The following is a 103,379-nucleotide window of genomic DNA, read 5'->3' as shown; positions in this document are numbered from 1 at the left end:
TCGGTACGGCCCCCCGCGAATCGGGAGGCCGTACCGCCACCGCGCGCATCTCGCGCGGCCCAGGGGGCGCCTTATGCGGCGCCTAGGCGTTGATCGGGACTAGAACAGGCCCGGAATCTTCATGCCGCCGGTGAACTTGCTCATGTCCTTGTTGGCGAGCTCGTCGGCTTTGGTGATCGCATCGTTGACCGCGGTCAGAACGAGATCCTGCAGCATCTCGACATCGTCCGGATCGACCGCTTCCGGCTTGATCGCGATGCTGACGAGCTTCTTGTGTCCATTGACGACCGCAGTCACGACGCCGCCTCCGGCCGTGCCTTCGACCTGCTTCGTCTCGAGCTCCTCCTGCGCCTTCATCATCTGCTCCTGCATCTTCTTCACTTGCTTCATCATTTGGTTCATGTTGTTCATATCGGTCACCTCTATTCCGGAATTGGACTTGCACGTACGGTCTGGCTTCTCCCTCTGGAGTTCGAGGCTTCGGCGTCTTACTCCTTCTTGAGCTCAACCAGGTCCTCGCCGAACATCTTGAACGCTTCCTCCACCCATTCCGGCCGTGCCGGAGGGGCGATCGGATCATCATGGGAGAGCTCGAACGGCTCGGCTCCGCTCTCCGCAGCCGGCTCCGAAGCCGCCTGCTGCCAATCCTTCTGCATGACGGTCGCCAGCTGCAGCGGCTTGCCGAACGCCTCCTGCAGCACGCGCTCGATCAGCTCGCGGTTGGCCTGCTTCTCCGTCGTCTCGCGGTGGATCGTATTTTTGAACGCGATGAGCGCCGTGTCGCCCGCCCAGGAGACCGGCTCGCCGTCGACGAGCCAAGCGTGGACGGTGACGCGCGCATCCTTGACGCGCGCGAGCACTTCCGCCCACTTGGCGCGCAGCTGGGCGGTGTCGGGGCTGCCCGCGGCGGAGACGAAGGGATCGAGCTTGACGGTCCGGAGGCTGCCTCCGGACCGCGGGCCGAACCCGCCGCCGCCGCGGGCGGGAGCGCCGCGCGGCGGCGCGGCGGCGGCCGGAGCCGCCGCGACTGCGGCGCCTCCGCTGCGCTGAAGCTGCTCGAGCTTGCGCTCGAGCTGGTCGATCCGCTGCTGCAGCGCGGCGACTTCATGGCCGGAGGGGCCGGGGGCCGCTGCCCCCCGCCGCTCCGCCGCAGGCTGCGCGCCCGCGGCGGGAGCTCCGCTCTCCGGCAGGGTGCAGATCTTGAGCAGCGCGACCTCGAACAGCGTCTGCGGGTGGGCGGCGTGGCGCATTTCGTTTTGATACCGGTTGAGCTCGTCGATCATGCGGAAGATGCGCTCCGCGCTGAACCCCTCCGCCATGTCGCGGAAGACGGCGGGATCGGCGAGCCGCCCCATGCCCTGGGCGCTGTCCGGTGCGAGCTTGAGCACGAGCAGGTCGCGGAAGTAGTAGATCAGGTTCTCGAGGCACTTGTCCGGGCTCTTGCCGGCCTGCATGAGGCCCTCGACGAGCGGCAGCACCGCCGCCGCGTCGGAGTCGCGCACCGCGACGGCGATGCCGGCGAACTGGCGGGCGGCGAGGCCGCCGGTGACGTCGACCGCGCCCTCGAGCGTGATCTTCTCCGCGCCGAAGGCGGCCGCCTGCTCCAGCAGGCTGATCGCGTCGCGCATGCCGCCGTCCGACAGGCGGGCGATGTAGTCGAGCGCCTCCGGCTCGGCCTCGATGCCCTCCTCCTGCGTGATCTCGCGCAGCCGCTCGATCTGCTCCTCCAGCGACACCTGGCGGAAGTCGAAGCGCTGGCAGCGCGAGACGATAGTCGCCGGCAGCTTGTGCGGCTCGGTCGTCGCGAGGATGAAGATGACATGGCTCGGCGGCTCCTCGAGCGTCTTCAGAAGCGCGTTGAACGCTTCCGTCGTGAGCATGTGGACCTCGTCGATGATATAGACCTTGTAGCGCACCTCGGACGGCGCGTAGCGCACGCTGTCGCGGATCTCCCGAATCTCGTCGATGCCCCGGTTGGAGGCGGCGTCGATCTCCACAACGTCCATCACCGTGCCGGAGGTAATGCCTCGGCAGGCCGCGCATTCGTTGCAGGGCTCGGGCGCAGGTCCGCGCTCGCAGTTGACGGCTTTGGCGAAAACTTTGGCCGCCGTCGTCTTGCCCGTGCCCCTCGGCCCGTTGAACAAGTAAGCATGCGCGATGCGCTGCTCGCGGATCGCGTTCTGCAGCGTCTGCCGAATATGCTGTTGTCCCACCATGTCCTGGAACGTCTGCGGACGCCAGGCACGGTACAAGGCGATATGAGTCAAAGGTCGGCTTCCTTTCGCGCCGCCGGATGGCGGCCGTTATCGTTCTTCCATTATACATGACCGGGCGGCCGGGCAAAAGGGAAACGCTCTCTGCCGAAGGAATCCGCAAAAGGCGGGCAAGGACGGAAAGCGGGCCGGCAGATGAGCGCGCGAGCAATGGAGAACAGGCTGCGGGGCTCGGCGCCCGGCTTGCGGTCTTACGACTCCATCGACAGTGCGATCTGTCCCTGGACGGCATGAAAAAACGCCGGGCGACGTCTGGAATCAGACAATCGCCCGGCGTGCGGGATTGATCGAGTAGAACCGTGCACCTGCCCTCGATCCATGCGTCCCAGCCGGCACTCCTGCTCCCAGCTCGGGCCAGGCGTCCCTCCGGCACATGAACGGACTTGCTTACGGCTGCTTCCTTCCGGACCTGACCGGGTTCACAAGCGTCCATTGCGGAGGACCCGTCCGTCAACACTGTTCCTAGGCGCCAAACGCTGCAACGCATAACCTACGGCAGGAATTCAACCTCGCTATAGCGGATTGCGAGTTACAGGGCACCGCTACCTCCCCGTCTAGCACGGCAGGGTTTCAGTATAGCCGATTTGCGGGGCTTGCGCAACCGGACGAGACGAGCCTGAAGCGCGCGGCGCCGAGCCGAAGGAGCGAGCGGCCAGCCGCTGCGGAGCTTGCGCTGCGGCGAAGGGTCTTCTGCGGCGGCGGAGCCGCCGTTACGGCGCCAGCTCCGTCACGACATCGTAGCGAGGCATGTTGAAGGCGAGCTGGGACTGGACGCGGGCGCGCATCTCCTCTCGCTGAGCGGAGTTCATGCCGGGGCGCGGCTTCACATAGGCGCGCATCGTCGCGCCGTCGATGACGAGCCGGACGGAGCCGACGCCCTTGACCTCCTTCGCCTTCTGCTCGGCGAAGTTCGCGTCCTGCTGGATGTTCTGCGCATGCGGCGTATTGATGAGATGCGGATTCGTATTGGTCAGGCCGAGCTGGCCGTCGCGGCCGTAGCTCTTGCCTTTCATGGAGTTCGGGCTGCCTCCGCAGCCGGACAGCAAGGCGGCGCCAAGCAGAAGGGCGCCGGCGGACAGCGCGATGCGGCGGGCAAGCGGACGGATCGTAACCATGTGGTGCATGCAAAAAACCTCCCTTTGGCCATAGGATGGCGAAGGGAGGTTTTTCTATACTGCCAATGGCTGGCAGCTGAAGTCGATTAGATGCCGTATTTCTTTTTGAAACGGTCTACGCGGCCGCCGGCGTCCAGGAACTTCTGCTTGCCCGTGAAGAACGGGTGGCAAGCGGAGCAGATCTCCACGCGCAGGTTCGGTTTTACGGAACCGGTCTCGAACGTGTTGCCGCAAGCGCAAGTAGCCGTTGTCACGTGGTATTTCGGATGAATAGCCTCTTTCATCGTCTTTCACCTCTTTTGCCCTGAGCTTCATGCGAGCCCAGAGTTATCGCAATACTTGAATACTATATCATGCATGCCCGTACCGCGCAATGCCCTTCGGCCGCTCTCAGCGGCGGCGGGCCAGCTCGGCCGGAGGCACATGCGTGTACGAGCCGATGACGACATCCGGCAGCTCCTCGCGGAAGATTTCCAGCATCTGCTTCATGCCGTAAATCTCTCCGCGCGCCTTGGGGATGAGGTTCAGGTAGCTCTCCGGGTCGATGTTGAGGTTGCGCATCTGGATGAGCCGCAGGCCGGTCCGGCGCACGAACTCGATCATCGCCTCCATCTCCTCCTCGCGGTCGGTGACGCCCGGGAAGATGAGGTAGTTGATGGACGTGTAGACGCCTTGGTCGGCGGCGTAGCGGAGCGATCTCTCGACATTTTTCAGCGTGTAGGCCCGAGGCTTGTAGTAGGCGTTGTAATGGTCGTCGAGCGCGCTGATCGTGCTGACGCGCATCAGATCGAGGCCCGAGTCGACGATTGCCCGCATGAAGTCGGTCAGGCCGGCGTTGGTGTTGATGTTGATGTAGCCCATCGAGGTCTGCTCGCGCACGCGGCGGATCGCCTCGACGATGATCTTGACCTGCGTAGACGGCTCGCCCTCGCAGCCCTGCCCGAAGCTGATGATCGACTCCGGCGTGCGCAGCTGCTCCAGCATGATCTGCACGACCTCGTCGACGGTCGGCTTGAAGTTCATGCGCGTCTGCGGAGCCGGGAACGCGCTGTCCTCCGGCTGCTCGGAGATGCAGCCGAAGCAGCCGGCGTTGCAGGAATAGGAGACGGGAACCGCTCCTTCCCAGCGCTGCAGGAACGTATTGGAAGCGGTCAGGCATTCGTAGCCGAGCGCGCAATGGGACAGATGCTCGTACAGCCGGTTGTCCGGATACTTGGCCAGCAGCTCCTCCACCTTGACGTTCAGCTCGGTCCGGTCGCAGTTCAGCGGGTTCCATCGCTCGGGATCGTCGCACTGCTCGGCGGCGGCCCAGAAGCGGCCGTCCTTCCAGACGACGGCGGTATAGCCGAACAGCGGCAGCACGGCCGTCTTGTCCGACTTGGCGTAGCCCGGCAGCGCGAGGCGGGTGAAGCCCTGCGGCAGCAGCGCCCCGACCGCCTGATACGGCCCCGGCAGCAGCTCCATCTTGCCGCTCGGGCCGATGCCGATCGGACGCGTGCCCGGCAGCCCCACCAGCGTGGCGCCCTCCGGCAGAGGAATCAGCTCCTCCTCCATCAGCTCGATGACGATGTCCCCGCCGCGGCCGAGGCCGGTCCAGTCGGGATGGTCGAACAATTGGCCTTGTTCGTCGGCATATACAAGATTCATGATGTCCTCCTAAAGTCTGTGCGAAGCGCCGGCGGTCATTCGGCCGGCGGCGTATCGGTCGGCGCGGCTTTGGCGCGCGTCGTGCGGCGGGCCGGCGCGGCCGGCTTGTCGCCGGCCGCCGGTGCGGCTGCACGCGCGGCGGATGCGGCGCGCGTGCGCTTCGCCGGCGCGGCTTCGGCCGCCGGCGCATCGGGAGCGGCCGCGGATGCGGCGGCCGCCTTGCTGCCGCGCGGCGAGCGCGGCGCGGCGCTGGCGCCGGCATCCGCGGCGGCTGCGCGCGTGCGCTTCGCCGGCGCGGCCGGAGCCTCCGCGGCCGGCGCCTCCGCGGCTGCGCCGGCATCCGGCGCGGCGGCGACTCGCGCCGCCGCCGTACGCGCCGAGGCGGCGCGCACGCGCGGCTGCGGCGCTGCGGCAGCCGGCTCGGCCGCCGCCGGCGTGCCGGCGCTGGCCGCGACGCGCGGCGCCTCCGCCGCAGGCGCTGCCTGCGGCGCGGCTGCGCTCGCCCGCGGCTGCGCGGCAGCCGGCTCGGCCGCGGCGTTGCCGGCCTCGGCGGCACGCGCCGCCGGGCGCTCGCCGCCTGCCGGCTGCTCCGGCTGCGGAGCGGCGCCTGCGCCCGGACGCTGCGCCGGGCTGTACCCGCCCGCGCGCGCGCCGGCTGCCGACGCGGCCGGACGAGCGCCGGACGCGCCCGGACGCGATGCTGCGCCCGGACGAGCGCCCGTGCCGCTGCGGCCCGCGTAGGAGCCGCCGGCGGAAGCGCTCGGCCGCGATGCGCCGTAGCTGCCGGTCTCGCCCCGGCTGGCGTAGCCGCTCTCGGAGCGGGCCGAGCTGTTGGAGAAGCCGCCGGCGGAAGAGCTGGCCGCGCCATTGCCGCCGCCAGCAGCCGTTCCGCCGCTCCCGGAAGCGTAGCTGCGGTAGCCTTGTCCCGTCGCGCCATGGTTGCGGTAAGCGGACGTGTTGGAAACGATCGGGCTGCCGCCGGCCGGCGTGCCCGGAGCTTGTCCGCCGGAGCCGCTGCCGGAGCTGCTGCCGCCTGCGGAAGACTGGCTCGGCCGTTGGCCGTTCTTGGACTCCAGCGTCGTCAGGAATTCCGCGTTCGTCTTGGACTCGCCGAGCTTCTTGAGGAAGTTGTCGACGAACTCCATCGAGTCGTTCATGTTCTTGCGGATGACCCAGATCTTGTCCAGCTCCTCCTTGCTGAGCAGCAGATCCTCGCGGCGCGTGCCGGAGCGGCGGATGTCGAGAGCCGGGAAGATCCGGCGCTCGGCGAGCTTGCGGTCCAGGTGCAGCTCCATGTTGCCGGTCCCTTTGAACTCCTCGTAGATGATGTCGTCCATGCGCGAGCCGGTGTCGATCAGCGCCGTGGCGAGGATCGTCAGGCTGCCGCCCTCCTCGATGTTGCGCGCCGAGCCGAAGAAGCGCTTCGGCCGGTGGAACGCCGCCGGATCGATGCCGCCGCTGAGCGTCCGCCCGGACGGCGGGATGACGAGGTTGTAGGCGCGCGCCAGGCGGGTGATGCTGTCGAGCAGGATGACGACATCCTTTTTATGCTCGACCATGCGCAGCGCCCGCTCCAGCACAAGCTCCGCCACCTTGATATGGTTTTCCGGCAGCTCGTCGAACGTCGACGCCACGACCTCGCCCCGCACGGAGCGCTGCATGTCGGTCACTTCCTCCGGACGCTCGTCGATGAGCAGCACGAACAGCTCGATCTCCGGGTTGTTCTCGGAGATGCTGTTGGCGATCTCCTTGAGCAGCAGCGTCTTGCCCGCCTTCGGCGGCGCGACGATCAGCCCCCGCTGGCCGAGGCCGACGGGCGCGAGCAGATCCATGATGCGGGCCGACAAGCGATGCGGGGTCGTTTCCAGGACGAGCTTCTTTTGCGGAAAAAGGGGGGTCAGCGCCGGGAAATGCAGGCGGTCGGCTGCCGTTTCCGGACTCATGCCGTTGACGGCGTTCACTTGCAGCAAGCCGAAATAACGTTCGTTTTCTTTCGGAGGACGGCATTTGCCGGAGACGAGGTCGCCGCTGCGCAGGTCGAACCGGCGGATCTGGGACGACGAGATGTAGATGTCCTCGTTGCTCGGCAAATAGTTGATCGGACGGAGGAAGCCGAAGCCTTCCGGCAGGATGTCCAACACGCCCTGCATGAACAGCAGCCCTCCGCGCTCCGCCTGCGCCCGCAGGACGGCGAAGACCAGCTCTTTCTTCTTCATCTGGTTGAAGCTCGGCACCTCGAACTGCTTGGCGAGCTTGTACAGATCATTCAATGACATTGCTTCCAGATCAGCGATCTGAAATTCGCTCATGATCTCACCACTTTATTCAGTTTTCGCACCTTAATCTTTACCTCATGTCGGGACGATCCGAATCTATGACTTCGATTCTCTTATTGTGTCCGGGCGGGCTTCGCCCTAACCTTCGAATCAGGATGGCAGAGGAATCGCATTAGCTCTAGGAAGGTCTGGAAGAGGGCTTGAAGGCGGGTGCAGGGGAAAAGAAAGCGCCCTGGCCCGCGGGAGCGGGCCAGTCGACGTCTGGATAGAGATAGGCAAGCCGAAGGCAGGCGCGGCTCGCGGCCGCCGCCTCGGGCGGTTCAAGCAAAAGGCCTCATCCGCAGCCGGTGCCGGCGCGGAGAGAGGGCAGGCGGCTTACTCCTGCTCCCGCCATACGTCGGCGCCGAGCCGCCGCAGGTTCTCGACCAAATTGTCGTAGCCGCGGTCGATGTACTCGACGCCGGTAATTTCGGTGACGCCCTCGGGCACGGTCAGACCGGCGACGACAAGCGCCGCTCCGGCTCGCAGGTCGGCGGCGCGCACCTTGGCCGCGTTGAGCGGGCCGCCCTCGATGATCGCCGAGCGCCCCTCCACGCGGATGCCCGCGCCCATGCGCACGAGCTCCGGCACATGCTTGAACCGGTTGCTGTAGACGTAATCCGTCAGGATGCTGACGCCGGAAGCTTGCGTGAGCAGGCTCGTCATCGGCGACTGCAGGTCTGTCGCGAAGCCGGGATAGACGAGCGCCCGCACGTCGATCGGCTCATAGGCCGGCGCGCCGACGATGCGGATGGACTCGTCCATCTCGATCACCTGCACGCCCATCTCCACGAGCTTGGCGCTCATCGCTTCCATATGCTTGGGGATGACGCCGTCGATGACGACGTCGCCGCGGGTCGCGGCGGCCGCGATCATGTAGGTCCCGGCCTGGATGCGGTCCGGGATGATGGAGTGGCGGCAGCCGTGCATCGCCTCCACGCCCTCGATCCGGATCGTCTCCGTGCCGGCGCCCTTGATGCGGGCTCCCATAGCGTTGAGCAGCGTCGCTACATCTATGATTTCAGGCTCCTTGGCCGCGTTCTCGATCGTCGTGACGCCCTTGGCCCTGGAGGCGGCCAGCATGATGTTGATCGTCGCTCCGACGCTGACGACGTCCAGGTAGATCTTGGCACCGCGCAGCTCGCGGGCGAAGATGCGGATCGAGCCGTGCTCGTTGGACACTTCCGCGCCGAGCGCCTCGAAGCCCTTGATATGCTGGTCGATCGGACGAGGCTCGAAGTTGCATCCGCCGGGCAGGCCGATGACCGCTTCGCCGAAGCGGCCGAGCAGCGCTCCCATCAAATAATAGGAAGCCCGCAGCAGCTTCACCTTGCCGTCCGGCATCGGCGCCGACCGCAGGCGGGAAGGATCGATCCGCATCGTGTCGCCGCTCCAGGATACGCCGGCCCCGAGCTGCTCCAGGATCTCCCCATACACCGCCACGTCGCTCAGCTGCGGCAGGTTGTCCAGAACGACTTCAGATTCCGCCAGAATGGCGGCGGGCAGCAGCGCGACCGCGCTGTTCTTGGCACCGCTGATCTGCACCGTGCCTCGCAGCGGACGTCCGCCGCGAACCATTAGTTTCTCCATTAATGCTGTATCCTCCCCGGGAAGAAGCAGGCCGCGCCGCGCGCTGACGCGCGACGCCCTGCAGCTGAAAACAACGCAGCGCGCGCCGGCAATGCAGCTGCAAGGGCGCGCGCTCATCGTTTGTGGTTGGTTCAGTCCAATGAAGCGGGTCATTCTGGGCTATTATATCATACTTGTCCGGGCATAAAAACAGGCCCTGCTGCTCAGGACCCGATCGCGTATTTGCTGTTGTTCTCGTCGTCGCGGCGCAGCTGCATGTTGACCGCGAGCCTCATCTCGTCGATGTCGAACGGCTTGGTGAAGTGCATGACCGCGCCGAGATCGGTCGCTTCCTTGATCATGTCCAGCTCGCCGTAAGCCGTCATCATGATCACCTTGATGCTGCGGTCGATCGTCTTGACATGCTTGAGGATCTCCAGTCCGTCCATGCCGGGAATCTTCATGTCCAGCAGGACCAGATCCGGACTTTCGTTGCGGACGATCTCCAGGGCCAGCTTGCCGTTGGAAGCCTGAAAGGTCGTATATCCCTCGCTCGTAAATACCTCCATTAGCAGCACGCGGATTCCGTTCTGGTCATCCACGATGAGTACCTTCTTCTTGTCCAACTTCTCTACCTCCCGTTAGGTTCTCTCTTCGACAGATCTAGCTGCTCTATGTGTCGGATCGTTGGCGTCTGCGGCGATGAGACGGTAAGGCAACGGCTTTCGGATTTTGCCCACCCCCTATATTCGCCCTGCCCCTTCTATCTCCTTCTCTAAATTGGAAAAAAGCCGCCAGCATCGCGAAAGGCGATGCCAGACGGCCAAATAAGAGGGAGCCGGGCTCCTGCGCCGACTACTCGGACAGCTGGAGGGAGGCGTTGACGAAGCCGCGGAACAGCGCCTGCGGGCGGTTCGGGCGAGAGGTGAATTCCGGATGGAACTGGACGGCCAGGAACCACGGGTGCTCCGGCAGCTCGACCATTTCGACGAGGCGTCCGTCCGGCGAGGTGCCGGAGATGCGCAGGCCTGCCTGCTCCACTTGCTCGCGGTACTCGTTGTTGAACTCATACCGGTGACGATGGCGCTCGTAGACGAGCTCGTCGTCGTACTCGCGCGCGGCGAGCGAGCCTTCGGCCAGCTTGCACGGATAGAGGCCAAGGCGCATCGTGCCGCCGAGATCCTCGATATCCTTTTGCTCCGGCAGCAGGTCGATGACCGGATACGGCGTCGTCGGGTTGATCTCGGAGCTGTTGGCCCCGGTCAGGCCGAGCACGTTGCGCGCATACTCGATGACCGCTACCTGCATGCCGAGGCAAATGCCGAAGAACGGCGTGCGGCTCTCGCGGGCGTAGCGGATCGCCGCCACCTTGCCCTCGATGCCGCGGTCGCCGAAGCCGCCCGGCACGAGGATGCCGTTCACGCCGGCGAGCGTCTCGGCCGCGTTGGCGTCGGAGAGCTCCTCGGCGTCGACCCAGCGGATGCTCACTTCGGAGTCGGCCTCGATGCCCGCATGAGCGAGCGACTCGACGATGCTGAGGTAGGCGTCATGCAGCGCCACGTACTTGCCGACGATGGCGATCTCGGTCTTGCGCTTCAGGTTCTTGACGCGGTCGACCAGCTTCGTCCACTCGGCCATGTCGGCTTGCGGAGCCTGCAGCTTGAGATGGTCGACGACGTACTGGTCGAGGCCCTGCTCCTGGAGCATGAGCGGCACCTCGTACAGCGTGGACGCGTCGCGGCATTCGACGACGGCGTTCGGATCGATGTCGCAGAACAGCGCCAGCTTGTTTTTCAGGTCCTCGGAGATCGCTTTCTCGGTCCGGCAGACGATGACGTTCGGCTGGATGCCGATGCTGCGCAGCTCCTTGACGCTATGCTGGGTCGGCTTGGTCTTCACCTCGCCGGCGGCCTTGATGTACGGGATCAGCGTCACATGCACGTACATGACGTTGTCGCGGCCGATGTCGCTCTTGATCTGGCGGATCGCCTCGAGGAACGGCAGGCTCTCGATGTCGCCGACCGTGCCGCCGATCTCCGTGATGACGACGTCGGAGCCGGCTTCGCGGCCGGCGCGGAAGACGCGTTCCTTGATCTCGTTCGTAATATGCGGGATGACCTGGACCGTGCCGCCGAGGTATTCGCCGCGGCGCTCCTTGGTGATGACGGACGAATAGATCTTGCCGGTCGTCACGTTGCTGTTTTTGGACAGGTTGATGTCGATGAAGCGCTCATAGTGGCCGAGGTCGAGATCCGTCTCCGCCCCGTCGTCCGTGACAAAAACTTCTCCGTGCTGGTACGGGCTCATCGTCCCCGGATCCACGTTGATGTACGGATCGAACTTCTGGATCGTAACCTTCAGGCCGCGGTTCTTGAGCAGCCTGCCGAGCGAAGCCGCGGTGATGCCTTTGCCGAGAGACGACACCACACCGCCCGTTACAAAGATATATTTCGTCACTGTTGAATACCCTCCATGCTCCTATGGTTAGTTAAAGGTTGCCCAGGCCGGCCCTGAAACATGGCGCGGACCCCATATAAAAACAAAAAAAGTGTCACCCATATAAAGGGGGCACTTTCTACGATCACCCATGCAAATATGCAGGCAGAACGCTCCGCTGCTTCCTGTCGGAATCGGCGCGAAGCAGCCTTGAGCTGATGATGGTTTCACTAAAAGCTTCAAAAAGCCCATGCAATAGTTTATCTCACCGCAATCCGCCCTGTCAAGGACAAGCCGGACCTTTGCGAAAGGCGCCTCGAATGGAAAAAGGCCCCGAAAACGGGGCCTCGAAGCGGTCCGCCGCCAGCCGGCGGGAACCGAAGATACTTTACTTGCCGCCTTGCTCTTCGTCGGAGTCCTCGTCCTCGAAGTCTTCCTCGTCCTCGTCGTCGGATTCCTCGGCCTCGGCGTCGTCCTCGTCGATCGTCTCGTCGACCGCTTCGGCGTCGTCCTCTTCGCTCTCGTCGAACTCGCGGTCCTCGTCGAACAGGTCGAAGTCCTCCTCGCTCTCGGCGTAGGTGTCTTCCTCCTCCGCCTCGAACGGCTCCTCGTCCTCGAGATCGTCATCGTCGTTGATGATGCGCGGACGCTTGGCGTTCGTGATCGGATCCTCGTTCTTCTCGACCGGATACCAGCGCTTCAGGCCCCAGGTGTTGGAGCCGACGCAGGCGAAGCGGCCGTCGATGTTGATCTCCGTGTAGACCTGGGCGATGACGTTGTTGACTTCCTCTTCCGTCAGGCCGCGGTACTTGGCGATCTCTTTCATCAAGTCGCGATAATAGTAGGGCGTATTGGCCGCTTTCAGCACTTCGAAGGCCAGATCGACCATCGGCATCTCGCGCAGCCGCTCCGCATCGAATTTTTGGGACAGGTTCGTGCTCATCTAATCCAGACACATCCTCTCGGATAATCGTACGCAGCTCATTACGGTTCCATCTTGTCCACAGTCAACCTTTAGTAAAACCTATTTGCCTCAAAAAATCAAGGCGCTTCCTCGAGCGGCTTGTCCGCTTCCAAAAGGGACGCGCGGCCTCATAAAGGAAGAACGAAGGGCTCCCCCTTCGCTCCTGACTGTATCCTTCCGCCTGGAGCGCCTTTCCGAAAAGGAGCGGCGGATTCCCGGCTGCAAGAGTCCGACGACTCTTACTTGCATTGTATGAAGAGCGGAGGGCGATTGACACGAGCCGCGGCCCAAATTGCCGCAAAACGGGCCGATGGCTCTATCGGGCGGAGGGCGGCCCCTCATACACTATCCAAGCATTGTCCGTCAGGAGGGACTTCATCTTGGATCATCTGCTCCGCTGGCTGCGCGACCTCCCCGCCTCCGCCGGCTCTCCGGCAAAACGGCTCATGCTTACCTTCCGCCATCCCGACGACTACCGGGTCTTCCTGCATGCGTGCGGCGAAGCCCTTCTTCCGTCTGAACGGCTCGTTCCCTTGCCTCTCGTCCAGGCGGTCAGCGTGGCGCTGCCCGCCCGGCAGCCGCTGCCCCCTCCGACCGCCGGCGTCATGGCCGAGGAGGACCGCCGGATTACGATGAAAGCGTCCGGACTGCCCAAGACGATGCCCGAAAAGGGTCTGCCCTGGGGCGTGCAGCAGATCCGCGCCCCGCTCGCCTGGAACCGGACGACGGGCCACCGGATCAAGATCGGCGTCATCGACACCGGCGTCGACCACAGCCATCCCGATCTCAAAGCCTCGCTCGGCCGCGGCATCAACCTGATCGACCGCGGCCAGCTGCCCCATGACGACAACGGGCACGGCACCCATATCGCGGGCACGATCGCCGCGGCCAACCAGCCGGGCGGCATGATCGGCGTCGCCCCGCGCTCCATCGTCTATCCCGTCAAGGCGTTCGACCAGAACGGCAGCGCCTATGTGTCGGACATCATCCTCGGCATCGAGTGGTGCGTCCGCAGCGGCATGAACATCATCAACATGAGCTTCGGCATGAAGTCGCGCAGCAAGTCGCTGCACAACGCCGTCATCAGCGCCACGAACGCCGGCGTCGTCATCATCGCTTCCTCGGGCAACGACGGCCGCCGACGCTCGGTCGACTACCCGGCCCGCTATCCGCAGACGATCTCGGTCGGCGCGACGAACCGGCTGCGCCGCATCGCGGCGTTCAGCAACCGCGGCCCCTACATCGACATCTATGCCCCGGGCGACCGGATCCATTCGGCCTGGCTGAAGGGCAAATACCACGAGATGAGCGGCACGTCGATGGCGACCTCGCATGTGAGCGGCGCGGTGGCGCTGCTGCTGGCCCATCAGCCCGGGCTCGATCCGGGCGAGATCCGCGCGATCCTCAAGCGCTCGATGGTGCCGCTTCGCGGAGCGAAGGAAGGGCGCACCCCGGGCGAGCTCGACGTCCTGAAAATGATGAAAGCCGCCGAGGCCTGATGGCTTCGGCGGCTTTCCTTTTGGCGGGGAAGAAACGCTAGCGGCTACATGCGCTCCGGCGCGGATACGCCGATGAGGCGAAGCGCGCTGGCGATGACGGTGCGGACGGCGGCCAGCAGGGCGAGGCGCGCCTGCGTCTGCGCCGCATCCTCGGTGATGGCGCGCTCCGCGCGATAGTAGCTGTGCAGCTGCGAGGCCAGCTCGTACACATAGCGCACGAGGCGATGCGGCGCATGCTGCTCGGCCGCCTGGCGGATCTCCTGCGGATACTCGGCGAGCTTGAGCAGCAGGTCGTATTCATGCTCGCTCGTCAGGCGCGAGAGCTCGACCTGCTCCAGCGGCAGCCGGCTGACGCCCTGCTCCTCGGCCTGGCGCAGGATGCTGCAGATGCGCGCGTGGGCGTACTGCACGTAGTAGACCGGGTTCTCGTTGGAGGTGGAGACGGCCAGGTCCATGTCGAAGTCCAGATGCGAGTCCATGCTGCGCATCGTGAAAAAGTAGCGGATCGCGTCGACGCCGACCTCGTCCATCAGATCCTCCATCGTGACGGCTTTGCCGGTGCGCTTGGACATCTTGACCTTCTCGCCGTTCTGGAACAGGCTGACCATCTGGGCGATCAGCACGACAAGCTTGTCCGGATCGTTGCCGAGCGCCTCCATGGCGGCCTTCATGCGCGGGATGTAGCCGTGATGGTCCGCGCCCCAGATGTTGATCATCGTATCGTAGCCGCGGCCGTACTTGTCGCGGTGGTAGGCGATGTCCGGAGTCAGGTACGTATAGGAGCCGTCGTTCTTGATGAGGACGCGGTTCTTGTCGTCGCCGTAGGCGGTCGTGTTCAGCCACGTCGCGCCTTCTTCCTCGTACACCTGGCCCTTCTCGCGCAGCGCGTCGAGCGCCTGGACGACGAGTCCCTTTTCGTAAAGGGACGTCTCGCTGTACCACAGGTCGAACGGCACGCGGAAGCGCTCGAGGTCGCGCTTGATCTTGCCGAGCTCGCGCTCGAGGCCGTACGCCTTGAAGAACGCGAAGCGCTCTTCGTCCGTCAGCGAAAGCAGGCTGTCGCCCTTCTCCGCGGCCAGCTCCTTGGCGAAGCCGACGATGTCCTCGCCGTGGTAGCCGTCCTCCGGCAGCTCCGCCTGCTGGCCGAGCTGCTGGCGGTAGCGCGCCTCGATCGACCTCGCGAGGTTGTTCACCTGCGCGCCGGCGTCGTTGATGTAGTACTCGCGCGTCACTTCGTTGCCCGCGAAGTCGAGCACGTTGCACAGCGCGTCGCCGACGGCCGCGCCGCGGGCATGGCCCAGGTGCAGGCTGCCGGTCGGGTTGGCGCTGACGAACTCGACCTCCACGCGCTTGCCGGTGCTGGCGCCGCGTCCGTAATTCTCGCCGGCGGCCTCGACCTGGCCGACGACCGGATACAGATACGCGCGGTCCAGGCGGAAGTTGATGAAGCCCGGGCCGGCGATTTCCGCCGACAGGATGGACGCCTTGCCTTTGTCCAGATGCTCCAGGATCGCCTCGGCGATCTGGCGCGGGTTTTTGCGGGCGAGCTTGGTCAGCTGCATCGCGGCGTTCGTCGCGAGGTCGCCGTGCGACTTGTCGCGGGGCACCTCCAGCACGAATACCGGCAGCTCCTCGCGGGGCGCCAGGCCGGCGGCGACGACGGCATCGGCGATGCCCTCGCGGATGGCGGTATAGACTTGCTCCAGCACGTTCTGACTCATGGTTGATTAGCCTCCTGTATCGTAAGCCGCAGTTGGAAGCGGCCGCTTGACTCGTCTTCGATGCGCAGCCGGTACGTCCACGACAGCGTCAGCGGCAGCAGCCCCTCGCCGGGGGAAGATGCCGCCAGCTCCTCGGTCTCGGTGACGAGCGGGAACGACAGATGCGGCGACGCATAGCGCCCGCCGCGAGACTGCCCGGCCGCGAACGTCTGGTCGGACTCCACACCGCCGCGCCGCGTGAGCGTCAGCTCCTCGCCGTTCCAGCGAAGCGTCGTGCGCACGACGCCGTGCAGCTCGTCCCGCTCCTCGTACCGCAGGTAAAGGGAACGCCCCTTGGGGATGAGCTCGCCGCGATGGCGCGCGGCGGGCGCGCGCTTGCCGTCCTGCATGCTGCTGACGGCGATGTCGACGGCAAGCCTGGCGGGACTAGGCCGGGCGACCGGCCCCCCCTCGGCAGAGCCGCCGGCCCGGCCGGCCGATCCAGCGGGGCCGGCGCTGTCCGCGGGGCGCTCCGGCTTGGCGGGGGCTCGATCGTTCCGTTCCATGGCGTTCTCCTCCTTTGGCGCTTCCTGTCGATTGTTCCTATTTACTATATACATGGCGGGCGAAAGTTTCAATGATTGTCCGCCGCGAAAGCTCCAGCGGGCCGGGCGCTCCTCGGGCAGCCGGCCAGCGGGCCGGCCGCTCGCCGCGCGCGGCGAAGCAGCGATTCTTGAAAGGGCGCCGCTCGGGGAGGAAACCCGGCAAGAAGCGACAAGGCCAAACCCGAATAGCCGGCTCGATCAGGGAACTTTGAGTTCCCTCATGCGTCTGAATTGCGCTCGCTGGCTCGATCAGGGAACTTTGAGTTCCCTCGTGCGTCCGATTCGCGCTCGTCGGCTCGATCAGGGAACTTTGAGTTCCCTCATCCGTCCGATTCGCGCTCGTTGGCTCGGCCAGGGAAGTTTGAGTTCCCTCGTGCGTCTGAATCGCGCTTGTTGGTCCGATGAGGGAACTTTGAGTTCCCTCATCCGTCCGATTCGCGCTCGTTGGCTCGGCCAGGGAACTTTAAGTTCCCTCTTGCGTCCGATTCGCGCTCGCCGGTTCGACCAGGGAACTTTGAGTTCCCTCATGGGTCTGAATTGCGCTCGTCGGCTCGATCAGGGAACTTTGAGTTCCCTCGTGCGTCCGATTCGCGCTCGTCGGCTCGACCAGGGAACTTTGAGTTCCCTCGTGCGTCCGATTCGCGCTCGTTGGCTCGACCAGGGAACTTTGAGTTCCCTCATCCGTCCGATTCGCGCTCGTTGGCTCGGCCAGGGAACTTTAAGTTCCCTCTTGCGTCCGATTCGCGCTCGCCGGTTCGACCAGGGAACTTTGAGTTCCCTCATGCGTCCGATTCGCGCTCGTTGGCTCGACCAGGGAACTTTGAGTTCCCTCGTGCGTCCGATTCGCGCTCGTTGGCTCGACCAGGGAACTTTGAGTTCCCTCGTGCGTCCGATTCGCGCTCGTTGGTCCGATCAGGGAACTTTCCGTTCCCTCATGCGTCCGATTCGCACTCGTTGGTCCGATCAGGGAACTTTTAGTCCCCTCATGTGTCCGATTCACGCTCGTTGGCTCGACCAGGGAACTTTGAGTTCCCTCGTGCGTCCGATTCGCGCTCGTTGGTCCGATCAGGGAACTTTTAGTTCCCTCATGCGTCCGATTCGCGCTTGTCGGCTCGACCAGGGAACTTTAAGTTCCCTCATGTGCCCGGATCGCGCTCGTCGCTCGATCAGGGCGCGCCGGGCTCCCTCGTTCGTGCTCCCATCCCGGCAAGGCCATGCAGCGCCATGCGCGACTTGACGAACGAATGCCAAAAAGCCGCCCTAGCTGCAAAGACAGCAAGGCGGCTTGGAGGGCAGCCTCCTGGGAGGCTGGCTGCCGGAGGGAATCCTCCTCGGGAGGCTAGCTGCCCGAGGGAAGCCGCAAGTACGGCTTCAGCGCCTCCCACACCTGCAGCCGGTCCTCCAGCGTGCGCATCGCCGGAGTCGGCACGGGGCTCGTCGACGGCATCCGCAGCAGATCGAGGCCCGCCAGAGCCGGATGGTCCTTGAAATGCTTCACATAGATCGAATGCGACTTCGTGCCGTTGAAGGCGAGCGCCCGCAGCGTCGGATGCGCCTTGACCAGTTCCGGCAGATCGTTCGGCTCCGCGTCGCGGATGTTCATGTCGAGGCTGCCCGGCCGGACGCATGAGCCGATCATGTCCCACATGCCGACGCCGATGCGAGCGGCGTAGCGGACGCGCTCCTCGTACGTCTCGTCCGGCTCGCGGCCGGACAGGGCGTACAGGATGCGCCATAGAAAATTGCGGTCGTTCGCATAGTAGCGCTGCGCCTGCAGCGACTTGACGCCGGGCATGCTGCCCAGCACGAGCACGGTCGCCCCCGGCTCGATGAGCGGCGGGAACGAGTAGACTTTGGTCGGCTCCGACAAGCGGATCCCTCCTCGGGACGGCAAGTCGAGACGGGCCGGCGCCAGCTCTACATCTGGCCGTTCTTGCCCCGGAAGGCCGGCGGCGTGCCGTCGAGCTTCTCGATCTTGCCGCAGATTTCGTGATGCCACTCCGTATCGTCGGTCATCGACGCCAGCAGCGACATATTGTACAGATTGGCCAGACGCCGGCAATGCGAGGCGTTCACCGCCAGGCAATGCTCGAAGTCCGCTTGCTCCTCGTCCGTCAGCGCGCGGCGCTCGCGGATCGTCCACAGCTCCGCCAGATGCTCATGAATCGGCAGCAGTCCCATGTTTCAAGCACCTCCTTGGATTCTATCAGCCAGTATGGCCAAAGAAGAAGAGGTTCAAGCAGCCGGCGCCGCCGAAAGCGAAAAATCCCCGCCCTTCCAAAGGAAGCGGCGGGGAACGAAAAAGCCCTTTACTTGATGAAGCCGAGCAGCATCTCGCGAATGACCTTGGAAGCGACGATCTGCGTCTGCTCCGTCGGGTCGTAGGCCGGCGCGACCTCCACGAGATCGCAGCCGACGACGTTCACGCCGGAGCGCGCGATCGCGTGCACCGCTTCGAGCAGCTCCTTGCTCGTGATGCCGCCCGCCTCGGCAGTGCCGGTGCCCGGCGCGGCCGACGGATCCAGCACGTCGATGTCGATCGTCAGGTAGACCGGACGTCCTTCCAGCTCCGGCAGCGCCTTCTTGAGCGGCTCGAGCACCTCGAACGGGTGGAAGTTGATGTTCTCGCGGGCGAACTGCCACTCCTCGCGGGAGCCGGAGCGGATGCCGAACTGGTAGACGTTCTGGCCGCCGATCAGGCCGGCCGCCTTGCGCAGCGGCGTCGAGTGGGACAGCGGCTCGCCTTCGTACGATTCGCGCAGGTCCGCGTGGGCGTCGAAGTGGATGATCGCGAGGTCCGGGTACTTCTTGTAGACCTCCTGGAAGATCGGCCAGCTGACGAGATGCTCGCCGCCGATGCCGACCGGCATCTTGCCGTCCGCCAGCACGCCGGCGACGAACTCGCCGATGATGTCGAGCGAGCGGGCCGCGTTGCCGAACGGCAGCAGCAGGTCGCCGGCGTCGAAGTACTCGATGTCCTCGAGGCTGCGGTCGAGGTACGGGCTGTACTCCTCGAGGCCGATCGACACCTCGCGGACGCGGGCCGGGCCGAAGCGGGAGCCGGGACGGAAGCTCACGGTGAAGTCCATTGGCATGCCGTAGATGACGGCGCGCGACGCTTCATAGTTCTCGGAGCTCAGGATGAAGACGTTGCCGGAGTATTTCTGGTCGATTTTCATTTATTTCACCAGATCCTCGACGAACTTCGGCAGCACGAACGCGGCCTTGTGCAGGCGCGGCGTGTAGTACTTCGTCTCGCGCTCCGGAATCGCCGTCTCGTCGACCGCGAGCGGATCATGCTGCTTGGAGCCCATCGTGAACGTCCAGAGGCCGGACGGATACGTCGGCACGTTGGCCCAGAACACGCGCACGACCGGGAACACTTCCTTGACGTCGCGGTTGACGCTCTGGATGAGGTCGGCCTTGAACCAAGGGTTGTCCGTCTGCGCCACGAACAGGCCGTCTTCCTTGAGCGCCTCGTAGATGCCCTGGTAGAAGCCGCGCGTGAACAGGTTGGCCGCCGGGCCGACCGGCTCGGTGGAGTCGACCATGATGACGTCGTATTCGTTCTTGTGGTCGTGGATATGCATGAAGCCGTCGTTCACATGCACCTCGACGCGCGCGTCGTCCAGGCCGGATGCGATGTTCGGCAGATACTTCTTGGAGTATTCGATGACCTTGCCGTCGATGTCGACGAGCACGACGCGCTTGACCTTCTCATGCTTGAGGATCTCGCGCACGACGCCGCCGTCTCCGCCGCCGACGACGAGCACCTGCTCCGGGTTCGGATGCGTGTTGAGCGCCGGGTGGGCGACCATCTCATGATAGACAAACTCGTCCTTGTCGGTCGTCATGACCATGCCGTCGAGCACGAGCATCGTGCCGAACTCCTCGGTCTCGATCATGGCGAGCTGCTGGAAGTCCGTCTGCTCGTGGACGTAGGTTTCCTTTACTTTGGCGGTGATGCCGTACGACTCGGTCTGTTTCTCGGTATACCACAATTCCATGGTAAGAGTCCCTTCTTTCTTCTTCAGGTTTGGGGACGGGAAACCCGTCCATCGGAAGACCGCCCCGGCCTGCCGGCTGGCCCAAGCGGCACGCTCCTTCGTCCTCGGACGAAGGCGTGCGCGGCGGAGCGGCCAGAATCTATATCGGATACCAGATATATTCAGGCGCGAGAACTCGAAGCGCAGGGATGCCCCCGAAGGCTCTTACGCATACATTTCTCCCATTCGAAAGGCTGCGGCAAAAGCATATCCTGCCGAATCAGCCCCCTTAAGGTCGACGGTTCAACCTGTATTATAGTCAAAAGCCCCCCTCAATACAAACCCTTTCCGCATGGCTTTACAGCGGTTTTAAAGAGCGGAACGGCCCTCTCGCCGGGCTCGTATATTCCCGCCTCCCGATATCCATACTATGGAAAACCATGTCGAATCCTCGGGAGGAACCGCTCGTGACCAAACGTCCCGCCTGGCGCCGGAAAAAGAAGGCCGAAAGCTCGCCAAAGGCCGCCCGGCCGCCTCTCGCCGAAGGCCGCTCCGGCCATCGCTCGCGCAGCCCGCTGCGCTGGCTGGCGCTGCTCGCCGGCACCGGCTTCTCGCTCGCGCTGCTGCTGCTCGCGGCCGTGCTGCTGACGCTGCGCCTGCAGTCGCTGCCCGTCTCGTCCGCGTCGGAGGTGACGCAGATCTACGACGCCTCCGGCAATCTGCTCGACTCCTTCCACGCCGGACAGACGCGAGAAAGCGTGCCCCTCTCCCGCATCTCTCCCGATCTGGTCGAGGCGACGATCGCCATCGAGGACCGCCGCTTCTACAGCCATGGCGGCTTCGACCTGCGCGGCATGGCCCGCGCCGCGCTCGTCAACCTCGAGAGCGGCCGCGCCCGCCAAGGGGCGAGCACGATCACGCAGCAGCTCGCCCGAAACCTCTATCTCACCCATGAGCGCACGTGGAAGCGCAAGCTCAAGGAGGCGGCGTACACCGCCCAGCTGGAGATGAACCTGTCCAAGGAGCAGATCCTCGGCCAGTATTTCAACCAGATCTACTACGGGCATGGCGCGTACGGCATCGAGCGGGCGTCCAAGATGTACTACGGCAAGCACGCTTCCGAGCTGACGCTGGCGGAGGCCGCGATGCTCGCCGGCGTGCCGAAGGGGCCGAAATACTACTCGCCCTATCTGAACGAAGCGAACGCCTATCGCCGGCAGAAGCTCGTGCTCGCCGCGATGGTCGAGACCGGCGCGATCACCGCCGAGCAGGCGGCTGCCGCCCGCGCGGAAAAGCTGGAGCTGAAGCCGCTGCAGCCGGCCGGCAGCGGGGGCGGCGCGCCGTACTTCCGCGACTATGTGCGGCAGACGGCAGTCGACCAGCTCGGCCTCGACGAAGGGCTGATCAGCGAGGGCGGCGCGCGCATCTATACGACGCTCGATCCGGCCATGCAGCAAGCGGCGGAAGCCGCCGTCAAGGAAGGGCTGCCCGCCAGCTCGCAGCAGCAGGCGGCGCTTGTCGCGATCGAGCCGTCGACCGGCTATATCCGCGCGATGGTCGGCGGCCGCGACTACCGCACCGGTCCGTTCAACCGGGCGCTGTCGCGCCGCCAGCCCGGCTCGTCGTTCAAGCCGATCCTGTACCTGGCCGCTCTCCAGAACGGGCTGACCCCGGTGACGCCGTTCACGAGCGCGCCGACGATCTTCAGCTACGACGGCGGCCGCAAGACGTACGCGCCGCACAACTACCACGACCGCTACGCCGGCGGCGACATCACGATGCGCGAGGCGATCGCGAGCTCCGACAACACGTACGCGGTCAACACGATCCTGCGCATCGGCGCCGACAAGGTCGTCTCCGTCGCCCGGCAGCTCGGGCTTGCCGGCGACATGCAGCCGCTGCCCTCGCTCGCGCTCGGCACGTACCCGGCGAGCCCGCTGGAGATGGCATCTGCGTTCGGCGCGCTTGCCGCGGGAGGCGTGCGCGCCGAGCCGACGGCGATCCTGCGCGTCGAGGACAGCAAGGGCGAGGTGCTGTACCGCGCCGAGCCGCGCTTGTCGAGGGTGTCCGACCCCGCTCATGCGTACGTGCTCACCAGCCTGATGGAGAGCGTATTCGAGACCGGCGGCACCGGCAGCCGCGTCTCCGCGATGATCCGCCGCCCTGTCGCCGGCAAGACCGGCACGACGGCCGACGACGCCTGGCTCGTCGGCTATACGCCCGACCTGGCCGCAGCCGTCTGGACCGGCTATGACAAGGGCCGCAGCCTGACGGCATCGGAAGCCCACCGCGCGGCGCCGATTTTCGCCTCCTTCACCGAGAACGCGCTGAGCGGCCGGCCCGCGCGGCCGTTCCAAGTGCCGGACGGCGTCGTCAGCGTCGCCGTCGATCCGGCGAGCGGCCTGCGCTACGGCCCCGGCTGCTCCGGCTGGCGGATGGAGCTGTTCGTCGCCGGCACGGAGCCGGTCGGCGCCTGCGACGGCAGCTCGGCCTCCGGCGCAGAGGCCGTCGCGAATCCCGCTGCCGCCGATCCGTCCGCCAAGCCGGCCCGGGCGGACCAGGAGCGCGGCTGGCTCGGCGGCCTCTCCCGCTGGTGGCGCAAGCGCTAGGGCGTGCTTGCAATCTCCGAAGGAAGCAGATAGGCCCGAATTTTTGTTCCCTGGGAGGAACGTAGACGAAGGCGTACCGGGAGTACGTCGAGTCTGCGTGACGAAGCAGGGGGCAAAAAGGCGGCGATAGATGCCCCTGAGCGGGTTTGCAAACACGCGCTAGCTTCATCGGCCGGGCCTCGGGCCTGCCGCCTGGAGCCGAAGCGGGTGATTAACCCCGATGCGTCGAGTATAATGAAGAAGCAAGGATGGAAAATGTTGACGATAGACTCGAAAAGAAGGCAGGTGTCGATTCATGAAAGACCTCTTGAACAAAGCATTCTCGCTGGGGCTCGGCCTCGCCGCTTCGACGAAGGAGCAGGCGGAGAAGCTGGCGCAGGAGCTGTCGGCCCGAAGCGACATGAGCAAGGCCGACTCGCAGCAGTTTGTCAGCAGCATGATCTCGCGCGGACAGGAAGCCCGCAGCGGCTTGGAGACGTTCATCCGCGAGCGGGTCAAGGACGTCACGGATGAGCTGGAGCTCGTTCATCGCAGCGAGCTGGCGCGGCTCGAGGCTCGCGTCGCGGAGCTGGAAGCGCGGCTCGGCGCCGCCTCTAGCCATGCGCCGTCCGCGCCCGCGGGCGATGCGCCGGCGGCGCTTCCCCATGGAGCGGCCGGCGAAGACGGCGCCTATGAGGGGACCGGCAAGGCCGGCCCCGGCGTGCCGCCGGCCGTCCAGCCGTCCGCAGACGCAGGCGCCGGCCCGGAGCCGGGCGGAGAGCCGGACGGCCACGGCCGATGACGGCCATCCGCCGGCTGCGCCATCTGCAGCGCTATCGCGAGATCGCGCTCGCCTTTGCCCGCAACGGCTTCGGCTATTTCGTCCGGGAGCTCGGCCTCACCCGGCTCATCCCGCATTGGCGCAGCGTCGAGAGCCAGCATCATCAGCCTACCCGCACGACCGGAGAACGCCTCCGGTCTTTTTTGCAGGAGCTCGGCCCGACGTTCGTCAAGATGGGCCAGATCGCCAGCACCCGGCATGACATGTTTCCGCCGGACATCATCGAGGAGCTGCAGCGGCTGCAGGACAAGGTGCCTCCGTTTCCGTTCGAGGAAGTCCGCCGCGTCGTCGAGGAGGAGCTCGGCTCGCCGCTGGAGTCCGTCTATCGCAGCTTCGAGCCGGAGCCCGTAGCCGCCGCCTCGATCGGGCAGGTGCACCGCGCACGACTGCGCTCCGGCGAGGAGGTCGCCGTCAAGGTGCAGCGCCCCGGCATCCTAAAGACGGTCGAGACCGACCTCGACATCCTGCGCCATCTCGCGCGGATGGCCGAGCATCGGCTGCAGTGGGCGCGGCAGTACGGCGCCTCCGAGCTCGTCGAGGAGCTGGCCGCCTCGCTCGGCGCGGAGCTCGACTACACGCACGAAGGCCGCAGCTCCGAGCGGATCGCCGCGCACTTCGAGGGCCGCAAGGATATCCGCATCCCGCGCATCTGGTGGGATCTGAGCAGCCGCCGCGTGCTGACGATGGAATTCATCCCCGGCATCCAGCTCCATGACGCCGCCGCGCTCGAGCAGGCGGGCTTCGACCGCACCGAGATCGCCGAGGCGGTATGCCGCGTCATTCTGGAGCAGGTGTTCCTGTCCGGGCATTTCCACGCCGATCCGCATCCCGGCAACGTGCTCATCCTCCCGGCGGCGGAAGGCAAGCGGACCGGACCTCGGTCCGCCTCTGCCGCGGAGGGCGGAGCAGACGATTCGGACCCGAGACCGCGGCCGGTCATCGGGCTGCTCGACTTCGGCATGACCGGACGGCTGACCCCGGGCATGAAGGAGCATTTCGCCTCGCTCATCATCGCCCTGCGCCGCCAGAGCACCGACGGCGTCATCCAGGCGATCGAGGCGATGGGGCTCATCCCGGAGAGCGCCGACTGGCAGGAGCTGCGGCGCGACGTGGACCGGCTGCGGGAAAAGTATTACCTGATCTCCTTCGCCGACATCAGTCTCGGCGAAGCGGTCACCGACCTGTTCCAGGTGTCGTACCGCCACCGCATCCGCATGCCCGCCGACTTCATGCTGCTCGGCAAGACGCTGCTGACGCTCGAAGGCGTCATCTCCTCGCTCGATCCCGACTTCAGCGTCGTCACCGTAGCCGAGCCGTTCGGCAAAAAGCTGCTGCTCGACCGGCTGAAGCCGGCCCGCCTCGCCGAGGCGGCCGCCGGCTACGCCGCGGAATACGTCGACCTGCTGGGCGAGCTTCCCTCGCGCCTGCGCAGCCTCGGACGATTCGTCGCGCGCGGCAAGCTGCCGCTCGAGCTGTCGGTGAAGGACGTCGACCGCATGATGAAAAAGCTGGACCGCATCAGCGGACGGCTCAGCTTCAGCATCGTGCTGCTCAGCTTCAGCATCATCATGGCCGGACTCGTCGTCGGCTCCTCGATCGGCCGCCAGCCGGGCCTGCTCTCGCGCTTCCCGGTGCTGGAGATCGGCTTCACGATCGCCGCCGTCATGTTCCTTTATATGCTCGTCTCGATTTTCCGATCCGGTCGAAAATGAATCGGCCCGGCCTCCCCGACCGCGCGGGATGCCGGGCTTTTCCATGCTCCGCCCTGCCGAATCGCTCCGTCAGGATTTTTTTGCTTCCCGTCCGTCATCTCCGCGGCGGCGCCGCCATCACCTTCTTCAGCATGCCGCCGAACCGCTTGGCGTACGCCTCCTTGGAAAATGTCGCCCGGATATGCGCCTGGCCGCGCTCGCGTATCCGCTCCCGCCGCTGCCGGTCGTTCATCAGCTCCAGCGCCCTGCGGACCGCGATGTCGACCTGCCCGACCGGGTACAGCATGCCGGTGGCCTCCGGCTGCACGAAGCGGCGGATGCCGTCCGAATCGCTGGACAGCACCGGGCAGCGGCACAGCATCGCCTCGGCGACCGCGTAGCCGAAGCCCTCGAGATGGGACGTCGAGCAGAGCAGGCCGCCCGAATCCCCGATCAGGCTCAAATAATCGGCCATCTGCCCGTGCGGCACGTTGGAATGGCGGATGAGCCGCTCCGCATAAGGCGAGGAGGCGAGCCAGAGCTCGAACGCCTCCTGCTCCAGCGGCTCGAACAGCGTCGCGTCGCCGAACATCCACAAATAAATCGACGGATTCGCCGCCAGCAGCCGCTCGCCGATGGCGATGAACTCCCGCCAGTTCTTGTTGGCGGTAATCCGTCCGATCCAGCCGACGATCGGGTACGGCTTGGGCGGATAGGCGACATAGCCGAAGCCGGACGTGTCGAGCGGATTGTCGAAGCAGAACTGCGGCACATCGGGCAGATGCTGCTTCATCAAGGCGACGAGATGATCCGTGCGGGGGAACAGCAGCCCGTCGGCATGGCGGCGGATGTGCCCGCTGAACTCCGCCATCACCGCCCGCGCCTCCTCGATCCGCCCGAGTCCCTGCACTTCGAAGACGATGCGGCCGCGGTAACCGGCCTCTCGAATATGCTCCATCGTCCAGATGTCCGTGCAGACGACGATGGCGTCGTAGCCTCCGGCGAGGACATGCTGCCCGATCGCCGCGGGATCGGACAGGATATGGACGGGCAGGTCGGTGATGTTCTTCCTCCCTTCCCCGCCGCTCGTATAGAGCAGATGCACCTCATGCCCCGCCTCCGTCAGCGCCTGGCCGCGAATCCGGTTCAACGTCTCCATGCCTCCGCTCGGGTTGAAAAACGTGAACAGCAGCTTCACGGCGGCCCCTCCGTTCCGAGAATCGCGCCGAGCAGGCGGACGAGGCCGTCCGTGCGGAACAGCTCGTGGAACAGGTTCGGCTTGCCCGGCGGCTCGGCCGCATCCGTGCCGCGCCGGATCGAGATCGGCGCCGGCGCAGGGCCGTCTCCGTAGAACCAGGACAGCTCGCCCGGCTTGCCGTTCGCATCCGCGTAGTCGATCAGCTGCTGGAGATCGACCACCTCGCGGAACCGGCCCGGACCGAGCACCAGCACATAAGGCGTCGTCACATGCTGCGCCGCGTACAGAATCGCGGGCGACACCCCCATGCCGGGACACCATTTGAAGCTCGTCGTCGGGTGGGAGATGGCGCCGAGCGCCGACGTCGGCTGCTGAGACTCGGACAGATCGAGCACGATGCAGCTGTAGTTGCTGAACGACTGCTCGTAAAGATCCTCCAGCACCTCGATCTCGTTGTCCAAAGCAAGCCCGAGCGGGAACAGCACGGTCAGCTGGGCCGGAATTCCCCGCCGCAGCCGGGCCTGGTGGCGGACGAGATGATAGGCATAGCGCCATCGCCGATGCTCCTGCGGGCCGCGCAGCTGGGCGGAGATGCTGTGCGCCGAGTCGACCCGGTAGTCCATCAGCTCCACCGGCAGATGCTTCATGCGGCAGGTCTCGCTCAGGCGGAGCCAGTAGTCGTAATCCTCGACTGGCTGCATGCCGTAGCCGGCGATCTGGCGGGCGTACTGCGCTTTGTACATGAACGAGACGCCGACCATGGAATAATCGAGCAGCCGCTCCTCCGGCTGGGCCTGGTAGACGCGCAACGCCGCCAGCTCGGCCTCCGAGCGCAGCTGCCGCCCCTCGTCGTCGATGCTGCGGAACGAGCTGAAGACGAGGCCGAGCTCCGGCGGGCCTTGGACGAGCGCCGAGCGCAGCACGCCGACATAGTCGGGGCCGTACACATTGTCCGTCGAGACCCAGGTCAGGTACAGGATCGCCGGATCGGCGAGCAGCGCCTCGAAGCCCGTATTCAATGCGGCTGCGACGCCTCTGTTGTCCGGATAGGCGATGATCTCCGCCCGCGGATCTCCCGCCGTCAGCTCCTGGACGAGCGGCTCCATCTCCGGCGCTCCGTCGATGACGAGCACGAAGCGGAAGCCGCGATGCGTCTGCGCGAGCACCGACTGTACGGCCGCCGTCAGGAACTCTCTTTTCTGCCTGTAGACCGGCATGACGATTCCAACATCGGTCAATGCTGTCCCTCCTCGCCCGAATTGCCTTCCCTTCTTGCCTCTCCTTCTTTCATCTATATGTAAGGCGCCTCTGCTTGATGAAGAGGCGCCCCGGCCTTTCAGCTGCTGTAGCCGGTAAAGTTGAAGCTTTCCGGTCCGACGCGCAGGATGCCCGCCACGCTGGAGGTGACGAAGACCGAATAGGGAGCGGACGATGCGTTCGGCGCTCCGGAATCGGAGCCGGTGAAGCTGATCGCGCGCGGACCGACCTCCGTCGCGAGCAGATCCTGATCCAGCGTGTAGACGACGGTGCCGGCGAACGGAGTCAGCCCGCGAATGACGTAGAACGAGATGACCGCATCAGCGGCAGCGGTCGGCTGCTGGACCGTGACGGTGCCTGAAAACTCCACTACCGTACCGCCCGCCGTTCCAAGAGACAGATCGAGCGTCTGCTGGGCGACCAGCTGCAGGGAGCCTCCCGATGCAAGCGGAATCGAGATCGAGCTGCCGTAGCTCGCATTCTGCGAGGCTTTGGCATCAAGCCATTGAGACATGAGAATCCCTCCTCGTGCGGTTGATGCCGTAGTATATGCCGGACAAGCGGGGCGGCAACGGACAAGCGCCGAGGGACCGAGGGGCGCTCCGCCTCTGCCGTGAAGCGCCTCTCGGTCCGCACGGCATAGAAACGCACCTGATCCTCGTAGGAACGCATCTTCAAGGCTTGTCCATCGCTGGCTTAAAATGACAGCAGGACCGGCCGGAACGGTCCGGAGGGAGGCGAAGACAGACAAGGCGGGGCATGACCGGAAATGATGAAAGCGTTTTATATCATTGAAGCACTCCAATTGAACGAGGAGGTACATGATGTCCACGAACCTTCAAGCGAAACGAAAGGCTCCGGTTCGAAATCGCTATGTCTCCTGGCTGCTCGCGTGCATGGTGCTGCTCTCGCAGCTGTCGCTGGCGCCTGCGCCGGCGGATGCCGCGGGAGGCCCGAACCTTGCGCTCGGCAAGGCGGCGACCGCGAGCGGCTACGCCGACGTCTACGGCGCCGGCAACGTCAACGACGGCAATGCGGGCACGTACTGGGAAAGCGTCAACAACGCCTTTCCGCAATGGATCCAGATCGACCTCGGAGCGAGCGCCAGCATCGACCAGATTGTGCTGAAGCTGCCGTCCGGCTGGGAAACGCGCTCGCAGACGCTGTCCGTGCAGGGCAGCGCGAACGGCAGCACGTTCTCGACGCTCGTCGGCTCGGCGAGCTATACGTTCAATCCGACCGGCGGCAACGCCGTGACGATCGGATTCTCGGCCGCCTCGGCGCGTTATGTCCGCCTCAGCTTCACCGCCAATACGGGCTGGCCGGCGGGCCAGCTGTCGGAATTCGAGATTTACGGCGCTTCCGCGCCGACTCCGACTCCGACCGCGACGCCGACGGCCACGCCAACCGCGACGCCAACCGCGACTCCGACTCCGACGGCCACGCCGACGGCAACGCCTACCCCGACCCCGACGGCGACTCCGACGGGGAGCAACGTCGCGCTGAACAAGCCGATCACGGCCTCGTCCGTCGTCCATACGTTCGTCGCGACGAACGCCAATGACGGCAGCGCGACGACGTACTGGGAAGGCGGCGGCAATCCAAGCCAGCTGACCGTCGATCTCGGCACGAACCACAGCCTGAGCTCGATCGTCCTGAAGCTCGACCCGTCGAGCGCGTGGGGCACGCGCACGCAGACGATTCAGGTGCTGGGCAATACGCAGGCCAGCTCCTCGTTCACGAGCCTCGTCTCCTCTCAGTCCTACACGTTCAACCCCGCCACCGGCAACAAGATCACGATTCCGGTGACGGCGACGGCCAAGCAGGTGCAGCTGAACATCACCGCCAACTCCGGCGCTCCGGCCGGCCAAGTGGCGGAGTTCGAAGTGTACGGCACGCCGGCGGCCAATCCCGACCTGAAGGTGACGGGCATGTCCTGGACGCCGTCCTCGCCGGTCGAGAACAACGCCATCACGCTGAGCGCCACGGTGCAGAACAGCGGCACGCTCGCCTCCGGCGCGACGACGGTCGCTTTCCTGCTCGGGACCGAGCAGGTCGGCACCGCCGCGGTCGGCGCGCTTGCAGCCGGCGCATCGACGACCGTCTCGCTGAACATCGGCGCCCGCAACGCCGGCACGTACGCGCCCGGCGCCAACGTCGATCCGAACAATACGGTCGTCGAGCAGAACGAGTCGAACAACAGCTACACGCACTCCTCCTCCCTCGTCGTCGCGCCGGTGACGAGCTCCGACCTGATCGCCACGACGTCGTGGACGCCGGGCAATCCGAGCGCGGGCAACACCGTCACCTTCTCCGTCAACCTGAAGAACCAGGGCAACGCGGCCTCCGCCGCAGGCGCCCATCCGATTACGGTCGTGCTGAAAAACGCCGCCGGAGCGACCGTGCAGACGTGGAACGCGTCCTACGCCGGCTCGCTCGCCGCCGGCGCTTCCGCGAACGTCACGGCCGGCACCTGGACCGCCGTCAACGGCAGCTACAGCGTCACGACGACCGTAGCGGCCGACGGCAACGAGGTCGCGGTCAAGCAGCAGAACAATACGAGCACCTCCAGCCTCTATTCCGGCCGCGGCGCCAACATGCCGTTCACGATCCTCGAGGCCGAGGCGGCGGGCAACGCCACGAACGGCACGCGCCTGGCGCCGAACTTCAAGCCCGGCGACTATGCCGGCGAAGCGTCGGGACGCTCTGCCGTCCAGCTGGATGCCAGCGGCGAATACGTCGAGTTCACGCTGACCTCGCCGGCCAACGCCTTCGTGCTGCGCAGCTCCGTCGCCGAAAGCACGAGCGGCACGATCACGCTGTACGCGAACGGCGTCTCCAAGGGCAAGTTCAACGTCACGTCCAAGTTCTCGCATGTGTACGCCACGCCGAGCACGCTCGGACGGCTCGGCTATGACAACGCGCCGGGCTCCGGCCTGACCGCCTACTGGCTGTACGAGGACGCGCAGCTGCTGCTCGACACCGTCTACCCGGCGGGAACGAAGATCAAGATCCAGAAGGATGCCGGCGACGTGCCGTGGATCTACGTGGACATGCTCGAGACGGAGCAGGTCGCTCCGGCCGCCTCCAACCCCGATCCGAGCAAGTACGTGCAGGTGTCCGCCTCCAAGTCGATCGAGCAGGCGCTGAACGAGTTCCGCCAGGACGCGACCAAGAAGGGCATCTTCATCCCGGCGGGCCAGTGGGAGCTCGGCAGCAAGATCTATCTGTACGGACGCGCGACGGAAATTATCGGCGCCGGTCCATGGCACACGAAGCTCGTCGCTCCGGCTTCCCAGACGAATACGGATATCGGCTTCAACATCAGCTCGACGGCCAACGGCTCGACGATCCGCGACCTGTCGGCATGGGGCAACTACGTCTACCGCACCGACGGCCCGGGCAAGTTCATCGACGGCAACGGCATGCAGAACGTGACCGTCCAGAACATCTGGGTCGAGCATTTCATCTGCCTGTACTGGGGCGTGAACTCCTCGAACAACACGTTCAAGGACAACCGGATCAAAAACACGTTCGCCGACGGCATCAACATGACGAACGGCTCGTCGTACAACGTCATCGACAACAACTACTCCCGCGGAGCGGGCGACGACGCGTTCGCGCTGTTCAGCGCCGTCGACGCCGGCGGCTCCTACAACGTCGGCAACAAGTACAGTAACCTGACCGCGACCTGCGTGCGCCGCGCCGCCGCGTTCGCCGTGTACGGCGGCTCGGACAACCTGTACCAGAACCTGTACGGCGCGGACACGCTCACCTATCCGGGCCTGACGATCAGCAGCCTGAGCTTCGGCTACAACACGCTCGGCTTCGGCGACAAGGATACGGTCATCGACGGCGTCACGCTCGACCGCACCGGCGGCGACTTCTGGACGAGCGTCGGCGCGGACGACAAGATCAACGACTACCAGAACTTCGGCGCCATCTGGTTCTTCGGCGGCGACCGCACGTTCAAGAACATCCTCGTGAAAAACGTCGACATCAACAACCCGGTCTACTTCGGCCTGATGTTCCAGTCCAAGTCTCCGGAAAATCTGCCGATGCAGAACGTTCGCGTCGAAAACGTCACGATCAACAACCCGTCCCGCTACGGCATCAAGCTCGTCGCCAGCGCGGAGCAGGGCCAAGGGCCGGTCTACGGCCAAGCCAGCTTCACCAACGTGAAGGTGAACAACCCGGGCGTGCAGGCCATCTACGGCGAGAGCAAGAGCCCGAGCTTCACCGTGACGCGCGTAAGCGGCAACAACTGGTAGGGTAGAACAAGAAGGGGCTGCCTCGACTCCCGCAAGCGGAGTCGAGGCAGCCCCTTTTTCATGTCGTGGTCCTAGGCCGGGCATACGAGCACGGCTGCTTCGCCGTCGGCCGGCATAGGCAAAACCATCCGCTGGCCTGCACCGGTCGTCAGCTCAGCCCCGGCGGCTCGCAGCCGCTCGCCTCACTGCGCTCCGGCGTAGTAGGAGCGCAGCGCGTCGGCGATGCCGAGCGGGTTGCGCCGCAGATCCTTGGCGCTGAAGAACAGCTCGCCCGTCACGGAGCCGGCCAGCTGGTTGTAGTCGAGCTGGCGGACGATCTCCGACGACGACTGCCAGCCGGCCTCGGTCGTGCCGAGCTTGTACGGCGAGTGGCCGATGTACAGGTCGACGCCGGTGCCGCGCACCGTGCGCTGCCACCAGTCCGCCACCTTGCCGTACGGCACGGTCGGGTGGGCGAAGCTCCAGTAGATCTGCGGCGCGACGTAGTCGAGCCAGCCTTTCTGCACCCACAGGCGGACGTCGGCGTACATGCTGTCGTAGGCGGTCACGCCCGCCTTCGTCTCGGAGCCGGATGGATCGGTCGACTGGTTGCGCCAGACGCCGAACGGGCTGATGCCGAACCGGATCGAGGGCTTCGCCGCGTGGACCGCCCGGTCGAGCTGCTCGACAAAGGCGTTGATGTTGCCGCGCCGCCAGTCGCCCTTGGACAGGAGCGTCCCGGCGCTGTACAGCTTGTACGTCGCTTCGTCGTCGAACGCCGAGCCGGACGGGTAGAAGTAGTCGTCCAGATGGATTCCGTCCACGTCATACCGCGCCGCCACCTCCACGATCGCGTCGATGACCGCCTGGCGCGCCGCCGGGATGCCGGGGTTGACGTACAGCTTGCCGCCGGAGTTCACGATCCACTCCGGATGCTGGCGCACGATGCTGCCCGCATCGAGCTGGGCCGGATCGGCCGTGCTGGCCGCGCGGAACGGATTGAACCAGGCATGCAGCTCCATGCCGCGCCGATGGGCCTCGTCGATCATGAACGCCAGCGGATCGTAGTCCGCCTTGAGCCCCTGCTTGCCGGTGAGAAACGCGGACCACGGGCTGAGCAGCGTCGGATACAGGGCATCGCCCGCCGGACGCACCTGCACGAACACCGCGTTCATGCCCATCGCCTGCAGCTCGTCGAGCAGCGCCGTGAACTCAAGCTTCTGCTTGGCGCTGTCGTTGCTCTTGGCGGAGGCGGCGCTCGGCCAGTCGAGGTTGTAGACGGTCGACACCCATGTCCCGCGCAGCTTGGCCGGGGCGCCCGGGCCCGGCACGACCTGGCCGGGGGTCGGCGACGGCGTCGCGCTCGGGACGGGATTCGTTCCCGGCGTCGCGCTCGGCGCCGGCGTGGCGCTCGGATTCGGACTTGGGCTCGGCGTGGCGCCCGGGCTCGTCGTGCCGGGGGTCGCTCCAGGCTCGCCGCCGGGCGAGGTCAGCTTGACGGTCCGGTCGGCGCTGCTCCAGGCGACGCCGAGCCCGAGCTGCTCGCCGACGAAGCGCAGCGGCACCATCGTGCGGCTCTGCTTCATCTGCACGGAAGCGTCCAGCTTCACGCGGGCTCCGTTCACGGTCGCGTAGCTTTGTCCCATGACGAGCGAAATTTCGCTGCCGGACATCGCGATGTCCGCCCGGCGCTCCTTGGCCGACCAGCTTACGGATGCGCCGAGCCCTTCGCTGACGACGCGCAGCGGCACCATCGTCACGTCCGCCTTGGGCACGATATAAGGAGGCGCCTCCGAGACAAGCGCCTGTCCGTCCAGGTACAGCCGAATCTGCGCCGCCGCTTCGGCCTGGCCGGGCACGGCCGCCGCGCCCGTTCCGAGCAGAGCCGCCAGCGACAGCGCGAGCCGCCTGCGGGCGGCGCCGGACGTCCGGTCCGGTTTCCTTGCTTGCTTCACATTCTCATTCCTTCCCCGATAGCATGCTGAATCCTTGCGTCATGGCAACGCTTAGTTAGACGCCGTCTCCGGAGAGGAAGTTGCTGGATAAGCCTTGATAGGCGCGAGCGGAAGAGAAACCGCTTAATTTCGCAAGAAGATGCGGAAAGGCGGCGCCTGATGCCGAAGAAGGCGGAATCCGCCCGATTTCTGATCTTTTCATAATATTCTGATTATTTAATCAATTGTAAAGATGAGCTATAATGAAGGCACTCCTCACAGGAAGGGGATAGTCCATTGGAGACGGTAAGCGAAGCATGTCCCCGGCTGGAAGGCAACACGTTCCGGTCGGTGAAGCTGGCTCCCCGTGCAGGGCCGAGCGGACATGCGGGTACAGAAGCTGAAATCTGTTGCGCACACGAACCTGTGGTACATTCTGTATGGAGGAAACGAAATCTGAGACGGAAGCAAGCGTTAGGCTACGCAAGCTGCTGGGAATGGAGTGTCAGTGTCTAATTGAATAGGAACCGGTTTTGCAGGAGATAGGGCTTCTGGTTGTCAGCCGACAAGCAGAGGCCCTATTAGCGTTTTCAGGGCCGTCCGGGAAGGGTATACTGAGGGCACGAACAGGAGGCTCTCCGCATGCCGCTGCACATTCTCGACCGTCTCGACCATCCTCTCTGGCCCGCCGCGCGGGCCATCTACGAACGCTCCTTCCCGCCTCACGGGCGCAAGCCGGAGGCGCTGCTGCGCCGCATGCTGGAGCGCGGCCAGGCGTATGTGTTCGTGCTGGCAAACGAGGACTCGCAGGCGCGCCTTCACCCGGCAGCCGCGATGGCGCTAGCCGGCCCGGGCGGGAGCGGGCTTATCGTCGACTACCTCGCCGTCGACCCGACGCTGCGCGGGCAGGGACTCGGCAGCCGTCTGCTGGACGAGCTGGAGCGCTGGGCGCTGGAGCGGACGACCGCGAGCGCGCTCGTCATCGAGACGGAGGCCGGAGCAGGCAAAGAGAACGAGGGTCGACGCGTATTTTGGGAGCGAGCCGGCTTTGTTGCCCCGGACGGGCATGTGCATCGCTACATCTGGGTGCCGGAGCCGTATGCGGCGATGTACCGGCCGCTGCCCGGACGCGAGGGCGGCCTGCTGCCTCCTCCAAGCGGCAGGCAGCTGTTCCGCTGGATCGAGGGATTTCATGCTCGGGCCTACCGCGGGTTCCGCGAGGAGGAGTAGACGGGGCTTTAGCCGGCGGGCTGGGCAAGTCGAGTCGGGGCCGTCGGGCTGGGACATTCCGGCTGGGGCAGTCCGGCTGGGGCCGTCGGGCTGGGACCGTCGGGCTGGGGCCGTCGGGCTGGGGCAGTCGGGCTGCTCAGAGGCCTCGGCAAAGAGCCGCTCTTTGGCCTGGAGCGGGACCTCGCCGGCAGGCTTGTCAGGCATCCGCTTCACCGTGAATTCTAACGACGCGTCATCTCGTTAGACGCCATAAAATAGACCTACGAAAAACGTAACGACTCCTCAACTTGTTAAAATCGAATTCGGGCCCAGAATCAGAGCGAAATAGACCTGACTTGGCGTCTAACGAGCTGATTCGTCGCAAGAAATCGCGAAACCCTCTCAAACCTCTTCTTACGATCTGATTCGTCGTTAGGCAAACTCATGCTTGACGCCGCCCCTACCCGGAATGAAAGCTAGCAGCCGTCTAATCTCGTTTCAGCTGACCTGCTCCAGCGAGCTTGCAGCCGCCAGCCGGATGGTCCTGACCACGCATGCCGTTGGCCAGGCGGTCCAGATTGGCCCTGAGCCCCTGTCGCCCGCCTTCTGGCACGACAACAAAAAGAGGCTGACCGGAGACATCCACCTCGGTGGACGTTCCGGCCAGCCTCTTTGCATGCGGTGCAGCAGCGCCATGCTCGACACTGGCGGGCAATCCGTCAGCTGCCAGCTGCTCAGGCAGCGCAAGCTGAGCCGCAGCTCCCGAGCTTGCGTTGCATCGGCGGCACTTGCGATACATCAGCAACGCCCGCGCTTGCGTGGCATCGGCAGCACTTGCGATACATCAGCAACGCCCGCGCTCCGCGCTTGCGTTGCATCCGCAGCGCCTGCCGCTTCCCCTGGCTTCGCCGCTCTACCCGTTATCCCGGCTCCCGCCGGTCATGCCGCTCCATCATCCGGCCGCCGGCCGGTCGCCCTGGTCCGTCAGCCGACGCGCCTCCGGCCGGTCCTGCTACTCCGCCAGATGATCCTTGAGCGCCTGCGGCGAATGCTCCCACCACTCGGCGTTGTGGGAGATCAGCAGCTCGCGCAGCACGGCCTTCTCCTCCGCCGACAGCTCGTCCAGCACGAAGCGGCGCTTGATCGCATAGTCGAGGTTGTTGACATGCTGGGCGAGAATCTTCCAGCCGCGGCGCGCCTCGGTGTCGACGAGCATCGGACAGGCGGTCGCTCCCGCATAGAAGGAGCCCTCCTCGTCGCGGTCGACCGCGACCCAGACGATCCACACCGGACGGCCGTTCGGCACGTTCGCCTTGTCGGGGCTGAACTTGATCCCCTTCTCCACCTTGCTCTTGGCGTGCATCGCGCCGTTGTCGATGTAAGCCTCTCCGCCGTCGATGATGACGGAGGAGACGCGGCTGAGGTCGATCGTGCCCGCGCCGAAGCCGCGATGCTCCTTGTTGCTGACGACGTTCAGCGACAGCGAGCGCTTGCCCTTGGCCGGCTGCGCGTCCGCGGCCGGCGTTCCTTGCGCGCCGTCCGGACGGCCTGCTCCGGCATCGCCCTCCGCAGACGCCGCTTCCGCCGCGCCCTCCGGACGCTTCGCTTCCTTATTCTCTTCCATGCCCCGCTCCCTTCCATGACTTTCCGTGTCCAAAGACAAGCCATCTATGGTCCGAGCCCCCGCCCGCACGCCGCTCCCGGCGTACAAGCAGGGGCTTGTATTCGATATTTTTCATTTTAGCTAATAATCCGGCAAAAGCAAACATATAGATGGCTTACAAGCTTGTCAACGGGAGGGAACCGGTTCATGACCTGTCGCCGATCATACAAACCTTTTCTGCATGCAGCCCTGCTGCTCGCCCTCTTGCCGCTGCCGTGGGCCGGAACGGGACTGGCCTACGCGGAGCCTGCCGCCGGACAGGCCGCCACGCCCGCAGTCGAAGCCTCCCCGGCTCCCGCCCCCGTGTCGCAGCCGCTGTCCCAGCGCGTCACGGACTACCAGATCCAGGTCAAGCTGAGCGGCAAGACGCTGACCGGCACCGAGACCGTCACGTGGAAAAATCCCGGCAAGAAGACCGTGTCGGACATGTACCTTCATCTGTATCCGAACGCCTTTCTGTCGGACGAGACGACGTTCATGAAGGAGTCGGGCGGACGGCTCCGCGAGGACAAGGCGACCGAGGCGAGCCGCGGCTACATGCGGCTGGAGTCGCTCAAGACCGAGGACGGCGCGAGCCTGATGCCGCGCGTGCACTTCGTCCAGCCGGACGACGGCAACGAGAGCGACTACACGCTGGCCAAGCTCAAGCTCCCGCAGCCGGTCGCGCCCGGCGAGGAAGTGACGCTGCACATCGGCTTCAGCGTCGGCCTGCCGGAGGTGTTCGCGCGCATGGGCTACTCCGGCAGCTTCGTCATGGCCGGCCAGTGGTTCCCGAAGATCGCCGCCTACAACACCGCGTCCGGCTCGCGCCCCGAGGGCTGGAACGCCCATCAGTACCACGGCAACTCCGAGTTCTACAGCGACTTCGGCCTCTACTCGGTCAAGATCGACGTGCCGGCCGGCTACAAGGTGGCGGCGACCGGCGTGCAGACGAAGCCCGCCGAGGCGTCCAAGGACGGCCAGACGTTCACGTTCTACGCCGAGGACGTGCATGACTTCGCCTGGTCGGCCTCGCCGGACTTCCTCTACAGCGAGGAGGCGTTCTCCGCGCCGGGCGTGCCCGGCGTGCGCATCAAGCTTTACCTCGACCCGCTCCACAAGAAGCTGGCCGAGCGCTACATGCATGCGGCCAAGTCGGCTCTCGCCAAGTACTCGCAGTGGTACGGCGCCTATCCCTACAGCACGCTGTCGATCGTCGTCCCTCCCGCGGCCGCGAACGGCGCCGGGGGCATGGAGTATCCGACGCTCGTGACCGCCTTCGGCGCCGATACGGACAATCCCGGCTACAGCCTCGAGCGCACCGTCGTGCATGAGATCGGGCATCAGTACTGGTACGGCATGGTCGCGTCCAATGAATTCGAGGAAGCCTGGCTCGACGAGGGCTTCACCTCCTACTCGGAGGACAAGATCATGGAAAGCGAGTACGGCGTCGAGCCGCGCACCGCGCTGGAGGCGAGCTACGTCACCGATCCCGCTCCGCTCAAGCTGCTGTCCTGGTCGTACGGCTCCCATGGCCGCTACGCCGACAACGTCTACAGCCGGGCGAAGCTCGTGCTGACCGGCATCGAGCAGCGGACGGGACCGACGATGATGAACAAGATCCTGCGGACGTATTTCAACCAGTACAAATTCAAGCATCCGACGACGGCCGACTTCAAGCGGGTCGTGGAGCAGGTGACCAAGGACAGCTGGGACGACTACTTCAGCCAGTTCGTCTATGGCGGCCAGACGGCCGACTACGCGGTCGACTCGATCCGCGTCTCCCCGCTGGAAAGCGGCGGCGGCAAGCCCGGCTACGAGTCGCAGGTCGTCATCCGCCGCCTCGACGGCGTATACGGCCCGGTGAACATCCGCTTCCGCTTCGCCGACGGACGAACGATCGAGCGCATGTGGGACGGCGTGGAGGCCGACACGAGCTTCAAGCTGACCTCCTCCTCCCCGCTGCTGTGGGCGGCGGTCGATCCGGATCGGCTCAACGTGCTGGACAACCGGCAGATCAACAACTTCCTGCGCGCCGAGGCGCCGGCGGACCAGCGGGTGCGGATCAGCCTCGGCATCGTCAAGGCGCTGGAATGGCTCGCAGGAGCGTTCGCCTGGTGAGGGCGGCGGAAGAAAGGAGCGTGATCCCGTGTCCACCTATCTCAAGCAAGGCTGGGGGCTGACTGTCAAGCATCTGCCGATCGCCGCCTTCCTGTTCCTGTACCGGCTGCTGTGGGGCTTCTTCCTGTACCGGCTCGTCGACTCCGTCGTGCGCCCGCTCGTGCAGCGCTATCCCGGGGCGGACGGAGCCGCCTCCGGCGCAGACGCGATCTTCTGGGCGGAGTCGCAGTTCCGGCTGCTCAAGACGGATCTGGCCCATCCGTATCTATGGCTGCTGGGCGGACTGCTGCTCGCCCGCCTGCTGCTCGGTCCGCTGCTGAGCGCCGGACTCGCCTACTCCGTGCGGCATGCCGCGGAGTCCGGAGCCGAAGGAGGCACGCGCTTCCTCGAGGGCATCCGCGTCTGCTGGAAGCCGTTCATCCTGCTCGCTGCCGCCGAGCTGACGCTCGCGCTCGCTCCGGCCGTCTGGCTTGCGCGGGAGGGCTTCCAACGCTTCCAGCACTACAGCTCGCTGCCGCAGCTGGCCGCGGACGCGCTGCCCTGGGCCGGAGCGTGGCTGCTCTGGATCGGACTGCTCCATGTGCTGATCCTCAGCCTGCAGTTCGGCGCGGCAAGCGGCCTGGGCGCAGGGGCGAGCTTCCGCCAGGCGCTGCGCCGCCTGCTGCCGCTGGCAGGCGTCAGCCTCGTCCTGCTGCTGCTGTCGGGCCTGCTGCAAGCCGGCGTCAGCGCTGGGGCGATGGCCTGGGCCGGCCTTGCCGCCATCGTCATCCAGCAAGGGTATCATTTCGTCCGCACGCTGATCGACGTCTGGATCCTCTCCGCGCAGTACAGCTGCTGGTCCGACAAGCCAGATGCCGGAGGACGTCAGGTTAGTTGACAAATCCGAATGTCCATCCTATAATTGTGTAAATTCTCTGACAATTTTGTCTTGTTTTTCGGACCCGAATGCGGTGTATATAACATCCAGGCCGGCCGCGCAGCGCCGCCCCGGCACCGCCCCGCGAACACCAAACCTTCATCTGCCGATGATCGTACGATCATCATCCGCAGCTTTAATGGAGCATAGAAGCCATCGAATGCAGGACATGCTAGAGGAGAGTTTCATTTTAGAGAGAGAGGAAAGATTGACCATGACCGAAAAAATCTACGCCTACTACGAGCAGCTGCATCAAGCGACCGGCGATCTGCTGGACCGCGCCGGCGCCTACCGGAACGCGCAGGAGCTGGAAGCCCTGCAGAGCGAGCACGCCCGCCTGCGCCCGGAAGGGCTCGATCTCAGCGAGGCCGCGCTGACCCGCCTGATGGGCATGCGCACGAAGCTGCTCACGTTGATGGAAAACTCGCTGTACACGGCCTGATCCCCCGATTCGGATCGCTCCGGCGCGAACGACGCGCCGACCGCAAAAGCGCCCCTCGCGGGGGGCGCTTTTTTTCGATGCGGCAGAGCCGAAGCGGCCCGCCGGCAGAGGCGTCGATTCGACTCGAGCCCCCGAAGCAAGCGCTGTCATTTGTCTCTTTCAACATGAGAATTATGAGAAAATGTCGGGAAAGGGAGGAAAATAGCTTAAAGAAAAGAATACCACTTCCAGAAGCAGTTCAAACATGCCGAGTTCCATGACTATGGAAACGGGGGAACCATCTCAGGGTGAATTGATTTCGCCCTCCTCGCCGCAAGGCAGGAAGGCCGAGAAATCATAGGGAACCTTCAACCGAACCCCACAGCTAACCTCGTAGGCTCTGGAAGGAGCACTTCAGCTTTGAAGAAGAAAGCCGCAGCAATCGCACTCGGACTTGCCCTGCTGTTCTCGGCAGGCGCGCAAAGCGCATCGGCAGGATCCAAAATGGACGGCGTCATCAGCGACGTCATCGGCACGCCGTACAAGTCGGCGGGCACCACCTCGAAAGGCTTCGACTGCTCGGGCTTCACGTCCTACGTGTTCAAGCAGTTCAAGATCACGCTCCCCCACTCGTCCGCGGCTCAATCGGCCATGGGCAAGAAGGTCGCCAAAGACGACCTGAAGGCGGGAGATCTCGTGTTCTTCAATACGAGCGGCAAGGGCGTCTCCCATGTGGGCGTCTACGTCGGCGACGGCAAGTTCGCTCACGCTTCCTCAAGCCGAGGCGTGACGATCAGCGAGCTGAGCGAGTCCTACTACGCCAAGCGCTATATGTCCGCCCGCCGCGTCATGGACGACAAGACGTTCGAGAAGTACGCGGACGACGCTGCCGACCAGCCGGACGGCGGTCCGGACGTCGATTAAAAGCCTTTCGAAGCCGGACGAGCAGACCGCAGCAAGCCTCCCCTCGGAGCGCCTGCTGCGGTTTGTTTGCATTCCGGCAGGGTAGTACGGAAAGAGCATGATCGGCCGCGGCCGATCCAAGGAGGCAAGGACATGTATCTGTTCATCCACCGCAAGGATCTCCGAGCGGGCGATCTGCGCGCGTTCGACTACGCCGCCAGCCTCGGCATGCCGGGCATCCATGCGCTGATCCTCGATCCGGCGCAGCTCGGGAACGGCCGCGCCGAGTCCCATCCCGGACGGCATTTCCTGCGGGCAGCCGGGATGCTGCAGCGGGATTATGCGGCGCAAGGGGCCGAGCTGCAGCTGCTGCACGGCGATCCCGCCGACGTGCTGGACGACCTGCTCGAGCGGGAGCCGATCCGCGAGGTCGTCGTCACCGCCGACCATACGCCTTATGCGCGGCGGCGGGACGAGCGGCTCGCCGCCGTCTGCCGCAGCCGGGGCGTGCGCTGGACGGCGCTGGAGGACGTGCCTCTCGCCGATCTGGACGCGTTCCAGGAGCAGACGGGAAGAAAAGAGCCGTACCGCGTGTTCACGCCGTTCTACCGGGCGTGGAACGGTTATGTCCGCTCGCGGCTCGCGCCGCCTCCGGCCGTCGCTGCCGGCGGCCTGCCGACCGCCCGGCTCTCCGGCGGCGGCAGCTGGAGCGTGCCGGGCGAGCTGATCGGACTGCTCGCGGCCGCCGTGCCGGAGGACGAGCGCCCCGAGCGGCAGCTGGAGCGGTTCCTCGGCGGCAGCCTGCAGGCGTACGAGGAGCTGCGCGACCGCTACGCGCTGGATGCCGGGAGCGGCCTCTCGCGCTGGCTGAACGTCGGCGCGCTGTCGGCCCAGCGCGCCTACGGCCTCGCTCTGGATGCCGCCCGGACCGAGGACGGGCGCGAGCCGCTTGCCTTCGGCGGAGCGGCCGGCTGGCGGGCGGACGCCGCGAGCCAGCTCGAGCTGGCGCTGCCGGGCAGCGGCGAAGGCCCTGGCTCCGCGCCGCGCGATCCGTCGGCCGCGGCGGCGCGCTCCGGCGCGGAGAGCTGGATCCGCCAGCTCGCCTGGCGGGAGTTCTACCTGTACCAGGCGCGGTTCGACGCGGACTTTTTCCGCTATGAGGAGCAGGTCGACCTGTCCGGCCTGACGGAGCGGCATGCGGAGGCATGGCGGCAAGGCCGCACCGGCATCCCGCTCATCGACGCGGCGATGACGCAGCTGCGGACGACCGGCGAGCTGCCGAACCGGCTGCGCATGATCGCGGCGATGTTCCTGTGCAAAAACCTGCTGGCGCCGTTCACGGCGGGAGAGCGATGGTTCCGCGAGCAGCTGCTCGACTACGACGCTACGCTGAACCGCGGCGGCTGGCTGTGGAGCAGCTCGCTCGGCTTCGACGCCGCTCCGTACTTCCGCATCATGAATCCGGTCGTCCAGTCCAAGCGCTGGGATCCGGACGGCGCCTACATCCGGCGCTGGCTGCCCGAGCGGGCCGGATGGTCCGCCGCCGCCGTGCACGAGCCTTCGCCGCAGGCGGTCGTCGACCTCAAGGCGTCGCGCGCCCGCGCCATCGAGACGTACAAGCGGCTGCTCGCGAAGCCTTCCCGCCCGCTCGATCGTCTTCATTAGAACATAGACAAGGCGCAACCAAGACTACGCCAGCGAAGGAGACGCACATGGGAATGCCTCGACCGACACCCGCCCCCGCCCGGGCAGACGCCCGCGCCGCCGTCCGGCGCAAGCCGCGACGCAAGCGGAGCCCGCTGGGCGGGCTGCTCATCGTCGCCGGACTGGCCGCCGGGACGCTCGCCCTGCTCAAGCTGGAGCTGCCGCGGGCGTTCGACAAGATCGTGCCGCAAGGCCTGTACCGCGACGTGCCGCCCGTCGCCGGCCTGCATCCCGAGGTTCGGGCGGCGAGCGAGCGGCTCACCGCCCAGGCGAAGGCCGCCGGCATCGCCGTCGTGTTCACTGACGGCTTCCGCAGCGAGGCCGAGCAGGACGCGATCTACGCCCAGGGGCGGGATCGCGAGGGCCGCATCGTCACCCATGCCAAGGGCGGCGAGTCGTTCCACAACTACGGGCTCGCGATCGACTTCGCCCTGAAGGACCGCTCCGGCGACATCATCTGGGACATGGAGTACGACGGCAACAAGAACGGCCGGGCCGACTGGCTCGAGGTCGCCGACATGGCCAAGCGGCTCGGCTTCAGCTGGGGCGGCGACTGGGAAGGCTTCAAGGACAACCCTCATCTGCAGATGGATTTCGGCTACTCGATCCGCGAGCTGCAGCTCGGCAACCGTCCGGACGGCTCGCTGCTCGCGGACGGCACGGCGAGCGGGCCGCCAGAGAAGGCGGAATAATTTACAAATAAACTATTTGCCGCTAAACATCCCCGCATAAAGCCCTCTTAAGATAACGGATGAGCACTCGTTCATACCTAATTCTCTTGGGAGGGTTTTTTGAGATGAGAAAATCAAGCAAGACGAGCCGCATCCTGCTCGGGGCCATGCTGGCCGCCGCGACGGCCGTCGGCGGAGCCGGACTCGCCGAGCTCGGCCCGCAGCCCGCCGCGGCCGCGGAAGCCGCGGAGACGGCGAATGCCGCCCCGTCCATCTACATCGCCCCGATCCACCAGGCCAAGTTCCTCGCCGGCGCGAAGTTCGATTTTCGCGTCGAGCTGAACGACTGGACGGGCGACGCCTCGGCCGTCCGCATCACGATCAACGGCAAGAGCCCCGAAGCCGTCTTCGGCAAAAAGCTCGAGCTGACCTCCACCGCCAAGAGCCGCGAATTCACCGTCCGCGACGTCTCCTTCCCCAAGGCCGGAACCGTCTCCGTCTCCGTCCAGGCCGGCAGCCTGAAGCGCACCGTGCAGTATGAAGTCGTGAATACGGAGCAGGCCGGCCGCAAGGCGAAAAACGTCATCCTGTTCGTCGGCGACGGCATGGCCCAGCCGAGCATCACGATCGCCCGCGTCATGTCCAAGGGACTGACCGAGGGCAAGTACAACGGCCTGCTCGAGCTGGACAAGCTGGAGCAGCGCGCCGTCGTGACGACTTCGGGCATGGACTCCCTCGTCACCGACTCCGCCAACAGCGCGAGCGCCTACAACACCGGCCATAAATCGGCGGTGAACGCGCTCGGCATCTACCCCGACAATACGGAGAACTCGCTCGACGATCCGAAGGTCGAGACGCTGGCCGAGATGCTCAAGCGCTCGCGCGGCATGTCCGTCGGCATCGTGACGACGTCCGAGATCGAGGACGCCACGCCGGCCGCGGTCGTCTCCCACACGCGCCGCCGCGCCGACAAGGCCGAGATCGCCGACATGATGCTGCAGCTGCAGCCGGAGGTCGTGATGGGCGGAGGCTCGGCGTACTTCCTGCCGAAGTCCGTGCCGGGCTCCAAGCGCAAGGACGAGAAGGACCTGATCGGCGGCTTTGAAAAGGCGGGCTATACGTTCGTCGAGAGCGCGGCCGGCCTGAAAAGCTCCGGCACGCCGGACAAGCTGCTCGGCCTGTTCCATACCGGCGACATGAATGTGTACTACGACCGCTCCACGGGCAACGCGGCGGCGCTCAAGTCGTTCACCGACCAGCCGACGCTCTGGGACATGACGAAAAAGGCGATCGACGTGCTGAAGAAGAACGACAACGGCTTCTTCCTCGTCGTCGAGGGCGCGAGCATCGACAAGCAGCTGCACACGATGGACTGGGAGCGCTCCGCCTACGACACGATCGAGATGGACAAGGCGATCGGCCTCGCCCGCGCTTATGCCGACGCCAGCGGCGACACGCTCGTCGTGGCGACGGCCGACCATGCCCACTCCACGAGCATCGCCGGCACGTACTGGGAAGGCGACGGCAAGACCGGCCGCGAGGCGGTGCGCACGTACGAGCAGTCGAAGTTCCCGACGTACGTCGATGCCGACAAGGACGGCTTCCCGGACTCGCCGGACGTGGACCGCAAGCTGGCCGTCGTCTTCGGCGCGACGCCGGACTACTATGAGGACTATAAATTCAGCGCCGTGCCGCAGGCTCCGGCCGTGCTGTCGGGCGACGCCTACATCGCCAATCCCGGCACGCTCGCCGATCCGAAGGCCGAGGACAAGGACAAGTACCTGCACACCGGCACGCTGCCGAAGTCCGAGGGCACCGAGGTGCACTCCGCCGACGACGTTCCGCTGATGGCGCATGGTCCCGGAGCGGAGTACTTCAAGGGCACGCTCGACAATACCGACGTATTCTTCGGCATGGCCCAGGCGCTCGGGCTGCGCCTCGACGGCAGCAAGCTCGACGCCAAGCAGAACTGGATCGAGCTGGACGAATTCCTGCGCTCGTTCGGCGGCAGCCGCACGTACGATGCCAAAAAGGCCGTCTCGACCGTCAAGGCCGGCGGAACGACGCTCGTGCTCGATCATGGAAAAGGCATCGCCAAAAAGGGCAGCCAGACGGTTCCCCTGAAGTTCAAGACCGAGAACGGCAAATTGATCGTCTCCAGCGACTCGCTGCTGGCTTCCCTCAGCCGATGAGGGGCCGCAGCGCAGTGCTTGGCGCCTGCAGCCTCGTGCCGCGCCGCGCCTCCGCCATCGTGGCGGGGCTCGCGGCGGCCGGGCTGCTGCTGGGCGGCTGCGGAGCCCCGGCTCTCCCTCTAGAGGGAGAGCCGATGGCCGTTGCCGGGGCGCAGCCGGGCGCAGCCGGCGAGCCGCAGGCTGCGGCGGCGCAGAGCGGAGACGGCTCGCTCGCGGCGGGCGGCGAGGCGCGCGGCGGCGCGAACGGCTCTGAGGCGGCAGCGGCGCCGGCAGCGGCCGGAGCGGCAGCGGCGAGCAGCGAAGCGCCCGGAGGGGCCGTGGCGGGCAGCGAGGCGGCTGGAGGGGCCGTGGCGGGCAGCGAAGCGGCTGGAGCGGGCGGCGAGGCGGCCGCGAGCGGCTCCTCCGCAGACGCTTCGCCGAATGGCGGAGCCTCGGCGCCGGGCGCCGCGGCGAAGCCGGCGGCCAGCGCTTCGCCGGACGCTCCGTCCGCCGCGAGCGCCGCTCCTGCGGGCACGGCGTCGACGAAGCCGTCGCCGCACGCCGCCGCGGGCGGCGCGCCGGCTGCCGCAGCCGCCTCGGCGGGAGCGGCTTCCGCTTCGCCCGCAGCCCCTTCCTCCGTCCCGTCTTTCGCTCCGTCGCAGGCTCCGGCCATGTCCGCCTCGCCGACTGCAAGCCCGCTGCGGACCGCCGCTCCTTCTCCTGCCGTCAAGCCAACGGTTCGGCAGAGCCTGGACGGCCCGGCGACGATCCGCTTCTCCGAGCTGTACGGCAAGGAGAGCGTGCGCGGCCTCGCCTTCTCCGACAAGCTCAAGGAGCTGGACGGCATGAAGGTGGAAATGACCGGCTACATGGCTCCTCCGCTGACGGCGACCGTCCGCTTTTTCGTCCTCACCCGCATCCCGCTGGCCGTCTGTCCGTTCTGCTCCTCGGATGCGGACTGGCCGTCGGACATCGTCGTCATCCAACTGCCCGAGGGCAAGGAGCTGACTCCGACCGAGCATCAGGTGAAGGTGACCGGGACGCTCAGCATCGGCTCGCAGACCGACGAGGAGACCGGCTTCGTCAGCCTAATCCGCATCGTCGCCGACAAGACGGAGGTGCTGTCATGACGCTGCTTCGCCTGGAGAATGTCGTCAAGCGCTACCGCGCTCCGGACGGAACGGAGCTGACCGTGCTGGAGGTGCCCTGGTGGGAGCTCGATCGAGGCGAGCGCGTGGCGCTCGTCGGTCCGAGCGGGTCCGGCAAGAGCACGCTGCTCCATCTGCTGTGCGGCATCGTCCGTCCGAGCTCCGGCTCGATCAAGCTGCTCGGCGAGCGGCTGGAGACGATGAAGGAAAGCGCGCTCGACCGCCTGCGCGCCTCCCAGGTCGGCTATGTCCACCAAAGCTTTCAGCTGCTGCCCGGCTTCACCGCGCTGGAGAACGTGCTTGCCGCGGCCGCCTTCGGCAGCTCCCTGAGCAAGCGGCGGCAGCGCGAGCGCGCGGCCGAGCTGCTCGAGCGGGCCGGTCTCGGCGACCGCCTGGACCATCTGCCCCGCCAGCTCAGCCAGGGCCAGCAGCAGCGCGTCGCGATCGCCCGCGCGCTCGTCAACGAGCCGGCGCTGTTGCTGGCGGACGAGCCTACGGCGAGCCTCGATCCCGAGACGGCGGCCCGCGTCATGGAGCTGCTGATCGGCTCGGCCGCCGCTTCCGGAGCGGCGCTGCTGCTGTGCACGCACGACCCGGAGATGGCCGCGCGCATGGAGCGGTCCGTATCCATCAAGGAGCTGGCGGCGCGGCCCGCCGCCGCTCGGCTCGCCTGACGGACTCTGGTGCGCGGAGCCGCTGCAGACCGCGATCTGGCCCGCATGGAGCGTCTGGAGACCGCGCGCCGTTCGCTGCGCTCCGTCCTCGCCTGCGCGGTTCGCCGGAAGGACAGGACAGCGACATGCGGCCCCTTCCGGCCTCCACGCATCGCCTCATCCTTTCGACCGCATAAGGAGGTCCGATCGACATGTCCCTCTTCTCCATGGCCTGGCGCGGCCTGATGGCCCGCCGGGCGCAGACGCTGATTACCGCCGCCGTCGTCATGATCGGCCTGTCGGTGACGCTCGCCGTGCTCCTGCTCTCCAGCGGAGCGCGGCAAGGCATCGAGCGGGCGAGCGAGCCGTTCGGGCTGCTCATCGGCTCCAAGGGCAGCGCCAACCAGCTCGTATTCAATACGATTTTCCTCATGGACAAACCGCTGGCCAACCTGAGCTATGCCTACTACGAACGTCTCGCCGCCGATCCCGAGATTCGGACGGCCGTGCCGTTCGCGCTCGGCGACCAGTACCGGGGCCGCAGGCTCGTCGGCACGACGCCGGCCTTTTTCGGCCTGAGCGCCCGGCCGGCCGATCCGCCTTATTTCAAGCTGCGCGAGGGCCGGCTGTTCGACCAGCCGTTCGAGGCGGTCGTCGGCGCGGAAGCCGCCGCCCGCGACGGCTTGCGCATCGGCGACACGTTCGTGTCGGAGCATGGCGTCGCGGCATCGGCCGAACCGGACGAGCACGGCGAGCATCCGTATACGGTCGTCGGCATCCTGGAGCGGCTGCACGCCCCGTCCGATCAGGGCATCTACGTGAGCATGGAAAGCTATTGGCAAAGCCATGACCATGGCGCGGACGAGGCGGCGGCAGGCGGCGAGGCTCATGTGGACGAGAATGCCGCTGGCGGCGGCGAGGCCCATGCGGACGAGTCGCCGGAAGACGAGGCGGCTCACGGCGTGACAGCGATCCTCGTCAAGCCGAACAGCTACATCGGCCTGATGAAGCTGTACCAGCAGACGAACGCCGGCGAGGAAGCGCAGGCCGTCCTGCCCGGCCAGACGCTCGCCATGCTGTTCGACATGATGGGCAGCGGGGAGCAGGCGCTGCGCGGCATCGGCTGGGTGCTGCTCGGCATGGCCGGCCTGACCGTATGCCTCTCGCTGTACAGCTCGGCGGTCGAGCGCAGGCGCAGCGTCGCTATCCTGCGCTCGCTCGGAGCCGGGCGGCGGCAGGTGATGGCCATCGTGCTGCTCGAATCCGCGCTCATGACCGGGCTCGGCTGCGCGCTCGGCGTGCTCGGCGCCTACGGGCTCGCTGCCGTGCTGGCCGGCTACGCCCGCTCTCACGTATCCATCGCTTTGCCCTTGAGCTTCGACTGGTCCTCGATCGGCCTCGCGGCTCTCGTACTCGCCGCCGGCATCGTATCCGGCCTCGCTCCCGCCATCGGAGCTTACCGGACCGAGTCGGCCCGCCACCTGAGTCCATCCTGACCGCCAAGCGAAAGCCCGCGAGCAAGGGCGTTTTTGTCCTTGCTCGCGGGCTTTCGCACGGGCTGGCGCTCCGGCCGCTTCCTTTCCCTTCCGCTGACAACGCTCGTCCCCCCGTGCTACACTGGACGGACGATCACGACAGCAGGGAGAGAAGCGAATTGAAGCTGGTATCATGGAACGTCAACGGCCTGCGAGCCTGCGTGAAGAAAGGCTTCGCCGACTACTTCGAGGCGATGGACGCCGACGTCTTCTGCGTGCAGGAGACAAAGCTGCAAGAGGGGCAGATCGAGCTGGAGCACGGGGAGGGCTACCATCTGTTCTGGAATTATGCCGCGCGCAAGGGCTACTCCGGCACGGCGGTCTGGACGCGCAAGCTGCCGCTGTCCGTGCGGTACGGGCTGGAGGACGACTTCGAGGAGGAAGGACGCATCCTGACGCTGGAGTTCGACGGCTGGTACCTCGTCAACGTCTACACGCCCAACTCGCGGCGCGATCTGTCGCGGCTGCCCTACCGGCTGGAATGGGAAGCCCGCATGCTGGCTTATCTCAAAGGACTGGACGCCGTCAAGCCGGTCATCCTGTGCGGCGATCTGAACGTCGCCCACCAGGACATCGACCTCAAGAACGCCAAGCCGAACCGCGGCAACTCGGGCTTCACCGACGAGGAGCGGGGCTGCATGAGCGCGCTGCTGGAGACCGGCTTCACGGACACGTTCCGCCATCTGCATCCGGACCGGACGGACGCCTATACCTGGTGGTCGTTCATGCCCAAGGTGCGGGAGCGGAACATCGGCTGGCGCATCGACTATTTCCTCGTATCGGACCGGCTGCGCCCGCTGCTCGCCGCTGCGGAGATCGACAGCGCGGTGCTCGGCAGCGACCATTGCCCGGTCGTGCTGGAGCTGACGGAGGAGCCGGCCGCAGGTTGAGGCTGAGCCATGAGCGAACGGATGGCTCCGGAGACGGAGCCTTGCGGCCGCGGCCGTCCGCTGGGCGCCGCTCTACCCGAGCTGCTCGGTTTTTCCGCGCAACTCCGTCCGTTCGGCCTTCCCCTCACCCGAGCTGCTCGGTTTTTCCGCGCAACTCCGTCCGTTCCGCCTTCCCCTATCCCGACTTGCTCGGTTTTACCGCGCAACTCCGACCGTTCCGCCTTCCCCTATCCCGACTTGCTCGGTTTTTCCGCGCAACTCCGTCCATCCAACCTTCCTCTCTCCCGACTTGCTCAGTTTTTCCTTGCAACTCCGTCCGTTCCGCCTTCCCCTCACCCGACTTGCTCGGTTTTCCGCCCTGCTCGGCGCCATGCGAAAAGGACCGGCCTCTCCGCCATTCAGCGGAAGGGCCGGTCCTTTTCAGGCCGGGCTCGCAGCTCTCCGTAACTTTAGAGGAGATGCCGCGGAGAGGGCGAACCGTTCGCTCCATGCTTGGAGTCCGTCGCCGTGGCGGAATCCGCCGAGTCGGCCGCGCCTGCAGCGTCGGCGCCGTCCGTTGAAGCCGAGCCATCCGCCGGCTCATCGCCTGCTTCGGCGTCGGCCGGATCGGCGCCGGCCTCCGCGTCAACCGGCCGCTCGGGACGCGGAGGGCGCGGCTTGACCGGCTTGGCGGCCTCGACGTCGTAGTAGGCCTTCAGCTCGGCGGCTTTTTTGACGTTGTCCATGTCCACCTTCGCCTTCGCCAGCTTATCCGCCACCAGCTCCCACGTCGGGGCGGTCTTCTGGACGACGAGGCCGCGAATGGCGTTTTTGACCATGCGGCGCTCCTTGGCGTTGGAATAGGTGTCCTTGTAGCGGCGGACGTCGCTCTCCGGCAGGATCTCGGGGAAGACGCGGCGGAAAATCTCCGCCGTCATGCGCGCGTCGTCGAGCGCTCGGTGCGCCGAGCCCTCGGCCGGAATGCCCAGCTCCTCGAGCGCCTTTTCCACGCTGACGTCGTTGGTCAGTCCGCGCGTGCGCAGATAGATCTTGAGCAGATCGTAGTAGTCCGCCTGGAGCCAGTATGCGTCGTCGAGCTTGTGCATCCTCGTGTCGAGCACGATCCGCTTCAGGTCCTCGCCGCCCCAGGTGACGAACGTGCAGGCCTCGCTGCGGTCCAGCCAGTGCAGGAACGCCCGGATGACGGGCACGAAGCCCTTGGCCGCGTCGATGTCCTCCTGGGGGATGCCGGTCTTCTCGCGGATGAAGCTGTTGAGCTTGGCAAAATAAACCGGGCGGATCAAGGAGCTGAATTCGTCGACCTGACGGAGCGAGCTGTCGAGCCGCACCGCCCCGATCTCGATGACCTCCATCGGCTTGTCGCTCGCGAACTTTCTCCCGTTGAACTCGATATCGAGAATGATGTAATCCATCGTAACCCTCCAACAATTAGGTTCCTCCATCATACACGAAAGCGGTACCCGAATGACAGCGGCGGACGCCGCAGACGCTTGCGCGGACGGCCGGACCGGCGACGGCGTCCGCAGGCGCCGCCCGCTGAGTAGGCTTGCCGGGCGGGACGATCTGCTTTACACTAGACTGATAACGATTCTCAATGAAAAGGAGAGACCGCCATGATCCGCTCCACCCTGCCGTCCGATCCGCCGCGCGCCGCGCTGCCGCCGATCGACATCGGAGCCTGGACGATCCGGCTGCGGGACGCGGCCGTGCTGCAGGTCGGGCCCGACCTCCCGGGGCTGACGCAGCAGCTGCTCCGTCAGCCCGCGCTGCTCGTGCTGCTCAGCGGCGAGATCCGGCTGGAGCGGGGCGCCGACTCCAGCCGGATGGGCAGCGGCATCGTGTACCTGTGCCCGCCGGAGAGCACGTTCGCGCTCGCCGCCGACGGCGACAGCCGCGGTTCGGCGGCGCTGCTGCGGATCGAGCTGCATGAGCCGGACGCGGCCGTTCCGGGACAGCTGCGTCCGGTCGATGCCGCGACGGTCGCCGCCGCGATGCCGCGCGAGGTGCGGCTGCCCGCCGCGGCCCAGCTCCAGGATCGCTGCCGCGCGATCTGCGCCGGATTCGGCGGGGAGCGGCCGCTCGGCCGCTTGCGCGCGCAAGCCGACGCGCTCCAGCTGCTGCTGGAGGCGCTCGAGGAGTCCGATCCGGCGGCGGACGAGCCGCTTGAGCCGGTGCGGGCCTACATGGAGGAGCATATGCGCGAGCCGCTGTCGCTGGAGCTGCTCGCCGAGCTGGCCGGCTGCAGCCCGAAGCATTTTGCCGCGCGCTTCAAGAAGGCATACGGCAGCACGCCTCATGAGCATCTGACCCAGCTGCGCCTGGCCAAGGCGAAGCAGCTCATGCTCCGCTCGGAGAGCCGGCTGAAGGATGTCGCCCATGCGGTCGGCTACGAGGACGAGTTCTATTTCAGCCGCTTGTTCAAAAAAGCGCACGGCGTCTCCCCCACCCGCTACATGGAGCAGCGGCGGCAGCGGATCGCGGCCTACGGCAACGCGTCGGCGCTCGGCTATCTGCTGCCGCTCGGCGCGCTGCCGCATGCGGCGCCGATGCATCCAAAATGGATGCGCTACTACCTCGAGCGCTGGGGAACCGACGTGCCGCAGCATCTGAGCTACGGCTTGACGGAGCCGCAGGTGCAGGAGGACCTGGAGCAGCTGGAGCGCCTGCAGCCGGAGCTGACCGTATGCTCGTGCGAGCTGGAAGAGGACGTGCTGCGGCGACTCGCGGCGATCGGGCCGATCGCCCGGCTGCCGGAGGAGCAGCCGGACAGCTGGAGAGGCGGCCTGGCCGACATCGGCCGGCGGCTCGGGCTCGAGGCCGAAGCGGAGCGCTGGACCGCCGCCTTTGACCGGCGCATCATGGCGGCGCGCTCGGCGATCGAGGGAGGCCCGGCGCCTTCCGTGCTGCTCGCGCGCGTGCTGAAGGGCCGGCTGTATCCGCATGGCTCCGAGGGGCTGATGGACTTCGTGCATCGGGAGCTCGGCGTGCGGCGTCCGGCCGCGTCCTGGGAGCATCGCGACGGCGGGACGCCGCTGCCGCTGGAGCGGCTGCGCGATTCCGACATCGACCAGATCTGGCTGCTCGTCTGCCAGGAGTCGGAGACGCTGGAGCATTGGGGGCGGTTCAGCCAGTCCCCGGACTGGCTCGGACTGCCCGCCGTCCGTTCCGGCGGACTGCGGATGCTGGCCTCGAGCCCTTGGCGCGAGTATTCGCCGATCGCGCTCGACCGCATCCGCGAGGAGACGCTCGCCCTGCTTGGCCGCCAGACGTAGGCCGGCAGCCGCCGGCGCCGCCATTTCCGCCTCTCCAAGGCCGTCCGCTCCGCCGTCTTCGCTTCTCCGAGGCCGTCCGCTCCGCCGTTTTCCGCTCTGCCAAGCGCTTTCGGAGCATTCCGTTCCCGATTGTCCATGCTTTTTCGTCCCTTTGTCTATGGAGGCGAGGAAGACGATCTTTTAAGATAATGAAAGTGAAATTGAGAATCATTATCATAGAAGGTCCATTTCGAAGGGAGTCTGGTTTCACCATGAAAAAAGTTCTGCTCGCCGCCCTGCTGCTGCTTGCGATCGGAGCGCTCGCCGCCTGCGGCAGCTCCGAATCCAATACCGGAGGCTCCGCCTCCAGCCCGTCCCCGTCGGCCGCACCGTCGGCCTCGCCGTCCGCCGAGCCGAGCGCTTCTCCCGAAGCCTCCGGCACGAAAACCGTCACCTACCTCGGCGAGTCGTACGAGCTGCCCGCCTCCACCGAGCGCATCGTCATCACCGGCGCCGTCGAGGCGATGGAGGACTCCATCCTGCTCGACCTGCACCCGGTCGGCGCGATCAGCTTTTCCGGCGCCTTCCCTCCGCTGTTCGCCTCCATCACGGACAAGGCCGAAGCGGTCGGAGAGAAGACGGAGCCGAACTTCGAGAAGATCCTGTCGCTCAAGCCGGACGTCATCCTCGCCTCGACGAAGTTCGATCCGGCCGTCGTCGAGAAGCTGAAGCAGATCGCCACGGTCATCCCGTACTCCCATGTCTCGACCCACTGGGAGGACAACCTCAAGCTGCTCGGCGAGCTGAGCGGCAAGCAGGCGGAAGCGGCCGCCCAGGCCGACGCCTTCAAGGCCGACCTCGAGGCCGCCAAGACGAAGCTCGGCGACAAGCTGAGCGGCCAGAGCGCCGCCATCGTCCGCATCCGCCAAGGCGAAGTGTACGTCTACGGCAAGGATCTGTTCTTCAACCCGGTGCTGTACGACGACCTCGGCTTCCAGCTGCCGGAGGCGATCGCCGCGGCGAAGAAGCAGGAGGTGCTGTCGATCGAGAAGCTGGCCGAGATGAATCCCGACGTGCTGTTCGTGCAGTTCTCCGAGGACGAGAACGGCAAGGCGACGACGGCTCTCGACGAGCTGCAGAAGAACCCGATCTTCCAAAGCCTCGACGCCGTGAAAAACGGCAGCATGCACGTCAACCTCGTGGACCCGCTGGCCCAGGGCGGCACCGCCTACAGCAAAGTCCAGTTCCTCAAGGCCTTCCTGGAAAAGGCCGGCTCCTGACCTGCCCATGAAGCGTTCCCGAATGCTGCCGGCGGCCATCCTCCTGATGGCTCCGGCAGCTGCTTTGCTTCTTGTCGTCTTCTCGGCGCTGTACGGGGCCAAATCGATCGGCGCGGCAGATGTGTGGGCCGCAGTGACGCGCTTCGATCCCGGCAACGTGGACCATCAGATCATCCGCCACTCGCGGCTGCCGCGCGGCCTCGGGGCGCTGCTCGTCGGCGCCTTCCTCGCCGTCTCCGGCGCGCTCATGCAGGGCATCACGCGCAATCCGCTCGCCTCCCCCTCGCTGCTGGGCGTGGCGGACGGCTCCGTGCTCGCCGTGACGATGGCGATGGTGTTCCTTCCCGATCTGAGCGGGACCGGCCTCGTTTTCGTCTCGATGGCGGGCTCCGCGCTCGGGGCGGCGATCGTGTTCGGCATCGCCTCGCTCGTGCCCGGCGGCAGCTCCCCGGTGAAGCTGGCCATCCTCGGCGCGCTGGCCGGCATGTTCCTCGGCGGCGTCGCCGACGCCCTCGCCATGTATTTCCGCATCCCGCAAAAGATCAGCTTCTGGTACAACGCGCGGCTGCATCAGATGGACCCCGAGCTCGTGCAGCTGGCGCTGCCGTTCGCCGTCGTCGGCCTCGCGCTGGCGCTGCTGCTCGCGCGTCCCGTATCGGCGCTCGCCCTCGGCGAGGAGACCGGCGCCAGCCTCGGCCAGAACGTGCGCCGGGTCAAGCTGCTCTCCATGCTCGCCGTCGTGCTGCTCACCGGCACGGCGGTCGCGATCGCCGGCAAGATCGCCTTCATCGGCCTCATCATCCCGCATATCGCGCGCTTCATCGGCGGCAGCGACTACCGCTGGATCATCCCGCTGTCGGCCGTGCTCGGAGCGCTGTTCCTGACGTTCTGCGACCTGCTCTCGCGCTTCATGAACGCGCCGTTCGAGACGCCGATCGGCATCGTCACCGCGCTGTTCGGCGTGCCGTTCTTCCTCTATCTGATCCGGCGAAAGGGGGCGTCCAGCCATGCCTGAGTCCAGCCAGCGGCATCCAGACGAAGGCAACTCCGGCGGCGAGCGCGGCCGCCGGACAGCCTCGCCCCCGCTTGCGGCTGAGCCCGCAGCCGGGTCCGGCTCGCGCCGCGCCTTTGGGCTCGCCCTCGCCGGAGCGGCCGCCGCGATCATGCTGATCGCCCTGCTCGGCGTGACGACGGGCGAGTTCGCGCTGTCCGTGCCGGACGCGCTGCGCACGCTGCTCGGCGGCGCGGCCGATGCCGACGAGCGGCTCGTCGTATTCGGCTTCCGCCTGCCGCGCATCGTGCTCGCCGCGCTCGTCGGCGTGTCGCTCGGAGCGGCCGGAGCCGCCATGCAAAGCCTGACGCGCAACGGGCTCGCCGATCCCGGCATCCTCGGCATCAACGCCGGAGCCAGCCTCGCCGTCGTGCTGTTCATGCTCGCGCTGCGGGACATCGTCCAGCTGGAGGGCCTCGCCGCCGTCATGACGATGCCGCTGTACGGCACGGCCGGCGGACTCGCCGCCGGCGCGATCATCTTCGCCCTGGCCCGCTCGCGCGGCAGCCTCGATCCGCAGAAGCTGCTGCTCGTCGGCATCGCCGTCACCTCCGGCTTCGGCGCGGCGACGCTCTACATCTCGCTCAAGATGAACCCGCAGGACTTCGAGCGGGCGGCCGTCTGGCTGTCCGGCAGCCTCAACTCGGCCAACTGGCTGTATGTGCTCGCCGTGCTGCCGTGGGTGCTGCTCCTGCTGCCCGCGCTGTGGGCCAAATCCCGCATGCTCGACCTGATGCGCCTGAGCGACGACACGCTGAGCGGACTCGGCGTCGCCCTGAAGCGGGAGCGCCGCACGCTGCTGCTGCTGAGCGCCGGCCTCGTCGCGGCCAGCGTCGCGGTGAGCGGCAGCATCGGCTTCGTCGGCCTGATCGCGCCGCATATGGCGGCGCGCCTGGCTGGCCTGTCGCATCGGCGCCTCCTGCCGCTGAGCGCCTTGCTCGGCGCGGCGCTCGTCATGGCCGGCGACTATGCCGGCCGCACCGCCTTCTCGCCCTCGGAGCTGCCTGCGGGCATCGTCATCTCGATCATCGGAGCGCCTTATTTCGTCTGGCTGCTGATCCGCCAGAAGACGGCGCGCTAAAAAGGAGACCGTCCATGAAATTCGAATCGATCCCAGCCGGCGGCCGCATGCTGTCCGTCTACCTGCCGCCGTCCTACGCGAGCGGCGGCAGCCGGCGGTATCCCGTCCTCTACGTGCAGGACGACGCCGAGCTGATGGAGCATAGCGTCAACTTCATCGACTCGCTCTACGCCTCCGGCGAGCTGCCGGAGCTGATCGTCGCCGGCGTGCCGTCCGCATGCCGCAACGACGACTACACGCCATGGCCGGCGGAGGCCGTCGCTCCCGGCCGGCCCGGCTTCGGCGGCGCGGGGCGCGCCTACGTCGACGAGCTCGCGGGCCGCATCAAGCCCGCGCTCGACGCGCAGCTGCGCACGATGCCGGAGCCGGAGCATACCGGCATCGGCGGCGGCTCGCTGGGCGGGCTGATCGCCCTGCTTGCCGCTTACTGGCGGCCCGACGCCTTCGGCGCGGCCGCCGCGATCTCCCCCTCGCTCTGGTACGAGGGGGCGCTCGACTACATCCGGCGCGAGCCTGCGCCGGATGCGAGGCTGCGGCTGTACCTGTCGGTCGGCACCGCCGAGGGCAGCCTCAAGACGAACCGCCAGCGCGGCATGGCCGCCTCCGTGCCGGAGGCGGCCCGCATCCTGCTGGCGAAGGGCTTCCCGGCGCAGCGGCTGCGCCTGGAGCTGGAGCCGGGCGGCACGCATGACGCCATGTTCATGGCGCTGCGCTTCCCGGCCGCGCTCCGCTTCCTGTTCGGCGGCGGAGCGGCGGAGCCAGGCGGTCCGGCACGGCACGCCGAGGCGGAAGCGGCGGAGCCAGGCGGTCCGGCACGGCACGCCGAGGCGGAAGCGGCTGCATCCCGCGCCGCGCTGGCCGGATCGGCCGCTGCAGCTCAGAGCGCCTCGGCCATCGCCGCCGCATCCGATCTTCCGGCAGCGGCCGCGCAGACGGCCGGGCAGACGGCCGGGCAGACGGCCCGCTACTCCGTGCCGGGCACGGAATGCTTCCCTCTGACGAGCCGAGCCGGCCTGGAGTACCGCATTTTCGTGCATGTGCCGGTCAAGCCCGCCCCTCCCTCCGGGTATCCGCTGCTGTGCGCCGTCGACGGCAACTCCGTCTTCGGCTCGCTCGCGGAGGCGATGCGGCTGCAGACCCGCCATCCGAAAGGGCTGCCGCCCGGCATCGTCGTCGGCATCGGGTATCCGACCGACGAGCCGTTCGCGACCGAGCGGCGCTTCGTCGATCTGACGACTCCCGCCGAGATGGAGGGGCTTCGCCCCGACGGCTCGTCCTGGCCCGCGAACGGCGGAGCCGAGGCGTTCCTCGACTTCCTGCAGGCGGAGCTGCTGCCGGAGCTGGAGCGGCGCTATCCGCTCGATCCGCGGCGCCGGACGCTGTCCGGCCACTCGCTCGGCGGCTTTTTCTCGCTCTATGCGCTCATCCGCCGTCCGGGGCTGTTCCGTTCGCATGTCGCCGGCAGCCCATCGCTCTGGTGGAACGAGCGCATGCTGCTGAAGCTGCTCCCCGAGCTGGAGGCTCGCCTGCAGTCGGGCGGCTCGGCGGCGCTGATGCTCGCCATCGGCGGCGAGGAGAAGGGCTCGATGCTGCAGGACACGCGCGAGCTGCGGCGGCGCCTGCTGCCTCTGGCCGAGTCCGGCCGCCTGCGGCTGACTTACGCGGAGTTCGAGGACGAAGGCCATGTGAGCGTGCTGCATCCGCTCCTCAGTCCGATGCTGCGCTTCGCTTTCTTGGACAAATGAGCCGCAGAGGCCAGCCAGCAGCTGCCGGCTGGCCTCTCCTTCGCTTCGCCGGCTAGTTCCACCCTCCGCCCGCCGCCATTCGTCTCCCGGCTGCCCGTCCCGCTTATGCCGCCGTCCGGCTTGCATGACAAGCGGCTTCTCCGGTGCGCGAAGGGCTGCTGACGACGAATCAGATCGTTAGAAGCCCCGAATGGGGCAGCTCCAACATCTAACGACGCGTGAGGAGCTTAGCCATGCAAAACGGCCGAAAAAACGTGCGGAAAGAGGCTAAAGGCTGTTCTAAGCCTCTGACACGTCGTTAGATTTTGGGAGACGCGAAAAAAGCGGTTCTAAGCGTCTGAGGAGTCGTTAGCATCGGATGGAAGGGCAGACGTCTCGCGGAACAGCAGGAAAACGTCTTCTGCAGAAACCGTGAACCGACCCGGGGAGGATCGAGAACGGGCTGGAGAGCCGTCGACTGGCCATTCCCGACAAAGGCTTCCCACAGGTTGACCATGGACAGGGCACTAGCAGCAGCCTATCCGCTTTGATTCTAGGCATTCGTAGAAAGCTTCTCTGGCTGCGGCGCTTCCTAGTGCCATTTTCACCACTAGGAAGCGCGCTTCCCTGGCCTCCACAGATGAAGAGTCGACGATGTACTAGAGCCTAGGAATTTTCCCTTCTTTCGCTCTCCAGCCCCATTCTCCGCACGTTGCACGCCTTCAAGGGACCCTTTCCATCTCTACGTTCTCGTTCTTCGTCGGACAATCCTGTCCATGCAACTGGGGCAATGGCGTGCATACCCAAGCGCATCCATTCTGTCTAAAATGAATTGAGAATGATTTTCAATTAATGCTTTCGCTGCAAATGGGGGATGTCTTTGCTTCAAACACGGCTTCAACAAATAAGGCGGCTTCGAGGAGCCAGCGCTGCCGTCGTCAAAGGCGCTTCCGCTCGTAACGGCGCTTTCGTCCGCAAAGGCGCTTTCGCTCGCAATGCCACTTCCGCTGTCAAAGGCGCGATCGCCCGCAATGCCACTTCCGCTGTCAAAGGCGCGATCGCTCGCAAAAGCGCTTTTGCCGCGCTGCTCGCGATCGCGCTGCTGCTCGGCGGCTGCGCGGCGGGCGCAGGTACGCCGTCCGGCTCCGGCAGAGCGGAGGGCGGCGAAGCTGCCGCTGCCGAGGCGGCCAAGGCCGCTGCCGCTGCCGAAGCGGACGGAGCCGGCCCGGACGCGGCGGGCTGGGCCGGCATCGAGCCGCTGCCGGCCGCCGACGCCGCCGAGGGGCTGCAGCTCAGCCGCGACGCGGTCAAGCAGCTCAAGCAGGCGGCCGAAGCCGGCGACGAGGCGGCATGGCGCGAGCTGGCCGTCCGCCTCGCCGGACTTTGGCTGACGCTCGAGCCCGACTTGAAGAAGCTGGACGAGGCCAAGGCCGAAGCGGCCCAAGCCGACATCGGCCGGCTGCTCCAGCCGGATCCGGCGGCGCCGGAAAGCCCCGTCGACGTGTCGTACCGCCTCTATCAGACGTACCGCGACCTGCAGGAGAAGCTGCAGGGACCGGCGGCTTAAGCCGGCCTTGTGCAGCGCGCCCTCTCCGGCTCTCGCTCCGGAGCCGGACCCTAGCCCAGGCGCAAGCGCCTAAGTCTTCAGCAGGGCCTTTGCCCCGCGTTCGTCCCGTGCTTGCGCCACGCTCGCTCCGCGCCTACGGCACGCTCGCCACGCGCCTGCGCACGCTCGTCCCGCGCCTGCGCACGCTCGTCCCGCGCCTGCGCAACGGCATCGCCGAGTCCGCATCTGCGCTTCGCCCGGATGCTGCTCTGCCGGCCCATTCTCAAGCACCGCCCATTCCACTCGCAGAAAGGTGATCTCCTACCCATGACTCTCGCTCGCAACCGATTCCTCGCCCTCCTCCTGAGCCTCGCTCTCGCGCTCGGGCTGCTCCCGGCCGCAGCCGCCGCAGCGGCTCCAGTCGTCGCGGTCAAGATCAACGGCAGCGCCGCCAGCTTCGGCTCCGTCAAGCCGTCGATCATCGACGGACGCGTCTATCTGCCCGCCGCCGCTTTTGCCGTCAAGCTGAACGCGACGTACCAGGTCGACGCCAAGACGAAGAAGTGGGTCGTCAAGCGCGGCACGCGCACGCTCGGCTTCACCCCCGGCAGCGTCAAGGCGACGCTGAACGGCAAAGCCTACACGCTGGCCGCCGTGCCGGTGACGAAGGGCAAGGACGTGCTCGTGCCGGCCGCTTCCCTGTCCGACGCGCTCGGCGTCTGGACGTCGTGGAACGGCTCCGCCAAGACGCTGTCCGTCCTGACGCAGAAAACCGTCAAGCACGCCATGGGCTCCACGACGCTGAAAAGCGTGCCGCAGCGCGTCGTCGTCCTGTTCAATGGCATGGTCGACACGAGCGTCCTGCTCGGCGTGAAGCCGGTCGGCGCCGTCGAGTCGTACCTGCAGCAGCCTTTCTACGAGTACCTGCGTCCAAGCCTGATCGGCGTAAAAGACCTCGGCGACGAGACGCAGCCGAACCTCGAGGCGATCGCCGCCCTCAAGCCGGACCTCATCATCGGCTCCAAGCTGCGCCACGAGAAGATCGACGGCCAGCTGAACAAGATCGCGCCGACCGTCATGACCGAGGACGTCTTCAGCTGGCAGGACAACCTGAAGTTCGCCGCCGACGTGCTGAACAAGCAGGCCAAGGCCGACGCCTTCCTCGCCAAGTGGGCCTCCCGCACCGCCGACTTCAAGAAGCGGATGGGCGCCGACATCGGCAGCACCGAAGTGACCGTCATGCGCATCAACTACAACGGCACGGCGCGCTTCTACCTGGAAGGCTTCGCCTCCAACATCCTGCGCGACCTCGGCTTCAAATTTCCGAAAGCCCAGACCGACGTGACGAAGGACATCTTCAACATTCCGTCCAAGGAGCAGACGCCGCTGCTCGACGCCGACTACATCTTCGACTTCACGGTCGACTGGGACGGAGACGGCGCGATCTACAAGACGCAGAAGGAATGGATCGACAACGCGCTCTGGTCGAACCTGCGCGCCGTCAAGAACAAGAAGTACTACAAGGTCAACGCCGTCAACTGGAACCTCTCCGGCGGTCCGCTCGCGGCCGACAAGATGCTCGACGACCTGTACTTCTACTTCAACATCGACTAGCCCAGCCTCCGGATCAAAAAAGCCCCGCTTGCCGCGAGCCCGTCCGAAACCGGGCATCGCGGCAAACCGGAGCCCAATGCCGTCCCGCCTCGCGCCGATTCGCGCGGGGCGGGATTTTCCGCGCCATGCGGACGCCGCCCGGACCGATCCCGGCCGGCCCCGCCGCGCGAGACGGCCGCCCGTCCTGATCGGCGCGGCCCCAGAACAGGAGCGATCCCTCACGATGAATTCCACCGGACTGCCCGGCGCCGCGCTCAAGGCCGCCGGGCTGGCAGCGGGCGCGGCGCTGCTGCTGCTCGCCTTCGCCGCCAACATCATGCTCGGCTATACCCGCGTCAGCCTCGACGATGCCTGGGCAGCCGTGACGCGCTACGACGAGACGTCCATGAGCCAGGCCGTCATCCGCCTCACCCGGCTGCCGCGCGCGCTCATCGCCGCGGCCGTCGGCGCAAGCCTCGCCGTGGCCGGCGTCATCATGCAGGCGATCACGCGCAACCCGCTCGCCTCGCCGTCCATTCTCGGCATCAATTCCGGCGCCGCGCTCGCCGTCGTCTTCGCCCTCACCGTGCTCCGCATCGAGAGCCAGACCGGGCTCGCCTGGGCGGCCTTCGGCGGCGCGGCCGCCGCCGCGGCGCTCGTCTACGGGCTAAGCGCCCTCGGCAGCGACAGCCTGTCGCCGCTGCGCATCGTGCTCGCCGGTGCGGCGATGAGCGCGCTGTTCGCCTCCGGCACGCAAGGGCTGCTCGTCCGCAACCAAGCCTCGCTGCAGGACGTGCTATTCTGGCTCAGCGGCTCCATCGCCGGTCGGCCGCTCGGCATCCTGGCCGCCGTCGCCCCTTATATGCTCGCCAGCATGCTGGCCGCATGGCTGCTGGCGCGCCATCTCAACCTGCTCGCCGCCGGCGAGGAGACGGCCAAGGGCCTCGGCCTGCGCGTCCCGCTCGTCAAGCTCGCGGGCGGCGCCGCGATCGTGCTGCTCGCAGGCGGCTCCGTCGCCGTCGCCGGGCCGATCGGCTTCATCGGCCTCGTCATTCCCGTCGTCGCCCGCTTCTTTTCCGGCCTGGACCACCGCTGGATGGTGCCGTACAGCATGCTGCTCGGCGCGGTGCTGCTGCTGGTCGCCGACGTCGCCGCCCGCTACCTGATCATGCCGCGCGAGCTGCCGGTCGGCGTGCTCACCGCGGCCGTCGGCGCGCCGTTCTTCCTCTATATCGCCCGCAAAAGGAGGCGCATCGCATGAGCCGCCGCAACCGCGTCCGCAGAAGCGCCTGGACATGGCCGCTGCTGCTCGGCGGAGCGCTGCTGCTCTCCGGCTTCGCCTATCTGCTGCTCGGGGAGACGTACATCCGTCCCTCCCTCATGCTGCAGGCTCTAGGCGGCGCGGCAGCCGCCGAGCATGTCGTCATCGTGCGCGAGTTCCGCCTCCCGCGCCTCGTCGTCGGCGCTCTGGCCGGCGCGGCGCTCTCCGTTGCCGGCGCGCTGCTGCAGGGCGTGTTCCGCAATCCGCTGGCCGCGCCCGACCTCGTCGGCATCACCGGCGGCGCGGCCGCCGCGGCGGCCGCCTTCCTGACGTTCCGCCCGGCGGAGGTCAGCATCCATTGGCTGCCGGCGGCCGCGATGGCGGGAGCGGCGCTGCTCGCCGCGATCGTCTACGCCGCCGCCTGGAGGAGCGGCGTCGAGCCGGGGCGCCTCATTCTCGTCGGCATCGGCATCGGCGCGCTGTCGTCCGCCTTTACGAGCACGATCCTGCTGCTGAGCTCCGCCTATACCGCCACCGACGCGTACATCTGGCTTACCGGCACCGTCTACGGCACGTCGTGGCAGCATGTGCTGACGCTGCTCCCGTGGACCGTCCTGTTCCTGCTGCTCGCCCTGCGCAGCGTCCGCACGCTGAACGTGCTCATGCTGTCCGACGAGTCGGCCGCCGGCGTCGGCAGCCATGTCGAGCGCAGCCGCAGGGGACTGATCGCGATCAGCGTCGGCCTGGCGGGCTCGGCGGTGGCAATCGGCGGCTCGATCGGCTTCGTCGGCCTCATTGGCCCGCATCTGGCCCGTCAGCTCGTCGGCCCGTCCGCCTCGCGGCTGCTGCCGACGGCGGCGCTCTGCGGCAGCCTCATCGTCGTGCTCGCCGATCTCGTCGCGCGCACCGCCTTCCTGCCCTACGACGTGCCCGTCGGCGTCTTCACCTCCGCGGTCGGCGCGCCGTTCTTCCTATATCTGCTGTATCGCAACCGGCGGACCGGCCGATGATTCCGCTCCAAAAAAAGGGACGAAGCGAGTTGTCGCTTCGTCCCTTGCCCGTTCGTCGGTCGGCACGCGGCTCGTTCGTCGGTCGGTACGCGGCTCGTTCGTCCGTCGGTACGCGGCTCGTTCGTCCGTCGGTACGCGGCTCGTTCGTCCGTCGATGCGCCGCTCGCCGCTTGTCCGTCCGCTCGTCCGCCCGTTCACTCGTCGATCCGCTCGTCCGTCCCTTGCCCGTCCGTTCTTCCGCTGCGCCCCGCCCTCAAAGAGGGCGGTCGTCCCGCTCCAGATCGACGACCAGATGCGGGCATCTCCGCTGCAGCTCCTCGACGAAGCGCTCCCTGTCGCGCGGCGCGATCGGGTACCGGTCGTACGGCCCCGCCGCCAGCTCGAGCCGCCGCAGGGCAAAGAGTCCGATCGGCCAAGCTGATGCAGGCTGGAGATGCAGCAGCTTGCGATAAGGAAGACGCTTGACGATCGGTCCGATCTGGAGCACCAGCTCGTCCTCCTCCAGACGATAGGACGTGCCGAGCCAGATCCAGGCGAGCAGCCCTGCGGTCAGCAGCACGGCGGTCGCCACGGCCTTGGAAGCCGGGCCTCCGCCCTCGGTCCAGCCGATCCAGCCTCCGAGCAGCAGCAGCGCGATCGCCAGCCAGCTCGCGCAGGCCGGGCCGAGCTCTCTTTTTGGCATAAATTTCATCGAACTTCCCTTCCGCTCCTTATCCGTAAAATATTACCATAACCAGATTTTGATTGTACCATAGGACCGAGAGCAGCGGGCAAAGATCTTTTTGAAAAACTTTCTCAAAAGGACTTGATAACAATAATCATTATTGAGTATAGTAAGGAAAGCGAAACGAAAAAGACAGCCGCTGGCACGGCTGCCTGATGAAGAAGATGGTATCGGGTTATTTCGCTTCAAAGGTTTTGCAGTCGGTTTCTTCGGAGTTGCTCGCTTGTCCACGGTTGCTGGTCACATAAATGGACGATGCGTTGCATTTGTTGCCGGAAGCCCAGTTTTTGCAGCTATCCACTTCGCACAGTACGTCTTTAGCCATGAGGTTCACCTCCTGTAGCGTGGATGGCCGTTCCCTTGCATCGATTCAAGCTCGTCCGGAATTGGATTCCGCGCGGGCTTTTCCTCGTTCCAATGGACCGGTGTCCCTTCCATCATAGTCCAACTCGCGGCATCGCGCAAGGCCGCTTCGTTTCCCGCGTCAAAAAAAGCCGAAGCCCTCCCGGGGCTTCGGCTTTGGCGGGCGCGGAGGCAGCAGGCAGCCGGGGCCGGCCAGCCGCTCCAGCGGCCGTTGACGAGCGTGAGCCTGGTGCCGCCGCGCAAAGCGCCGCTTAGGAGGACAGGAACGGATACACGAGCCTGCGGATCTGATAGATCGGAAAATCGAGCACGACGGTCGTGCCCTTCCCCGGCTCGCTCTCGAACCGGATCTGGCTGCCGTGGGCGTCCATGATGCGCTTGACGATCGCGAGGCCGAGGCCGCTCCCGCCTTTTTTGGTCGTGTGGAAAAGCTCCCCGAGGCGCGCCAGCTGATCCTCGCCCATGCCTTCGCCGGTGTCGGCGATCTCGATGCGCTGGCGGCCGTTCCCGGCGCGCAGCCGGACCTCGATGAAGCCGCCCTGCGGCATCGCCTCGGCGGCGTTGCGGAGCACGTTCAGCAGCACCTGCTTGATCTGGTTGCGGTCGCCGTAGACGAGCTCGGCTCCGCCATAGTCCCTTTTGATCCGGATGCCTTCCTGCTTGAACTGGAACTCCATCATCTGCAATGTCTCTTCGACGATCGCGTCGGCCGGCTCCGGCCGGAGCTGCGGCGCCTTTTGCTGGCCGAGCGCCATGAAGTCGGTGACGATCAGCCCGATCCGGTCCAGCTCGCTCAGGATCAGCTCGTAGTGCTCGCGCTTGATCCGGTCGGCGGTGAACTGCAGCATGCCGCGGATGACCGTCAGCGGATTGCGGATCTCATGGGCGATGCCGACCGCGATCTGTCCGGCGAGCACCAGCTTCTCGGAGCCGTGCAGCATGTCGTCGGCGCGCTTGGCGTCGGTCATGTCGCGCAGCATCGCGACGATGAACAGCAGCCGTCCGTCCTCCTCGGTCACCGGCAGGAAGTCGCCCATGTAGTGCCGCTGGCCATCCTTGCTTTTCTCCTTGATCGCGCAGGCGAGGACGGGCTCGGTCCCCTGCTGCACGATCATCTCGCGAAGGGAGGGGCCGATGATCGGCAGCTCCTCGCAGCGATCCCCCTCGGCCGGGCGCTCCAGCTCCATCAGCTCCACGCTGCGGGCGTTCATCGAGACGATGCTGCCCGCAGCGTCCACCAGCACGACGCCGTAGTACGGCGTCTGCAGCAGCGCCTGGGTCAGGATCGCCTGGCGGGCGTTCTGGCGCCGCAGCTCCAGCTCCCGCTCCATCGAGGCGGTCATCGAGCGGAGCAGCGCCATCAGATGGGGATGCACGCTGTCCGCCTGCAGCATGAAGCTGATGCCGCCCCACGGACGCTCGGGATGCTCGCGCAGGTACAGCGGCGCGCTCAGGCAGGCGGTGTCATGGAGCGGCTCGTGGTAATGGTCTGTCCCGACGAGCTGTGCCGGACGTCCAGTCTCCATGCAGGCGGCGATGGAGCTTGGCCACATGTCGCGCGTATAGCCGACTCCCGGGAGGATGCCGTATTTGCAGCCGAGCAGCTCCTCCATCGACTCGTTGCCGCAAAAGCCGAGCAGATGCCCCTCCGAGTCGTTGACCGCGATCAGAATCGGGTCATCGGGAGCCGACTCCAGCAGCTCCTCGGTGAGGGACCGGCATATATCGAGCAGCTCCGCGTAGCGCTCCTGCTGCTCCCGCAGCCGCTGCGGCGAGTAGCGCTGGCGGAACTGCGGCATGACGGAAGGGTCCATGCCGGCGTCCCGGCAAGAGCGCTTCCATTGTTCAAGGGTATTCATCGCATTCTCCTGTAGCGGCGGAGCAGCCGCCCCGCCGATTCATCTTCAATACGATAACCATATCACATTTTATCGCTTCCACGGAGATAAATTAATCGCCATTGCCGTGCGAGAGCAAACGCTTGCTCAGCAGCGGCGCAGCCGGGATTCGAGGGCATGGAGAAGGATCCCGGGAGCGGGAGGGCGGGCGGAAAAGCGCGCAAAGAAAAAAGCCCGGCACGAAGCCGGGCTAGGACGTGTTGGCAAACCCGCTCAGGGGCATCTATCACCGCTTTTTGCCCCCTGCTTGGTCACGCAGGCTCGATGTACCCCCGGTACGCCTTCGCCTCCGTTCCTCGCAGGGACCAAAAATTCGGCCCTATCGGCTTCCTTCAGAGGTTGCAAACACGCCCTTGGGGCTGGAAGGCGACCGACGGTCCGGACCGCGCTCCGGGGCGGCATGCCCCGGACCTCGCCGCGGATGGCGTCAAGGCAGCGCGAGCTTGCCCATGACCGCGGCGCGGGAAGCTCCCGTCACGGAGGGAAGGCTGTTCGGGATGCCGAGCAGGAAATGGTAGCCGAGCATCGCGAACAGCACCGCTTCCTTGGCGTCGCCCGGGATGCCGAGCTCGCCGGAGTCGATGACGCGCTGCTCCGGCAGCCGCTCCGCGAGCATGCGCATGAGCGTACGGTTGCGCGCGCCGCCGCCGCTGACGATGACCTCGTCGATGCGGACTTGCGGCAGGACGAAGCGGCGCAGGGCGCCTTCGATCGAGCGCGCGGTCAGCGCGGTCACCGTCGCGGCCGTATCGGCCGCGGACAGTCCGAGCGATGCGGCGCGGGCCAGCAGCTCGGCGGCATAGTCGGAGCCGAACAGCTCGCGGCCGGTCGACTTGGGCGGCGGCTGGAGGAAGTACGGATGCGCCAGCAGCTCGGCGAGCAGTCCTTCAGACGGCGCGCCTTGAGCCGCCAGCGCTCCGTCTGCGTCGTAGGCGAGGCGGCCGTCCGTCAGCCGCTGCACGACCCGGTCGATGACCATGTTGCCCGGTCCGGTGTCGAAGCCGGCGACGTCGTCCGGACCGGCTCCGGCCGGCAGCACGGTGCAGTTGCCGATGCCGCCGATGTTCTGCAGCAGGCGCCCGCGCTGGGGATGGCGCAGCAGCACGAGATCGCCGTACGGCACGAGCGGCGCTCCTTGGCCGCCGAGGGCCATGTCGGCCGGGCGGAAGTCGCCGACCGCCGGCACGCCGGCGCGGGCGGCCAGCACGGACAGGTCGCCCAGCTGCAGCGTGGACGGCGCCAGGAACGGCGAGCCGGCCGGCGGCTCCGGCATATGCCAGACGGTCTGGCCGTGGGAGCTGACGAAGTCGATGTCGGCCATCGCGAGCCCGGCCTCGTCTGCGGCGGCGCGCGCCGCTTCCGCGAAGCGGCCGCCGAGCCAGGCGTTCATGCCGCACAGGTCCTGCACGTCGGCCGCTCCCGGCTCGCACAGCCGCCGCAGCGCCTCGCGCAGCGGCTCGTCGTACGGCTGCGTATGGAAATGCAGCAGCTGCGCGGTCGTATCCAGCCCCTCGCCCTCGAAGCGGACGACCGCCGCGTCCACGCCGTCGAGCGACGTGCCGGACATGAGGCCGACGGCGAGCGCGTAAGGCCTGCGGGGGCGCCAGCTCAGCATGGCGCGCCCTCCCCGCCGCCTGCGGCTGCGGGCAAGGCGCGGCGCGCGAGCAGCACCGCGCCGCTCGCCGCATCGCGGCTCGCCGCCGTCAGGCGCAGCTGCGGCAGCCGCTCGGCGAGCCGCTCCGCGAAGGCGTCCCGCACCGGCGCGCAGCGCAGCAGCACGCTGCCGAGCGGCGCCAGCTCGCCGCGACCGAGCCCGAGGCGGACCGCGACCGCTTCGGCGAGCTCGGCGAGCGCGCCGGCCGCGCGGCGGGCGATGCCGAGCGCCGCCGCGTCGCCCGCCTCGCAGGCGGGCTGCAGCAGCGGCGCGAGCGCGGCGACGGAGCTTTTGGGACGCGCGGGGTCGTACACCCAGCGTACGAGCTCCGGCAGGCTGCCCGGCTCCAGGCCGAGCTGGCGGAACACGGGCTCGGCCAGCGCCGTCGGCCGCGAGCGCCCGTCGGCGGCGCGCACGATCGCGGCGAGCATGTCGCGGCCGATCGCGTAGCCGCTGCCCTCGTCATCGATCAGATGGCCGAAGCCGCCGGCGCGATGCGTCTCTCCGGCCTCGCTCCGGCCATAGGCGATCGAGCCCGTCCCGGCGATCAGCGCGATGCCGGGACGGCCCTCCAGCGCGCCGGCGAGCGCCGTCTCCTGATCGCCGGCAAGCGTCAGCTCGCCGCGGAACGCCAGCGCCGCCAGCGCGCCGGTCAGGCGCTCCCGCGCCTGCGGGTTGCTGATGCCGGCCGCGCCGACGGCGAGCGAGACGCAGCCCGCGAGCGGCAGTCCGCGGCGTCCCAGCTCGCGCGCCGCCTCCGCGAGCGCCTCCTCGGCCGCGCCTGCGCGCTCGCCGTTGATGTTGAGCGCTCCGACCTCGAAGCGCGCCAGCTCCGTTCCGGCCGCATCCTCCGCGCATACGGTCGTGCGCGTGCCGCCGCCGTCCAGCCCCAGCCAGTAGTCCATGTCTGCCCCTCCCTCTCCGCCGCCCGGCGCGCCGCGCCGGGGCGAAAGCTCCGTTCTAATACAGGTGGTACGCCGCCTTGCGCGCGGCGAACGCCTCGCTGTCCGCGGCGAACCGCTCCAGCAGCGCGTCTGCGTCCGCGGCGCTCTGCATGCCGCGGTACAGGTCTCCGCCGGCCAGCAGGTCGATGAACGGCCGGCCGCCCTCGCGGTACGGAGCGAGGAACTCCGCCTCCGGGAACATCGAGCGCACGGCGAGCAGCAGCCGCACGCCGACCTCGAGCGGACGCACCGCGTCCGTGTCCGTCACATGCACCTGCACGCCGCGGCACAGCGCGCCGGCATGCTTGGACGAGCTCGGCTGGAAGTAGGACGGCCGGAACCGGACGCCCGGCAGCAGCAGCGCGTTCATCTCGGCCGCGAGCCGCTCGGCGTCGACGAACGGCGCGCCGATCTGCTCGAATGGCGCGGCCGTGCCGCGTCCCTCGGACAGGTTCGTGCCCTCGAACAGGCAGGTGCCCGGATAGAGCAGCGCCGTCTCCCAGCGCGGGATGTTCAGCGAAGGCGCGATCCACGGGCGGCCGAGCGCCGGGAAGCGCGCTTCGCGGGACCAGCCGCGGCAGCTCACGACGTACAGCTCCGCGCCCCAGCCCTGCTCGGCGTTGGCCATGACGGCCAGCTCGCCGGCCGTCAGGCCGTAGCGCACCGGCAGCGGATAATCGCCGACGAAGGAGCTGTAGGCCCGGTCGAGCAGCCCGCCCTCGAGCGTGACGCCGTCGAGCGGATTCGGCCGGTCGAGCACGACGAACGGAATGCCCGCCGCCGCGCAGTCCTGCATCGCGTACAGCATCGTGTAGACGTAGGTGTAATACCGCGTGCCGATGTCCTGGATATCATAGACCAGCACATCGATCTTCTCCAGCATGTCCGGCGTCATCCGCTTGGAGTCCTTGCGGTACAGGCTGTATACCGGCACGCCCGTCCGCTCGTCGATGTAGGTGTCGACCAGCCCCCCGGCGGCGATGTCGCCGCGCACGCCGTGCTCCGGCGAGAACATCGCCGCGAGCCCGAAGCGCTCCTGCAGCACGTCGATCGTCGACCGCCACTCGGCGTCGATGCCGGTCGGGCCGGTAATGAGCCCGATCCGCCGTCCTTGCAGCACCGGAGCGGCCTCGCCGATCCGGTCGATCCCGAATTCAATCGCCATGAGCTACAGCTCCTGCTGGCGCAGGCGCATCGTTTCCGCCGGAATCATGAACGTCTCCGCATACAGGCCGCGCATCTCGCAGCCGCGCACGCGCGCCAGGCTCTGGTAATAGTCCATGTAGGCGAACGACTTGCTGCCGGTGACGAACCAGTGCGTGGACAGCGCCTCGATCCACAGGTCGAACGCCTGCTGGTCGAAGCCGACATAGACGTACGGCACGTAGCCGACCGCGTCCTCCCAGTTCTCGCCGTAGTACAGCTTGCCCGCGAAATGCGCCGGACGCTCGCGCTCCATCGCCTTGAGCCCCGCGAAGAAGCGGGCGTCGTTCACGATGCGATGCGTCGTCGCATGGTCCTTGTGCATGCTATTGCAGTGATGCGTGATGATGATGTCCGGCTTGACCTCGCGGATGACGTCGCAGACGCGCAGGCGGATCGCCTCGTCATCCGGTATTTCGCCGTCCGGAATTTCGAACACGCGCGCCTCGCCGCCGAGCATGCCCGCGAACGTATGCGCCTCGCGCACCTTCTGCTCGCGGTATTCGTGCACGTCCTGTCCCTCGGGCACGCCGCGCTCCCCGGCCGTCAGCGCCAGCGTCGCGATCTTGTCTCCCTTGAGATAATGGCTGGCCAGCACGCCTCCGGCGACCAGCTCCACGTCGCCGACATGCGCTCCGATGCCCAGTATCGTCAGCTGCTTTCTTTCGCTCATGATCCGATCCCTTCCTTTCTCATGACGGCGAATGTTTTCGCCGTCTTGAATCCGGCTTTGTCGTAGATGCGCAGAGCAGGGTTCTCGCTCCCGGTAAACAGCGTCATGTAGTCGGTGCCGATCGATCGGAACGCCTCGCAGAGCGAGAAGAACAGCAGGCTGCCGAGCCCGTGCCCCTCATGCTCCGGATGGACGCCGATGCCGGCAAAATAGCCGCGGCCGCTCGGCTCGCGCACGACCGGACCGGCGAAGCCGACGAGCCGGCTGCCGTAGACGGCCGCGACGACCGGCACGCCGCGCGCGGCGCAGTCCGCAATCTCGCGCTGCCAGAGCGGATTGCCGAGCGCGTCCAGCAGCTCCTCCAGCCCCGTGTGGCGGGTCGGATCGAGCCTCTCGACGGCATAGCCTTCGGCGGCGGCGCGCGATCTTTTCAGCAGGATGGACTCCGGCACCTCGAAGTGCGCGAGATCCAGGTGCATCCCGTGCTGCAGCGAGCGCTCGGCGTAGCCGGCCTCCAGCAGCAGCCGGTGCAGCGTGCCGCCAGCCGGCGCTCCCGGCGCGTTGTTGTGCTCGTGGCCGGGCGTGCCCGGCACGAGCCACGGCAGCCGCATCGGGTTGAAGAACAGCACGTCGGCCTGCGTCTTGCCCAGCTCGGCGAAGCGCCGCTCCAGACGGGACAGCAGCTCCCGCCGCAGTCTGTCCGCCTCGGCCTCGCCGAGCGCGGCGTCCGCCAGCACGCAGGTGATGTAGCCGGCCTGCGCGCCGAGCGGCAGCTCGTCGCCCGTGCAGCCGATCGCCAGCCCCCGCAGCTCGCCGCCAGCCTCGGCGACGAACGCGGTACCCGGGTCGAACTGCGGATGCTCCGCGATCAGCGCCGCGAACCCGGCTTCATCCAGCGGCTTGTAGCCGTCGCGGACGGCTTCCCGGTTCCAGAGCGCGAGCGCGCCCCGGCGGTCTTCCTCGTTCCAGTTGCGGATCGTCATGATGGTTCCCTCCTGCCGGCGCGGCCGGTCGGGCCGGCGATGCGCCAGCTGCATCAAGCGGAAGGGCGGCCCGCAGGGGGCCGCCCTCTGCGACATCGGCTCAGCCTTTGACCGCGCCGACGGTCACGCCTTCCAGGAAATACTTTTGCAGGCTGAAGAACAGGATGAACATCGGCAGCGCCGATACGGTCGCTCCCGCCATCATCGGCGCGAAGTAGGTCGTGTTGGCGAAGCGGAAGTTCTTGAGGCCGACCTGGATCGTCTGCATGTCCATCGTGTTCGTGACGAGGAACGGCCAGAAGAAGGTGTTCCACGACTCCATGAAGGTGAGGATCGCCATGACCGCCATGACCGTCTTGGACAGCGGCATGACGATGCGCGTCAAAATCTGGAACTGGCTGCAGCCCTCGACCTTGGCGCTCTCCAGAATCTCCTTGGGGATGGAGCTCATGAACTGCTTCGCCAGGAAGATGTTGTACACCGTGACCAGGCTCGGCGCGATCAGCGCCCGATACGTATTGGAGATGTCGAAGACGTTCACGATCAGGATGTAGAGCGGCACCTGCGTCACCTGATATGGAATCATCATGGCGCCGAGCAGGATGGCGAACAGCACCTTGCTGCCCCGGAAGGAAATCTTGGCGAACGCGTAGCCCGCCATCGTGGCGAACACGACGTTGGACACCATCGTCACGGTCGCGACGAGCAGGGAGTTGGCGAGCCAGCGGTACGAGTACTCGCTGTAGTTGAAGAAGAACTTATAGGACTCCAGCGAGAACTTTTCCGGCCAGATCGAGTAGCTGACCGCGCCCGCCTCGATCGGATCTCCGAAGGAGGAGATGATCATGAAGTAGATCGGAAACAGCGTCGCCAGCGCGAACAGCAGAAGGAGGATGATGATGACCGCATTGCGGGCGCTCTTCAGGAGAGAGTTGCCTAAGTGATTGTTGTATAAGCCCATGTCCTGGCCTCCTTCCGCTTAATATTCCACGTCCTTGCCCAGGAACTTGAACTGGACGAAGGCCATGATGGCGATGACGAGCGCGAGCACGAGCGATTGCGCGGCGGCGTCGCCGAATTCGAAGTACTTGAACGCCGTGTCGAAGATGAGCAGGCCGACCATCGTCGTGCTGTGGTCCGGTCCGCCGCCGGTCATCAGGTAGGCGTTCTGGAACACCTGGAACGACCCGATGACGCCGGTGACGAGCAGGAACAGCGTCGTCGGCTTGAGGCACGGGATGACGATATGCCACATCTTCTGCAGGAACGAAGCGCCGTCGATGTCGGCGGCCTCGTAATAGCTGTTGTCGATGCCCAGCAGGGCGGCGACGTAGATGATGATGCTGGTGCCGTGGCTGGACAGCCAGCTCATGAGCACGAGCGAGAACATCGAGGTGGAGCTGGAGCCGAGCCAGTTCTGGCTGGGGATGCCGAATGCGCCGAGCAGCTGGTTGAGGATGCCGCCCTGCATCGGATCGAAGATCCACAGCCAGACGACGGACAGCGCGACGCCGGAGGCGACCGCCGGCAGGTAGTAGATGGCCTTGAAGCTGGTCTGCATCCATTTGCGCAGCGGCATGATGAGGATCGCCACGCCGAAGCTGAGCAGCAGCGCCACCGGAACGGTGAGCAAGGTGTAGATGACGGTGTTGCCCATCGCTTTCCAGAACAGCGCGCTCTTGAAGACGTTCTCGTAATTCTCGAATCCGACATAGGTGGAGCCGAGCGGCTGATAATTCTGGAAGCTGATGATGAAGGCGCTGATGACGGGATAAGCCGTGAACATGGCGTAGACGACGAGGGCGACGGCGATGAAGGCGTACGCCCACCCGCCATCCCCGCGGTTCAGCCGGTTACGGGTTTTGATGGTCGAAGCTTCTCGTGCCATGATGCAGGACTCCTTTCCGCTTCCGCTGATCGGGCATGGGGGACTTTGAAGCAGGTCCGATAAAAGAGATCGGATAGCCGCGGGGGGCGGCTATCCGAGGCAGGAAATCAGTCTTGTACGACTCCGTCCGCGCCGAACGTATCGATCGCGGCTTTCTTCACGTCCTCGTACATTTTTTCCGGCGTCGTCTCGCCTGCAAGCAGCGATTGCAGCTTCGGCACGATGACTTCCGTCTCCAGCTTGATCGCCTTGGCCGCGAGCTCGGCCGGGATGTCCGGACGGGCCGGCGCCGCCGTGGAGAGCAGATGCTCGACCGCAGCTTTGTTGTAGTCGCTCTGCTTGCTCTCGATGCTCTTCATCGCTTCGCGGGAGCTCTTCGTGATCGGCGCGGAGAACAGCTCGCTGTTCGTCGTCGCGGCGACTTGGCCGCTGGCCAGGAAGTAGGCGGCCTTGGCGACGTTCGCCTTATGCTCGGCCGTCGGCTCCTTCTTGCCGCGGAACGTGACGTAGCCGTCGACGATCGCGTTGGCGACCGCAGGCTGGCCGGCGAAGGAAGGCACCGGGAGCACGACGTAATCCGTCTTGATGCTGTCCTTGACGGCACTGCCGTCGTTGGCGTCGAGCTTCTCGTTGTTGAGGCGCGAGGAGTTCTCGAACACCGCCATGCCCTTGCCCGTAATCATCGTCTGGCCGGTCAGGAACATGTTCCAGCGCTTGCCGGCGTCGATGGAGCTGAGCTCCTTGGGCATCGAGCCGTCGTCGATCATCTGGCGGATGTTCGTGAGCAGCGTCAGGTAGTTCTTGCTCGTGTAGGCGTACTTCAGATCCTTGTCGAAGGCGGCCGGCATGCCGGCGTTCTTGACGAGGATGCCGAGGTAGTCCTTGGAGGTGACGCCGGCGGTGGCGAAGACGAAGCCGTAGCGCTTGGTCGTATCGCCTTCCTTCACGACGCCCTTCTTGATCGCCTCGCGGAACTCGTCGAACGTCCAGCCGCTCTGCTGGATCTTCTTCCAGTCGATGCCGGCTTCCTCCAGGAACGGCTTGTTGCCGCCGATCGCATGGACCTCCATGTAGGCCGGGAAGCCGAACAGGCCTTCGCCGTTGTACATATATTTAAGCGGACCTTCGTCGAAGTCGGCGATCATCTCCGGCGTGACGACGTCCTTGATGTCCATCACCATGCCCATCGGGACGTACTTGGCGATGCCCTCCGAGCCCATGAAGGCGATGTCCGGCGGGCTGCCGGCGTTGACCTGGGTATCGAGCTTCTGGGTCATGTCCTCCCAGCTGGCCGGCTCGATCTTGAGCGTGAGGTTCGGATACTGCTTGTTGAATTCCGTTTCCATCTGCTTGAAGTTGGCCTGGAAGTTCGCCGATACCGGCGGCAGCAGCGCCGTAATCGTATCCTTCGCCGCCGCGGCGCCTTCTCCTCCCGTGTTGCCGGCCGCGTTGCCAGCCGGCTCGTTGCCGTTGTTGGAGCCGCAGGCGCCGAGCACGCCGGCCGCGACGGTGAGAGCGAGTACACTTGCCGTCAATCTTGATCTTTTTGTCATGGTTCAAGATCCTCCCTTTTTAAATAGACAAGTTCGTATATGGGAATCGCATGACGCAGTCGCCGGCTTCGTTCAGCCCGCTCCGGCGCAGATGCGGATTGCCTCCTTGAGATTGCCGGAGCTGTGCTGCAGCGCCTGGCGCGCTTCCTCGGGCTCGAGGCCGGTCTGAAGCATCATGATGGCGAGCTTGGTGTCCTTCGACGCCCGCTCGAGCGCGTCGGCCGCCTGAGCCTCGCTCGCGCCGGTCGCCCGGACGATGATGCGCAGCGAGCGGTCGTGCAGTTTCTTGTTGCTCGCCTTGAGGTCGACCATGAGGTTGTTGTACGTCTTGCCGAGCTTCACCATCGTGCATGTGCTGAGCATGTTGAGCACGAGCTTCTGGGCGGTGCCCGCCTTGAGCCGGGTCGAGCCCGCGATCACTTCATTACCGACGACCGGAGCGATGCAAATGTCGCAGACTTCGGCGACTTTCGTGTTTTTATTGTTCACGAGGCCGATCGCCGCCGCTCCGATCTCCTGCGCCCGCCGCAGCGCCTCGATGACAAACGCCGCGCTGCCGCTGGCGGAGATGCCGACGACCGCGTCGCGGCGGGTGACGCCGATCCGGTCGATCAGCGCGCGGCCCTCGTCGCCGTCGTCCTCGCAGCCCTCGACCGCCGTCCGCAGCGCGACGTCTCCGCCGGCGATATGGCCCTGGACGAGGGCCGGGTCCGTGCCGAAGGTCGGCGGACACTCGGAGGCGTCCAGCACGCCGAGCCTGCCGGATGTGCCGGCTCCGATGTAATATAATCTGCCACCCTGCGCAAGAGCGGCATGTATGGCGTCGACCGCTTCCATGATGCGCGGAATCTCCGCCTCGACCGCCTCGGGCACCTTCGAGTCCTCCCGGTTGAGCAGCCGCAGCATCTCCTCGGTCGAGCACTCGTCGATCGACATCGAATCGGGATTGATCCCTTCCGTAGTCAGGCCGGCAAGGTATTCGTTCATTTTCATTCCCCTAACCTGCGATCATCTGGAAGCGGTTACCTCAAGCCTCCGTCCGATCTTGATAAACTTCGTATGACGTACCCCAATCGTATCGAAACGCTCCGAATTGGTCAATAGTTTTTGAAATTTATTTTTATAGTGGAACTTAATGTTGGAGTTTTAATACAGAATTTTGTCAAAACGAAAGGGTTTGTGGGAGTTAAGTTAACATAGTTCGTCCCGGCTGTCAGTCGCTGTCGGAACGCCAATTTCAGGGAAGCGGTTGCGGCTTCGGCCGGGAAGCGGTTGCAGGATCGGCCGGAGAAAATCCTGCCTCAGGGCGCATGGAGAGGATGCTCCGCGGGCGATCGTTTTATGCGTTTAGGTGGATGGGGGGCGGGGACGGAATTCCTGGGGATGTTCGCTGACGCCGCTCCAGGGACGGAACCTCTTTCCGATTCCGCTGAAGCCCAGATTCCTCTGATCTCCTTTTCCGAAACGGAAGGAATCCGGCCTTCAAGGGAACCGCTGCCGCTTCTCCAAGAGGTTTCCGTCCCCTCCGCTCCCTGCCTCACGCCTACCTCGAAGGTCAGTTACTCGATTACTTAAACCCTGCCGCACGCCTACCTCGTATCCCAGTAACTCGATTTTTTCGACTTAACCCCTGCCTCACGCGTATCTCGAAGCCGAGTTACTCGGGTTTTCCGCGTATCTCCCCCATCCGAACGCACATCCGACCCGAGTTACTCGGTTTTTCCGCGTATCTTCCCCATCCAGACGCACATCCGACCCGAGTTACTCGGGTTTTCCGCGTACCTCCCTCATCCAGAGGTCAAGTCCATAATTGTGTGTAAAAACACTTCTCGGTAGAAAATGGAATCGGGTTTATAGGCTGTCCGTCGCTTCCGTCATGGTGGTGCTGGTTTCCTGCTCCTCCGAGCCGGCGCCCTGAGTGGCTTTCTGCTTCTTCCACGCCTTGAAGTCCGTCATGTCCATGTACGGCTTCTTCGTCATCCAGTACTCGTTCTCTTCCATGAGCATGGCTCCGATGAGGCGAAGGACGGAAGCGCGATTGGGAAAGATGCGGATGACCGTCTCGCGCCTGCGGATCTCCCCGTTCAGGCGTTCCATGCCGTTGGAGGTGCGCAGCCGCACGCGGTAGGCCTCCGGGAAGGCCAGCACCGCGACGGCGTCCTCGAACCCGTCCTCCAGTATTTTCATCGCTTTGGGTGCTGTCTCGGCATACGCCTCAAGCGTCTGTTCGAGATAGGAACGAGCCGTCTTCATGTCGGGCGCATCGAAGATCGATCGGACGCGACTCTTGATTTCGCTTTGGAGCGCTTTGGGCGCTGCGTTCAGCACGTTCTTGATGAAGTGCGTCTGGCACCGCTGCCACGAGACCCCTTGAAACTCCTTCTCGATGGCCTTGACCAGCCCGCCATGGTAGTCGCTCGTGACGAGCTCTACGCCGTGCAGGCCGCGCTCCTTCAGCCAGCGGAAGTAGGCGCCCCAGCTCTCCTCCGACTCGGTGTCGTCAACGCGCAGGCCCAGAATTTCACGCCGGCCTTGCTCGTTCACGCCGTAGCCCACCAGAACGCCTCGAGAACAGATGCGGCCTTCTTCACGCACCTTCACGTAGATCGCATCGATGGTGATGAAGGGGAAGGCGTGGTCGGCCAGAGAGCGGTTGTTCCAGTCGTGGACAGCCGGGTCCAGCTGCTTGCACAGGTGGCTGACCGTTGACTTGGAGAACTCGGTTCCACACAGCTCCTCGGTGATTTTAGTCACCTTGCGCGTCGACACGCCGTTGATGACCATTTCCATGAGCGAGAGCACCAGCGCTTGCTCGCTGCGCTGATACCGGGCGAAAAGCTCGGTAGAAAAGGAGCCGTCCCGAAACCGGGGGACGCGCAAGGTGACGCTGCCAGCGCGGGTAATGACGTCGCGCTCGTAGCTGCCGTTGCGATAGCCCTTGCGCTCGCTGGTGCGCTCGTACGTCTGCGCCGCCAGCTGATCCGTCGCCTGGGCTGTCAGCACCTGATTCAGCACCGTCTCCAGCAAGCGGGCCACTCCCGCGTCCCGATCGGTTCCGATAAACAGCTGGTGCAAAATGTCCTGATCTACGGTAATCTGGTATGGAGTCATGTGTAGGCACTCTCCTTGGAATGTTGGTCTCGACAACTTCCATTCTAACCGAGAGTCCTACCATGGCTTTCCTTTTTATGGTCAGGAGCATTTTACACAATTATATGGACTTAACTCATCCAGACGTCATCCGACCCGAGTTACTCGGTTTTTCCGCGTAACTCCGCCATCCGGACGTACATTGAACCCGAGTTACTCGGTTTTTCCGCGTATCTCTCCCATCCGGACGTACATTCGACCCAAGTTACTCGGTTTTTCCGCGTATCTCCCCTATCCGGACGCACATCCAACCCGTGTTACTCGATTTTTCCGCGTTTCTCCCTCATCCGGACGCACATTCGCCCCGAGTTACTCGGTTTTTCCGCGTAACTCCGCCGTTCGGGCATTCGTTCGAGCCGAGTTGCTCATTGTCCTGAGTGCTGCAACCCGGTTTTGTCGGGTTGCAGCACCTCGAACACGCTGGACCGACTCTGCAACCCGATTTTTCCGGGTTGCAGCACCTCGAATACGCTGGACCGACTCTGCAACCCGATTTTGTCGGGTTGCAGCACCTCGAACACGCTGGACCGACTCTGCAACCCGATTTTGTCGGGTTGCGGCACCTCGAACACGCTGGGCCGACTCTGCAACCCGATTTTGTCGGGTTGCGGCACCTCGAACACGCTGGACCGACTCTGCAACCCGATTTTGTCGGGTTGCAGCACCTCGAACACTCTGGGCCGACTCTGCAACCCGATTTTTCCGGGTTGCAGCAAGCCGGAGAGCCGACAAAAAAGCACCCGCCGGTCCATACGGCGGATGCTCAAGGGAAGGCCATGCCCGGACAGCTCGCCGGACATGGCGGCGCCAGGCCCCAGCGCCGCTAGCGGCGGCGGCGCTTGCTGGCGATGATGTTGCGGCTGCGGGTCAAATAATGCTTGACCTCCTGATAGTCGGCGCTCGCCACGCCGGTGAACAGCATGTCCACCACCGTCAGCATGGCGATGCGCGAGCCCATCGCGCCGCTGCGGATCGTCACCTCCGGCGTCGAGATGCTGAGCAGCAGGTCGGCCCGCTCGGACAGCTCGCTTTTGCCGTATTTGGTGATGGCGATCGTGCGCGCTCCCGTCTTGGACACGATGTCGAGCGCGTCGAGGATCTCCTCGGTGCCGCCGGAGTTGGAGATGAAGATCGCCGCGTCCTTGTCGGAGACGAGCGTCGCCGCCGTGAGCTGGCTGTGCCCGTCCAGATAGGCGTGGCAGTTCTTGTTGATGCGCGTGAACTTCTGCTCGGCATCGAGGCAGATGAGTCCGGAAGCCCCGATCCCGAACAGGAAGATGCGGCTGCAGGTGCGAAGAACCTGCACCGCCTGGTCGACGGCGTCGCGGTCGATCAGGCTCAGCGTATCTTCGATGGAGCGTATATTGTTGCGTGCCGTGTTGGAAATGATCGTCTGCAGGTCATCTCCCGGCTGGATGTCCGTGTACTGTCCGCTGTCCGGCTCTTCCTTGCCGCCCATCGCCGCCGAGATGCTGACGATGAAGCTGCGGTAGCCGTTGTAGCCCATCGTCTTGCAGAAGCGCAGCACCGAGGCGTCGCTCGTGCGGCTGCCCATGGCAAGGTTCTTGATGGAGAGATGCGGAATCTCTTCCTTGTTTTCCAGAATGTATTCGGCGACTCGCCGTTCGACAGGAGTGAGACTGTCCTTGCGTTCCCGGATCTTGATCAATACGTTGTCGTTGATAGCCATAAGCCGCCTCCTGCCGTTGATCTGATACAGCGCCATAATCGTATACGCTAGAACCGGGAATTACAAGAGCGGCAGAGGGGGAAAAACCGAGGAAAACGCCGATTTGCTCAGGAAAATCGCCGTCATTCGTCCATAAAATTATATTTTGGTTTTTTATTATTTTTTGAAATATTAATTTAACTTTCCGCTCGACACCCTCGCCTCCTGTGCTACAATAGCGTCACAGAGCGAGGAATCAGAGCGGCTTCGCCGCCAGAGGGAAAGGGATGGATAAAGGATGAAGATCGCGATCATCGGAGCAGGCAGCACCTATACCCCGGAGCTGATGGAGGGCATCATCAAGCGCAGCGGCTCGCTGCCGGTCCGGGAGCTGGCGTTGATGGACATCGACGCGCGCAAGCTCGACATCGTCGGCGACCTGAGCGCGCGCATGGCCGCGGCGGCCGGCATGGACTGCCGCGTCGTCAAGACGCAGGAGCTCGACGAGGCGCTGAGCGGAGCGGACTTCGTGTTGGGCCAGATCCGCGTCGGCAAGCTGCCGGCGCGCGTGCTCGACGAGCAGATCCCGCTGAAATACGGGATGATCGGCCAGGAAACCTGCGGCATCGGCGGCTTTTTCAAGGCGATGCGGACGATCCCGGTCATGCTGGACATCGCGCGGAGGATGGAGACGCTTTGTCCGGACGCTTGGCTGATCAACTTTTCCAACCCGGCGGGCATCCTCACGGAAGCGATCCTGAACCACAGCAAGATCAAGATGCTCGGCCTGTGCAACGTGCCCTACAACATGACCAAGAGCATCCGCTCCAAGATGGAGCTGCCCGAGGCGCGCCTCACCTACGTCGGCCTCAACCATCTGAGCTGGATCACCGGCATCGAGCAGGACGGCCGCGACTACCTGCAGGACGCGCTCGCCCAGGGGCTGAACAGCGAGACGATGAAGAACATCCCCTCGTCGGGCTTCAGCCAGGAGCTGGTGCAGACGATCGGAGCGATCCCTTCTTCGTACCTGGAGTATTACTACTTCAAGAACAAGAAGCTCGACCTGCTGAAAAAAGCCGAGCAGTCGCGCGGCCAGCGCTGCATGGAGATCGAGGAGGAGCTGCTGGGCCTGTATGAGGACGCCAAGCTCCACACCAAGCCGGAGCTGCTCGCCTCGCGCGGCGGCGCCAACTACTCCGAGGTGGCGATCAGCCTCGTCGACGCCATCTGGAACGACAAGCAGGAGGAGCATGTCGTCAACCTGCTGAACCAAGGCGCGCTCGACTTCATGGAGGATACGGACGCGGTGGAGATCACGGCGGTCATCGGCAAGGACGGCGCCAAGCCGATCCCGGTGCGCGGCCTCGACAACGCCCATATCCGCGATTACATGCGCATGGTCAAGGCGTACGAGCGCGAGACGGTGGAGGCGGCGGTGAGCGGCAGCGAGGAGGCGGCGATGCGCGCGCTGCTCATGAACCCGCTCGTCGGCGACTACGATGCGGCCCGCGCCTGCTTCGACGAGCTGAAGGAAGCGCATCGGGACTATCTGCCGCAATTCCGCTCGTAAGCGGGCGGCGAAAGGAGCATTGACCATGAATGGAACTCCTTCGTACGTGCTCGGCGTCGACGGCGGCAACACCAAGACCGACTATTATCTGTACGATCTCGACGGACGGAGGCTCGGCTCGCTCCGCACGGGCACCTGCAGCCATGAGCAGTTCAAGGACGGCTACGCCGGAGCGAAAAGAGCGCTCGCCGAGCAGGCCGGAGAGCTGCTCGGCCGCCATGGCCTGGAGCCGGGCGATCTCGCCGCGGCGGCATTCGGCCTGGCGGGAGCCGACATCCCCTCGCAGAAGCGGGAGCTGGACCGCGTCATCCGCGAGCTCGGCTACGGCCGCTTCGAGATGGACAACGACAGCTTCCTCGGCATCAAGGCCGGCAGCCCTTCCGGCGCAGGCGTCTGCTCGATCAACGGCACCGGCGCCTGCACGGGCGGCATCGACCCGTCGGGCCGGCGGCTGCAGGTCGGCGGCGTCGGCAGCGAGCTGTCCGGCGACGAGTCCGGCGGCGCCTACCTGGCCCGCCGCGCGGTGCGCCTCGCCTACGACGAGCTGTACCGCGTCGGCGCGCCTACCGCGCTGACCGCCCCGGCGCTGCGCCTGCTCGGCGCGGTCGGACCGGAGGAGCTGCTGGAGCGGGCGCTGGAGGCGATGCTCTCGCGCTCCCTGCCGGCGACGGAGCTGGCGACGCTGCTGCTGGAGGCGGCCGCGGCGGGCGACGGCCCGGCGCTCGCGGCCGTGCGGCATTCGGCGCGGCAGATGGCGATGTCGACGGCCGGCTGCGTGCGCGGCCTCGACTTCGAGAGCGGCCCGGTCGACGTCGTGCTGGCCGGCTCGGTATGGGTGAAGGCGGCGCCGCCTATCCTGCGCGAGCTGTACATGGAGACGGCGCGCGAGCTGCTGCCGCAGACGGAGCTGCGCTTCCGGCTGCTGGAGGAGCCGCCGGCGGCGGGCGCGGTGCTGTGGGCGCTGGAGCTGGCCCACGGCCGGCCCGCTTCCGAGGCGCTGCGCGCGCGCGTGCTCGCAGGGATGCGGACTTGATGGCGCGCTCAGCCCGCGTCTGACGGGCTGGGCGCGGTGCGGCGGCGGCGAGGCCGATCCGACGGTGCGCTCAGGCCGCGATTGACGGGCCGAGCGCGGTGCGGCGGCGAGACCGATCCGACGGCGCGCGTCTCTGACGGGCGCGGCACGGCACGGCACGGCGGAGGAGCCGCCGGCGGCGGGCGCGGAAGCCCGCGCCTGACGGGCTGGGCGCGGCACGCCAGCTGCGGGGCGCTCAAGCGCCAGGCCCCGAAAGAAGCTGCAAAAGAGGCTGCAAGTCCGATCCGGTTCAGCGGATCGCTTGCAGCCTCTTTTTTTAACCCCGGATGCGTCCTCCCTGCCGGGCAGGGCGAGGAGCCGTCCACGCGGATCGGCCGAACGCCCTCATCCGCCGCTGCGCGCCGCTTCGATCTGCGCGCGGTGATGCTCGTCGTGCTCCAGGAATTCTTCGAGGATAAGAGCCAGCGAGTAAGGCCGCCCTGTGTGCGGATCCCGCTGAGCGCCGTTCACGAGCAGCGGACGCTCCAGCACGGCGGGATCAAGCTCCCGCAGCCTGCGGCACAGCTCGCGCCTCGTGGCGGCCAGCTCGCAGAGCAGCCGCTCCCGCGCCACGCCGGAGTTGGCGTATTGGTAAGCGAGGGCATTGAACGGGTCGAACGCCGGAAAATGGATGCCGCGTCCCGCCTCGACCTCTGTCAGCACCGTCTCCAGCAGATAGCGGTCCCAGTTCTGCAAATGGGAGATCACCTCCGCGATCGACGCCTTGCCCGGCCGCATCGGCCGGAACCAGTCGAAATCGTCCAGTCCGGCCAGACTGCCCGCCCAGTCGGCCAGCGACTCGCTGCGCTCGATCGTCTCCCGCGCCCCGCTCAATAGCCCATCTCCTTGAGCAGGCCGGACAGCACCTGCAGCCGCTCGCCGATCAGCTCGCCGTCGTCGCTCAGCGCCTGGCTGAACAGCCGGATGTCCTCGTCGATGCGCTCGTTGTCCGTGCATACCGAGACGGTCATCGCGTCTCCTTGCAGGCCGATGCGGTCCAGCACCGGCTGCTCGGGATCGTAGAGCCCCTCATACCGGTATGCTTCGCGGAAGTGGACCATGCCGCTGGCGACGAGGATCGCCAGATCGAGCACGCGATGCAGCGGCAGCTCCTCGGACTGGCGCGACCATTTGCCGCCCGTATGGCGCCATACTTTGGCCGAAATGTCGACCTTGCCGCGGTCGTTCCACTGCGCGAGGCCGAGCGACAGGCCCTTCGCTTCGGAGTCAGGCGCGTAGCGGCCGTCGACCTGGCTGTAGTTTTCAGAGACGAGCACCGGCTTGTGCTTCAGCGTCGTCGGAATTTTCATGTTCATCGCGAAGGCCTCCCGGGGGAATGGATGTGGACGGCAGAGTTTTGATGAGTGAATTTCAAATTTCGATTTAGTAATTTACTAAATTATAAACGTTCGCTCTTACTATAGACCGCCGGAACGCCGATGTCAAACTCAGGCTTCGTCACCATCTATTCCCGAAGGAGACCCTGTCGATGAATGAACCGATGCTGCGCTTGAACCCCGGTGAAGCCCTCGCCAAAGAGACGGCGGGCTCTTCCGGCGTTTCCGGCGCTTCTGGCGCTTCTGGCGCTTCCGCGCCCCCGCCCGGCCGCGCTTTCCCTCGCACCTCCGCCAAAAGCGACTGGCGCCGCCTCGCGTTCTGGATGCGGACAGCCGCCTGCGCCACGCTGGCCTTCGGCCTGTTCCAATGCGTCGTCGGCATGATGAACTTCGGCCTCGGCACGCTCGCCGGTCTGCTGGAGGTCGCTGCCGCCGTCTGGATGCTGCGCCTCGCCGCGCAGGCGATGCGGATCGAGCAGTCCGCCGAATCGCCGGCCGAAGTGCGCCAGCTGTCGCGGCTGCTGATCGGTTACTTCCGGCTGCAGCTGCTGTTCACGGTGGCATTCGGCTTTGCCGTCGCGATGCTTGTCCTGACCGTCATCCAGTTCCTCACGGACTGGGACTGGGCCATCCATCTCGTCCAGCAAGGCCGCCAGGCCGACCGATGGATCGCGCGGCTCGAGCGCTGGTGGCACGTCGTGGCGGGCTGGTTCGAGTAGCGCGATCCTCTTGCAGAATGCCTCTGTTCATGCTAAAAAAGGAGGAATCTCGATCGAAGCCCTCCCATTCGGATGGGGAAGGCGGAAGGAGCTGCTCGGTTGGAAATGTTGGTTATATTCGGCGCCGCTTATGTCATGCCCGGGCTCGCCTTCTTCTTCATGCTCGCGATCCTGCAGCTGTTCGCCAAGGAGAAGTCCGATGCGCTGAAAATCGTGGCGTCCCTGCTGTTCGGCGCGATGATGTGGATCTTCTCCATGTCGATCTATATCGCCGCGGGCTGAGCCCTCGGAACGAAAAAGAGCATCGCTCCGGCTAACGCCGGGGCGATGCTCTTTTGGATGCAGGCATGCCTGCCTCATGGACCTTTCGTTCGGACAGCCGCATGCGGTGGAGAACGATGGGATGATCGCACGAACTGCATTTATGCGGCCGGCCGCATCGCCTAGGAAGCCTAACGATACGGAGAAGCGCTATTTCAGCTTATTCGCCTGTTCTGGAATTCTAACGATACTCTCGCGCTCTATTGCTCCCGAATAGGAGGAAAAACACCGAACTAGCGGCCCATAGCGTCGCTCCGTATCGTTAAAAATCCATTTCAGCGGAATTGAGCGAAATAGCGCTTTGTCGTATCGTTAGCGCTTCGACGGCGCCCAAGCCAAAAGCGACGCGCTTCGTCCGACACTCGACGCTCGACGCACTCACCCGACGCAGCGGGCTTGCGCCAAGCCGCCGCCCGCGCTCCCTGCGGCACCGCCGCCCCGGCGCGTGCCACCCGCGCGCCCGCTAATGCCGGTTGCGCGGATCGAGCGCGTCGCGCAGGGCGTCGCCGACGAAGTTGACGGCCAGCACGGTGACGATGATCGCCACGCCCGGCGGCACCCACAGCCAAGGCTGCGAGGTGAGCACGGTCAGCGACTGGGCGCTCGCCAGCATGTTGCCCCAGCTCGCGTCCGGCGGCTGCACGCCGAGCCCGAGGAAGCTGAGCGCGGCCTCGTCGAGGATCGCGCCGGCGACGCCGCTCGTCGCGTAGATCAGGATCGGCGCGACGGTGTTCGGCAGGATGTGGCGCAGCAGGATGCGCGTGCGGCTGAGGCCGAGCGCGACCGCCGCGGTCACGTAGTCCGCCTGCTTGATCGCCAGCACGTTGCCGCGAACGAGGCGGGCGACCGCCGGCCAGCCGAGCAGGCCGAGGATGAGGATGATGTTCGTCAGCCCCGGACCGACCAGGCTCGCCACGACGAGGATGAGCATCAGGTACGGGAACGCCATGAAGATGTCGGTGACGCGCATGATGACGTTGTCGATCCAGCCGCCGGCGTAGCCGGCGATCAGGCCGAGCAGCGTGCCGATCGCCGCCGCGATCGCCATCGCGCCGAGGCCGGCGGCAAGCGAGACGCGGGCCGCGTAGATGAGCCGGCTCAGCATGTCGCGGCCGATCGGGTCGGTGCCGAGCCAATGCCGCAGCGACGGCCCCTCGCCGAACGAGTCGGTGACGGCGTTCGGATCGTACGGCGCGATCAGCGGCGCCAGCAGCGCCGCGAGCGCCATGACGCCGAGCGCGATCGCGCCGGCGACGCCGAGCTTGTGGCGCCGAAAGCGCTGGAGGAACATCCGGCCCGGTACGGCGCCGATCTCCGCCGCCGGCCCCGCGGAGCCGGGACCTTCTTGCCCCGGCCCCGCTCCCGGCAACCGCGACGCGTCCCGGTACGGCCCTAGAGGTCCCGATGCGGCCGCCTCAAGCACCCCCGGTCCCGGCTCCGGCTTTGCCGGCCCGCTCTGACCGCGCCCCGCTCCCGACAACACCGGACCTGCCGTTCCCGGCATCGCCGGTCCCCGGCCCCGGCCTACGGAGAAATACCTTCGGAACAGATTCATGCCGCCCCCTCCCCCTCGTAGCTCGTGCGGACGCGGGGATCGACAGCCGCATAGATGAAGTCGGTCGCCAGATTGACGGCGATGACGGATACGGCGGCCACCAGGTTCAAGCCCATGAGCGTGGAATAGTCGCGGCTCATGATCGACGACAGCGTCAGCTGCCCGATGCCCGGCCAGGCGAATACCTGCTCGACGACGACTGCGCCGCCGAGCAGCACGGACATCTCCAGCCCGATGACGGTGACGATCGGGATGAGCGCGTTGCGCATGGCGTGGCGGCCGACGACGAGCGTCTCGCGCACGCCTTTGGCGCGGGCGGTGCGGAGGTAGTCATGGCCGAGAATCTCCAGCATGCTCGAGCGGACGTAGCGGATGCACCGCCCTGCGACAGCCGCCGCCAGGACGAGCGCCGGCAGGATCAGATGCCGGAGACGATCGACGAAGCCGCCGGAGCCGCCAAGCTCCGTCATGCCGCCCGAAGGCAGCCACTGCAGCTGGATGGCGAACAGATAGATGAGGCCGAGGCCCAGGAAGAACCCGGGCACGGACAGGCCCAGAAAGGACCCGGTCGAAGCGAGATAGTCGAGCTTGGAATATTGCCGCGTCGCGCTCAGCACGCCGAGCGGCACCGCGACGAGCAAGCCGAGCGCGAGCGCCGTGCCCATGAGCAGCAGCGTCGGCCCCATGCGGTCGAAGATCACCCGCGTCACCGGCTCGTAGGTGATGAGCGAGTAGCCGAGATCGCCGTGCAGCAAGAGATTTTTCAGCCACAGGCCGTACTGGACGTAGGCCGGCTCGTTCAGCCCGAGCGCCAGCCGCCGGGCCTCCGCCGCCGCGGCCGGCAGCTTGGGGCTGACCAGCATGTCCACCGGATTGCCGGGAGCCATGCGCATGATGATGAAGTTGATGACCGTGACGCCCAGCAGCACGGGCACGGCGGTCAGCAGCCGCCGCAGCACATAAGTCAGCAATGCCTGCACCTCGAATCGTTAACGCCCGCTCGCGTTTACTTCACGTCCCATTCGTATACATTGATGAACATGCCGAAGTCCTTCGGCTCCGCTCCCGATACTCGCTCGCTCACCGCGCCAAGCGCCTTGGTCGCATAGATCGCCGGCATCGGCACGTCCTGCGCGATGATCTTCTGCAGGTCGCTGTAGGACTGCTTGATCTTCGCCTCGTCGGTCTCGGCGGCGATCGCGTCCAGCAGCTTCTCCGCCTCGGCGTTCTTGTAGCCGCTCGGATTGCCTTCCTTGAGGAAATAGGCGATGTCCGGCAGCGGGTTGATCGGCGTCAGCGACACCGTGAGGATGCCGAGGTCATAGTCCATCTTGACGAGATTGTCGATCAGCGTCGCCAGATCCATCATCTGGATCTTCGTCTGCACGCCGGCGGCGCGCAGGTTCTCGGCGACGATGTTGGCCGCCTGCTCGAGCGTGGCGTCGCCCGACAGGACGTACAGCCGCAGCGTCTTGGCGCTGTCCCAGCCGGACTCGGCGAGCAGCGACTTGGCCTTTTCGGGATCGTAGGCGGCTGGCTGCACGCTCTCGTCGCGGTACGGGCTATAGCTGGTGAAGTAGCTGTCCACGACCTCGCCCGCGCCATGCAGCAGCTTGTCGACGATCTGCTGGCGGTTCATCGCGTAGCTGATCGCCTGGCGCTGCTTCGCGTCCGGCACGACGGCTTCGTTGATGTACATGAACTGCGTCGCCAGCGGAGCCGCCTCGACCGTGCGGATGCCCTGCAGCCCCTTGACCTTCTCGTAGTCGCCGACCGGGATGACGCCCGCCGACGGGATGTTCATGTCGATCTCGCCGCTCTGCAGCTGGGCGGTGACGGCGTTGCCCTGCAGCACCTTGAAGTTCAGCGAGTCCAGCTTCGGAGCGCCCTTGAAGTATGCGTCGTTCGCCTCCAGGCGCACGAACTGGTCGCGGTTGTATTCGGCCAGCTTGAACGGGCCGCTCGTCACGTCCGGCTTCTGCATGAAGTCGCTCTTGGCCAGCTCCTCCGGCGCGATGTCCGCAAGCGCCGACTGCGGGAGCGTGAGCAGGTTCTTGCCGATCGTATCCTGGAAAATGCTCAGCGTCGTCGGCGCCTTGACCGTCACCGTCAGCGTGCGCTCGTCCACCTTCTTGACGCCGCTGATCGCGGTCTGGCCCTCCGGCAGGAAGCCGGCGTCGTCCAGTCCCTCGATGATCGCGAACAGGTAGGCCAGATTGGAGGCGACCTTCGGGTTCGTCATCAGGCCGAGCGTGAAGATGACGTCGTCCGCCGTCACCGGCTTGCCGTCGGTCCAGGCCGCTTTTTCGTTCAGCTTGATCGTGAACGTCTTGTTGTCGCTCGTCTCGATCGAGTCCGCCAGCATCGGCTTGTACTGCAGGTCGGAGTCCAGATCGACCAGCGGCGGGAACAGCAGGCTCGCGACATAGGTCGAGACGAGTCCGACCGGCGCCAGCGGGTTGATGTTGCTCGGCGCGTAGGTGACGCCTACCGTCACCGACTTGGCGCCACCGGCAGCAGGAGCCTCTGCGGACGGCTCATTGGCCGGCGCATTCGCGTTCGAGCAGGCCGATACGAGCGCGAGGCTGGCGGACAGCACCAGCGCAAGCGCCCCTTTTCCGATTCGTTTCATGTGGATGTCGACTCTCCTTCATCATTCTAATTCCGATTGAACAACTTTGATTTTATTCAGTATCCGGTTTTCTTGGACATCTTGTCAATAGAAGATAGCGAAAATTGTCGAATCCTCTTTATTTTTGGATTATATTGTCGAAACCATCCGAGCGGGAAGAAAAATCTCCCTGCTCCCGAGCGCAGGGAAGGACCGGACAAGGCTGCGCGCAGCCTTCCGGTCCTTCCCGCGGCCCTCAGGCGGGCTCGGCGTTTTCAGCTCAGGCGAGCCGCTCCGACGGACTCGGCGTTTTCAGCTCAGGCGAGCCGCTCCGACGGACTCGGCGTTCAGCTCAGGCGGCCCGCTCAGGCGGACTCGGCGTTATCAGCTCAGGCGAGCCGCTCCGACGGGCTCAGCATTTCAGCTCAGGCGAGCCGCCCCGGAGCTCACGCCCGCTCGCTTTTCCAGAGCACGTTTTTCTCCCCCGCGCGGATTTCCAGCGGCAGCCGGTTGGAGCGCGGAGGCAGCGGACAGTTGAAGGCGGGCGAAAACGCGCACGGAGGCAGGAAAGCGCGGTTGAAGTCGAGCTTCACCGGCTGGCCGTGCTCGAGCGGTCCGTCCACCAGCAGCATCCGTCCCGGTCCGTACGTCTCGGGTCCGCTCGTGCGGTCGGCGAACGTCACGATGAGCGCGTCTCCCGAGCGGAACGGCACGAGGCGGAACGTCTCCCCGTCCCTCTCCGCGACAATCTCGCCCGGCGATCCGTGCCGGCGCGTGCGGCCGTCCCGGTCTCCCTGGTGCAGGAATTCGGCCGTGCCGTCCGCGGCCGCCTCGAACCTGCCCGTCCATACGGACGCCTCGTCCTCGGGGTAGACGTCGATGCCGTCAAAGCGGGCGAGCCGCTCGGCCTGCGGATCCCACACCGCGAGCAGATGAGGCGAGCCCGGCTGCGAGGTCGCGGCGGCGGCCCGTCCGTCAGGGAAATGGAGCGCCGCTCCATCCTCTTCCAGACGAATGACGCCGACGGCCGCAGCGCCTTCCAGCCGCGCTCCGTCCTCGGGCGCGAGCTCCGCCGTCAGCCCGCCATCGGCCGGCGACCAGACGCCGGGCAGTCCTTCGATGCGCGCCGGCTCCGCCAGCTCATGCAGCGCGACCAGCGACAGGTCGCCCAGCGGGCCGGCCGCGGAATCGAGCCTCCATTGCCGCCAGGCCCGCAAATCCATCGCGCCCCTCATGGCTGCTCCGCGGCAGCCGCCGGCGCTTCCAGGCCGAGGAACCGCCTCAGCTCCGCTAGGAACGCCTCGTGCTCCTCGATGAACGGCATATGTCCGCTGCGCTCGAACACGGCCAGCTCCGAGCCGGGGATGAGCCGATGCATCTCCTCCGCCTGCGACAGCGGCGTGATCCAGTCGTGGCGCGCGCCGACGATCAGCGTCGGCATCGCGAAGCCCGGCAGGGCGGCGCGCACGTCGTACTGCGGGATGAAATGCTTGAACGTATAGTTGGCGACCTCCATCGAGCCGATCGGGCGGTTGCCGGTCTCGCGCATCACCTGCTCGTCGCGCACATGGAAGTAGAGGTCGTAGTTGACGTCCCACCAGCGGATCAGATGCGCCTCGTCCTCGATCCGTCCCTCGAACAGCTCGGGAATGACGGCCAGCTGCTCCGGCGTGGCGATGCGGGAGGCGAACTCCAGCGCCGCCGGGTAGAACTCCCGGCTCGGCGCCGTGCAGACGAGCAGCAGCTTGTCCAGCGAGTCCGGATAGCGCGCCGCGAACACCTGCGCCACCATGCCGCCGAAGGAGTGGCCGAACAGATGGATGCGCCCGAAGCCCAGATAGCGCCGCAGCTCCTCGATATCGTCCGCCAGCTGCTCCAGCGTGCAGGTCGCCGGATCGACGCGCTCCGACTGGCCGTTGCACCGCTGGTCCAGGTAGACGATCTGCAGCCCGTCGGCCAGCGGCGTCAGCCACGGCTTGAAGTCGGAGTGGTCGCTCCCCGGTCCGCCGTGGATGGCGAACAGAGCCGGGCGGGCTTCCATTCGCTCCCCGACCGGCACGTAGCCAGAACCCTCGATATCGAAATAAAGCCTCGTTCCGTTGATTGTCGCAAACATCTTGTCGCTTCACGATCCTTCTGCGTTATGGCTTGTGCCTCAGCCCCGGCTGAAACAATATTCATAAATTATGTCGAATAACCACGAACCAAGTCAACTGAATCGGACGTCATCCCTAATTTTCCATATGCGCGCCCTCCCGAGCGAGCGGCCTCGCGAGCAGGATGGACGAAAAAATCCGCCCGGGCCCAAGGCCCGGACGGATCAAAACCGCCTATTCCTCCTCGTGCACGACCCGCACCGCGGCTGTCGCCCGCAGCGTCGGACCGTTGTCGGAGGAGGCGATCGCCTCGCTCACGATGAGCCCCTCCGGCGCGTCGTCCGGGATGCGGTACGGCAGACGCAGCGTCTGGTCCGCCCCGATCTCGAACGACTCCGTCGTCAGCCGCAGGCCGAACAGTGGCAGCTGCAGCACGCCGTTCACGAACGGCACGTTGCCCGTGTTGGCGATGCGGACCGTGAAGACGACGGTGCCTCCGGGAGCGGCGACCTGCGGCGAGACGGATTCCGTCAGGAGCGCGTCGTTCCGGATCGCCGCCACGATCGGCACGAGCACCTGGCGGAGCGCGGTCTCATTGGAGAACGCCGTGGCGAAGCTGTCGAACACCGTTCCGCCGCGCGTCCTCGCCGGCGGCGTGAACGGCACCGTGAACGTGCGGCTGTCTCCCGGCGGCAGCACCGGAATGACGGCGGCGAACTCGGTCAGCGACTCCAGCACGCGCACCCCGGTCAGCGTTTGGCTGGAAATGTTGCGGACCGTGATCTCAATGAGCGTGCTTCCCCGGTACGGCACGGGATTGGGCGCGGCCCGGCTCGTCAGCTCCAGCAGGAAATCCGGCAAGGCGACGAGCACGGACAGCGAATCGGTCACCGGCTGCAGCTGCGCGGGCACCTCCGGAGCGGTCGCCGTCACCGTATTGACGAGCACCGTGCCCTGCCGCGTGCCCGGCGGCACCGTATAGATGAAGCTCGTCACCGCCGTCTGGCCCGGCGCCAGCGCCGGAATCGCCTGCGAATAGCCCGCCAGCGAATCCGCGACGACGATCGACGTCGCCGGACTCGGTCCGGTATTGGTGACTTCGGCGGTGAACAGGATCGGCTCTCCCGGACCGGCGACGAGCCGGTCGGACAGCTTGCGGATCGCCAGCGTCGTCTGCTGCGGCGGATCCGTCTGGACGACGGTCTGGTATGCCGCCAGCTGAGCCGGCGTCTGATCCGACGAGACGGTCAGCACGTTGTCGATGACGCTGCCGTTCACCGCGCCCGCAGGCACGGTGATGCCGACCGTACGGATGACGGACGCTCCGGGCGCAAGGCTCGGGACCGTCTCGGCAAAGCTCGCGGCCGGATCGGACAGCAGCACGTTCGTCTGCGTCAGCGACGTCGTATTGACGACCGTCAGCGTATAGGCGATGACATCGCCCGGCGCAGCGACGGTCCGATTCCCCGATTTGGCGATCGCAAGGCCCGCCGCCACGATGTCGACGAGCGTCGACGCTTCGGCCGGATCGGCTCCAGCCGCCGTCGCCTCCGCCAGGTTGAGCACCCTCGAGCCGATCGGCGTCCCGACCGGAATGACATACGGCGCCTCCGCCTCGACGATCTCATCCACGGCGAGCGAAGGGATCGTCTCGTCCAGGCCGGTCAGCCGATCGACGAGGCGGACCGGACCGAGCGGCACGTTGCCGAGATTGCCGACCTGGATGCGGAACACGACCGGCTGCCCCGGAGCGGCCGCGGCCGGCGAGACCGACTTGACGAGGCCGATCGCCCGCACCGCAATGACTTCGGCGGACGATTCGGCCGGCAGCGGGCTCGGCGTCTGGTCCGACGTGACGAACGCCGTGTTCATGTAGACGCCGGGCGGCGTGTTGAGCGGCACGAAATACGTGTTCGACACCTCTCGCGCCTCTCCGGGGCGAAGGACGGGGATCGTCTCGTCGAGCAGCGTCTGGCTGTCGACGACGCGCACGTTCGTCAGCTCGACGTTGCCGAAGTTCGTGACCGTGACGACATACGTCAGCGTCTGGCCGGGACGGGCGACGTTCGGCGTCGTCGTCTTGACCGCGCTCAGCTGCGCGGCGGCCAGGACCGTCAGCGAGACGCCGACGAGCTGGGGACTCAGATTGTCGCCCTGGATGCGCGCCAGGTTCGTCAGGAAGCCGGGCGGCGTCAGCGGCGGGATGACGTACGGCCAATTCAGCACGAACTCCTCGCCCGCGACGATGCGGTTGATGCGCTGCTCCAGGCCGAGCAGCGGATCGGTCAGCGTCAGGTTGACGAAGTCGACGTTGCCAAGGTTGCGCGCCCGGATCGTGAAGATGACCGTATCGCCCGGCGAAGCCTGCGCGCGGTCGACCGACTTGGTGAACAGCAGCGAGGGCGCCTCGGAGACGAGCACGTCGTAGCTCGCCGTCTTGGGAGCGAGATCCTGCGGCTGGACGGTCGCCGTATTGGTCAGCACGCCGGGCGGAGCCTGCGCCGGAATCGTGTACGTTCCCGCGACGGCCTCGCTCTGGCCCGGATCGAGCTGCGGCAGCGTCGTGCTGATGCCGATCAGCGGGTCGTTTACGGCGATGTTCGTGATCGGGTAATTCCCCGTATTGGTCACGACGATCGAGAACTGCACCGTATCGCCCGGCGAAGCCTCGTTGCGGTCGCCCGTCTTGACGACGTCGAACGTCAGCAGGCCGAGAGCGGTGATGACGACGCGCCCGTCGCCTGCCTGCACGCCGGCTGTCGTCTCCGCATCGTAAGCGGCGCCGAGAAAAGAGGAGCCGCCGCCTGCGGAGCCGTCGTTGCCGTTGCCGGCTCCGCTGCCGCCGCCTCCGTACAATCCGCCGCCCCCGCCTCCGCCGCCTTCGTAGCGATTCCCCGTGCCGCTGCCGCCTTGGCCGAGGACTCCCGGCGTGCCGCTGTTGCTCCCTCCGACTCCTCCCGCTCCGCCGGCCGTCTGCGTGCCGCCCTTGCCCGGCGCGACCGTATCGTCGCCCGTGCCGGCCGCGCCCTGCAGGCCGCCTCCGGCTCCGCCCGGAAAGCCTCTCGTCATGCTCGTTACGTTCCCGACGCCGCCTCCCCCTCCGGCGCCGATCAGGATGCGGTTCGCCAGCGCGCTCCCGCCTCGCCGCATGTCGCTGGCTCCTCCGCCCCCGCCGCCCGAGGCGGAATTGTCGAAGCCGGGGCCGCCGTTCCCGCCGCCGTTGAAGCCTCCCGCCGTCGCCGGCCCGTTCAGCCGGCCGTCCTCGCCTTTTCCGCCTGCCGCCACGACGAGCGGCTCGCCGGGCGTCACCCGAAACGTGCCGGCGGCGTAGCCGCCATTTCCGCCGATGCCCTGCGTCGTGGCCGTCCCGCCCTGCGCGCCCCAGCATTCGATCCGGATCACGCCTACGTCGCCCGGCACGTTCCATGTCTGCTGCGCTCCTGTGAAGTCGAATACGAACTGCTCTCCGATCGCCGTCATTCGCGTCCATCCCCCCTTGTCCCGGCCGCCTCGAGGCCGAACATCTTCCTATGCGTATGACAAAGGCGGGTTGGCCTAGTACGGCAGTCGCGGAATCGCGCGCCTCGGCGTCGGCGTCCGGCTCACTTGATCCGGAACGTCCTCGCGCCGAGGCGGCTTACGAGCCCTAGCGCCGCCGCGGCATACAGCGCCAGCAGCAGGGCGGAGCCGGCCGCCAGCGCCGGCAGCTCCGGCCGCAGCAGCAGCACGAGCCAGCAGCCCGCCGAGAGCGCCATGTTGACGAAGTGGAACAGCGGGTTTTTGGCGTCCAGCTCGGTCGAATACGGCTGGAGCAAATAGTAGAGCGCCAGATGATGGACCGAGAACAGCAGCGCCAGCGACAGCACGAGCGCCCAGAGCAGCAGCAGCTCTTCGAGCGGCAAGGCGGCTCCCGCGACGGCCGCGGCGGCCGTCAGCGCGGCGGCCGCGGCCGCTCCCGTCAGCAGGTTCATGGCGGCCAGGCGGACCAGGCGCAGGCGGAAATGCTTGGGCGCCGCAGCCCGGTAAAAGGCGTACCGCATCAGCGGCATGTCGCAGTTGTAGAACAGCGCCCGGCAGATCCGCTCTCCGACGGAGAGCAGGTACAGGCCGAACGGCAGGTACACGGCCAGCGAGGCCGGGTCCCATGAGCCGGGCTGCGGACGCAGCACGGCCAGCACGGCGCAGCCGGCCGCTCCCGCTCCCGCCACGATGGCGAGCCGCACCAGGAGGGGACGGCGGACGAGCCGGCGATGCCGGGAAAAGAACAGCGCGTTCAGATAAGCATAGCCGCTCGAGCCCGAGGCGCTGCCGCCCCGATCCGGTCCAGGCTCGCCGAGATCGTCCTGCTTGACGGCCACATCCGCCTTTTTCGCTTCCGCCATCATCCGCCCGAGATCGAGCAGCGGATCGTCCCGGCGGGTCGCCGCCTCGACCGCCTCGCGGTAGCGGGGATAGCGGGCGAGCCGCCAGACTGCGGCTGCGCCGAGCAAGGCGATGAGCGCGGCCAGGAGCGCCGCAGGCAGGGCAGGCAGCCGCAGGTCCGGCGCCAGGCCGAGCAGCGGCGGGCCATAGGCGAGAGCGAGTCCGACGAGGATCGACGCCCAGATGAGGCCGTTCTTTTTGATCAGCACGATCCCGGTCCGCTCGAACAGCAGCAGATGCCCGTACTCGGCCGCGAGCCGCCACATCGTGATCGACAGCGCCAGCAGCGCCCCGCCGAGCATGGAGCCGCCGACGAACGGGAGCAGGACGGCGAGCGCGATCAGGAACGACAGGAAAAAGACGACGTATCGGTACGTCAGCGTCGCCTTCATGTAGAGCTCTCCGGGAATCCGCATCAGCTTGACCGCGACGAACTTGTCCCGCTTCGGCTCGAGCACCCGCGCGTTCCACAAGCAGGCGGTGAAGAAGCTGAGCGGCAGCAGGATCGCCAGCGCGGACGGCAGCGGATCCGCCGCATGCCCGGCCTCCCGCATCCAAAGCGCAGGGAGCACGACGCAGAGGCCGACATAGATCAGCTTGTTCGCGACCGCCCACAGCAGCTCCAGCACGATCGCCGCCCAGGAGGCGGCGCGCTTCCAGCCGGGCCGGGCATAGAGCGATTCGGGCACGCGGGAGCCGATCCACGGCAGCCGCCGCATGTAATAGACGAGGCGGTTGGCGAACGAAGCGACCTGGATGGCCCGCAGCAGCCGGTAGACGCTACTCATCGGCCGGTCCGTCCTGCAGCAGCTCTACGACCTGCCGCTCGAACTCCGGACTGCGCAGCAGCTCGGACGGCACGGAGGACAGCGAGCCTTGGTTCAGCACGACGAGCTCGTCGCACAGGTCGGTCGCCAGCTGCAGGATATGGGTGGAGAAGATGAGGATATGATCCTGCTTCATCTCCCGCAGCATCTGCTTCATCTCCAGCGCCACGATGACGTCGAAGGAGGTGAGCGGCTCGTCGAGCAGGATGACCGGAGGCTTGGCGATGAAGAAGAGCAGCATCTGCACCTTGTTCTTCATCCCATGCGAATAGCCCTTGATGAGGCGATGCCGGTCCTGGCCGTCGAAGCGCATCCGGTCGAACCAGGCATCGATGTCCACGCCTTCCGTCCGCCGGTCCGGATTCGCTTCGAGGTAGAACTTCACGAACTCGTACCCGGTCAGAAACTCGGGCAGGATCGGCAGCGAGTAGACGTAGCCGACATCCGTCTCCCGCAGCTCCCGCCTGCTGCCGTCGTCCTCCTCCAGATACGCTGTTCCGCCATCCGTGCTCAGCTCGCGGCTGAGGCTGTTGAACAGCGTCGTCTTGCCGGCGCCGTTCCGTCCGAGCAGGCCGTAGATCTTGCCTTTCTCGAACGAGTACGATACTTCCCGCAGCACCGGCTTGCCGTCGAACGTCTTGCTGATCCGCTCCAGAATAAGCTTCACGACGATCCCTCCTTCAAGGTCCTGATCGTCTGCATACGCAGGAGCGGCGCCCGGCGATGCAGAAAACGGGGCCGGAAACGGAAACAGCCGCACGCCCCTGCAGGGGCGTGCGGCTGTTTGCTTATTCCGGGAATTCGGCCGGCACCGGCTTCGCCTCGTCCTGCTTGCCGGTCTTGCGGCCCGACAGGAACCAGCCGCCTACGGCGACGGCGACGAGCACGCCGTAGAAGATGAGCTTCCAGCCGGTCGACTCGGCAAAGTCATGCGGGATGACATGCAGCGAAGGATGCGCCAGCGTGTGAACCGCCAGCTTGACGCCGACCCAGCCGACGATGACGAAGGCCGCGATCTCGAGCGAAGGCCGAGCCTCCAGCAGCTTCACGAAGGCATTGGCCGCGAAGCGCATGATCAGCAGGCCGATGAATCCGCCCAGGAAGATGACGGCGAAGTGGCCCCCGTCCATGCCGCCGATTTGCGGCAGCGGCGTCTCCGGCAAGGCGACGGCGAGCGCGACGGCGGCGAGGATCGAGTCGACCGCGAAGGCGATGTCCGCCAGCTCGACCTTGATGACGGTGCCCCAGAAGCCGGATTTTTTCGGCTCGGCGGCCGTATGCGGCTCGACCTCCTGCTTCGCTCTCTTGACGATCACCTTGCGGTAGATGTGGTTGGCGGCGATGAACAGCAGATAGAGCGCGCCGATCGCCTGCACCTGCCAGACATCGACGAGGAACGAGATGATGAACAGCGACGCGAAGCGGAACACGAACGCCCCCGCCAAGCCGTAGAACAAAGCCTTCTTCCTTTGCTGCTCCGGCAGATGCTTGACCATGATGGCCAGCACGAGCGCGTTGTCCGCCGCGAGCAGGCCCTCCAGCGCGATCAGGACGAGCAGCACCCATCCGTACTCCATCAGCAATGCGAAATCCATGTCCTTTCCTCCCTTGAATGAAATCGGATGTGCCCGGAAGAATGCAAAAAGACCCTTGCCGATGAGGAAACAGCCTCATGGACAAAGGTCTCACCAACAGCGCCGAATTATGCGGCGCTGCCAATAAAGCCGGAGAGCTCGCGCTCTCGGATTGACGACTTTACTGTACCAGTTACTCCCCTTCGGAGTCTTATGCGATTAGGCCGAGCGTTGCAATCAGAACGGTATACGCACGCTTGCAGAGCTTGGTTTCACTTCTTGCGAAAAAAAGATTCTCTTCTTTCTACCCGTGGTCCGGGACTCCTAAACCGGGGGGCGTCACCTCTGTCTGGGCGGGCGCATACGCTAGGCTATGCCCAGAAAACGGAGGTCATGCCCATGCATCCGTACGACTCCGCGCCAACGCCGGCACCGACGCGCGTGTACCACTGCGAGTCCGACCATCATGAAACGCTGCTCGGCGTCAAGCAGCGCCTGCAGGCGCTGTGCGCAGAGCACGCCTACCGCCTCGTCAAGGTCGAGACGATGGACGGCGACGTCTACGAGGGGAAGATCGTGCTGTGCGACCGCAGCATCATGTTCCTGCAGCTGTCGAACGAAGGCCACAGCCGCGCGTTCCTGCCCGGCCCGCCGAATCCGTACTTCTACAACAACGTCATCCTGCCGCTCGTCCTGTTCGACCTGCTGGCCATCACGCTGATCTAAAGGAGGAAGTTGCATGGCGCTATTGTTTCCCCCCAACCAGCCGGGCGGCCTCGGCGGCCTGTTCCCGGGCACGCCGGGTCCGCCTCCGTTCCCCGGAGGCGGAGGCGGCTTCCCTGGACCGCCTCCCGGACCGGGTCCAGGCGGATTCCCCGGTGCTGGCGGAGGCTTCCCGGGACCTGGCGGAATGCCGGGCGGGCCGGGCGGCGGACCGCAGCCGCCGTCCTCGCCGCCGCCGCAGGCGATTCCGATCAAGCCGCTGACGGCGGGAGCGCTGGCGATCGACCCCGGCGCCATCTCCGGCTGCGTGCTACGCTACACCTACGTCTGGCCGTCGAACGGCCCCGGCTTCTGGTTCTATCCGGTGTTCGTCGGCCGCACCTCGGTGTCCGGCTTTCGCTGGAACGGCCTGTTCTGGATGTTCTCCGGCCTCGACCTGAGCCGCATCGACTCGTTCAGCTGCTATTGACCGAGGCAGCCCTGCCTTTCGCAAAAGTCCCCGTCTGCCGGCGCTCGCCGGCGGCGGGGGCTTTTGCCGCCGTCCGAAAAGAGAGCGCCGAAATTGCGGCCGCATCGGGCGCCCGTTCAAAAGGAGAGAAGGCGGGGTCATTCCTGCCCCTCTTTTTCGTGAGCCGAGTCAAGCAGGCTCTGCAAGCATGCGATCCCCCGCATCTGCTCGACGAGCACCCCGTCCAGGTAATGAAGGGACTGAAGCGCAATTTCCTTGGCCTGCGCCGCGTCATGGTTGTCGAGCTCGGACAGGACCTTGCGAACGACATCCAGGGAATAGACGACTCGTTGAACCGTGCGGATGACGAGCAGCTTGCGGATGTCCGAGGGGCGATAGATGCGGAACCCGTTGTCGGGCCGGCGCTCGGGCCGAATCAGTCCTTCCTTCTCCCAATGCCGAATGGCGGAAGCGGATACCTTCGCTTCCTCGGCGGCTTCTCCGATCGTATACGAGCTTTTACCGCCGCGCAGGGACGGTTCATGCAGCGCTTGGAGATCAAGCATCTCCACCGTTCTTTGGACCGTTTCCTTCTCCGCATGGAGGCGGACTTGGGCCTCGTTGAGCAGCCACAGGACATCCAGCTTCTTTCCCTGCTGGACGAGCGGCATGATGCGCCGGACCAGCTCCATGCCGAATCCGGGAATCAACGCGCGGATGCATTGAAAATAGGCTTCATGTTCCCGGGTGTAGACGCGATACCCGCTTGCCGATCTCTCGATCCGAGGGACGAGCCCCCAGGCTTCGTAATGCCGCAGCGCGCTCGTGCTGATATTCAGGCTCCGGGCGATGTCGATTCCTCTCATCCCGCCTCCTCCTCCCCCTATCATGGAAGGTTCAAGCATATGACGGCTTTACAGTCGTTTTTCCAGGCAGCACCGGATTTAAACCCACCCTACCTTAGCATTTGCACCAATAGTATACGATGGAAGTACATTCTCTTCAAAGGAAGGTGCCGATCCGCATGAACAAGATCATCCCCATTTTGCCCTGTCCGTCTCTGAAGGATCAAATTTCCTTTTACGAAAAGCTGGGCTTCACCCTGGCCTACATCTCCCCTCGTCCCCATTCCTACGCGGTGCTCCGGCTCGGATCGCTCGAGCTGCACTTTTATGGAAGCAAGAAGACGGTCCCGAGCGAAAATCCTCAGATGTGCTATGTACAAGTCGATGAAGTCGATCTCGTCTATGAGCAGTTCACAAGCTCGATAAAAATGGCCTTGGGCAAAATTCCTCGAACCGGCGTCCCTAGAATTTCCAAAATGAAGCACTTGAAGGAGGATCGGCGGTTCATGATGACGGATATGGGGGGAAACACGCTCTTCATCGGGACGCCGAACGAGGATCTGCACGAATCTCCCGCCTTTTTCCGGAACCTTGCCAGCGAAGAGCATGCCCACTCCTTCGGCATCCTTTACGATTTGATGTATTCCAAGGAGGATGTCTCCTCCGCCTCTGCCATGCTGCAGAAGTTTTTTCCGTCAGATCTGACGTCGATGGAGGTCGAGGAGCTCGATCTGGCCAAGCTGTTGCTGGTGGCGATGGATATCCAGCTGCACCAGCACCAAGCCGCAGATCCGCGGCTCGGCGACAAGCTCGACGAGCTGATCGCCGCTCATGGAACCGATTCGGCAGATTGGAACCGGATCTCCCGGCAGCGGTCCATCCTGGACGAGAAGTAAGGCCCGCTGCTGATTCCTCCCCCGCCCGTTCGGGTACAATGAGGGCAAACCGTCTTCTCCTGCCTGTCCGGCGGAGCGGACTAGGAGGAGATCGATTTGCTGACGACCCTGCATCGCAAAGGACTCGGGACGGCCGCCGCCGTCCTGCTGCTTTGCGGCTGCGCCCCGTCCGAGCAGCTGCGGCAGGACGGAGGAGCCGCGCCGCCTGCCAGCTCGTCCGGAGCCATACCTTCCGCCGCGCCGCCCTCGGAGGCGGCGGAAAGCGCGGATCGCTTTCCCTATGAGCCGACCGTCCTCGCAGAAGGATTGGACCTGCCGTGGGAGATCGCCCTTGCTCCGGACGGCCGCATCTTCTTCACCGAGCGCCCGGGAGCGCTGCGGGTCATCGAGGATGGCCGGCTCCGCGAGGAGCCGCTGCTGGAGGTCGAAGGTCCGGATGGAGGAGAAGGCGGCTTGCTCGGCCTCGCTCTTGATCCGGCTTTTGCCGACAACGGCTACGCCTACGCCTACCACTCGTACGAAGAGCAGGGCCGCATCCTGAACCGCGTGCTGCGCCTGCGCATCGAAGGCGGCAAGGCGGCCATCGACCAGGTGCTGCTCGATTCGATTCCGGGAGCGGTCAATCATAACGGCGGCCGGCTGCGCTTCGGCCCGGACGGCATGCTGTACGCGACGACCGGCGACGCGTCCGAGCCGGAGCTGGCGCAGGATCCGGACAGCCTGGCCGGCAAGATCCTCCGGCTGCAGCCGGACGGGTCGGTTCCGGCGGACAACCCTTTTCCCGGATCGCCGGTCTACAGCCTCGGCCACCGCAACCCGCAGGGCCTCGCCTGGCATCCGGAGAGCGGCGAGCTGTACAGCTCCGAGCACGGCCAATCGGCGCATGACGAGATCAACCGCATCCGCCCCGGCGCCAACTACGGCTGGCCGGACGTGGAGGGCGACGAGAGCGGCGAGGCCGCAGACGGCCAGCCGCTGCAGGTTCCGGCCGCGCATAGCGGCGACGAGACGTGGGCTCCGTCGGGCATGGCCTTCCTGACAGACGGGCCGTGGCAGGGCCGGCTGCTCGTCTCCGCGCTGCGGGGAGAGCGGCTGCTGCAGGCTTCCCTTGCGGCGGACGGAAGCGTGTCGTCGATCGAGCCTTTCTTCGAAGGAGAGTGGGGACGGCTGCGCTCGATCGTCGAAGCCCCGGACGGCACGCTGTACGTGCTGACGAGCAACCGGTCGCGCGGCAACCCGGCGGACAACGACGACCGGATCGTCGCGCTCGTTCCGCAGCCGTCGCCATCGCCGTGACGATCGCTACAAGGCGCCAGCGCGCGCTTGGAGCATGCCCGTCACGATTCCATTCGCCGCCTCGCTTTGCGAGGCGGTTTTTGCGCTTGCCCTCAGGAGGACGGCGAGATGCGCTTGCCTCCGGCGGAGCGCGCCCGCCAGGCCCTCGCCCTGTGCAGCAGCGGCGCGCGGCAGCGCGTCCACAGCAGACGGAAGAGGAGGTAGAGCAGCAGCGCGCCGAGGACGCTGTTCAGCAGGGCGCCGGTCAGGAAGTCCAGCCCGGCCCCGCCGAGCTCGCCCAGGCTCTCGACCGCATCGTCGTAGCGGAGCTCCTCTGCCGGATCGGCGAGAATGTCCCGCACCTCCGGGTCGGCGGGCTGGCGCAGCCCTCTGCGCACGGCATGTCCCACGGCATAATTGACGTAGAACAGAATCGGCCATAACAGCGTGCCGAAAAGGACGGCGAACATGCCGGCCGCCATATTGCCGCGGCACAGCCGCAGCAGCGCCAGCGCCAGCAGCACGTCCACGCCGAAGGTCGGGAACCAGCAGGGCAGGAACCCCAGCGCGAAGCCGAGCGCGACCCGATGGGAGCCTTGCCGCTGCCGAAGCAGGCGAAGCGTCTGGTAGACCAATCCTCTCTTGAGCGCCGCAAGCTTCATTCGATCCCCTCCCTTGCTTCGAAATCTCGCCCCATCTTACCAAAAGCAGGCCAAGCGAAGCCAGCCGCAAGC

Annotated in this window: 83 protein-coding genes, 1 other RNA gene, 1 pseudogene and 1 riboswitch; of the genes and pseudogenes, 34 read left to right on the top strand and 51 right to left on the bottom strand. The window is 66.0% G+C overall.

Annotation, left to right across the window (positions count from 1 at the left end; all coding sequences use genetic code 11):
* Window positions 1–99 precede the first annotated feature (99 nt).
* From GE073_RS01245 to rpoE, 11 genes and pseudogenes are all read right to left on the bottom strand, one after another.
* Window positions 100–411 (bottom strand): YbaB/EbfC family nucleoid-associated protein, encoded by a 312-nt coding sequence (locus GE073_RS01245; protein WP_028600629.1) that lies wholly within the window; start codon window positions 409–411, stop codon window positions 100–102.
* Window positions 412–488: 77 nt separating this feature from the next.
* The gene (gene dnaX / locus GE073_RS01240; protein WP_028600630.1) at window positions 489–2,267 is read right to left on the bottom strand and encodes a DNA polymerase III subunit gamma/tau; all 1,779 of its coding nucleotides are present in this window, start codon (window positions 2,265–2,267) and stop codon (window positions 489–491) included.
* A gap of 303 nt (window positions 2,268–2,570) precedes the next feature.
* Window positions 2,571–2,836, bottom strand: an RNA gene (ffs, locus tag GE073_RS01235) — signal recognition particle sRNA large type.
* Window positions 2,837–2,983: 147 nt separating this feature from the next.
* A complete protein-coding gene (locus GE073_RS01230) occupies window positions 2,984–3,397 on the bottom strand; it encodes a hypothetical protein (protein WP_028600631.1) in 414 nt (137 codons plus the stop codon).
* 77 nt (window positions 3,398–3,474) lie between these two features.
* Entirely contained in the window at window positions 3,475–3,672 is a 198-nt protein-coding gene (gene rpmE, locus GE073_RS01225; protein WP_021882051.1) for a 50S ribosomal protein L31, read from the bottom strand.
* A gap of 106 nt (window positions 3,673–3,778) precedes the next feature.
* The gene (locus GE073_RS01220) at window positions 3,779–5,035 is read right to left on the bottom strand and encodes a radical SAM family protein (RefSeq protein ID WP_101808352.1); all 1,257 of its coding nucleotides are present in this window, start codon (window positions 5,033–5,035) and stop codon (window positions 3,779–3,781) included.
* 1,016 nt (window positions 5,036–6,051) lie between these two features.
* Window positions 6,052–7,344: pseudogene (gene rho, locus GE073_RS01215) on the bottom strand (transcription termination factor Rho); the annotation flags it as partial.
* Between the two features lie 342 nt (window positions 7,345–7,686).
* Complete coding sequence (locus GE073_RS01210; RefSeq protein ID WP_028600633.1) at window positions 7,687–8,940, bottom strand: UDP-N-acetylglucosamine 1-carboxyvinyltransferase; 1,254 nt, start codon at window positions 8,938–8,940, stop codon at window positions 7,687–7,689.
* Window positions 8,941–9,143: 203 nt separating this feature from the next.
* Window positions 9,144–9,545 (bottom strand): response regulator, encoded by a 402-nt coding sequence (locus GE073_RS01205; RefSeq protein WP_028600634.1) that lies wholly within the window; start codon window positions 9,543–9,545, stop codon window positions 9,144–9,146.
* Between the two features lie 229 nt (window positions 9,546–9,774).
* Entirely contained in the window at window positions 9,775–11,376 is a 1,602-nt protein-coding gene (locus GE073_RS01200) for a CTP synthase (RefSeq protein ID WP_028600635.1), read from the bottom strand.
* A 367-nt stretch (window positions 11,377–11,743) separates the two neighbouring features.
* Window positions 11,744–12,298 carry a DNA-directed RNA polymerase subunit delta gene (gene rpoE / locus GE073_RS01195; protein WP_101808351.1) on the bottom strand — a complete coding sequence of 185 codons (555 nt, stop codon included), beginning with the start codon at window positions 12,296–12,298 and terminating at the stop codon, window positions 11,744–11,746.
* A gap of 401 nt (window positions 12,299–12,699) precedes the next feature.
* Between rpoE and GE073_RS01190 the strand changes: the two genes are divergently transcribed.
* Window positions 12,700–13,818 carry a S8 family peptidase gene (locus tag GE073_RS01190; protein WP_416362082.1) on the top strand — a complete coding sequence of 373 codons (1,119 nt, stop codon included), beginning with the start codon at window positions 12,700–12,702 and terminating at the stop codon, window positions 13,816–13,818.
* 44 nt (window positions 13,819–13,862) lie between these two features.
* Here GE073_RS01190 and argS read toward each other — a convergent pair whose 3' ends face one another.
* The 6 genes from argS to speE form a co-directional block, all read right to left on the bottom strand.
* A complete protein-coding gene (argS, locus tag GE073_RS01185) occupies window positions 13,863–15,539 on the bottom strand; it encodes an arginine--tRNA ligase (protein WP_153782570.1) in 1,677 nt (558 codons plus the stop codon).
* Window positions 15,536–16,084, bottom strand: a complete 549-nt coding sequence (locus tag GE073_RS01180; protein ID WP_194843236.1) for a YwiB family protein — start codon at window positions 16,082–16,084, stop codon at window positions 15,536–15,538. The genes argS and GE073_RS01180 overlap by 4 nt, the downstream gene beginning before the upstream one ends.
* 1,378 nt (window positions 16,085–17,462) lie before the next feature.
* Window positions 17,463–17,993 carry a DNA-deoxyinosine glycosylase gene (locus GE073_RS01175; protein ID WP_153782568.1) on the bottom strand — a complete coding sequence of 177 codons (531 nt, stop codon included), beginning with the start codon at window positions 17,991–17,993 and terminating at the stop codon, window positions 17,463–17,465.
* Window positions 17,994–18,040: 47 nt separating this feature from the next.
* Window positions 18,041–18,304, bottom strand: a complete 264-nt coding sequence (locus tag GE073_RS01170) for a DUF7667 family protein (protein WP_180968421.1) — start codon at window positions 18,302–18,304, stop codon at window positions 18,041–18,043.
* 128 nt (window positions 18,305–18,432) lie between these two features.
* Window positions 18,433–19,302 (bottom strand): agmatinase, encoded by an 870-nt coding sequence (gene speB / locus GE073_RS01165; RefSeq protein ID WP_028600641.1) that lies wholly within the window; start codon window positions 19,300–19,302, stop codon window positions 18,433–18,435.
* On the bottom strand, window positions 19,303–20,130 hold the full coding sequence (gene speE / locus GE073_RS01160) for a polyamine aminopropyltransferase (protein ID WP_028600642.1): 828 nt from the start codon (window positions 20,128–20,130) through the stop codon (window positions 19,303–19,305).
* Between the two features lie 446 nt (window positions 20,131–20,576).
* Here speE and GE073_RS01155 point away from each other — a divergent pair, with 446 nt between their 5' ends.
* From GE073_RS01155 to GE073_RS01145, 3 genes are all read left to right on the top strand, one after another.
* Window positions 20,577–22,718, top strand: a complete 2,142-nt coding sequence (locus tag GE073_RS01155; RefSeq protein ID WP_028600643.1) for a transglycosylase domain-containing protein — start codon at window positions 20,577–20,579, stop codon at window positions 22,716–22,718.
* Between the two features lie 295 nt (window positions 22,719–23,013).
* Window positions 23,014–23,499 (top strand): phasin family protein, encoded by a 486-nt coding sequence (locus GE073_RS01150; RefSeq protein ID WP_052333639.1) that lies wholly within the window; start codon window positions 23,014–23,016, stop codon window positions 23,497–23,499.
* Window positions 23,496–25,250, top strand: a complete 1,755-nt coding sequence (locus tag GE073_RS01145; protein WP_028600644.1) for an ABC1 kinase family protein — start codon at window positions 23,496–23,498, stop codon at window positions 25,248–25,250. Before GE073_RS01150 ends, GE073_RS01145 begins: the two co-directional genes overlap by 4 nt.
* A 94-nt stretch (window positions 25,251–25,344) precedes the next feature.
* Here the strand turns inward: GE073_RS01145 and GE073_RS01140 are convergent, their stop codons facing one another.
* From GE073_RS01140 to GE073_RS01130, 3 genes are all read right to left on the bottom strand, one after another.
* Window positions 25,345–26,427 carry a glycosyltransferase family 4 protein gene (locus GE073_RS01140; protein WP_028600645.1) on the bottom strand — a complete coding sequence of 361 codons (1,083 nt, stop codon included), beginning with the start codon at window positions 26,425–26,427 and terminating at the stop codon, window positions 25,345–25,347.
* Window positions 26,424–27,665 carry a glycosyltransferase family 2 protein gene (locus tag GE073_RS01135; RefSeq protein WP_028600646.1) on the bottom strand — a complete coding sequence of 414 codons (1,242 nt, stop codon included), beginning with the start codon at window positions 27,663–27,665 and terminating at the stop codon, window positions 26,424–26,426. The genes GE073_RS01140 and GE073_RS01135 overlap by 4 nt, the downstream gene beginning before the upstream one ends.
* Window positions 27,666–27,763: 98 nt before the next feature.
* Window positions 27,764–28,198: a hypothetical protein gene (locus GE073_RS01130; protein ID WP_028600647.1), complete on the bottom strand. Its 435-nt coding sequence runs from the start codon at window positions 28,196–28,198 to the stop codon at window positions 27,764–27,766.
* Window positions 28,199–28,508: 310 nt separating this feature from the next.
* On the opposite strand from GE073_RS01130, the gene GE073_RS01125 reads away from it, so the two are divergent.
* On the top strand, window positions 28,509–31,955 hold the full coding sequence (locus tag GE073_RS01125; RefSeq protein WP_153782567.1) for a discoidin domain-containing protein: 3,447 nt from the start codon (window positions 28,509–28,511) through the stop codon (window positions 31,953–31,955).
* Window positions 31,956–32,137: 182 nt separating this feature from the next.
* Here GE073_RS01125 and GE073_RS01120 read toward each other — a convergent pair whose 3' ends face one another.
* Window positions 32,138–33,889, bottom strand: a complete 1,752-nt coding sequence (locus tag GE073_RS01120) for a family 10 glycosylhydrolase (protein WP_228551223.1) — start codon at window positions 33,887–33,889, stop codon at window positions 32,138–32,140.
* A 621-nt stretch (window positions 33,890–34,510) separates the two neighbouring features.
* Between GE073_RS01120 and GE073_RS01115 the strand changes: the two genes are divergently transcribed.
* The gene (locus GE073_RS01115) at window positions 34,511–35,098 is read left to right on the top strand and encodes a GNAT family N-acetyltransferase (RefSeq protein ID WP_153782566.1); all 588 of its coding nucleotides are present in this window, start codon (window positions 34,511–34,513) and stop codon (window positions 35,096–35,098) included.
* Between the two features lie 991 nt (window positions 35,099–36,089).
* On the opposite strand, the gene GE073_RS01110 is transcribed toward GE073_RS01115, so the two are convergent.
* A complete protein-coding gene (locus tag GE073_RS01110) occupies window positions 36,090–36,701 on the bottom strand; it encodes a YwhD family protein (protein ID WP_084137594.1) in 612 nt (203 codons plus the stop codon).
* A 186-nt stretch (window positions 36,702–36,887) separates the two neighbouring features.
* Here GE073_RS01110 and GE073_RS01105 point away from each other — a divergent pair, with 186 nt between their 5' ends.
* The 11 genes from GE073_RS01105 (at window position 36,888) to GE073_RS01055 (ending at window position 49,852) form a co-directional block, all read left to right on the top strand.
* Entirely contained in the window at window positions 36,888–38,840 is a 1,953-nt protein-coding gene (locus tag GE073_RS01105; RefSeq protein WP_153782565.1) for a M1 family metallopeptidase, read from the top strand.
* 28 nt (window positions 38,841–38,868) lie between these two features.
* Window positions 38,869–39,717, top strand: coding sequence for a hypothetical protein (locus GE073_RS01100; protein WP_043112041.1), 849 nt, complete (start codon window positions 38,869–38,871; stop codon window positions 39,715–39,717).
* A gap of 253 nt (window positions 39,718–39,970) precedes the next feature.
* Window positions 39,971–40,198: a hypothetical protein gene (locus GE073_RS01095; RefSeq protein WP_028600652.1), complete on the top strand. Its 228-nt coding sequence runs from the start codon at window positions 39,971–39,973 to the stop codon at window positions 40,196–40,198.
* A gap of 235 nt (window positions 40,199–40,433) precedes the next feature.
* A riboswitch (cyclic di-AMP (ydaO/yuaA leader) is annotated at window positions 40,434–40,592 on the top strand.
* 5 nt (window positions 40,593–40,597) lie between these two features.
* Window positions 40,598–41,101 carry a C40 family peptidase gene (locus GE073_RS01090; protein WP_028600653.1) on the top strand — a complete coding sequence of 168 codons (504 nt, stop codon included), beginning with the start codon at window positions 40,598–40,600 and terminating at the stop codon, window positions 41,099–41,101.
* A 132-nt stretch (window positions 41,102–41,233) separates the two neighbouring features.
* The gene (locus tag GE073_RS01085) at window positions 41,234–42,745 is read left to right on the top strand and encodes a cryptochrome/photolyase family protein (RefSeq protein ID WP_028600654.1); all 1,512 of its coding nucleotides are present in this window, start codon (window positions 41,234–41,236) and stop codon (window positions 42,743–42,745) included.
* A gap of 53 nt (window positions 42,746–42,798) precedes the next feature.
* Entirely contained in the window at window positions 42,799–43,476 is a 678-nt protein-coding gene (locus tag GE073_RS01080; protein ID WP_153782564.1) for a M15 family metallopeptidase, read from the top strand.
* A 104-nt stretch (window positions 43,477–43,580) separates the two neighbouring features.
* Window positions 43,581–45,647: an alkaline phosphatase gene (locus GE073_RS01075; protein WP_153782563.1), complete on the top strand. Its 2,067-nt coding sequence runs from the start codon at window positions 43,581–43,583 to the stop codon at window positions 45,645–45,647.
* A 14-nt stretch (window positions 45,648–45,661) separates the two neighbouring features.
* Window positions 45,662–46,756, top strand: a complete 1,095-nt coding sequence (locus GE073_RS25210) for a hypothetical protein (protein ID WP_153782562.1) — start codon at window positions 45,662–45,664, stop codon at window positions 46,754–46,756.
* Window positions 46,753–47,448 (top strand): ABC transporter ATP-binding protein, encoded by a 696-nt coding sequence (locus GE073_RS01065; protein ID WP_194843233.1) that lies wholly within the window; start codon window positions 46,753–46,755, stop codon window positions 47,446–47,448. The genes GE073_RS25210 and GE073_RS01065 overlap by 4 nt, the downstream gene beginning before the upstream one ends.
* Window positions 47,449–47,639: 191 nt before the next feature.
* Window positions 47,640–48,923, top strand: a complete 1,284-nt coding sequence (locus GE073_RS01060; RefSeq protein WP_153782561.1) for an ABC transporter permease — start codon at window positions 47,640–47,642, stop codon at window positions 48,921–48,923.
* Window positions 48,924–49,081: 158 nt separating this feature from the next.
* Window positions 49,082–49,852 carry an exodeoxyribonuclease III gene (locus GE073_RS01055; RefSeq protein WP_153782560.1) on the top strand — a complete coding sequence of 257 codons (771 nt, stop codon included), beginning with the start codon at window positions 49,082–49,084 and terminating at the stop codon, window positions 49,850–49,852.
* Between the two features lie 449 nt (window positions 49,853–50,301).
* Here GE073_RS01055 and GE073_RS01050 read toward each other — a convergent pair whose 3' ends face one another.
* Window positions 50,302–51,264: a 3'-5' exonuclease gene (locus GE073_RS01050; RefSeq protein WP_153782559.1), complete on the bottom strand. Its 963-nt coding sequence runs from the start codon at window positions 51,262–51,264 to the stop codon at window positions 50,302–50,304.
* Between the two features lie 201 nt (window positions 51,265–51,465).
* On the opposite strand from GE073_RS01050, the gene GE073_RS01045 reads away from it, so the two are divergent.
* The 9 genes from GE073_RS01045 to GE073_RS01005 all read left to right on the top strand — a co-directional run bounded on the left by GE073_RS01045 (window position 51,466) and on the right by GE073_RS01005 (window position 63,649).
* Window positions 51,466–53,124: a helix-turn-helix domain-containing protein gene (locus GE073_RS01045; protein ID WP_153782558.1), complete on the top strand. Its 1,659-nt coding sequence runs from the start codon at window positions 51,466–51,468 to the stop codon at window positions 53,122–53,124.
* A gap of 251 nt (window positions 53,125–53,375) precedes the next feature.
* On the top strand, window positions 53,376–54,383 hold the full coding sequence (locus tag GE073_RS01040) for an ABC transporter substrate-binding protein (RefSeq protein WP_028600661.1): 1,008 nt from the start codon (window positions 53,376–53,378) through the stop codon (window positions 54,381–54,383).
* Between the two features lie 7 nt (window positions 54,384–54,390).
* Window positions 54,391–55,398, top strand: a complete 1,008-nt coding sequence (locus GE073_RS01035; RefSeq protein WP_153782557.1) for a FecCD family ABC transporter permease — start codon at window positions 54,391–54,393, stop codon at window positions 55,396–55,398.
* The gene (locus GE073_RS01030; RefSeq protein WP_084137596.1) at window positions 55,391–56,515 is read left to right on the top strand and encodes a FecCD family ABC transporter permease; all 1,125 of its coding nucleotides are present in this window, start codon (window positions 55,391–55,393) and stop codon (window positions 56,513–56,515) included. The genes GE073_RS01035 and GE073_RS01030 overlap by 8 nt, the downstream gene beginning before the upstream one ends.
* A 14-nt stretch (window positions 56,516–56,529) precedes the next feature.
* Complete coding sequence (locus GE073_RS01025) at window positions 56,530–58,260, top strand: alpha/beta hydrolase (RefSeq protein ID WP_153782556.1); 1,731 nt, start codon at window positions 56,530–56,532, stop codon at window positions 58,258–58,260.
* Between the two features lie 859 nt (window positions 58,261–59,119).
* Entirely contained in the window at window positions 59,120–59,806 is a 687-nt protein-coding gene (locus tag GE073_RS01020; protein ID WP_043112042.1) for a hypothetical protein, read from the top strand.
* A 306-nt stretch (window positions 59,807–60,112) separates the two neighbouring features.
* Window positions 60,113–61,399 carry an ABC transporter substrate-binding protein gene (locus GE073_RS01015; RefSeq protein ID WP_180968420.1) on the top strand — a complete coding sequence of 429 codons (1,287 nt, stop codon included), beginning with the start codon at window positions 60,113–60,115 and terminating at the stop codon, window positions 61,397–61,399.
* A 223-nt stretch (window positions 61,400–61,622) separates the two neighbouring features.
* On the top strand, window positions 61,623–62,639 hold the full coding sequence (locus GE073_RS01010; RefSeq protein ID WP_028600664.1) for a FecCD family ABC transporter permease: 1,017 nt from the start codon (window positions 61,623–61,625) through the stop codon (window positions 62,637–62,639).
* Window positions 62,636–63,649, top strand: coding sequence for a FecCD family ABC transporter permease (locus GE073_RS01005; RefSeq protein WP_101808329.1), 1,014 nt, complete (start codon window positions 62,636–62,638; stop codon window positions 63,647–63,649). Before GE073_RS01010 ends, GE073_RS01005 begins: the two co-directional genes overlap by 4 nt.
* A 253-nt stretch (window positions 63,650–63,902) precedes the next feature.
* On the opposite strand, the gene GE073_RS01000 is transcribed toward GE073_RS01005, so the two are convergent.
* The 15 genes from GE073_RS01000 to GE073_RS00930 all read right to left on the bottom strand — a co-directional run bounded on the left by GE073_RS01000 (window position 63,903) and on the right by GE073_RS00930 (window position 80,372).
* Window positions 63,903–64,340 carry a PH domain-containing protein gene (locus GE073_RS01000; RefSeq protein WP_028600666.1) on the bottom strand — a complete coding sequence of 146 codons (438 nt, stop codon included), beginning with the start codon at window positions 64,338–64,340 and terminating at the stop codon, window positions 63,903–63,905.
* A 208-nt stretch (window positions 64,341–64,548) separates the two neighbouring features.
* On the bottom strand, window positions 64,549–64,698 hold the full coding sequence (locus GE073_RS00995) for a DUF1540 domain-containing protein (protein ID WP_084137598.1): 150 nt from the start codon (window positions 64,696–64,698) through the stop codon (window positions 64,549–64,551).
* A 289-nt stretch (window positions 64,699–64,987) separates the two neighbouring features.
* On the bottom strand, window positions 64,988–66,595 hold the full coding sequence (locus GE073_RS00990) for an ATP-binding protein (protein ID WP_084137599.1): 1,608 nt from the start codon (window positions 66,593–66,595) through the stop codon (window positions 64,988–64,990).
* Window positions 66,596–67,061: 466 nt separating this feature from the next.
* Complete coding sequence (locus GE073_RS00985) at window positions 67,062–68,249, bottom strand: anhydro-N-acetylmuramic acid kinase (RefSeq protein ID WP_028600667.1); 1,188 nt, start codon at window positions 68,247–68,249, stop codon at window positions 67,062–67,064.
* A complete protein-coding gene (locus GE073_RS00980; protein ID WP_052333646.1) occupies window positions 68,243–69,193 on the bottom strand; it encodes an N-acetylglucosamine kinase in 951 nt (316 codons plus the stop codon). Before GE073_RS00980 ends, GE073_RS00985 begins: the two co-directional genes overlap by 7 nt.
* A 55-nt stretch (window positions 69,194–69,248) precedes the next feature.
* The gene (locus GE073_RS00975) at window positions 69,249–70,397 is read right to left on the bottom strand and encodes an exo-beta-N-acetylmuramidase NamZ family protein (protein WP_101808328.1); all 1,149 of its coding nucleotides are present in this window, start codon (window positions 70,395–70,397) and stop codon (window positions 69,249–69,251) included.
* Between the two features lie 3 nt (window positions 70,398–70,400).
* Window positions 70,401–71,108, bottom strand: coding sequence for a PIG-L deacetylase family protein (locus tag GE073_RS00970; protein ID WP_101808327.1), 708 nt, complete (start codon window positions 71,106–71,108; stop codon window positions 70,401–70,403).
* On the bottom strand, window positions 71,105–72,091 hold the full coding sequence (locus GE073_RS00965) for a GNAT family N-acetyltransferase (protein ID WP_153782555.1): 987 nt from the start codon (window positions 72,089–72,091) through the stop codon (window positions 71,105–71,107). Before GE073_RS00965 ends, GE073_RS00970 begins: the two co-directional genes overlap by 4 nt.
* A gap of 100 nt (window positions 72,092–72,191) precedes the next feature.
* The gene (locus tag GE073_RS00960) at window positions 72,192–73,052 is read right to left on the bottom strand and encodes a carbohydrate ABC transporter permease (protein ID WP_028600671.1); all 861 of its coding nucleotides are present in this window, start codon (window positions 73,050–73,052) and stop codon (window positions 72,192–72,194) included.
* Between the two features lie 18 nt (window positions 73,053–73,070).
* Window positions 73,071–73,979 (bottom strand): carbohydrate ABC transporter permease, encoded by a 909-nt coding sequence (locus GE073_RS00955; RefSeq protein WP_028600672.1) that lies wholly within the window; start codon window positions 73,977–73,979, stop codon window positions 73,071–73,073.
* 107 nt (window positions 73,980–74,086) lie between these two features.
* Complete coding sequence (locus GE073_RS00950; protein ID WP_028600673.1) at window positions 74,087–75,532, bottom strand: ABC transporter substrate-binding protein; 1,446 nt, start codon at window positions 75,530–75,532, stop codon at window positions 74,087–74,089.
* 72 nt (window positions 75,533–75,604) lie between these two features.
* Window positions 75,605–76,519 carry an N-acetylmuramic acid 6-phosphate etherase gene (gene murQ / locus GE073_RS00945; protein WP_028600674.1) on the bottom strand — a complete coding sequence of 305 codons (915 nt, stop codon included), beginning with the start codon at window positions 76,517–76,519 and terminating at the stop codon, window positions 75,605–75,607.
* Between the two features lie 864 nt (window positions 76,520–77,383).
* Window positions 77,384–78,643: an IS256 family transposase gene (locus GE073_RS00940; RefSeq protein WP_153782554.1), complete on the bottom strand. Its 1,260-nt coding sequence runs from the start codon at window positions 78,641–78,643 to the stop codon at window positions 77,384–77,386.
* A 404-nt stretch (window positions 78,644–79,047) separates the two neighbouring features.
* Window positions 79,048–79,482: a hypothetical protein gene (locus GE073_RS00935; RefSeq protein WP_101808324.1), complete on the bottom strand. Its 435-nt coding sequence runs from the start codon at window positions 79,480–79,482 to the stop codon at window positions 79,048–79,050.
* 23 nt (window positions 79,483–79,505) lie between these two features.
* Window positions 79,506–80,372, bottom strand: a complete 867-nt coding sequence (locus tag GE073_RS00930) for a MurR/RpiR family transcriptional regulator (RefSeq protein WP_028600676.1) — start codon at window positions 80,370–80,372, stop codon at window positions 79,506–79,508.
* Between the two features lie 277 nt (window positions 80,373–80,649).
* On the opposite strand from GE073_RS00930, the gene GE073_RS00925 reads away from it, so the two are divergent.
* Both GE073_RS00925 and GE073_RS00920 read left to right on the top strand, forming a co-directional pair.
* The gene (locus tag GE073_RS00925; protein ID WP_028600677.1) at window positions 80,650–81,924 is read left to right on the top strand and encodes a 6-phospho-beta-glucosidase; all 1,275 of its coding nucleotides are present in this window, start codon (window positions 80,650–80,652) and stop codon (window positions 81,922–81,924) included.
* Window positions 81,925–81,949: 25 nt separating this feature from the next.
* Window positions 81,950–82,957, top strand: a complete 1,008-nt coding sequence (locus tag GE073_RS00920; RefSeq protein WP_028600678.1) for an N-acetylglucosamine kinase — start codon at window positions 81,950–81,952, stop codon at window positions 82,955–82,957.
* A 384-nt stretch (window positions 82,958–83,341) separates the two neighbouring features.
* On the opposite strand, the gene GE073_RS00915 is transcribed toward GE073_RS00920, so the two are convergent.
* Together GE073_RS00915 and GE073_RS00910 are read right to left on the bottom strand one after the other, a co-directional pair.
* A complete protein-coding gene (locus tag GE073_RS00915; RefSeq protein ID WP_052333653.1) occupies window positions 83,342–83,830 on the bottom strand; it encodes a DinB family protein in 489 nt (162 codons plus the stop codon).
* A complete protein-coding gene (locus tag GE073_RS00910; protein WP_028600680.1) occupies window positions 83,827–84,306 on the bottom strand; it encodes a DUF6530 family protein in 480 nt (159 codons plus the stop codon). Before GE073_RS00910 ends, GE073_RS00915 begins: the two co-directional genes overlap by 4 nt.
* 179 nt (window positions 84,307–84,485) lie before the next feature.
* Between GE073_RS00910 and GE073_RS00905 the strand changes: the two genes are divergently transcribed.
* Window positions 84,486–85,052: a hypothetical protein gene (locus GE073_RS00905; protein WP_101808323.1), complete on the top strand. Its 567-nt coding sequence runs from the start codon at window positions 84,486–84,488 to the stop codon at window positions 85,050–85,052.
* Window positions 85,053–85,151: 99 nt separating this feature from the next.
* On the top strand, window positions 85,152–85,334 hold the full coding sequence (locus GE073_RS00900; RefSeq protein ID WP_028600682.1) for a hypothetical protein: 183 nt from the start codon (window positions 85,152–85,154) through the stop codon (window positions 85,332–85,334).
* A 502-nt stretch (window positions 85,335–85,836) separates the two neighbouring features.
* On the opposite strand, the gene opp4C is transcribed toward GE073_RS00900, so the two are convergent.
* The 9 genes from opp4C to GE073_RS00855 all read right to left on the bottom strand — a co-directional run bounded on the left by opp4C (window position 85,837) and on the right by GE073_RS00855 (window position 98,479).
* Complete coding sequence (gene opp4C / locus GE073_RS00895) at window positions 85,837–86,664, bottom strand: oligopeptide ABC transporter permease (RefSeq protein ID WP_101808322.1); 828 nt, start codon at window positions 86,662–86,664, stop codon at window positions 85,837–85,839.
* Window positions 86,665–86,924: 260 nt separating this feature from the next.
* Window positions 86,925–87,899, bottom strand: a complete 975-nt coding sequence (locus GE073_RS00890; RefSeq protein ID WP_028600684.1) for an ABC transporter permease — start codon at window positions 87,897–87,899, stop codon at window positions 86,925–86,927.
* A gap of 35 nt (window positions 87,900–87,934) precedes the next feature.
* Entirely contained in the window at window positions 87,935–89,560 is a 1,626-nt protein-coding gene (locus GE073_RS00885) for an ABC transporter substrate-binding protein (protein ID WP_101808321.1), read from the bottom strand.
* 425 nt (window positions 89,561–89,985) lie between these two features.
* The gene (locus GE073_RS00880) at window positions 89,986–90,762 is read right to left on the bottom strand and encodes a DUF1684 domain-containing protein (protein WP_180968419.1); all 777 of its coding nucleotides are present in this window, start codon (window positions 90,760–90,762) and stop codon (window positions 89,986–89,988) included.
* Window positions 90,763–90,770: 8 nt separating this feature from the next.
* Entirely contained in the window at window positions 90,771–91,655 is an 885-nt protein-coding gene (locus GE073_RS00875; protein WP_153782553.1) for an alpha/beta fold hydrolase, read from the bottom strand.
* A gap of 214 nt (window positions 91,656–91,869) precedes the next feature.
* The gene (locus GE073_RS00870) at window positions 91,870–95,115 is read right to left on the bottom strand and encodes a DUF7507 domain-containing protein (RefSeq protein WP_101808317.1); all 3,246 of its coding nucleotides are present in this window, start codon (window positions 95,113–95,115) and stop codon (window positions 91,870–91,872) included.
* Window positions 95,116–95,237: 122 nt separating this feature from the next.
* Window positions 95,238–96,845, bottom strand: coding sequence for a hypothetical protein (locus GE073_RS00865; protein WP_153782552.1), 1,608 nt, complete (start codon window positions 96,843–96,845; stop codon window positions 95,238–95,240).
* Window positions 96,838–97,551: an ABC transporter ATP-binding protein gene (locus GE073_RS00860; protein ID WP_153782551.1), complete on the bottom strand. Its 714-nt coding sequence runs from the start codon at window positions 97,549–97,551 to the stop codon at window positions 96,838–96,840. Before GE073_RS00860 ends, GE073_RS00865 begins: the two co-directional genes overlap by 8 nt.
* Window positions 97,552–97,672: 121 nt before the next feature.
* Entirely contained in the window at window positions 97,673–98,479 is an 807-nt protein-coding gene (locus GE073_RS00855) for a TerC family protein (RefSeq protein WP_028600690.1), read from the bottom strand.
* A gap of 378 nt (window positions 98,480–98,857) precedes the next feature.
* Between GE073_RS00855 and GE073_RS00850 the strand changes: the two genes are divergently transcribed.
* Together GE073_RS00850 and GE073_RS00845 are read left to right on the top strand one after the other, a co-directional pair.
* A complete protein-coding gene (locus GE073_RS00850; RefSeq protein ID WP_228551221.1) occupies window positions 98,858–99,184 on the top strand; it encodes a hypothetical protein in 327 nt (108 codons plus the stop codon).
* A gap of 13 nt (window positions 99,185–99,197) precedes the next feature.
* Window positions 99,198–99,650, top strand: coding sequence for a hypothetical protein (locus GE073_RS00845; RefSeq protein WP_028600692.1), 453 nt, complete (start codon window positions 99,198–99,200; stop codon window positions 99,648–99,650).
* Window positions 99,651–99,787: 137 nt separating this feature from the next.
* Here GE073_RS00845 and GE073_RS00840 read toward each other — a convergent pair whose 3' ends face one another.
* Complete coding sequence (locus tag GE073_RS00840; RefSeq protein WP_153782550.1) at window positions 99,788–100,495, bottom strand: MerR family transcriptional regulator; 708 nt, start codon at window positions 100,493–100,495, stop codon at window positions 99,788–99,790.
* Between the two features lie 158 nt (window positions 100,496–100,653).
* On the opposite strand from GE073_RS00840, the gene GE073_RS00835 reads away from it, so the two are divergent.
* A complete protein-coding gene (locus tag GE073_RS00835) occupies window positions 100,654–101,370 on the top strand; it encodes a VOC family protein (RefSeq protein WP_153782549.1) in 717 nt (238 codons plus the stop codon).
* A gap of 96 nt (window positions 101,371–101,466) precedes the next feature.
* A complete protein-coding gene (locus GE073_RS00830) occupies window positions 101,467–102,666 on the top strand; it encodes a PQQ-dependent sugar dehydrogenase (protein WP_228551220.1) in 1,200 nt (399 codons plus the stop codon).
* A gap of 92 nt (window positions 102,667–102,758) precedes the next feature.
* On the opposite strand, the gene GE073_RS00825 is transcribed toward GE073_RS00830, so the two are convergent.
* A complete protein-coding gene (locus GE073_RS00825) occupies window positions 102,759–103,307 on the bottom strand; it encodes a DUF2062 domain-containing protein (protein ID WP_153782547.1) in 549 nt (182 codons plus the stop codon).
* Window positions 103,308–103,379: the final 72 nt, after the last annotated feature.

The sequence above is a fragment of the Paenibacillus sp. B01 genome, assembly GCF_009649995.1.
In the GTDB taxonomy this organism is placed as follows: Bacteria; Bacillota; Bacilli; order Paenibacillales; family Paenibacillaceae; genus Paenibacillus_O; species Paenibacillus_O pasadenensis.
The sequence above is the reverse complement of the archived record's forward strand: the minus strand, read 5'-3'. Positions and strand labels throughout refer to the sequence as shown.

Bases quoted from the DNA above. Each gene is read 5' to 3' on its own strand.
- GE073_RS01245 (WP_028600629.1), bottom strand. From the start codon at position 411: ATGAACAACATGAACCAAATGATGAAGCAAGTGAAGAAGATGCAGGAG.
- GE073_RS01230 (WP_028600631.1), bottom strand. From the start codon at position 3,397: ATGCACCACATGGTTACGATCCGTCCGCTTGCCCGCCGCATCGCGCTG.
- rpmE (WP_021882051.1), bottom strand. From the start codon at position 3,672: ATGAAAGAGGCTATTCATCCGAAATACCACGTGACAACGGCTACTTGC.
- GE073_RS01220 (WP_101808352.1), bottom strand. From the start codon at position 5,035: ATGAATCTTGTATATGCCGACGAACAAGGCCAATTGTTCGACCATCCC.
- GE073_RS01210 (WP_028600633.1), bottom strand. From the start codon at position 8,940: ATGGAGAAACTAATGGTTCGCGGCGGACGTCCGCTGCGAGGCACGGTG.
- rpoE (WP_101808351.1), bottom strand. From the start codon at position 12,298: ATGAGCACGAACCTGTCCCAAAAATTCGATGCGGAGCGGCTGCGCGAG.
- argS (WP_153782570.1), bottom strand. From the start codon at position 15,539: ATGAGTCAGAACGTGCTGGAGCAAGTCTATACCGCCATCCGCGAGGGC.
- GE073_RS01180 (WP_194843236.1), bottom strand. From the start codon at position 16,084: ATGGAACGGAACGATCGAGCCCCCGCCAAGCCGGAGCGCCCCGCGGAC.
- GE073_RS01170 (WP_180968421.1), bottom strand. From the start codon at position 18,304: ATGGGACTGCTGCCGATTCATGAGCATCTGGCGGAGCTGTGGACGATC.
- speB (WP_028600641.1), bottom strand. From the start codon at position 19,302: ATGAAAATCGACCAGAAATACTCCGGCAACGTCTTCATCCTGAGCTCC.
- speE (WP_028600642.1), bottom strand. From the start codon at position 20,130: ATGGAATTGTGGTATACCGAGAAACAGACCGAGTCGTACGGCATCACC.
- GE073_RS01150 (WP_052333639.1), top strand. From the start codon at position 23,014: ATGAAAGACCTCTTGAACAAAGCATTCTCGCTGGGGCTCGGCCTCGCC.
- GE073_RS01145 (WP_028600644.1), top strand. From the start codon at position 23,496: ATGACGGCCATCCGCCGGCTGCGCCATCTGCAGCGCTATCGCGAGATC.
- GE073_RS01130 (WP_028600647.1), bottom strand. From the start codon at position 28,198: ATGTCTCAATGGCTTGATGCCAAAGCCTCGCAGAATGCGAGCTACGGC.
- GE073_RS01125 (WP_153782567.1), top strand. From the start codon at position 28,509: ATGTCCACGAACCTTCAAGCGAAACGAAAGGCTCCGGTTCGAAATCGC.
- GE073_RS01115 (WP_153782566.1), top strand. From the start codon at position 34,511: ATGCCGCTGCACATTCTCGACCGTCTCGACCATCCTCTCTGGCCCGCC.
- GE073_RS01110 (WP_084137594.1), bottom strand. From the start codon at position 36,701: ATGGAAGAGAATAAGGAAGCGAAGCGTCCGGAGGGCGCGGCGGAAGCG.
- GE073_RS01105 (WP_153782565.1), top strand. From the start codon at position 36,888: ATGACCTGTCGCCGATCATACAAACCTTTTCTGCATGCAGCCCTGCTG.
- GE073_RS01095 (WP_028600652.1), top strand. From the start codon at position 39,971: ATGACCGAAAAAATCTACGCCTACTACGAGCAGCTGCATCAAGCGACC.
- GE073_RS01085 (WP_028600654.1), top strand. From the start codon at position 41,234: ATGTATCTGTTCATCCACCGCAAGGATCTCCGAGCGGGCGATCTGCGC.
- GE073_RS01080 (WP_153782564.1), top strand. From the start codon at position 42,799: ATGCCTCGACCGACACCCGCCCCCGCCCGGGCAGACGCCCGCGCCGCC.
- GE073_RS01075 (WP_153782563.1), top strand. From the start codon at position 43,581: ATGAGAAAATCAAGCAAGACGAGCCGCATCCTGCTCGGGGCCATGCTG.
- GE073_RS01065 (WP_194843233.1), top strand. From the start codon at position 46,753: ATGACGCTGCTTCGCCTGGAGAATGTCGTCAAGCGCTACCGCGCTCCG.
- GE073_RS01060 (WP_153782561.1), top strand. From the start codon at position 47,640: ATGTCCCTCTTCTCCATGGCCTGGCGCGGCCTGATGGCCCGCCGGGCG.
- GE073_RS01050 (WP_153782559.1), bottom strand. From the start codon at position 51,264: ATGGATTACATCATTCTCGATATCGAGTTCAACGGGAGAAAGTTCGCG.
- GE073_RS01045 (WP_153782558.1), top strand. From the start codon at position 51,466: ATGATCCGCTCCACCCTGCCGTCCGATCCGCCGCGCGCCGCGCTGCCG.
- GE073_RS01040 (WP_028600661.1), top strand. From the start codon at position 53,376: ATGAAAAAAGTTCTGCTCGCCGCCCTGCTGCTGCTTGCGATCGGAGCG.
- GE073_RS01035 (WP_153782557.1), top strand. From the start codon at position 54,391: ATGAAGCGTTCCCGAATGCTGCCGGCGGCCATCCTCCTGATGGCTCCG.
- GE073_RS01030 (WP_084137596.1), top strand. From the start codon at position 55,391: ATGCCTGAGTCCAGCCAGCGGCATCCAGACGAAGGCAACTCCGGCGGC.
- GE073_RS01025 (WP_153782556.1), top strand. From the start codon at position 56,530: ATGAAATTCGAATCGATCCCAGCCGGCGGCCGCATGCTGTCCGTCTAC.
- GE073_RS01015 (WP_180968420.1), top strand. From the start codon at position 60,113: ATGACTCTCGCTCGCAACCGATTCCTCGCCCTCCTCCTGAGCCTCGCT.
- GE073_RS01010 (WP_028600664.1), top strand. From the start codon at position 61,623: ATGAATTCCACCGGACTGCCCGGCGCCGCGCTCAAGGCCGCCGGGCTG.
- GE073_RS01005 (WP_101808329.1), top strand. From the start codon at position 62,636: ATGAGCCGCCGCAACCGCGTCCGCAGAAGCGCCTGGACATGGCCGCTG.
- GE073_RS01000 (WP_028600666.1), bottom strand. From the start codon at position 64,340: ATGAAATTTATGCCAAAAAGAGAGCTCGGCCCGGCCTGCGCGAGCTGG.
- GE073_RS00995 (WP_084137598.1), bottom strand. From the start codon at position 64,698: ATGGCTAAAGACGTACTGTGCGAAGTGGATAGCTGCAAAAACTGGGCT.
- GE073_RS00990 (WP_084137599.1), bottom strand. From the start codon at position 66,595: ATGAATACCCTTGAACAATGGAAGCGCTCTTGCCGGGACGCCGGCATG.
- GE073_RS00985 (WP_028600667.1), bottom strand. From the start codon at position 68,249: ATGCTGAGCTGGCGCCCCCGCAGGCCTTACGCGCTCGCCGTCGGCCTC.
- GE073_RS00980 (WP_052333646.1), bottom strand. From the start codon at position 69,193: ATGGACTACTGGCTGGGGCTGGACGGCGGCGGCACGCGCACGACCGTA.
- GE073_RS00975 (WP_101808328.1), bottom strand. From the start codon at position 70,397: ATGGCGATTGAATTCGGGATCGACCGGATCGGCGAGGCCGCTCCGGTG.
- GE073_RS00970 (WP_101808327.1), bottom strand. From the start codon at position 71,108: ATGAGCGAAAGAAAGCAGCTGACGATACTGGGCATCGGAGCGCATGTC.
- GE073_RS00965 (WP_153782555.1), bottom strand. From the start codon at position 72,091: ATGACGATCCGCAACTGGAACGAGGAAGACCGCCGGGGCGCGCTCGCG.
- GE073_RS00960 (WP_028600671.1), bottom strand. From the start codon at position 73,052: ATGGGCTTATACAACAATCACTTAGGCAACTCTCTCCTGAAGAGCGCC.
- GE073_RS00955 (WP_028600672.1), bottom strand. From the start codon at position 73,979: ATGGCACGAGAAGCTTCGACCATCAAAACCCGTAACCGGCTGAACCGC.
- GE073_RS00950 (WP_028600673.1), bottom strand. From the start codon at position 75,532: ATGACAAAAAGATCAAGATTGACGGCAAGTGTACTCGCTCTCACCGTC.
- murQ (WP_028600674.1), bottom strand. From the start codon at position 76,519: ATGAACGAATACCTTGCCGGCCTGACTACGGAAGGGATCAATCCCGAT.
- GE073_RS00940 (WP_153782554.1), bottom strand. From the start codon at position 78,643: ATGACTCCATACCAGATTACCGTAGATCAGGACATTTTGCACCAGCTG.
- GE073_RS00935 (WP_101808324.1), bottom strand. From the start codon at position 79,482: ATGTCCGGCGAGCTGTCCGGGCATGGCCTTCCCTTGAGCATCCGCCGT.
- GE073_RS00930 (WP_028600676.1), bottom strand. From the start codon at position 80,372: ATGGCTATCAACGACAACGTATTGATCAAGATCCGGGAACGCAAGGAC.
- GE073_RS00925 (WP_028600677.1), top strand. From the start codon at position 80,650: ATGAAGATCGCGATCATCGGAGCAGGCAGCACCTATACCCCGGAGCTG.
- GE073_RS00920 (WP_028600678.1), top strand. From the start codon at position 81,950: ATGAATGGAACTCCTTCGTACGTGCTCGGCGTCGACGGCGGCAACACC.
- GE073_RS00910 (WP_028600680.1), bottom strand. From the start codon at position 84,306: ATGAAAATTCCGACGACGCTGAAGCACAAGCCGGTGCTCGTCTCTGAA.
- GE073_RS00905 (WP_101808323.1), top strand. From the start codon at position 84,486: ATGAATGAACCGATGCTGCGCTTGAACCCCGGTGAAGCCCTCGCCAAA.
- opp4C (WP_101808322.1), bottom strand. From the start codon at position 86,664: ATGTTCCTCCAGCGCTTTCGGCGCCACAAGCTCGGCGTCGCCGGCGCG.
- GE073_RS00885 (WP_101808321.1), bottom strand. From the start codon at position 89,560: ATGAAACGAATCGGAAAAGGGGCGCTTGCGCTGGTGCTGTCCGCCAGC.
- GE073_RS00880 (WP_180968419.1), bottom strand. From the start codon at position 90,762: ATGGATTTGCGGGCCTGGCGGCAATGGAGGCTCGATTCCGCGGCCGGC.
- GE073_RS00875 (WP_153782553.1), bottom strand. From the start codon at position 91,655: ATGTTTGCGACAATCAACGGAACGAGGCTTTATTTCGATATCGAGGGT.
- GE073_RS00870 (WP_101808317.1), bottom strand. From the start codon at position 95,115: ATGACGGCGATCGGAGAGCAGTTCGTATTCGACTTCACAGGAGCGCAG.
- GE073_RS00865 (WP_153782552.1), bottom strand. From the start codon at position 96,845: ATGAGTAGCGTCTACCGGCTGCTGCGGGCCATCCAGGTCGCTTCGTTC.
- GE073_RS00855 (WP_028600690.1), bottom strand. From the start codon at position 98,479: ATGGATTTCGCATTGCTGATGGAGTACGGATGGGTGCTGCTCGTCCTG.
- GE073_RS00850 (WP_228551221.1), top strand. From the start codon at position 98,858: ATGCATCCGTACGACTCCGCGCCAACGCCGGCACCGACGCGCGTGTAC.
- GE073_RS00845 (WP_028600692.1), top strand. From the start codon at position 99,198: ATGGCGCTATTGTTTCCCCCCAACCAGCCGGGCGGCCTCGGCGGCCTG.
- GE073_RS00840 (WP_153782550.1), bottom strand. From the start codon at position 100,495: ATGAGAGGAATCGACATCGCCCGGAGCCTGAATATCAGCACGAGCGCG.
- GE073_RS00835 (WP_153782549.1), top strand. From the start codon at position 100,654: ATGAACAAGATCATCCCCATTTTGCCCTGTCCGTCTCTGAAGGATCAA.
- GE073_RS00825 (WP_153782547.1), bottom strand. From the start codon at position 103,307: ATGAAGCTTGCGGCGCTCAAGAGAGGATTGGTCTACCAGACGCTTCGC.